The organism is Agrobacterium tumefaciens, from assembly GCA_025559845.1.
Taxonomy (GTDB): domain Bacteria; phylum Pseudomonadota; class Alphaproteobacteria; order Rhizobiales; family Rhizobiaceae; genus Agrobacterium.
Window position 1 is genome coordinate 1,281,894 of the sequence record CP048470.1, and the last position, 115,343, is coordinate 1,397,236.

At 57.2% G+C, this 115,343-nt stretch carries 92 protein-coding genes and 1 tRNA gene (1 of these 93 only partly in view); 42 read left to right on the top strand and 51 right to left on the bottom strand.

The genetic code is table 11. The features are described from left to right. The 3 genes in view from FY156_22265 to FY156_22275 are tightly spaced (at most 45 nt apart) and all read left to right on the top strand, a layout consistent with a single transcriptional unit that may run on beyond the window. Positions 1–1,099, top strand: partial view of an NAD-dependent succinate-semialdehyde dehydrogenase gene (locus FY156_22265; GenBank protein UXS04212.1) — the 3' portion only. 356 nt of this gene lie to the left of the window's left edge; the window shows 1,099 of its 1,455 coding nt (coding positions 357–1,455); its start codon lies off the left edge, out of view; the stop codon is at positions 1,097–1,099. 20 nt (positions 1,100–1,119) lie between these two features. Further along, positions 1,120–2,280, top strand: a complete 1,161-nt coding sequence (locus FY156_22270; protein UXS04213.1) for an iron-containing alcohol dehydrogenase — start codon at positions 1,120–1,122, stop codon at positions 2,278–2,280. Between the two features lie 45 nt (positions 2,281–2,325). Continuing rightward, on the top strand, positions 2,326–3,117 hold the full coding sequence (locus FY156_22275; protein UXS04214.1) for an N-acyl homoserine lactonase family protein: 792 nt from the start codon (positions 2,326–2,328) through the stop codon (positions 3,115–3,117). An 88-nt stretch (positions 3,118–3,205) separates the two neighbouring features. On the opposite strand, the gene FY156_22280 is transcribed toward FY156_22275, so the two are convergent. Beyond that, positions 3,206–4,198 (bottom strand): helix-turn-helix transcriptional regulator, encoded by a 993-nt coding sequence (locus FY156_22280; GenBank protein ID UXS04215.1) that lies wholly within the window; start codon positions 4,196–4,198, stop codon positions 3,206–3,208. Between the two features lie 130 nt (positions 4,199–4,328). Between FY156_22280 and FY156_22285 the strand changes: the two genes are divergently transcribed. The 3 genes from FY156_22285 to FY156_22295 are packed head-to-tail and all read left to right on the top strand — an operon-like array spanning position 4,329 to position 8,747. Next, positions 4,329–5,579: an MFS transporter gene (locus FY156_22285; protein UXS04216.1), complete on the top strand. Its 1,251-nt coding sequence runs from the start codon at positions 4,329–4,331 to the stop codon at positions 5,577–5,579. Then, positions 5,579–7,576 (top strand): TonB-dependent receptor, encoded by a 1,998-nt coding sequence (locus FY156_22290; GenBank protein ID UXS05206.1) that lies wholly within the window; start codon positions 5,579–5,581, stop codon positions 7,574–7,576. Before FY156_22285 ends, FY156_22290 begins: the two co-directional genes overlap by 1 nt. 10 nt (positions 7,577–7,586) lie before the next feature. Then, positions 7,587–8,747 (top strand): NAD(P)-binding protein, encoded by a 1,161-nt coding sequence (locus tag FY156_22295; GenBank protein ID UXS04217.1) that lies wholly within the window; start codon positions 7,587–7,589, stop codon positions 8,745–8,747. Positions 8,748–8,802: 55 nt separating this feature from the next. Here FY156_22295 and FY156_22300 read toward each other — a convergent pair whose 3' ends face one another. The 7 genes from FY156_22300 to FY156_22330 all read right to left on the bottom strand — a co-directional run bounded on the left by FY156_22300 (position 8,803) and on the right by FY156_22330 (position 16,546). Beyond that, positions 8,803–9,720 (bottom strand): iron-siderophore ABC transporter substrate-binding protein, encoded by a 918-nt coding sequence (locus tag FY156_22300; GenBank protein ID UXS04218.1) that lies wholly within the window; start codon positions 9,718–9,720, stop codon positions 8,803–8,805. Positions 9,721–9,737: 17 nt separating this feature from the next. Then, positions 9,738–10,565, bottom strand: a complete 828-nt coding sequence (locus FY156_22305; GenBank protein ID UXS04219.1) for an ABC transporter ATP-binding protein — start codon at positions 10,563–10,565, stop codon at positions 9,738–9,740. Then, a complete protein-coding gene (locus tag FY156_22310; GenBank protein UXS04220.1) occupies positions 10,562–11,617 on the bottom strand; it encodes an iron chelate uptake ABC transporter family permease subunit in 1,056 nt (351 codons plus the stop codon). The genes FY156_22305 and FY156_22310 overlap by 4 nt, the downstream gene beginning before the upstream one ends. After that, positions 11,614–12,666 carry an iron chelate uptake ABC transporter family permease subunit gene (locus FY156_22315; GenBank protein UXS04221.1) on the bottom strand — a complete coding sequence of 351 codons (1,053 nt, stop codon included), beginning with the start codon at positions 12,664–12,666 and terminating at the stop codon, positions 11,614–11,616. Before FY156_22315 ends, FY156_22310 begins: the two co-directional genes overlap by 4 nt. A 207-nt stretch (positions 12,667–12,873) precedes the next feature. Then, complete coding sequence (locus tag FY156_22320) at positions 12,874–14,508, bottom strand: GMC family oxidoreductase (protein ID UXS04222.1); 1,635 nt, start codon at positions 14,506–14,508, stop codon at positions 12,874–12,876. 13 nt (positions 14,509–14,521) lie between these two features. Further along, the gene (locus FY156_22325; protein UXS04223.1) at positions 14,522–15,049 is read right to left on the bottom strand and encodes a sorbitol dehydrogenase; all 528 of its coding nucleotides are present in this window, start codon (positions 15,047–15,049) and stop codon (positions 14,522–14,524) included. A 60-nt stretch (positions 15,050–15,109) separates the two neighbouring features. Then, positions 15,110–16,546 carry a c-type cytochrome gene (locus tag FY156_22330; GenBank protein ID UXS04224.1) on the bottom strand — a complete coding sequence of 479 codons (1,437 nt, stop codon included), beginning with the start codon at positions 16,544–16,546 and terminating at the stop codon, positions 15,110–15,112. A gap of 290 nt (positions 16,547–16,836) precedes the next feature. Here FY156_22330 and FY156_22335 point away from each other — a divergent pair, with 290 nt between their 5' ends. Beyond that, positions 16,837–17,760: a LysR family transcriptional regulator gene (locus FY156_22335; GenBank protein ID UXS04225.1), complete on the top strand. Its 924-nt coding sequence runs from the start codon at positions 16,837–16,839 to the stop codon at positions 17,758–17,760. Positions 17,761–17,797: 37 nt separating this feature from the next. Here the strand turns inward: FY156_22335 and FY156_22340 are convergent, their stop codons facing one another. Next, positions 17,798–20,992, bottom strand: coding sequence for an autotransporter domain-containing protein (locus FY156_22340; protein UXS04226.1), 3,195 nt, complete (start codon positions 20,990–20,992; stop codon positions 17,798–17,800). Between the two features lie 234 nt (positions 20,993–21,226). Here FY156_22340 and FY156_22345 point away from each other — a divergent pair, with 234 nt between their 5' ends. After that, the gene (locus FY156_22345; protein ID UXS04227.1) at positions 21,227–21,700 is read left to right on the top strand and encodes a MarR family transcriptional regulator; all 474 of its coding nucleotides are present in this window, start codon (positions 21,227–21,229) and stop codon (positions 21,698–21,700) included. Further along, the gene (locus tag FY156_22350; GenBank protein ID UXS04228.1) at positions 21,697–22,821 is read left to right on the top strand and encodes an FUSC family protein; all 1,125 of its coding nucleotides are present in this window, start codon (positions 21,697–21,699) and stop codon (positions 22,819–22,821) included. The genes FY156_22345 and FY156_22350 overlap by 4 nt, the downstream gene beginning before the upstream one ends. Before the next feature lie 62 nt (positions 22,822–22,883). Here the strand turns inward: FY156_22350 and FY156_22355 are convergent, their stop codons facing one another. Both FY156_22355 and FY156_22360 read right to left on the bottom strand, forming a co-directional pair. Continuing rightward, the gene (locus FY156_22355; GenBank protein ID UXS04229.1) at positions 22,884–23,639 is read right to left on the bottom strand and encodes an alpha/beta hydrolase; all 756 of its coding nucleotides are present in this window, start codon (positions 23,637–23,639) and stop codon (positions 22,884–22,886) included. Positions 23,640–23,680: 41 nt separating this feature from the next. Continuing rightward, a complete protein-coding gene (locus tag FY156_22360) occupies positions 23,681–25,453 on the bottom strand; it encodes a cytochrome c biogenesis protein DipZ (GenBank protein UXS04230.1) in 1,773 nt (590 codons plus the stop codon). Positions 25,454–25,774: 321 nt separating this feature from the next. Between FY156_22360 and FY156_22365 the strand changes: the two genes are divergently transcribed. The 4 genes from FY156_22365 (at position 25,775) to FY156_22380 (ending at position 29,559) form a co-directional block, all read left to right on the top strand. Then, positions 25,775–26,833: an alpha/beta hydrolase gene (locus FY156_22365; protein UXS04231.1), complete on the top strand. Its 1,059-nt coding sequence runs from the start codon at positions 25,775–25,777 to the stop codon at positions 26,831–26,833. 97 nt (positions 26,834–26,930) lie between these two features. Further along, positions 26,931–27,671 (top strand): response regulator, encoded by a 741-nt coding sequence (locus tag FY156_22370; protein ID UXS04232.1) that lies wholly within the window; start codon positions 26,931–26,933, stop codon positions 27,669–27,671. Beyond that, entirely contained in the window at positions 27,668–29,011 is a 1,344-nt protein-coding gene (locus FY156_22375) for a HAMP domain-containing histidine kinase (protein UXS04233.1), read from the top strand. Before FY156_22370 ends, FY156_22375 begins: the two co-directional genes overlap by 4 nt. Before the next feature lie 131 nt (positions 29,012–29,142). Then, positions 29,143–29,559 (top strand): organic hydroperoxide resistance protein, encoded by a 417-nt coding sequence (locus FY156_22380; GenBank protein ID UXS04234.1) that lies wholly within the window; start codon positions 29,143–29,145, stop codon positions 29,557–29,559. A 190-nt stretch (positions 29,560–29,749) separates the two neighbouring features. On the opposite strand, the gene FY156_22385 is transcribed toward FY156_22380, so the two are convergent. Continuing rightward, complete coding sequence (locus tag FY156_22385) at positions 29,750–31,165, bottom strand: aldehyde dehydrogenase family protein (protein ID UXS04235.1); 1,416 nt, start codon at positions 31,163–31,165, stop codon at positions 29,750–29,752. A gap of 99 nt (positions 31,166–31,264) precedes the next feature. Between FY156_22385 and FY156_22390 the strand changes: the two genes are divergently transcribed. The 5 genes from FY156_22390 to FY156_22410 all read left to right on the top strand — a co-directional run bounded on the left by FY156_22390 (position 31,265) and on the right by FY156_22410 (position 39,859). Beyond that, on the top strand, positions 31,265–32,158 hold the full coding sequence (locus FY156_22390; GenBank protein UXS05207.1) for a LysR family transcriptional regulator: 894 nt from the start codon (positions 31,265–31,267) through the stop codon (positions 32,156–32,158). Positions 32,159–32,354: 196 nt separating this feature from the next. Then, a complete protein-coding gene (locus FY156_22395; protein UXS04236.1) occupies positions 32,355–32,879 on the top strand; it encodes a sigma-70 family RNA polymerase sigma factor in 525 nt (174 codons plus the stop codon). A gap of 129 nt (positions 32,880–33,008) precedes the next feature. After that, positions 33,009–34,028 carry a DUF4880 domain-containing protein gene (locus tag FY156_22400; GenBank protein UXS04237.1) on the top strand — a complete coding sequence of 340 codons (1,020 nt, stop codon included), beginning with the start codon at positions 33,009–33,011 and terminating at the stop codon, positions 34,026–34,028. A 159-nt stretch (positions 34,029–34,187) separates the two neighbouring features. Next, positions 34,188–37,103, top strand: a complete 2,916-nt coding sequence (locus tag FY156_22405; protein UXS04238.1) for a TonB-dependent receptor — start codon at positions 34,188–34,190, stop codon at positions 37,101–37,103. Beyond that, a complete protein-coding gene (locus FY156_22410; GenBank protein UXS04239.1) occupies positions 37,103–39,859 on the top strand; it encodes an insulinase family protein in 2,757 nt (918 codons plus the stop codon). Before FY156_22405 ends, FY156_22410 begins: the two co-directional genes overlap by 1 nt. 63 nt (positions 39,860–39,922) lie before the next feature. On the opposite strand, the gene FY156_22415 is transcribed toward FY156_22410, so the two are convergent. From FY156_22415 to FY156_22425, 3 genes are read right to left on the bottom strand one after another with little or no spacing between them, the layout of a single operon-like run. After that, positions 39,923–41,362: a c-type cytochrome gene (locus FY156_22415; GenBank protein UXS05208.1), complete on the bottom strand. Its 1,440-nt coding sequence runs from the start codon at positions 41,360–41,362 to the stop codon at positions 39,923–39,925. Positions 41,363–41,364: 2 nt separating this feature from the next. Beyond that, on the bottom strand, positions 41,365–43,011 hold the full coding sequence (locus FY156_22420) for a GMC family oxidoreductase (protein UXS04240.1): 1,647 nt from the start codon (positions 43,009–43,011) through the stop codon (positions 41,365–41,367). Position 43,012: 1 nt separating this feature from the next. Next, positions 43,013–43,588 carry a hypothetical protein gene (locus FY156_22425; protein ID UXS04241.1) on the bottom strand — a complete coding sequence of 192 codons (576 nt, stop codon included), beginning with the start codon at positions 43,586–43,588 and terminating at the stop codon, positions 43,013–43,015. Between the two features lie 283 nt (positions 43,589–43,871). Between FY156_22425 and FY156_22430 the strand changes: the two genes are divergently transcribed. Beyond that, positions 43,872–44,906: a LacI family DNA-binding transcriptional regulator gene (locus FY156_22430; GenBank protein UXS04242.1), complete on the top strand. Its 1,035-nt coding sequence runs from the start codon at positions 43,872–43,874 to the stop codon at positions 44,904–44,906. Between the two features lie 89 nt (positions 44,907–44,995). On the opposite strand, the gene FY156_22435 is transcribed toward FY156_22430, so the two are convergent. The 5 genes from FY156_22435 to FY156_22455 form a co-directional block, all read right to left on the bottom strand. Then, positions 44,996–45,673 (bottom strand): ABC transporter permease subunit, encoded by a 678-nt coding sequence (locus tag FY156_22435; GenBank protein ID UXS04243.1) that lies wholly within the window; start codon positions 45,671–45,673, stop codon positions 44,996–44,998. 7 nt (positions 45,674–45,680) lie between these two features. Then, positions 45,681–46,331, bottom strand: a complete 651-nt coding sequence (locus FY156_22440) for an ABC transporter permease subunit (protein ID UXS05209.1) — start codon at positions 46,329–46,331, stop codon at positions 45,681–45,683. A gap of 84 nt (positions 46,332–46,415) precedes the next feature. Beyond that, a complete protein-coding gene (locus FY156_22445) occupies positions 46,416–47,186 on the bottom strand; it encodes a transporter substrate-binding domain-containing protein (GenBank protein UXS04244.1) in 771 nt (256 codons plus the stop codon). A 23-nt stretch (positions 47,187–47,209) separates the two neighbouring features. Next, positions 47,210–47,983, bottom strand: a complete 774-nt coding sequence (locus FY156_22450; GenBank protein UXS05210.1) for an ATP-binding cassette domain-containing protein — start codon at positions 47,981–47,983, stop codon at positions 47,210–47,212. Between the two features lie 53 nt (positions 47,984–48,036). Further along, positions 48,037–49,026: a LysR family transcriptional regulator gene (locus tag FY156_22455; GenBank protein UXS04245.1), complete on the bottom strand. Its 990-nt coding sequence runs from the start codon at positions 49,024–49,026 to the stop codon at positions 48,037–48,039. A 301-nt stretch (positions 49,027–49,327) separates the two neighbouring features. Between FY156_22455 and FY156_22460 the strand changes: the two genes are divergently transcribed. Next, complete coding sequence (locus FY156_22460) at positions 49,328–50,776, top strand: FAD-binding oxidoreductase (GenBank protein UXS04246.1); 1,449 nt, start codon at positions 49,328–49,330, stop codon at positions 50,774–50,776. Positions 50,777–50,796: 20 nt separating this feature from the next. On the opposite strand, the gene FY156_22465 is transcribed toward FY156_22460, so the two are convergent. The 5 genes from FY156_22465 to FY156_22485 form a co-directional block, all read right to left on the bottom strand. Then, positions 50,797–52,419, bottom strand: a complete 1,623-nt coding sequence (locus FY156_22465; protein ID UXS04247.1) for an ABC-F family ATP-binding cassette domain-containing protein — start codon at positions 52,417–52,419, stop codon at positions 50,797–50,799. Between the two features lie 135 nt (positions 52,420–52,554). Beyond that, the gene (locus FY156_22470; protein UXS04248.1) at positions 52,555–53,787 is read right to left on the bottom strand and encodes a VWA domain-containing protein; all 1,233 of its coding nucleotides are present in this window, start codon (positions 53,785–53,787) and stop codon (positions 52,555–52,557) included. 163 nt (positions 53,788–53,950) lie between these two features. Then, positions 53,951–54,832 carry a transglutaminase family protein gene (locus FY156_22475; protein ID UXS04249.1) on the bottom strand — a complete coding sequence of 294 codons (882 nt, stop codon included), beginning with the start codon at positions 54,830–54,832 and terminating at the stop codon, positions 53,951–53,953. A 4-nt stretch (positions 54,833–54,836) separates the two neighbouring features. Further along, positions 54,837–57,248, bottom strand: coding sequence for a circularly permuted type 2 ATP-grasp protein (locus FY156_22480; GenBank protein UXS04250.1), 2,412 nt, complete (start codon positions 57,246–57,248; stop codon positions 54,837–54,839). A gap of 1 nt (position 57,249) precedes the next feature. After that, complete coding sequence (locus FY156_22485; GenBank protein UXS04251.1) at positions 57,250–60,576, bottom strand: transglutaminase family protein; 3,327 nt, start codon at positions 60,574–60,576, stop codon at positions 57,250–57,252. 280 nt (positions 60,577–60,856) lie between these two features. Here FY156_22485 and FY156_22490 point away from each other — a divergent pair, with 280 nt between their 5' ends. Next, a complete protein-coding gene (locus tag FY156_22490) occupies positions 60,857–62,665 on the top strand; it encodes an ABC transporter ATP-binding protein/permease (protein UXS04252.1) in 1,809 nt (602 codons plus the stop codon). A 22-nt stretch (positions 62,666–62,687) separates the two neighbouring features. Here FY156_22490 and FY156_22495 read toward each other — a convergent pair whose 3' ends face one another. Continuing rightward, a complete protein-coding gene (locus tag FY156_22495; protein ID UXS04253.1) occupies positions 62,688–62,882 on the bottom strand; it encodes a hypothetical protein in 195 nt (64 codons plus the stop codon). Between the two features lie 176 nt (positions 62,883–63,058). Between FY156_22495 and FY156_22500 the strand changes: the two genes are divergently transcribed. The 5 genes from FY156_22500 to FY156_22520 all read left to right on the top strand — a co-directional run bounded on the left by FY156_22500 (position 63,059) and on the right by FY156_22520 (position 69,572). Then, on the top strand, positions 63,059–63,448 hold the full coding sequence (locus FY156_22500; protein ID UXS04254.1) for an acyl-CoA thioesterase: 390 nt from the start codon (positions 63,059–63,061) through the stop codon (positions 63,446–63,448). A 91-nt stretch (positions 63,449–63,539) separates the two neighbouring features. Continuing rightward, positions 63,540–64,733, top strand: coding sequence for an ATP-grasp domain-containing protein (locus FY156_22505; protein ID UXS04255.1), 1,194 nt, complete (start codon positions 63,540–63,542; stop codon positions 64,731–64,733). Between the two features lie 5 nt (positions 64,734–64,738). Then, positions 64,739–65,788: a polysaccharide deacetylase family protein gene (locus FY156_22510; protein UXS04256.1), complete on the top strand. Its 1,050-nt coding sequence runs from the start codon at positions 64,739–64,741 to the stop codon at positions 65,786–65,788. Between the two features lie 277 nt (positions 65,789–66,065). Continuing rightward, positions 66,066–67,922 (top strand): flagellin/flagellar hook associated protein, encoded by a 1,857-nt coding sequence (locus FY156_22515; protein ID UXS04257.1) that lies wholly within the window; start codon positions 66,066–66,068, stop codon positions 67,920–67,922. A gap of 321 nt (positions 67,923–68,243) precedes the next feature. Next, the gene (locus FY156_22520) at positions 68,244–69,572 is read left to right on the top strand and encodes a tyrosine-type recombinase/integrase (GenBank protein ID UXS04258.1); all 1,329 of its coding nucleotides are present in this window, start codon (positions 68,244–68,246) and stop codon (positions 69,570–69,572) included. 76 nt (positions 69,573–69,648) lie between these two features. On the opposite strand, the gene FY156_22525 is transcribed toward FY156_22520, so the two are convergent. The 7 genes from FY156_22525 to FY156_22555 form a co-directional block, all read right to left on the bottom strand. Further along, on the bottom strand, positions 69,649–71,694 hold the full coding sequence (locus FY156_22525; GenBank protein ID UXS04259.1) for an AAA family ATPase: 2,046 nt from the start codon (positions 71,692–71,694) through the stop codon (positions 69,649–69,651). Continuing rightward, entirely contained in the window at positions 71,691–72,206 is a 516-nt protein-coding gene (locus FY156_22530; GenBank protein UXS04260.1) for a hypothetical protein, read from the bottom strand. Before FY156_22530 ends, FY156_22525 begins: the two co-directional genes overlap by 4 nt. Continuing rightward, positions 72,206–73,108 (bottom strand): hypothetical protein, encoded by a 903-nt coding sequence (locus FY156_22535; GenBank protein ID UXS04261.1) that lies wholly within the window; start codon positions 73,106–73,108, stop codon positions 72,206–72,208. Before FY156_22535 ends, FY156_22530 begins: the two co-directional genes overlap by 1 nt. A 78-nt stretch (positions 73,109–73,186) precedes the next feature. Beyond that, positions 73,187–73,522 carry a DUF488 domain-containing protein gene (locus FY156_22540; GenBank protein UXS04262.1) on the bottom strand — a complete coding sequence of 112 codons (336 nt, stop codon included), beginning with the start codon at positions 73,520–73,522 and terminating at the stop codon, positions 73,187–73,189. Positions 73,523–73,808: 286 nt separating this feature from the next. Next, positions 73,809–74,978 carry an SH3 domain-containing protein gene (locus FY156_22545; protein ID UXS04263.1) on the bottom strand — a complete coding sequence of 390 codons (1,170 nt, stop codon included), beginning with the start codon at positions 74,976–74,978 and terminating at the stop codon, positions 73,809–73,811. A gap of 238 nt (positions 74,979–75,216) precedes the next feature. Continuing rightward, positions 75,217–75,290 (bottom strand) — tRNA-Gln (locus tag FY156_22550). Between the two features lie 101 nt (positions 75,291–75,391). After that, on the bottom strand, positions 75,392–75,829 hold the full coding sequence (locus FY156_22555) for an Lrp/AsnC family transcriptional regulator (protein ID UXS05211.1): 438 nt from the start codon (positions 75,827–75,829) through the stop codon (positions 75,392–75,394). Between the two features lie 129 nt (positions 75,830–75,958). Here FY156_22555 and rocF point away from each other — a divergent pair, with 129 nt between their 5' ends. Next, positions 75,959–76,879, top strand: a complete 921-nt coding sequence (gene rocF / locus FY156_22560; protein UXS04264.1) for an arginase — start codon at positions 75,959–75,961, stop codon at positions 76,877–76,879. A gap of 14 nt (positions 76,880–76,893) precedes the next feature. Further along, the gene (locus FY156_22565; protein UXS04265.1) at positions 76,894–77,949 is read left to right on the top strand and encodes an ornithine cyclodeaminase; all 1,056 of its coding nucleotides are present in this window, start codon (positions 76,894–76,896) and stop codon (positions 77,947–77,949) included. Positions 77,950–77,984: 35 nt separating this feature from the next. Here the strand turns inward: FY156_22565 and FY156_22570 are convergent, their stop codons facing one another. From FY156_22570 to FY156_22595, 6 genes are all read right to left on the bottom strand, one after another. Then, the gene (locus FY156_22570) at positions 77,985–78,866 is read right to left on the bottom strand and encodes a DMT family transporter (protein ID UXS04266.1); all 882 of its coding nucleotides are present in this window, start codon (positions 78,864–78,866) and stop codon (positions 77,985–77,987) included. 225 nt (positions 78,867–79,091) lie between these two features. Next, positions 79,092–80,822: an acetyl/propionyl/methylcrotonyl-CoA carboxylase subunit alpha gene (locus FY156_22575; protein UXS04267.1), complete on the bottom strand. Its 1,731-nt coding sequence runs from the start codon at positions 80,820–80,822 to the stop codon at positions 79,092–79,094. After that, a complete protein-coding gene (locus FY156_22580; protein ID UXS04268.1) occupies positions 80,819–82,441 on the bottom strand; it encodes a 5-oxoprolinase/urea amidolyase family protein in 1,623 nt (540 codons plus the stop codon). Before FY156_22580 ends, FY156_22575 begins: the two co-directional genes overlap by 4 nt. 7 nt (positions 82,442–82,448) lie before the next feature. Continuing rightward, entirely contained in the window at positions 82,449–83,258 is an 810-nt protein-coding gene (locus tag FY156_22585; GenBank protein UXS04269.1) for a putative hydro-lyase, read from the bottom strand. Positions 83,259–83,268: 10 nt separating this feature from the next. Continuing rightward, positions 83,269–84,036: a LamB/YcsF family protein gene (locus tag FY156_22590; protein UXS04270.1), complete on the bottom strand. Its 768-nt coding sequence runs from the start codon at positions 84,034–84,036 to the stop codon at positions 83,269–83,271. Between the two features lie 22 nt (positions 84,037–84,058). Continuing rightward, the gene (locus FY156_22595; protein ID UXS04271.1) at positions 84,059–85,300 is read right to left on the bottom strand and encodes a divalent metal cation transporter; all 1,242 of its coding nucleotides are present in this window, start codon (positions 85,298–85,300) and stop codon (positions 84,059–84,061) included. A 265-nt stretch (positions 85,301–85,565) separates the two neighbouring features. Between FY156_22595 and FY156_22600 the strand changes: the two genes are divergently transcribed. The 10 genes from FY156_22600 (at position 85,566) to cobA (ending at position 98,689) form a co-directional block, all read left to right on the top strand. Next, complete coding sequence (locus tag FY156_22600) at positions 85,566–86,231, top strand: GntR family transcriptional regulator (protein UXS04272.1); 666 nt, start codon at positions 85,566–85,568, stop codon at positions 86,229–86,231. 87 nt (positions 86,232–86,318) lie between these two features. Further along, positions 86,319–86,906: an ANTAR domain-containing response regulator gene (locus FY156_22605; protein ID UXS04273.1), complete on the top strand. Its 588-nt coding sequence runs from the start codon at positions 86,319–86,321 to the stop codon at positions 86,904–86,906. 33 nt (positions 86,907–86,939) lie between these two features. Continuing rightward, positions 86,940–88,229 carry an ABC transporter substrate-binding protein gene (locus FY156_22610; protein UXS04274.1) on the top strand — a complete coding sequence of 430 codons (1,290 nt, stop codon included), beginning with the start codon at positions 86,940–86,942 and terminating at the stop codon, positions 88,227–88,229. Positions 88,230–88,606: 377 nt separating this feature from the next. Further along, entirely contained in the window at positions 88,607–89,899 is a 1,293-nt protein-coding gene (locus tag FY156_22615) for an ABC transporter substrate-binding protein (GenBank protein UXS04275.1), read from the top strand. A gap of 86 nt (positions 89,900–89,985) precedes the next feature. Beyond that, positions 89,986–90,879: a nitrate ABC transporter permease gene (gene ntrB / locus FY156_22620; protein UXS04276.1), complete on the top strand. Its 894-nt coding sequence runs from the start codon at positions 89,986–89,988 to the stop codon at positions 90,877–90,879. Between the two features lie 67 nt (positions 90,880–90,946). Further along, on the top strand, positions 90,947–91,744 hold the full coding sequence (locus FY156_22625; protein ID UXS04277.1) for an ABC transporter ATP-binding protein: 798 nt from the start codon (positions 90,947–90,949) through the stop codon (positions 91,742–91,744). Positions 91,745–91,748: 4 nt separating this feature from the next. Continuing rightward, positions 91,749–94,196, top strand: coding sequence for an NAD(P)/FAD-dependent oxidoreductase (locus FY156_22630; protein UXS04278.1), 2,448 nt, complete (start codon positions 91,749–91,751; stop codon positions 94,194–94,196). Between the two features lie 5 nt (positions 94,197–94,201). After that, on the top strand, positions 94,202–94,537 hold the full coding sequence (nirD, locus tag FY156_22635; protein ID UXS04279.1) for a nitrite reductase small subunit NirD: 336 nt from the start codon (positions 94,202–94,204) through the stop codon (positions 94,535–94,537). A 2-nt stretch (positions 94,538–94,539) separates the two neighbouring features. After that, positions 94,540–97,197 (top strand): molybdopterin-dependent oxidoreductase, encoded by a 2,658-nt coding sequence (locus tag FY156_22640; GenBank protein ID UXS04280.1) that lies wholly within the window; start codon positions 94,540–94,542, stop codon positions 97,195–97,197. After that, positions 97,169–98,689, top strand: a complete 1,521-nt coding sequence (cobA, locus tag FY156_22645; protein UXS04281.1) for a uroporphyrinogen-III C-methyltransferase — start codon at positions 97,169–97,171, stop codon at positions 98,687–98,689. Before FY156_22640 ends, cobA begins: the two co-directional genes overlap by 29 nt. Here the strand turns inward: cobA and FY156_22650 are convergent. From FY156_22650 to kdpF, 6 genes are read right to left on the bottom strand one after another with little or no spacing between them, the layout of a single operon-like run. Next, a complete protein-coding gene (locus tag FY156_22650; protein UXS04282.1) occupies positions 98,656–99,354 on the bottom strand; it encodes a response regulator in 699 nt (232 codons plus the stop codon). The two genes, cobA and FY156_22650, sit on opposite strands and share 34 nt — an antisense overlap. Then, complete coding sequence (locus tag FY156_22655) at positions 99,351–102,044, bottom strand: sensor histidine kinase KdpD (GenBank protein ID UXS04283.1); 2,694 nt, start codon at positions 102,042–102,044, stop codon at positions 99,351–99,353. The genes FY156_22650 and FY156_22655 overlap by 4 nt, the downstream gene beginning before the upstream one ends. A gap of 5 nt (positions 102,045–102,049) precedes the next feature. After that, complete coding sequence (kdpC, locus tag FY156_22660; GenBank protein ID UXS04284.1) at positions 102,050–102,616, bottom strand: potassium-transporting ATPase subunit KdpC; 567 nt, start codon at positions 102,614–102,616, stop codon at positions 102,050–102,052. A gap of 2 nt (positions 102,617–102,618) precedes the next feature. Further along, positions 102,619–104,655 carry a potassium-transporting ATPase subunit KdpB gene (gene kdpB / locus FY156_22665; protein ID UXS04285.1) on the bottom strand — a complete coding sequence of 679 codons (2,037 nt, stop codon included), beginning with the start codon at positions 104,653–104,655 and terminating at the stop codon, positions 102,619–102,621. A 12-nt stretch (positions 104,656–104,667) separates the two neighbouring features. Continuing rightward, on the bottom strand, positions 104,668–106,377 hold the full coding sequence (gene kdpA, locus FY156_22670; GenBank protein ID UXS04286.1) for a potassium-transporting ATPase subunit KdpA: 1,710 nt from the start codon (positions 106,375–106,377) through the stop codon (positions 104,668–104,670). Between the two features lie 18 nt (positions 106,378–106,395). Continuing rightward, positions 106,396–106,482, bottom strand: coding sequence for a K(+)-transporting ATPase subunit F (kdpF, locus tag FY156_22675; protein UXS05212.1), 87 nt, complete (start codon positions 106,480–106,482; stop codon positions 106,396–106,398). A 439-nt stretch (positions 106,483–106,921) separates the two neighbouring features. On the opposite strand from kdpF, the gene FY156_22680 reads away from it, so the two are divergent. After that, positions 106,922–107,581, top strand: coding sequence for a peroxiredoxin (locus FY156_22680; GenBank protein ID UXS04287.1), 660 nt, complete (start codon positions 106,922–106,924; stop codon positions 107,579–107,581). 79 nt (positions 107,582–107,660) lie between these two features. Here FY156_22680 and FY156_22685 read toward each other — a convergent pair whose 3' ends face one another. Further along, on the bottom strand, positions 107,661–108,521 hold the full coding sequence (locus FY156_22685; protein ID UXS04288.1) for a LysR family transcriptional regulator: 861 nt from the start codon (positions 108,519–108,521) through the stop codon (positions 107,661–107,663). A gap of 98 nt (positions 108,522–108,619) precedes the next feature. Between FY156_22685 and FY156_22690 the strand changes: the two genes are divergently transcribed. Next, positions 108,620–109,630, top strand: a complete 1,011-nt coding sequence (locus FY156_22690; protein UXS04289.1) for a bile acid:sodium symporter — start codon at positions 108,620–108,622, stop codon at positions 109,628–109,630. Between the two features lie 70 nt (positions 109,631–109,700). Here the strand turns inward: FY156_22690 and FY156_22695 are convergent, their stop codons facing one another. The 3 genes from FY156_22695 to FY156_22705 form a co-directional block, all read right to left on the bottom strand. Further along, positions 109,701–110,183, bottom strand: a complete 483-nt coding sequence (locus FY156_22695) for an Hsp20 family protein (GenBank protein ID UXS04290.1) — start codon at positions 110,181–110,183, stop codon at positions 109,701–109,703. Between the two features lie 154 nt (positions 110,184–110,337). Continuing rightward, positions 110,338–110,931 (bottom strand): polyisoprenoid-binding protein, encoded by a 594-nt coding sequence (locus FY156_22700; GenBank protein ID UXS04291.1) that lies wholly within the window; start codon positions 110,929–110,931, stop codon positions 110,338–110,340. Beyond that, on the bottom strand, positions 110,928–111,509 hold the full coding sequence (locus tag FY156_22705) for a cytochrome b (GenBank protein UXS04292.1): 582 nt from the start codon (positions 111,507–111,509) through the stop codon (positions 110,928–110,930). Before FY156_22705 ends, FY156_22700 begins: the two co-directional genes overlap by 4 nt. 332 nt (positions 111,510–111,841) lie before the next feature. Here FY156_22705 and FY156_22710 point away from each other — a divergent pair, with 332 nt between their 5' ends. Next, positions 111,842–112,783: an alpha/beta hydrolase gene (locus FY156_22710; protein ID UXS04293.1), complete on the top strand. Its 942-nt coding sequence runs from the start codon at positions 111,842–111,844 to the stop codon at positions 112,781–112,783. An 8-nt stretch (positions 112,784–112,791) separates the two neighbouring features. On the opposite strand, the gene hisN is transcribed toward FY156_22710, so the two are convergent. Both hisN and FY156_22720 read right to left on the bottom strand, forming a co-directional pair. Continuing rightward, positions 112,792–113,568 carry a histidinol-phosphatase gene (gene hisN, locus FY156_22715; protein ID UXS04294.1) on the bottom strand — a complete coding sequence of 259 codons (777 nt, stop codon included), beginning with the start codon at positions 113,566–113,568 and terminating at the stop codon, positions 112,792–112,794. 288 nt (positions 113,569–113,856) lie between these two features. After that, positions 113,857–114,741 carry an N-formylglutamate amidohydrolase gene (locus tag FY156_22720; protein ID UXS04295.1) on the bottom strand — a complete coding sequence of 295 codons (885 nt, stop codon included), beginning with the start codon at positions 114,739–114,741 and terminating at the stop codon, positions 113,857–113,859. A gap of 180 nt (positions 114,742–114,921) precedes the next feature. Here FY156_22720 and FY156_22725 point away from each other — a divergent pair, with 180 nt between their 5' ends. Then, the gene (locus FY156_22725; protein ID UXS04296.1) at positions 114,922–115,284 is read left to right on the top strand and encodes a response regulator; all 363 of its coding nucleotides are present in this window, start codon (positions 114,922–114,924) and stop codon (positions 115,282–115,284) included. The last annotated feature ends 59 nt before the right edge of the window (positions 115,285–115,343 follow it).

The following is a 115,343-nucleotide window of genomic DNA, read 5'->3' on the forward strand; positions in this document are numbered from 1 at the left end:
GTTCGCGGAGGAAGCCAAGCGCGTTTATGGCGACACTATTCCAGCGCCGACCACCGACAAGCGCATCACCATTCTTAAGCAACCGATCGGAGTTTGCGCCGCGATCACGCCGTGGAATTTTCCGGCTGCGATGATTACGCGCAAGGCTGCCCCGGCTCTGGCCGCCGGCTGCACGATGATCGTCAAACCGGCCGAGCAGACGCCGCTGACCGCACTTGCTCTGGGTGTTCTGGCGGAAGAGGCAGGCATTCCCTCCGGTGTCTTTCAGGTGGTCACGGGTGCAGCACGCGATATCGGCAAGGTCTTCACCGAAAGCGATACGGTGCGCAAGATCTCCTTTACCGGATCGACTGAAGTCGGCCGTCTGCTGATGGCGCAATCGGCCCCGACGATCAAGAAGCTTTCACTGGAACTTGGCGGCAACGCGCCCTTCATCGTTTTCGATGACGCCGATCTCGATGCTGCTGTCGAGGGCGCGATCGTATCGAAGTATCGCAATGCCGGACAGACCTGTGTGTGCTCCAACCGGATCTATGTCCAGGCCGGCGTGTACGATGCCTTTGCGGAAAAGCTGGCCAAGAGGGTCGAGAGCCTGTCCGTTGGCGAAGGCACCGAACCCGGTATTTTGATCGGGCCCCTGATCGATCAGGACGCCGTGGCGAAGGTCGAGGATCATGTTGCTGACGCCCTTGGAAAAGGGGCGAAGGTCGTTACCGGCGGAAAGCGCCATGCGCTTGGCGGGACATTCTACGAACCCACGGTGCTGACAGGTGCAACGCAGGCAATGAAGGTTGCCCGTGAGGAAACCTTTGGACCGGTCGCCCCGCTTTTCCGGTTTGAAACGGAAGAAGAAGCCGTTGCCATGGCGAACGACACCGAGTTTGGTCTGGCGGCCTATTTCTACACCGAGAATGTCCGCCGGACATGGCGTGTCGCAGAAGCGCTCGAATACGGCATGGTGGGCCACAATACCGGCCTCATCTCCAATGAAGTCGCACCGTTCGGTGGTGTAAAGCAGTCCGGTCTGGGCCGCGAAGGCTCGCACTACGGCATCGATGAATATCTTGAAATCAAATACCTGTGCTCGGCCATCGGCTGAGATCACGCTGGGAGGATCAAATGACCATCAACCCTTTCGAATTCCGCACCGTTCCCTCCATGCAGGTTGCCTGGGGGGGTGCCCAGCGCCTCGGAGAGATTCTTTCCGGCAGGTTCCAGGCGCGCAAGGCACTTCTCATTACCGATGCAGGTCTCATCAAGGCCGGCCTCATCAAGCCGATTGCCGACGCTCTAATCGCTAGCGGCTTCAGCGTCACGATATTCGACAAGGTCGTGGCCGATCCGCCGGAGCATATCGTTGCAGATTGCGTCGAATCCGCCAGGCAGATCGGGGTCGATATCGTCATCGGTCTTGGCGGTGGCTCCTCGCTCGATATCGCCAAGCTGGTAGCGGTTCTTCTGGTTTCCGACCAGACGCTTGCAGACATGTACGGCATCGGCAACGTCAAGGGGGCGCGCCTGCCGCTGGTGTTGGTGCCGACCACGGCTGGAACCGGGTCGGAAGTGACCAACATCTCGATCATCACCACAGGTGAAACCACCAAGATGGGTGTCGTTTCTCCGCAGCTTTACGCCGATTTCGTTCTTCTCGATGCGGAATTGACGGTCGGTCTACCGCAGGTTCATACCGCGGCTACTGGTATCGACGCCATGGTGCACGCGATTGAGGCTTACACCAGCAAGCACAAGAAGAACCCGCTATCAGATGCTCTGGCGCGTGAGGCGTTACGCCTGCTTGGCGCAAACCTGATCGCCGCCTGCAAGGATGGGACCGATCGCAAAGCCCGTGAAGGCATGCTGTTGGGGGCAACATTGGCAGGCCAGGCTTTCGCCAATTCGCCGGTGGCTGCCGTTCACGCGCTCGCTTATCCGCTGGGTGGCCACTATCACGTGCCGCATGGCCTTTCCAACGCCCTGATGTTGGGGCCAGTGCTGCGTTTCAACGCCAAGGCTGCGGCGTCGCTTTATGCCGAGCTTGCCGATGTGCTCGGCGTGCCGGGCGAGGGTGATACGGCGACCCGTTCGGACGCCTTTGTCCAGCATATGGAAAAACTGATGAATGAAAGCGGTGCGCCGCGGCGCCTTCGTGATGTCGGCGTGACGGACAACACCCTGGCAATGCTTGCTTCCGACGCCATGAAGCAGAGCCGCCTGCTGGTCAACAATCCGGTCGAAGTCCGCGAAGAGGATGCGCTCGCGCTCTATCGCGAAGCTTTCTGATCCATTTCTTACACCAACATCTTCAGTCCCAAGGGAGGAAAACGAGTGACCGATATCAGACTTTACATGCTTCAGTCAGGTACCTTGAAATGCAAGGTACACAACATCAAGATGAACCAGGGTAATGGTGCGGACTATGAGATTCCAGTCCCATTTTTCCTGATTACCCATCCCGATGGGCACACCGTCATCGACGGTGGCAATGCGATCGAAGTCGCGACCGACCCGCGCGGCCACTGGGGCGGTATCTGCGATGTCTATTGGCCGGTTCTGGATAAGAACATGGGCTGCGTTGACCAGATCAAGGCGCTCGGTTTCGATCCGGCCGATGTGAAATATGTCGTGCAGTCCCACCTGCATCTCGATCATACCGGCGCGATCGGTCGCTTCCCCAATGCGACCCACATCGTGCAGCGCTCCGAATACGAATATGCCTTCACACCGGACTGGTTTGCTGGCGGCGGTTACATCCGCAAGGACTTCGACAAGCCGGGCCTGAAGTGGCAGTTTCTCAACGGTACGCAGGACGACTATTACGACGTCTACGGTGACGGCACGCTGACCACAATCTTCACGCCCGGTCACGCACCAGGTCATCAGTCATTCCTGGTTCGTCTGCCCGACAGCAAACCGCTGCTTCTGACGATCGATGCCGCCTATACGCTGGATCACTGGGAAGAAAAGGCCCTGCCGGGCTTTCTTGCCTCGACCGTTGATACGGTCCGCTCGGTTCAAAAACTCCGCACCTACGCCGAAAAGCATGATGCGACCGTTGTCACGGGCCACGATCCGGACGCATGGGCGAACTTCAAGAAGGCTCCGGAATTTTACGCTTAAGATAAATCCGGACCAGTCATAGATCTGATACGGCGAGGTTGTGGGCAACCTCGCCGTTTTGCCTGAAAAGGCAGCATCGTTCGTGAATTCAGAGGTCTTGCCGCGCGCCCGTCGTGCGCAGGCGAGATGGCTGGACACCGAAACGTCTGAGAAAAAGCTGCGAGAAATGGCTGGGGTTGCCGTAGCCGACAGCAAGTGCCGCCTGGGTGATCGACATCGCACCTGTTTCAATCATGCGACGCGCCTCCAACAGACGCTGTTCCTGCAGAAACGCGTAAACGGAAAAGCCGTAAAGTACCTTGAAGCCGGCTTTCAGCCGCTTTTGCGTCAGCCCCACTTCACGGGCGAGGTCCTCGAGCGACCAGGGATGCGAAAGATCAGCGATCATCAAATCCCGGACACGTTGTAAAGCCCGACGATCGCGTGGCGGCGTCTTTATCGCAACCTGGGCATGGCGCATGGCACTGATCGAGGCGTTGATGATATCGAGTGCGCGTGCCTCGAAGGCAAGGTCGTCATTTTCCACCATGGCGCTATCGAAAAGCGCGCGTGCAACAGACAGCAGTTGCGGCGGAACCGGCAAGACACCAACCCATGTCCCGTTACCGGACGCGACATGCAAAGCATGCTGCTCATCGAGCGAGGATAGGACATCTGCCGCACCAAGCTTCTGCCAAAGGGCGGTATCGATGCGAATGTCCATACCCTTGAAACGCGTTCCGACCGGAACGTCGTAGAACCCGACGGCGCCTTCCGGGGCTGCCATGATGTAGATGCGACCGGGCCGGTATGGCAGGCTCGAGACACGTTCGCCATCGGCATCCAGAAGCCAGCCCTGACCTGCGGCCTCGAACAGGAAATCGATGGCCACGCAGGGTTCCGTTGCGAAACGGCCGGCGAAATCAGCACCGATCACCATATCGAACACGGAAATCGTCAAGCCGGGACGGACGCCGAGGATCTTGTAGGCGCCGTCCGTCGAGGTGGTCGCAAAACTCGTTTCCGTAGGATTCGGCCCTAAAACAACGACATCGTTCTGATCTGACTGGACCAAAGCCCTCTGCTCAACGCGCAAGTTCATGATCGGCCCCCACTTTTGCTGCCGATCAAAAAAGTGACCGGATCACGACAGTCTTGAACCTGATTACAATAGTCAAGTTTACGCCGTCAATCTATGGAGGTCGGGAACTTCATTGCGAGGGGCAATGTCCATGACTTTCCTTCAAACCAGCGCACGATCCAGCGCCTGGCTCGTTCTCGGCCTGCTAGCAGGTCTTTATGCCGCCCAGTCGGTCACCGGCAGCATGGTGCAGTCAGCGTTGCCTGTGGTGCTGCGTGACACAGGCATGCCGCTTGACCAGATCGGATTTCTCGCCGTTCTCTTTCTTCCGTGGGCGCTCAAGTTTCTCTGGGCACCGCTGGTCGATCGCTTTTTCAGTGAGCTTGCGTGGATATTGTTTAGCCAGGCAGGCATCATCGTCTGCTTCCTCATCGCCGCGGCGTTTCCACCCCAAACGCATCTGATGCCGCTTACGGCGGTGTTGCTGGTCATGGCGACACTTGCAGCCACACAGGACATCGCAACGGATTCGCTTGCCGTCCGAGCCACCACCGAAGAGAGCCGCGGGGCGGCGAGTGGCGCCTCGACAGCCGGTGCCTATATCGGGTTCCTGCTCGGCGGCGGTTTGTGGCTGATCGTCTACAGCCATGCCGGCTGGGCCGTTTCGATGGTCGTCATGGCAGTTTTTGTGGCTCTGCTAAGCATTCCGGTGCTGTTGGCCAGACGGCTTGCGGCACCACGCCAAAGGCCGGTCCATCAAGCCCGGCGCATGCTGCTGCGCGGAACCTTTTCCAATCGCCGGCTGATGACCAGTCTGATCTTTCTTGCCGTCTATCAGGTCGGATTGCGCATGGGTTCGGCGATGACTGGCCCCTATCTCGTGGATAAGGGCCTGTCGCTGGAAATGATTGGTACGCTACGCGGAGCCGGCGGCGCTATCGCAGGTTTTGTCGCGTCGACGCTTGCTGCACTCGTCGTCCAGGTAATCGGCATTCGCCGGGCGATCCTTGTGGCCGCGGGCCTTAATGCCCTGCTTCTTTTCGCGCTCGCCTCACTCGAATTCTGGAGCGCCGTATCGCAGAGCATTGCCGCCGGTCTCATGGTGGCGCAGGCGGCTGCTGTCGCCATGTCCTTCGTCGCGCTTTATGCGGCGATGATGAATTGGTGTGACGCGGAGCGGACCGCAACTGATTTTGCCGTTTTGCAAAGCCTCGATGCGATCATCGCCATTGCCGCATCGTCGATCGCCGGCCTGCTCGGCAAATCGCTTGGCTATGGGACGCTGTTCGGGGCATCGGCCCTGTTCATTCTGACTGCGATCCTGATCGCCCCTTGGGTTTTGCCGGTCTCCGCCCGCAAGTCTTCTCACTTTCCATCCGCAGAAAAGGTATCGCACTCATGATGCGTCATCGCCTCCTTGGCGTCTCCGCCCTCGCCATCATCGCCAGCACGCAGCCCAATGGGGCCGTGGCACAAGAGGTTTCCAGCGATACGGTGCTGGCCCCAATCGTGATCACAGCCACCAAGCGCAGCGAGGATTACTTCCTGCTGCCATCGACGGTCGATTTTGCCAGCGCCGATGAACTGTCCGTCCGCAACATCGACAGCGTTGCCGATCTCGACAGGGTGTTCCCGGACGTGAACATCCGCACACGGTCCAGCCGCGCCTATTCCAACTTCACAATCCGTGGGCAGGCTTCGCTCGATTTCTATAATCCAAGCACGCAGGTTTATGTCGATGGCCTGCCGCAGGACAGCTTCAACCTCTCGCGCAGTCTGCCTGGCAATCTCGAAAGCGTCGAACTGCTCTATGGTCCGCAAGGTACGCTGTACGGTCGCGGCGCCATCGGCGGCGTCATCAACATCACCACGCGGAAGCCGGACAATGACATGCGGTTCGGTTTTGATGGCGACATCAATTCGGAGGGCGCCGGTGGTACCTTCTATGGCAACCTGCCGCTTGTTGACGGCGTCCTGTTCAGCGATATCACTTTGACCGGCCTCCACCACAAGGACCAGTATACCGCCATGCTGACGGGAGAAGAGGTTGGAGGAAGCAACGATCTCAACGGTCAAGTGCGGTTGCGTTACGCGCCGGAGGGAAGCCCGCTCGACGTTATGGTGTCAGCAGGTCGTGGTCGCGTCACCTCCACCGAAGAGTATTTCGTCATGGAATCGATGCTGGAAGACAGGATCGCCTTGCCCGTTCCATCGAAATATACGCTCGATACCTGGAATTTCGGCATCAACGCCAGCTACGATCTTGGCACTGCAACCGTCACGGCGCTGACCGGCTACCAGAACAGCGATTTCGATCGCACCGTGTTCGGCACCTACACGCCGGAGAAGCAATGGACATTGAGCCAGGAGCTTCGCATCGCCTCCAATCCCGATGAGGGCAATGCTGTCGATTATGTCGCCGGTCTCTATTTCCAACATCTTGATTTTACCCGCGCCATTCCGAGCTACGGCCAGATCGCTCAGCAAAAGATCGATTCCTACGCCGTGTTCGCAGATGTGACATGGCATGCCACTGATCGTCTCGACGTTACGCCCGGCCTACGCTTCGACCATGAAAGGGTTGCCGCAAAGGCGACCGGTACCTTGTCACTCAACGACAGCGACAATTTCAGCGCTATCTCGCCAAAGCTGGGTGCGAGCTACGGGCTGACCGATGAGTGGCGGCTCTACGGCCTGTTCAGCACCGGCTTCAAGGCAGGGGGCTTCACACGCACGCTGACGACCGCGAATATCGCCTATACCTATGATCCGCAGAACACCTATAATGGTGAGATCGGCCTTAAGTATCGCAACGACGAAGGCACTCTCGAAGGCCAGCTTTCTGCCTATTACAACGTCACGAAGGACTATCAGATGTTCGTCGGCGTGCAGCCGCTGCAATATCTGCAGAACGTGGGTGAAGTCACGGCCAAGGGTGTCGATCTCAAACTGCGCGCCAATCCCACCGATGAACTCGGTATCACGCTCGGCGCTGCCTACAACAACTCCAAGTTCACGGACTACAGCAATCCCGTTACGCCGGGCACCGACCTGACGGGCAACCGCGTGCCTTATGCGCCGGAATTCACCGCCAATGTCATGCTGGATTACCGGTTCGACCTCGACAATGATGCCGGAGCGCTCATTCCCTACGTGGCGCTCAGCTATGTCAGCAAGACCTATTTCGATGAGACCAACACGATTGGCCAGAAAGGCTATGGCCTTGTCGATCTTGGCATCAAGTGGGAGCTGGACAAGAACATCGCAGCCGAAGCCTTTGTCACCAATGTGTTCGACAAGACCTATACGACCTACGGCTTCAACGTCGCCCCCTACGGCAATGTTTACCAGCTCGGCGACGGGCGGACGTTCGGTGGTCGCCTCAACATGACATTTTGAGGGGCAACGGATGCGTATTCTCATTGCCGGCGGCGGCCCCGCCGGCCTGACCTTCGCCGCCTGCCTCAGGCAGCATGGCATCGATTGCACCATTGTCGAAAAAGCAGCGAAAGGTCGCGCTGCGGGTTATTCGATCGGACTACACGTCAACGGCTGGAACGTCGCCGAACGCCTGGGGCTTGTCGAGCACTTCAAAGAGAAAGCCATGCCGCTTGGTCCGGCATTGCACCGAGATACCGCCGGGAAGACGCTGTTCTCATACGATTATCGGACACTTGCACATGCGTCGGGTGGCCGTATGCTGGCAATCATGCGTCAGTCATTCCAGGATATCGTTACCCGCCACATCGAAGCGAATGTGGATATCCGATACGAGACGACGATCAGTGCCCTCAGCGATGACGGCGCTGACGTCGATGTCACGTTTTCCAGTGGCGACAGGGAACGCTTTGATCTGGTGGTGGCCGCCGATGGTTATCGTAGCGCCCTGCGTGCCCTGGTCTTCGGGCCGCACGAAGACTTTCTGCGCCCTCTCGGATATCGTGCCAGCGCATGGCGCATGCCTGTCGGCCAGCCGCTGGGGGCGAGTTTTGTCGGCATGATGGATGTCGATCATCAGGGCGGGCTTTACGATATCGGAGACGGTCATGCGGCCACGTTGTTTTGCTGGCGCGATGACAGGACAGACCGGCTGGACGCGGACGCACGCCAGAAGGTGCTGAGAGAGCACTTTGGCCATTGGCCAGAGCCGGTCCGCTCAGCCCTGGAGGCGTCGATCGATTGGGACAATGCATTTTTCGACACGGTCTCGCAGATCGACGTGCCAAAATGGTCGAAGGGGCGCGTCGTTCTCCTGGGGGATGCCGCCTGGTGCCTGACATTTCTTGCCGGGCAGGGCACATCGACAGCCATGGCTGGCGCCTATATTCTGGCAGCGGAACTGGCGCGCAAACCGCACGAAGCAGCCTTCGATGCCTACGAGGCACGGTTACGCCCACTGGTCACGAAAATGCAGGCGGTCTCCCGAAAGATCGGCGGCCACTATATCCCGCAGAGCAATTTCGGCATGCGGCTTCAGGCGTGGATCTTGCCGATCATGTTGTCGCGGCCGTTCGTTCGATTGGCCTCGCGACAGTTTTCCGCGCCAGCCCTCGATCTCGACCGGGCCTGAGCATTAAAGCCGAGATGCTGCCCGGTGTGGCCAGCATCTCGCGATCCTGCCCTCGTCAAGCCTTGAACTTTTCTTCCAAAAGATCGAGCAGATTGAACGCCGTCAGGATATTGCCGAACAGGAAGTCGGCCGATGGCAGCTCGATCTTCTCGCCGCGCAGGCTTGCAAACGTCGGCAGGTCTTTCAGCTTCTCGCTCATCGCACCAGCACCCTTGGCACCTTCGTCTTCCAGAAGCAGGATCATGTCTGCTTCCAGAAGATCGAGCCGCTCCAGGCTGATATTGATGAAGGCATCGTCACCACCCACTTCCTGCTGCGGTGGTGCCTTGAAGCCAACATCCTTCAGAACGGCCCATGTGAATGACGTGTCCTGCAGCATGTAACGAACGAGATTGGTACGCACGCGCGCAACGGTTGCCGTGCCGGCCTTGTCACCAATGATGTCGCGGACCTGCCTGGCGCGGGCATCGTAACGGGCAAGCAATTCCTTGGCCTCGGCCTGACGCCCGGTTACCTCAGCGATGGTCTCAAGTGTCTGGCGCCATTTCTTCTGGTCGACGTCGATCAGTACGGTCGGTGCGATCTGGCTGTAGCGTTCATACATGCCTTGCTGATCCGGCAGATCGTCGTTGCTCATCAAAATGAGGTCGGGCTCCATGTTGAGCACCGCCTCGTAGTTCGGCTCCCCGGAGGAACCGATATAGCCGATGTCGGCTGGCAGGCGTTCCGCGACACCCTTTGCGAAACCACCCGTGAAATTAGGGCGGGATGCACCGACCGGCTTGATGCCGAGTGCGACCGTCGGCTGCAGCACGTCGTCGCCATCGGTCACGACAATGCGCTTGGCAACCTTGGGGATTTCGACGGAGCCGATAACGTCGGTGACGGTGATTGTTTCCTGGGCGAGAACCGGGCTGGCGGCGAGTAGAAGCGATGCGGCGATCATCTCGCGGCGTGTGAGATTAAGCGACAAGGGCAATTATCCTTTCGTCATTCCGTTGAAATCGAGGCGGTGGAGTTGTCGTGCAGACCGCGCGGCACGACCAAGGGCGTGCCGAAGATGGGATCGGCAATGATGAGGCTGTCGAGACCGAAAACGTCACGAACAAGCGCTTCGGTGACGATGTCGGCGGGACGTCCCTCGGCAACCGCGTGGCCGCCGCGCATGGCGATCATGTGCGTGGCGTGTCGGCATGCCTGGTTGAGATCGTGCAGGACCGCAGCGATCGTGTAACCCTTCTCACGGTTGAGCTTTTCCAGAAGCAGCATCAATTCCATCTGATGGGCGATGTCGAGAAAGGTTGTCGGTTCATCAAGCAGAAGAAGCGGTGTTTCCTGGGCGAGAACCATGGCGATCCAGGCACGCTGACGTTGACCGCCTGACAGTTCGCTGACGCGGCGTCCGGCAAGGTCGTTCATGCCGGTGGCGTCGATGGCGGCGGCAACCGCCTGCTCGTCGGCTCTGCTCCATTGGCGCAGAAAATTCTGATGCGGATAACGGCCGCAGGCGACCAGCTCCGTTACGGTAATGCCATCAGGGGCAATCGAGCTTTGCGGCATGAGACCGACACGGCGGGCAAATTCCTTGGCCGGAATGGCGGAAATTGCGCGTCCATCCAGAAGGACCGAGCCGCGACCGGGGGCAAGCAGGCGTGAGAGAGCCTGCAAAAGCGTGGACTTGCCGCAGGCATTGGGGCCGACAATTGCGGTAAAGGAACCGGAGGGTACGCTGACCGAGAGGTCCTGCGCGATGATCGACTTGCCATAGGCGAGTTCAACGGATTGTGCTTCGAGGCGGGGAGCGGGTTGCTGGCTCACGTGCGGCGTGCCTCCTTGACGATCAACCAAAGGAAATAGATGCCGCCGATGCAGAGCGTCACCACGCCGACCGGCAACTGGATCGGCGCGAAGCTATGCTGTGCGGCATAATCGGCGGCAGAGAGAAGGACAGCTCCGGTGGCCATCGATGCGGCCAAAGACGTGCCGGCCGTGCGGGTGATTGCGTGGGCAATCGGCGGGGCAGCCAAGGCCACAAAGGGGATAGGGCCGGCGATTGCTGTGACCAAAGCCGTGGCAACAATGGCAAGTGCCATCAGCGACAGTCGCACCGCCTCAACCCGGATACCGAGAGCACGTGCACGCGCATCGCCCATCTCCATCATTTTGAGTGGGCGCGACAGAACAAGGGCCGCAATGATGACCGGCAAGGCGATCCATAGCGACGGCAGCAATTGCTGGCTATTGACGCGGGCAAGTGAACCCATGCCCCAGGTGTTGGCGGCCATGGCGGTTGAGAGAGTGGACTTCAGCAGAATCCAGTGATTGGCCGAGGTGAGCATGGCACTGACGCCGATGCCGATAACGATCAACTGAAAGCCCTGAATACCTTTGTGCCAGGTCAGGAGATAGACAACGAGTGCGGTCAGCAAGCCGCCGGCAATGGCGCTGCCGGCCAGGACCAGCCAGCCGCCACCGGCAAAGGTGATCGCCAGAATGGCGCCTGTGTAGGCGCCCGCATCGAAGCCGACGACATCAGGGCTGCCAAGCGGATTGCGGGTGATAGACTGGAAGACCGCACCACCGAGACCGAGCAGTGCTCCGAACAACGCTGCAGCGGCTGCACGGGGCATGCGCCATTCGAGAACAACGAGCCGGGTACGGCGCTGGCCATTTCCGGTCAGCACATCAATGACATCCATGACAGGAATATGGACCTGCCCGCTGACGAGCGCTGCTATGAGAACGGCGACTCCAAGCCCGATGAGAATTGCGCAGGCCAGCAGAAGTCGCTTGTCGATGCTGATGCCAATGCGCTCACCAAAGGCTTGGATTGTAAGCCGGCGGCGCGTGAAGGAAGGATGAAGGCTCATAGTGCGGTCACCTTGCGCGCACGCACGAGCCAGATCAGAACCGGCGCGCCGATGAAGGCAGTGACGATGCCCACCTGGATTTCCGCAGGGCGCATGCTAAGGCGGCCGATGAGGTCGGCAGTAAGAAGAACGATTGGCGCGAGCACCAGCGTGTAGGCAAAAATCCAGCGTTGATCACTGCCAACGAGACTGCGGGCGACGTAGGGCACCATCAGACCCAGAAAACCGAGTGGGCCGGCGGCTGCAGTGGCAGCACCCGTCAGAAGCATGACCGAAATGACGGTCATGATCCGGGCACGGCCAAGGCCAGCGCCAAGCGAGCGTGCCTGATCGTCACCCAGCGCCACAACGTTGAGAACCGGGGCCGAGATCAGGGCGAGAACGATGCCGATGGCGACGAAGGGTGCGGTATAAATGAGATTGTCGTAGCCGGTGATGGCAAGCGATCCGACTTCCCAATTCAGCATGTGATCGAAGGTGTTGGGGTCGAGAAAGATCAGCGTCGACGTGAGGCCACGAAGAACCGCTCCGATGGCAACGCCCGCCAGTGTCAGACGCAATGGTGTTGCACCGGCACGGCCGCCCATCGCTGCCGCGTAAACGGCAACCGCAGCAAGGCCTGTGCCGGCAAAGGCGAACCAGATCAATGATAGCGGATGAGAAATGCCGAGGAGGCCGATGGCGGCGACCATGGCAAAGGCGGCTCCCGCATTGATGCCAAGGATACCTGGATCAGCGAGGGGGTTGCGCGTCAATGCCTGCATCAGAGCACCCGAAAGCGCAAAGGCGATGCCGGCCATCAATCCCAGAAGCGTGCGAGGCAGGCGCAAAGACCAGATGGTTTCGCTGTCGATCGTGGTTTCACAGGAAAAGAGTGCCGATAAAACGTCACCAACGGCAATGGTGCGGGCACCAATGGCAAGGCTGAGACAAAAGACCACGACAAGGAGAATGGCGGCGGTAAAAAGGCCAAGTCGCTTTCCGCTTTTGCCGGAGGTCGCGACGCGATCCCGCGCATATGCGGTTTGTTCGATAGGGCTGGCACTCATGAAAACGATCGCTCGTCCTTCGTGCGATCGCCTCCCGTCGATCTATTGATGACAAATATAATCATCTTTTGCCCGGCAGAGATCGGCAAGTCAATTGAACATGATAAAAATCAGCTACTCATGCGTGTTTACGATGACCGGGCCGTCCATGAGCCGCGTTTGAATCGAGGCCCCCCGGAAAACTGGAGGGCACTCCGGTTTCCGAGATCAGATTTCCTTGATCAATTGTTCCGCGATGCGAACGCTGAGTGCGGCACCCGTGAGGGTCGGGTTCATGCAGGACGCCGATGGCATGACGCTGGTGCCGGCAATGAACATGTTCGGGTGATCGTGCGTGCGGCAGTCGCGGTCGACAACAGAGTCTTTCGGATCGTTGCCCATGCGGGTGGTGCCCATCACGTGCTGGCGGTTTTGCCATTTGACATCGGTAGACAGAACTTCGGCTTCCAGCAAATCCGCGATCTTGTGCAGATCCTGGAGGCCGCGGTCGCGACCAGCGTTCCAGTAGTCGGTAACGCTGTAATAGAGAACGGGGACCGGGATACCGAGCGCATCGAATTTGGTCTTTGAAGGTGTGACGCGGTTTTCCGGCAACGGCAGCGGTTCGAAGTCGATTGCCCAGTTCAGCGAGCGAGCCGAATATTTGCGGATTTCTTCGTCCAGCTTCGATCCAAGAATGCCCTTCTTGATAAAGCCTTCGGTCATCTGCGCCGTCGGAACCGTGTTGCGCACTTTGATCTTGTAGCTTGGATAATCCTTGCGGAACTCGCCGTCACGCTGGTTGAGGTAGACGAGAAGTTCGGTCGGACCCTGGCCCGGCCACATGTCATCCTTGGTCAGCATGTTCATACTGATGCCGGTGTGGTCCATGAGGTTACGGCCGACCTGATCCGAAGAATTCGCGATGCCGTTCGGGTATTTCTCGGATGTCGAGATCAGCAGAAGCTTGGCGGATTCGATACCGTAGGCCGCAAGCACGAAATACTTCGCCGTGAGGCGATGTTCGGAGCCATCGGGTTTCTTGTACCAGACCGCAGTGATCTTGCCGTCGTCGCCAGCTTCGATTTTATAGACGGGCGAGTTGTCGAGAAGCTTGGCGCCATGACGTTCGGCCTCGTCGATATGCATCGATCCGTCGTATTTGGCGCCGATCGGACAGACCGGGTTGCAATTGTTGTTTCCCGCACAGACCGGGCGATTGCCATAGGGACGCGAAGCACGTCCATGCGGCTCGAGAACCGGGTTGAAGCCACCGACAAGAAGCTTCTGCGACAACGTGTCGAACATGTAGGTGCTGTTCAACTGCTTCATCGGGAACGGCATCGACCGTGGCGGCATCGGACCGCCGCCCTGACCGCTTTCGTCCTGGCCGTCGGTTCCTGTCACGCCCAGCTCAAGCTCGGCCTTGTTGTAGTAGTCCTCGAGATCGTCGTAGCCGATCGGCCAGTCACGGCCGCGGCCGTAAAGCGTCTGAATCTTGAAGTCGTTAGGGATCATGCGCCACAGCGCCGAGCCGAAGTGCCAGGTCGTTCCGCCGACGACCCTGAGATAGGAGGTGTTGTATTTCACCGGGCCTTCATACTGCAGATAATCGCCATAGGTGGATGGCGCCCAGGGCATGCTCGGAAATGGCGAGCCGGCGCCCTGCAGCTTGGCGTTTGCTAGCGACAGTTTTACCGGAGCGTTGCGGTAGGTTTCGACGATCTCGCGGCGGTCGACACGGGGCCCGGCCTCCAGCACGATGACCTTCTTGCCGGCCTTTGCCAGATTTGCGGCGACGATGCCGCCCATGACGCCTGAGCCGATAACGATCAGGTCCGCATCGTAGGATGTGTTTGCCATATCTCTATTCCTGTCAGATCTTGCTGCCGGGCTTTGGTCCCCAGGCGTTCGGGCCGGGACCGTAGGACGGAACGGTAAGGAGGCCCTTGGTCGGGCGATACATCAGCGATTCCGCGTAGGTGATCAGCTCGGCATCTTCCGGCTCGCCGACGACGCCGAGATACCAGGCCGAAACAATCTTGGTGGCTGTTTTGGTGAGGGCCGGATCCGTGCCGGTCAACGCCAGAAAGCCGTCCATATTGGAAACGCCGGACTGCTTGATGAGCTGTGTCAGGGCTGCAAGGCTGACGTCGAGCTCGGCATCGCGCTTTTTCAGAGCTGTCAGGAACCGTGCGCCGAGAACCGGATCGAGCGTGTAACCGGTCAGGAACTCCGACAGTTGCGTGAACGAGGCCACGGCGTCGTCCGCTGCCCCAGCAGACAGAGGCACACCGAGGCTGGCGGCGATCGCCAGTCCGCCGAGGGCTGCGGTTCCTCGCAGCAAGCTGCGGCGGGAGATGGTTTGGCCGAACATGGCCGGGGAGGATGGATCAAAAGGCATCAGGATCTCCGATGGAGCATGACATGCGAAAAGGTGAAGAGGTGGCCGGGCGCTGGAGGCTCAGCCAAGCACCGGACGCGGGCGACGACGTAGGACCAGCCAGGCGATCAGCGCGATGCCGATCGCTGCAATCGCAATGCCGACAGGCAGTGCAAAAGGCGCCAGCTTGACGATGAGAGGCTTTTCACCGCCGTCACGAATGCGTGCGACGTCTTCCGGTGTCACCTTGACCGCCGGATTGCCGTAGTTGGCCAGCACGTAGTTGCTGACATCGGCAATGTCCTTGTCGGAGAGACGATCCGTATAGGACGCGTCCGCACCAAAGGCAGGCATAAAAGCAACAGTTTCGCCCACCGTGCGGTGCAGACCAAACAGGATCGTGGCAACGAGATTGTCGGGGCGATCACCGCCGGTCGCCGTGTTGTGAAACAGGGACGGATAATGGTCGTTACCCTGGCCTTCGGCCTGATGACAGGCAGCACAGCTACCGCTGAAGACATGGTAGCCGTTTTCATCCGGAGCCTGACCCGGCAGACCGCGAAGCGAGGCTTCGACTGCGGTGGATGGCGCGCCGAAAGCGTCGCGAGCGGTGCCGGTCGTTGTCGTCACGGCCGGAACGTCGCGCAAATAGGTGACAATGGCTTTTATGTCTTCGTCGGGAAGGTGCTGAAGGCTGTTTTCAATGGCTTCCGCCATTGGCCCAGCAGCCTGAGCCTTGCCTGCGACGAGACCGGTTTTCAGATACTGTGTCAGTTCGACATCAGACCAGCCGCCAATACCCGATACCGTCGATGCGGTAATGTCGGGTGCGTACCACGGCCCGATGGAGCCACCGGAGAGCGCCTTGCTGGCGTCTTCCGCCATGAACATGTTGCGCGGCGTGTGACAGGTACTGCAATGCTCCAGCGCCTCGGCGAGATAAGCGCCACGGTTCCATTCCGCCGACTTGGCAGGGTTGGGCTGGAAGCGATCCTTGTCCAGGAAAAGCAGATTCCAGCCGGCCATCGACGCACGGATGGAGAAAGGAAACGGCAGTTCCGTTTTCTGAGGCCTGTGGTCATCCGCTTTGACGCCCTGCATGAAGTAGGCGTAGAGCGCCTTCATGTCCTCATCGGTGATCTTTGCGTAGGCCGTGTAGGGCATGGCCGGATAGAGATGGCTACCGTCCTTTGCAATGCCATCGCGCACCGCACGCGCGAATTCCTCTTCGCTGTAATTGCCGATGCCGGCTTCCTTGGAAGGCGTAATGTTCGTCGAGAAAATTTTCCCGAGCGGAGTGTCGATGCCATATCCGCCTGCGAAGGGTGTGCCGCCGTGCGGCGCGGTATGACAGGCAGCACAGTCGGCCGCAGTGGCAAGATAACGCCCCCGAGCAATGAGATCGGCAGCGTCATCTGCGAAGGTGGGACAGCTTGTTGCGACCAGTGCGCCAAGACAGAGCGCGAAAGAACCCAAGGGACCACGTGCGGTTTTAAGGATGGGAGGAAGCCTAAACATGAGCGGCGCTTTCATAAATAATGAATGCAAAATTGCAGATCCAGAACGCCTCCCACGCGCTGGCCTGATACGTATCGCCGCAGCCCACACAGCCAAACCTGAAAAATCCTGCTCGCATCCAAGGTGATCTTGAATAAAAATGACGCGTTTTGTCATTTATTACGAAAGGATTGAGGCGTGTCGATGTGTCGCGGGCGCAACTTGATGTTCCTCATAGCGTCGCCACGGATGACTTGGGTAGTCAGTTTGTTGTACAAACAGATTTCATCAAAAGTGAAAAGGTTTCTTCGTTGAACTTCGACTTTACAGACCTCAAGATTTTCCTGTCTGCCGTCGAAGGCGGAAGCCTCACGGCGGCAGCGGCAAAGAACAACATCGTTGTGGCGGCGGTGAGCGCACGGCTGAGAAAGCTGGAGGAAAATTTCGGCCTTCTGCTGTTTGAGCGCACCGGTCGCGGCATCAAACCTACTCTCGCAGGAGACCTGTTGTGCAGGCACGCGCGCAAGTTGCTGGATGACGCAAGGAAGCTGGAAGTCGAACTCGATGCGTTTGCGCAGGGGCGCGGCGGCACAATTCGCTTCCTTTCGAATACGAACATGCTTTCCGAGCATATGCCGCAGCTTATCGGGACATTTCTGCGCGATCATCCTGATGTGTTCGTTTCGGTGAAAGACAGGCCAAGCCTGGAAGTGGTCAATCTTCTGCGGGCAGGTGAAGCCGATATGGGCATTGTGGCATCCTCGGCCGACATGACGGGTCTGGAAAAGTGGCGGTTTGTTCCCGACCGGCTCGTTGTGATTGTTCCGCGTGACTTTCCCCTGGACGGGCCACTTGCCTATTCAAGTATTCTCGATCACCCACTCGTCGCGCTCGACGAAAAAGTGGCGTTGTCGCAATTCCTGCGACGTCTGGCGAATGAGCTCGGCAGGCGCCCTACCATTCGCATGCGTGTGGAAAGTTTTGAGGCACTGTGCCGTGTTGTCGAGTGCGGTACGGGCGTTGGTATTGTCCCTGAAACGGCGGCTCTGCGCTATCGCCGCAGCATGGATTTTCGAGTCTTGCCGATTGGCGAAGCGTGGTCCGAGCGAGAGATCTATCTTTGTGTCCGAAACCGCGATCAGTTGCCGCCCTATGGAAAGGCGTTGCTGACGCACCTGCTTGACTATGTCGAGGCCGTTCGGGAGTTGGGTTCAGCCGCCACCGTGGGTGATTGATTGACGCCAGGCGACATGGGCTGGGATGGCGCTTGCTTCAGAAATTGACCGACAGGTTGGCGTGTGCCGCGTTTGATTGGAAGCCGCGTGCAAACTCGCCGGAATAGGTGAGCGTGAGGCGTGCTGATCTGGACAGTCGCGCAGCAATGCCTGCCCTGACCAGAAGTGTATCGCGTGGCATGGTAACGCCTTCAAGAATGAAGGGTGAGCCACCTTCAAAGGCGGAAAGCGAGACGGGTGTCGTGTCGCCAGCCGCGTGTCGCCAGCCGATCATGCCGGATGCAACGACAGGCAAGCCGCCGAACTCCAGGTTGGACGACATGCGCAGACCCAATGTCGATACGGCGAGACTGTCGGAACCGCCGGCGACCGACAAAGCCGCAGCGCCGCCTCTTTCCTTGACGTCATCAGTCTCGAGATTGACGTAGGCCAGATTGGCAAAGGGCTGGAGATCGATGCCATCCATCTTCAGCGTCCAGGAAATGTCTCCAAAGACCTGAGCTGCGGTACTGGCGTAGTCGGCAGAAAGCTGATCGGTGAATGTGCCGAACGCGATGTCCCGGCGGGTTGTGATGTCGTTTCGGCTGTAGAGAGCGCCGCCGATAAGGTTCAGCGGGCCAAAGTCGCCCACGGCATAAAGGCCGGCATGGTAGGAATCGGCAGCCGCTTGCGGATTTGTGGATAGGTCGCTGTAGCCCAGAACGCCGCCAAGGTGCCATTGGTCAAGAAGCGCGATGTCGGCGCCAACCAGTGTTCCGGTCACGGTGTTGTCTATGCCGCGTGCATTGCCAGTACTGCCGATATGGTTCTGCGCCACTACGCCCGATGCCCAGAGCGAAACATCGCCGTTTTTCGTCGACCGCCGTGCCGAAGACTGCGAAATTTCAGCAATGACTGCCTCGCGCAGAAACTGGCTCTGCCACAGGAATGTGCTTTTCAGTGACGGATGGATTTCACCGTTGAGCTGCGTGAATGCACTGGCGGCAGTCTCGACATTCAGCGGCAGGACAGCCGAGTAGAGCGTATTTGCAGCTCCCAGTTCTTCCACCGCATTTGCGGTGGCACGGTCGTTTGCCGTCAGTGCAACATCGGCAAAGCGCACGTCGTTGCGGTCAAGGCTGAGGTCGACAGCCGTGCTGCTGTAGGACAGCGACGGAGAAAGGAAAGCAAAGTCACTGTCAATGGTTGAGAAAGTACCGCTGATGCTGCTGGCCGTCAGGATTGTGTAATCGGTCGAAAGCCCATAGCTGCCGCTTTCCGCACGCAACGTTAGGGTGCCGCCGTTGATGGTAACCGCACCCGATGCATTGACCTGGTCGGAGGCACCTGCCGAATTGATGTCGACCGCGTAAATCGATCCCGCCTGGAATGTCAGGTCGCCATTCACAGCCAGTGTCTGAATGCCGGGGCCGGGGGAGAGCACGCCGCCGGCATTGACGACAAGTCCTCCAGACACCCCGCTACCGGAAAGGAGGCCACCGTCGAAGATATCGATGGTGCCTGTTACCGTTCCGTCGTTGACAAGTTCGCCGCCTGTAACCGTCGCGGTGCCGCTGATGGTGCCTGAATTGGAGAAGGAGCCGCTGCTGTTAACGAGGGACGCGATCGTGCCCGCATTTGCACTGGTGCCTGAATTGGATACCGCGCCGGCCGTGGCCCCACTGTTGTTGGTGAATGTGCCCTGTGCGCCGACATCGACATCCGCAAGGGCTGCATTGTTGACGACAGTGCCGCCGTCGACTGTTGTGGTTCCCGAAACGGTGCCGCCACTATTGTTGGTGAATAGCCCGCCATCGTTCTGGAGAGAGGCGATCGTACCCGCGTTGGTCGTGGTGCCCGAATTGGTAACGGCGCCGGCGGATGCGCCACTGTTGTTGACGAAGGTAGCGACTGCCGCAACATCCACATCGGTCACGACGAAATTGTTGGTGACGGTGCCGCCGGAAATCGTGGTGGTTCCGGTGATCGTCCCGCCGGAATTGTTCGTGAAGCTTCCTGCTGTATTGCTCAGGGACGCAATTGTGCCCGCATTCGAACTGTTGCCGGCATTGGTAACCGCACCGGCGACGGCGCCTGTTGTGTTGGTGAACGTTCCGCTCGAACCGATGTTGACGTCGTTCAGGGTTGCGTTGTTCGTGACACTGCCGCCGGAGACATTCGTCCCGCCTGTCACGATACCCCCGAAGTTGTTGGTAAAACTTCCCGCATCGTTTTGAAGTGATGCAATGGTACCCGCATTGGAGACGGTACCGGCGTTCTGGACGTTTCCGGCCGTTGCGCCACTGTTGTTGACGAAGGTCGCGACGGCTGCAACGTCCACATCGGTCACGACGAAATTGTTGGTGACCGTCCCGCCTGAAACGGTCGTTTTTCCGGTTACTGTGCCGCTGTTATTGTTGGTGAAGTTGCCGGCCGTGTTCGTCAGCGTACCGATCGTGCCGGCATTGGACGATGTTCCGGCATTGACGAGCGTGCTGACCGTCCCGTCGCTGTTGTTGACGAATGTGGCGACGGCCGCGACATCGGCATCGGTGATGACGAAGTTGTTGACCACCGTCCCGCCGGCAATCGTTGCTGTGCCGGTAATCATGCCGCCGGTATTGTTTGTGAAGGTTCCTGCCGTGTTGTTCAGTGAACCGATGGTGCCGGCATTGGATGCCGTGCCAGCGTTTGTCAATGTGGCGGCCGAAGCTCCACTGTTGTTATCAAACGTTCCGCCCGACGACACTGAGACATCGCCCACCGTTCCGTTGTTGGAAAGCGCCGTGCCGGTTCCGACGGTCGCGCTGCCGAGTGCGCCATTCACCGTCACATTGCCGGTGTTCAGCATCAGATTGCCGTTGAGGGTGCCGTCGACAGCAAGGCCGCCGCCATCGAGGTTGACGTCTGAATTCAGGACGCCGCCTGCATTGATGCCAACCGTGCCCGATGTGATCGTCGTTCCGTTACTTACAGTCAGCGCGCCGGTGTTGGAGATCGTAACGTTTCCGCCATCGACGCCAAGCTGATCGATCGTGACGTCATTTGTGACCTGCGGCGAACCGCTGTTCACCGTGGCTGCATCAGTCTCTCCAGGAAGGCCGGGAGCCCAGTTCGTTCCCTCGCTGAATTCATTGTTGGTGCTGCCTGTCCACACGGACTGGGCAAATGATGGCGTGCTGAACGTCAGTGAAGCAAGTGCGCTGAATAAGGTCAGGCGTCGGGAAAACACCGGAAGCAGTTGCTGTGTCATTGCGCGACCGATGCAAAAAGGGATGCCGAATCGGATCGGCGGCTGATTAACGAATCGCGCTCAATCATGGTTAACGGAAGCTTGAGTGTCAACGATCGCGTGCCCGATCGCGTCGGGCAATCGTGCAGGTTGCTAACGGCGTTCGCATGGCGAAAGACACACTTTCGGTTTTCAGAAAATCTCAGCGATATAATTTGAATTGCAAATCAAACTATATCGTGGTTTACTCATACCATGACCTCCAAACATTCCTCTCCACGGGCACGTTTCGGCGTCCGCTTCTCTTTGCTCGCCCGCCGCTGGCGCCGGGCTCTCGACGAACGCCTGGCTGAATCGGGCCTTTCCGATGCGACCTGGGCACCGCTCGTTCATCTTCAGGAAACCGGTGGCGGTATTACGCAGAAAGAGCTTGCGGCCCTCGTGGGTATCGATGGCTCCAGCCTCGTGCGCCTGCTGGATATTCTGTGTCGCCAGGGCCTGGTTGAACGCCGGGTTGACGAGAACGACAGCCGAGCGCGGCTGATCTATCTGACAGAGAGCGGCGAAGTGCGTGTCGCTGCGATCCGGCGCGAACTGGTGAAGGGTGAGGAGGAGATGCTGGCCAACATTTCCGATGACGATCTTGCGATCATGCTTCAGCACTTCGACCGGATCGATGAGAGGTTATCGGCGATCCAGGCGCGGCGTCGCGAGGAGAAATCCAGATGAGCAATCAGACGCCTTCCGAGATTGCCCTGCCTGCAGTGACACGTCCTCGCCGTATCGATGCAGCCCGTCACCTGCTGCATCCGAGGCAATTTCGTGAAAGCATGACGGTAGCGGGTCAGCCGTTCCTCCGCAATTCCGCACTCGCCGGATTGCAGGCGGCATTGACGGTGCTGATTGCGCTTCCTCTTGTCCATCTTTCGTCATGGTCTCATCTGATCGGGTTTGCCTCACTGGGTGCGTTGGTCGCCCTTTTTGGCCGTTTCGCTGAACGGGGCAAGCGTGGCGGGATCGTGCTGCAATGCGCATTCTGGCAAACGGTTGGCGTTCTCGTGATGTCGCTTGCGGCATGGCTCGGAGCGCCTTCCATCATGCTGCTCCTGCTTCTCGCGCTGCTCTCGGGCACGTTCTTTTTTATCGTCACGACAGGGCGATTTGGGCCCCCGGGGGCTCTTATCTTCGTTTTTGCCGCAGGTGCCTCGATGGGGCACGTCACGTCGGCGAGCGAGATTATCGAGCGTGGCCTTGCCACGGCGATCGTTGCCCTTCTTGCCTGGCTGATCTGCAGCCTGACGGAAGTGTTCCGGCATAAGGCAAACGGCGATCTTCCCTTCCCCGTAGAGCCGCTTCGACCTTGGAACCCTCGCGTCGTCGCTGCACTGCGCATCGCCCTCGGCTCGGCGATTGCGGGTCTTGCGGCCCATGTTCTCGGTGCGGCGCACCCTGCCTGGGCCGTGCTTGGCGCCATGGCTGTCATGCAGGGCTCACATCTTCATATCAGCATGAACCGTGCCTTGCAGAGAACGCTGGGGACCGTTGCCGGTGCGATCCTCGTCTGGTGGATCTTGCAGCAGGAACCGTCCGTCTGGGTCATCATCGCCATTCTGGCCGGTTTGCAGTTCGCGACGGAGGTGATTATCGGTTCGAATTACGGCCTCGGCCAGATTCTCGTCACGCCAATGGCGCTGCTGATGAGCTATCTTGCTGCTCCCTATGCCGCTAGCCACACCATGGTGCCGGAGCGCGTTCTGGACACATTGCTTGGCGCAGCAATCGGGATCGTTCTCGCGGTTCTCTGCTCAAGTCTGGACGATCGACAACACCTCGCAAACCGTCATGTGTGACGGACCGAGCGACTGAAAAACCAGCCGCTCCTGTTCAGGAACGGCTGGAGAAAAGGCACCTGTTACTGGCCAGACTGGCGGGCTGCGGCCTCAATCACGTCGGCAACTTTTTCGGGCTGCGATGCGAAAACGGCGTGGCTTGCGGCAATCTCGGTGACCTGGCTACCGGCACGTTTGGCCATGTCACGCTCGAGGTCAGGGTTGATCGAGCGGTCCTCAGTGGCGACGATCGACCAGCTCTTCTTTGATTTCCAGGCGGGATCGCCGACCTTGGCAGAGAAGGTCTGCTTTGCGGCGAAGACCTGCGATCTGGCCATGAAGGCGGTTTCGTCCTTCGGCAGATCGGCGGCGAAATCATTGGCGAAGGCGGCGGGGTCCAGATAGAGATACTGACCGTCGGGGGTCTCGCGAATATTCATGCCGGAGGAGGGTTTGGATGTCGCCAGCGACAGCAGGCTTTCGCCCTTATCCGGCTGGAAGGCGGCGACATAGACAAGGCCCGCCACCTTTTCATTGTTCCCGGCTTCGGTGATGACGATACCGCCGTAGCTATGGCCGACGAGCAATGTCGGGCCATCCTGCATTGAAAGAACGCGGCTGGTCGCCGCGACATCGTCGGCAAGCGACGTGATCGGTTGCTGGACGACGGTGACGTTGAACCCGCGCTTTTCGAGGATTTCGGTTGCCTTTTTCCAGCCGGAACCATCGGCCAGTGCACCGTGCACGACCACGATGTTTTTCACCTCTGCCGCATGGGCGGCGAAGGCAGCGAAGCTGGCTGCAAGTGCAATTGCGAAAGTTGAAATAAGACGCTGCATGGTCAGTCTCCTTCTTGGATTTTTCAGGGGGTGATGGGAAATTAGCCGAATGTGAAAGCGTAGGCTTCGACGCCGGGATCGAGGAAACGGATCTCGAAGTTCCGCGCCTCCACCTCACCGGATTGGCGTACGAGCTGGTAAAGTCGGGTCGACGTTACGGTGCCGTTGCCATCGGCATCGATGTCTGCGCCGTGATTTGTGCCAGGGGCCTTGCCATCGATCGTGACCTGGAACCTGACCGGCTTGCCTGCCTTGCCCGGGCCAAGAACGAGATGCAGGTCGCGGGCGCTGAAGCGGGAGGTGATCTCTCCACCCGCGCGGTCGAGCACAGCCTGTTCAGGGTTGATCGTCCACGTTCCGGCAAGACCCCATTCGTTGAGATCGAGGTCCCTGCTCGTATAGTCGCTGGCAACACCGGCACGCAGGGGTTCTTTCGATGCAAACCCGGTGGCGCGTTCGTAACCGAGATAGGTTTCACCGGAACGGATGTTCTTCAGATCAGGACTGGCTTCGGCACCCTTGGCCTGCGGGTCGACGGGCGCACTTGCCGCCATCTCGCTGCCAGCCTCATGCAAGAGGTCTTGAATAGCCTGCTCGGTCTGGCGGTAATTGCCTTCACCAAAGTGGTGGTAGCGGATCTGACCCTTGGCATCGATCAGATAGTGAGCCGGCCAATAATTGTTCTCGAAGGCGCGCCAGATCTTGTAATCGTTGTCGACTGCGACCGGATAGCCGATCTTGAAATCGCTGATGGCTTGTTTGACGTTGTCGATCTTTTTCTCGAAGGCGAATTCCGGTGAATGCACACCGATCACAACCAGACCCTGATCCTTGTATTTCTCCGCCCAGGCACGAACGAATGGGACAGTGCGAATGCAGTTGATGCAGGAGTAGGTCCAGAAATCGACGAGAACGACCTTGCCGCGAAGCTGCTCCGCAGTCAGCGGCGGTGAGTTCAGCCACTCGACGGCACCATCGAGCGAAGGTGCACGCCCCTCGATGGGAAGATCGGCACGGAAGGGCTGGTTGGCCCCATTGAGCGGCACAGTGCCGTTGCTGGCGACCTCACGAGCGACAGAGGTGTCCGGATTCCCATGAAGGCGGTCCAGAATGGCCTGTTCAAACGATGATGTACTGGCATAAGTGAGGCGAGACAGAAGACCGGTATCGAGGCCAAGCGCGATCACGGCAACCCCTGCAAGAACGGCCGCTCCGAGGATTTGTCGAATGCGTTCGCTGATGCCAAGCGACTGCTTCATTGCAGCAAAAACGCGACCTCCGACGAGAAGAGCAATAGCGAGCGATGTGGCGGCGCCAGAGGCATAGGCTGCCAGCAACAACGTGGTCTCGATGTTCGCGCCTTGCAACGCGGCCCCCGTCAATACGAGGCCAAGGATCGGTCCGGCGCAGGGGGCCCAGAGCAGACCTGTCGCCACGCCTAGGATCAGTGATCCGGTGACAGACGATGCCGAGCCAGGTTTGCCGTGAGCATTCACCAGCCGGTTGCCCAGATCGACAACCGGTTGGGTGATCGCAGCGGCGATTTGCGGTGACAGGAGGCTCAGGCCAAAGACAGCCAGCAATGCGATTGCAGCAAGGCGCCCATATTCGTTGGCATGGATCGCCCAGCTGCCGCCGACTGCGGCAAGCGTTGCAACAAGTGCAAATGTTACCGCCATACCGGCAAGCATGGGCAGCGTGCTGCGCAGGAAGGGTTGTCCTGCACGGGCGAACACGAAGGGAAGAATGGGTAATATACAAGGGCTGAGTATCGTCAGCGCTCCACCCAGATAGGCAATGATAAGAAGCGTCATGTGTTCGTCTCCTCGAAAGCGGGAGCTGGTACAACGTGAGACCGTGGAACCAGCGATGACGCCAGTTTGGTCGATACGACGTATCCCGGATGTGTCCGTTCACCACGCAAAATGTATCGAAGTGTAGAAACGGCCGGGATTGCGGGAGACGGGACAATTCGTGTCTTCCGTGACGAGCGCAACGCCTGCTGAATTGTATCAGAGTGTATCTGCTGGCCGAAAAGTTACACCCGCATGCAATTATCGACGCTCAGCGACATACGTCAGATACATGCTGCCGGCTTTCTTCCGATCGTCATTATGGAGATTGGAGAAAAGATCATGATCAACGAAATCAATGTTCAGCGTCGCCGTTTTTTTGGCATTGCCGCCATGACGGTTGCCGCTGTCGAACTTGGCGCTACGACTTTGGCCAACGCAAAGTCCGCCACCGCAACATTGCCTGCCGCCGGTCAAGCTGCAGCTAAGGGCAGTGGCCATACCTCGTTTGATGCGCTGAAGCAGATTGATGCCGGCGTGCTCAATGTTGGTTACGCCGAGGCGGGTCCCGCAGACGGTCCGGCGGTGCTGCTGCTGCACGGCTGGCCGTATGACATCTACAGCTATGTCGATGTCGCTCCGATCCTTGCTTCTGCCGGGTATCGTGTGATCGTGCCCTATCTGCGTGGCTACGGCACAACGCTCTTCCTTTCCAAGGACACCCCCCGTAACGGCCAGCAGGCAGCCCTTGCTGCGGACATGATTGCGCTTCTGGATGCGCTCGGCATCGAGAAGGCGATTGTTGCCGGCTACGACTGGGGTGCCCGCACCGCCGACATCATGGCTGCACTCTGGCCGGAACGCTGCAAGGCACTGGTATCCGTCAGCGGTTATCTGATCGGCAGCCAGGAGATCAACAAGAAGCCGCTTCCTCCCAAGGCGGAGCTGTCCTGGTGGTATCAGTTCTATTTTGCCACCGAGCGCGGACGTGCCGGTTATGCCGCCAACACCCGCGACTTCGTGCGGCTGATCTGGCAGACCGCCTCGCCGACATGGAATTTCGATGACGCGACGTTTGATCGATCGAGCCCGGCTTTCGACAATCCGGATCATGTCGACATCACCATCCATAACTACCGCTGGCGGCTTGGGCTGGTCGAGGGTGAGGCCAAGTACGACGCCTATGAGCAGAAGCTTGCAAAACTGCCAGTCATCACAGTTCCGACCATCACCATGGAAGGCGATGCCAACGGTGCCCCGCATCCTGATCCGTCTGCCTATGCCGCCAGATTCTCTGGAAAGTATGAGCATCGCAACGTCACCGGCGGCATCGGGCACAACCTGCCGCAGGAAGCACCGGAAGCATTTGCCCAGGCAGTCCTCGACGTTGCGAAGTTTTAGGCTTGCCCGCGTCGGCAAACCGATATCTTTTCTTTCTCAACTCAACTAGGCATTCGGTATCGGGCTGTTTGCTAGCGTCAAGGCGTTGAAGACATTCATGGAACACATAGACCATATCCTCGTCGTCGATGACGACCGTGAAATCCGCGAGCTGGTTTCGAGCTATCTGAAGAAGAACGGATTGCGCGCAACAGTGGCGGCGGATGGCCGGCAGATGCGGACATTTCTCGAGCAGAATGCGGTCGACCTGATCGTGCTCGATGTGATGATGCCGGGTGATGACGGATTGGTTCTGTGCCGTGAGCTTCGGGCTGGCAAACACAAGGCGACGCCGGTCCTGATGCTGACTGCCCGTGATGACGAGATGGATCGTATCATCGGCCTCGAAATGGGGGCCGATGACTATCTGTCCAAACCCTTTGCGGCGCGTGAGCTTCTTGCCCGTATCAAGGCCATTCTTCGCCGCACACGGATGTTGCCGCCCAATCTGCAGATCAGTGAGGCGGGAAATCTGCTGACTTTCGGCGACTGGCGTCTTGATACGGTCGGACGCCACCTCCTCGACAGGGAGGGAACGGAAATCGCATTGAGCGGTGCGGAATATCGTCTGTTGCGCGTTTTTATCGATCATCCTCAACGTGTGCTGAACCGGGATCAGTTGCTGAATCTCACACAGGGTCGGGACGCAGAATTGTTTGACCGCTCGATCGACCTTCTTGTGAGCCGCCTGCGTCAGCGTCTGGGTGACGATGCTCGTGAACCGACCTACATCAAGACCGTCAGGGCCGAAGGTTATGTCTTCTCTGTGCCGGTCGAGATATCGGAACCAAGGGTATGAGCGGCGCGGCTGGAAACGACGGAACAACCGCCGCCACAGCCAGACGCGGCTGGTGGCCCAGTACCCTGCGTTCGCGGCTTTTCATCATCCTCTTCATCGGGTTGGCGATAGCCTACAGCCTGTCCTTCAGCATACTTTTCATCGAACGTTACATGTCGGCCAAGGCTGTGATGCTGGGCACGCTCGAGAGCGATCTTGCAACATCGATCGCCGTTATCGACCGGCTGCCGCCAACCGAGCGGCCGCTGTGGCTTGACCGGCTCAGCCGTGGCAACTACCGCCTTCTGCTGGGGCCGGGTCTTCCGGGCGTTCCTGACATGTCTGGAAGGGGCGCGGAGATTGCCGAGCGGATCGAAGAGGCCGCAGGCCACAGATTTCCCCTGAGAGTCGAGGCCATCCCGGAAGACGGCAAGCGGCTGCAGGGGCATGTCACACTGTCGGATGGTTCTGAACTGACCATTGATGTTACGCCGCGCGGTGTCATGCCGATTGCGAGCTGGCTTCCCTATGTTTTTGCTGTGCAGATGGCGCTATTGCTCCTTTGTACCTGGTTTGCGGTGCGCCAGGCGATCCGTCCTCTCGGAGATCTGGCCGCCGCTGCCGATGCGGTCGATCCGAGCAAGAAGGGTGAGCCGATGCGCGAGACGGGTCCCGCCGAAGTAGCGCGGGCGGGGCGCGCCTTCAACGCCATGCGCGACCGTATCGCCCATCATTTGGAAGAGCGCGTGCAAATTCTGGCAGCGATCTCGCACGATCTGCAGACGCCGATCACGCGCATGCGCCTGCGGGCCGATATGGCGGATGACACGCCCGAAAAGGAAAAGCTGGTCAGCGACTTGCGCGAGATCGAACGGCTCGTGCAGGACGGGATCGCTTACGCACGAAGTGCGCATGGAAATGCGGAAAAGGCGTCCCGGATCGATCTTTCTTCCTTCATTGAAAGCATCGCTTACGATTATCAGGATACGGGCAAGTCGGTCCGTGTGATCGATCTGGTTCAGGGTACAGTTGCAACCAAGCCGCATGCGCTTCGACGCATTCTCACCAACTTCATCGATAATGCGATCAAATTCTCCGGTGCGGCTGAAATCGGCATTGAACGGAGAGACGGTGGCGAGGTCGTCATCACCGTGCTGGACCGTGGGCCAGGCATCCCTCAGGACATGCTCGAAGCGGCCATGCAGCCGTTCTTCAGGCTGGAGCAATCGCGAAATCGCGAAACGGGTGGCGCAGGTCTCGGTCTTGCCATAGCCCAGCAGCTTGCGGGTGCGCTGGGCGGTTCGGTCCGGCTCTACAATCGCGACGGCGGCGGTCTGGCCGCGGAACTCACGCTGCGCTGAACATCCTTTTTGTAAGATTGCCGCCGCTTGGCGGCAGTTTCCTACAGTCTGTTACACTTCAGTTGTTTCCTGAAACATGCGCGATACGCCGATCCGTCAGAACATCCCCGTCAGTTACAAAGGAGTGTTCCATGACCAAGATCGAAAAGGTTCTCTACACCGGCAAAACCCACACCACCGGTGGACGCGATGGCTTTGCCCGCAGCGACGATGCGCAGCTTGAGGTCAAGTTGTCGCCTCCGGGGTCCACTCAGCCGGGTACCAATCCTGAGCAGTTGTTCGCGGCCGGCTGGTCGGCTTGCTTCATTGGCGCAATGGGGCTTGCTGCAGGCAAGCGCAAGCTGCGTTTGCCTGAAGGGACAGCGGTGGACGCCGAAGTCGATCTCGGGACAACTGAGGGCGCCTATTTCCTGCAGGCGCGTTTGAATGTCAGCCTGCCGGGTTTGGAGCCGGAACTTGCCCGCACGCTCGTCGAGGAGGCCCATCAGAATTGCCCCTACTCCAAGGCGACACGCGGCAACATCAACGTTGAACTCAATCTGGTCTGAACAGGAGGCTTCCATGCGGATGCCAGTCATCCTCGTCTTGATCGCGTCGATCTTTGCAGTTCCATGCATCTATGACGCCGCCTCGGCAGAACCGTCTCCATTCGCCGGCCTCTATAGCCTGGCAATGGCCTACTGACCCCGAGCGAAAGATGGCTCTTGCTTTGCCGCAAGAGCCATTTCTGTTTGCTGTTCACGCCAGAATGGCTTTGGCTTCCAGGTAAGCCTCAAGTCCGAACACCCCGTACTCCCGACCAATACCCGATTGCTTGAACCCGCCGAATGGTGCCGCCGGGTCGTGCGGTGCACCGTTTATCACCACGCGACCGCTATCGAGCCGTTCGGCCAACGACTGCATGTGCGCCATGTCTGTGCCGTGAAGATAAGATTGCAGTCCATAGGGGGTATCGTTGGCAATGGCGATCGCCTCTTCCTCGTCGTGATAGGCGATGACCGAGAGAACAGGCCCGAAGATTTCCTCGCGCGCAATACGCATCTCATTGTTGACGTTGAAGAAGATCGTCGGTTGTGTGAACCAGCCTTTGTTCAAACCCTGCGGCCGGCCAAGGCCGCCAGTCAGTAACGCGGCACCCTCCTGAAGTCCGACATCGATATAGGACTGTACCCGGTCATATTGTTTCTGGCTGACTATTGGTCCGACCATCACCTGCGGGTCGGCAGGATCTCCGGCCTTGAACTGCGCAGCGCTCATCTTCAGCCGCATCAGAATGTCTTCCATGCGCTGTGCGGGGGCGAGGATACGGGTGCCGGCTACGCAGGCCTGTCCGCTGTTCATGAACCCCATGCGCAAAACGGTCGGGATGACCGTGTCGAGATCGGCATCATCCAGAATGATGTTCGGGCCCTTGCCGCCGAGTTCCAGGGTGACGCGCTTGAGGCTTTCCGCACCAGCGCGCAGGATTTCCTTTCCGACCCTGGTCGAGCCCGTGAATGTCACCTTGGCAACATCCGGATGGCGCGAGAATTCGGCGCCGACCACATCGCCAAGGCCGTTGACGACGTTGAATACACCCTTCGGCAACCCGGCTTCGTGAAGGCATTCAAGCAGTGCCTGTGTCTGGATGGCGCTCATCTCGCTGGGTTTGATGACGATGGTCGTGCCTGCGGCAATCGATGTGGCGAGCTTTGAGGCAATGAAACCGATGTTGCTGTTCCAGGGCGTGATCGCTGCAACGACGCCGATTGGCTGCATCCGAACCCTCGTCTGGCCAGACTGGCGATCGAAATCGTAGCTTTGAAGCGCCTTCGCCATATCGAGAAAGGTCGTTGCCGCATGCGGAATGGCAAAGCGGGTAAACGTTTGCGGCGCGCCGTATTCGGTCGCCATGGCCTCAGTCAGCTCCGGAATTCGCGCCGACACAACCGAACTCAGCGTCTTCAGCATCTCGATACGCTCTGCCTTTGTCGTTCTTGAAAAGGCAGGGAACGCACGCTTGGCAGCGGCGATTGCCGCCTGCGCGTCCTCGATATCGCCGAGGCGAACAGTGCCGATTTTCTCTTCAGTCGAGGGGTTATGAAGGTCGGCGATTTGCGTGCCGTGGGGCGTGACGAACTGGCCGTCTATGTAGACTTTGTCGATGTGGCGCATGTCTGACTCCTTTGAGGTGATGCGTCATATCTGGCATTTCGATGATGTCCTGATAAGCTATCCAAAGATGCGCGGTCTGATAAGGAAATGTGGACAATGATGCGAGGCTCTCTGGCCGAACTGGAAGCCGTTGTGGCGGTGGCGGCCCAAGGTGGTTTCCGATCTGCAGCGCGAGAACTTGGCATTTCGTCCTCGGCCCTCAGCCAGCAGATCGCGACACTGGAAGCAAGGATGGGTGTGCGGCTTTTCAATCGTTCGACGCGCAGTGTCGTGCTTTCAGCCGCTGGCGAGCAGTTCGTCGCGGAGATCGTGCCGGCGCTGGCGGCCATCCGCAACGCTGTCGAGCATGTCGACGAGCACAGGGCTGAGCCGACAGGCACCTTGCGGATCAACAGTTCCATTGGAGCGATCCGTATGGTTCTGGCGCCAGTGGTGCTGGAGTACATGCGTCTTCATCCGCAGATGGCTATAGAGATCGTCACGGAAGGGGCGCTGGTCGACATCAACGCTCAGGGTTTCGATGCGGGCATTCGTATTCGCGAGGCGGTGTCGCCGGATATGATTGTTGTCCCGATAAGCGGGAGTGTGCGGCCGGCAATCGTTGGCTCGCCCGATTATTTTCGGCATTTCGGCAAGCCCACAACGCCAGCCGATCTGCAGAGCCATCACTGTATTCGTGCGCGCATGGCCAGCGGTGCAATCTATGGCTGGGAGTTTGAGCGCCGGGGAGAGAGCTTCACCATGGATGTGCCTGGAAAATTGACGCTCGATGAAAGTGACCTGATGCTGCGCGCGGCGAGAGAAGGGGCCGGGCTTGCCTATCTCAACGAATGGCAGGTTGCCGACGATGTCGCCAGTGGTCGCCTTGAGCAGGTTCTGGCAGAATGGACGCCGCCTTATCCAGGCCTCTGCCTGTATTATCCCGGGCGTCGCAATATACCGGCGAAACTGCGCAGCTTTATCGATCTTATAAAGGCAGTGCGCTGGGACTAGCGGAAGAGCAGCCATCATTCAAAGCTTGAATATTGCGATAAAGACGAATTGCTTCTAGCACCGGTTGCGAGCGATTCTTTATGTCGCCGTTTCGGCGATTGCAAACCTCCACATGACACGCTAACGAAACAAGACTTTTTAACTCAACTATTCTTGCCGGATACCTTGTGACCGCTTCCGAAAGCATTCTCTGATCATGGACAGCGATATTGCGCGCCTTGATGCGGCTTTTCCGGCGATGCGCTCATCCCTTTTTCAGGCCGTTCTGCGGATTGTACGCGACCCTGCCATTGCCGAAGAGTTGACGCAGGAGGCCTATGTACGTGCCCGCCGGGCGGTGGAAACGGCAAAGCCGCAGCGCATGGAAGCCTTTCTCTGGCAGACCGCGCGCAATCTCGCTTTCGATTATATCCGTTGGAAAAAAGTGCGGGCTGGCACCGAGACACTCGAAGCGGTCGAAAGCCAAGGAAGTGAGGTGGCCGACACCGCACCTTCGGCAGAAGAGCAGGCAATCCAGAAAGACAACCTGCGCATTGTCGGCGAAGCCTTGCAAAAATTGCCGCCACGCGCTCAGAAGGTCTGGGTACTCAGCCGTGTCGAAGGGTGGTCCTATCCCCGTATCGCCGCACACCTCGGCGTTTCGCCAAATACGGTTTTCAACGATATCAAGATGGTGATGGCATTGCTTTACGACTTGCGCACCAAAATGGATGCCCCATGAGATTTCATCAGCTTTCTGTCGAGAAAAATTTTTCTGAGCAATGTCTGCGAAGTTTTTTTGTGAGATATGCCCTGCTCGAACGTCACTGTTCATATGGTCGCGCGAAAACGGGAAAAGCGGACGGTTTTGATGCGTGAAGGCACAGGAGAGCAGAGCGGATCGGAAACTTTCCTGCATCCCGATCCGGCAGTCGATGCGGCGCTGGACTGGCTGGTGCGGCTGGAAGCGGCTGGCCATGTGGATAAGACCACACGCAGCGAATTTGACGTCTGGCTCGCCGCCGCGCCATCCCATCAGAAGGCCTGGAAGGAGATCCATGGCTTGTGGGCTGCGCCTGAAACGCTGGTCGCCGCACAGGAACTGGAAGTTCACCTCAGCCAGCAGCCCGTTTTACTCGACGAAATGAGAGAGAAGAAGCGCCCCAGGTGGTCGTTCCGATCCTTTGCCATGGCTTCTGCTGCGTCGCTCGTCCTCGTCGCTGGCACGGCTCATGTGATATCGAACTATCTGCCGCGGATGCTGGCGGACTACACTACGTCTACGGGTGAGCGCCGCGAAATTGCTTTGCCGGATGGCTCGCGGATGATCCTCAATACACACAGCGCCGTGGCTCTGGATTTTACCGAGGGGCAGCGCGGTGTGCGGCTTCTGCAGGGCGAGGCCTTTTTCGATGTTGTGCACGATGCCGAGCACCCCTTCCATGTTGCTGCAGCCTATAGCGAAGTGCGTGTCAAAGGCACGGCGTTTGGCGTTCGCACAGAAGACGACACCGATACGGTCTCTTTGCAACGTGGTGCGGTTGATGCCGTGCACGAGCGCAAAGACATCCCCGTTGCGCATCTGTCGCCAGGCGAGATGGTCGTTGCGTCGGAAAAATCCCTCTCTTCAGTCGCTTCGTTCAACTCCGATGAAAATTTCGGTTGGCTGAAAGGGCGTGTCGTCATCGAGGCGCAGCCGCTCTCCAAGGCGCTCGAAGAAGTCGGCCGTTATTTCGATGGCCGTATCTTCATTCTTAATCGCGCACTTCTCGACGTTGCCGTCAGCGGCGACTACAGGATCGATTCCGCCGAGGCCGCAATCGACAGTCTAACCACCGCTGCCGGTGGAAAAATCACTGTTGTTCCGGGCGGTTACATAATCATTCGATAAAAACTCAACTTTTTTTGTGAGATTTGTTCGCGTCGCACGTCGAACGCTACTGAGGGCCTGTTGCAGTGCAGCAGGCCATCGCCGAGCCGAGGGGGCTCAGCGGATCGATCAGTGGCTCGTCTTCCATGATGGTGGATGAGAGGCGTTCAGGAGATGGAAATGGCATTGTATGCGGGGCAGGTAGCTGGTGGTCATCGTGGCGCTAGCGGAAAAAGACCGGTCGTAAAGTTTGCGGTCTGGTTGGCATCCTCAGCATTGATGCTGGTTCTGGCTTCGCCCTCCCTGGCGCAGACGACGGTGCCGGCTGAAGCAACGGCGCAGAGCGTTTCCTTCTCCATTCCGGCGCAGCCGCTTGCCAGCGCTATCAAGGCATTCATTCGCACGACCGGCTGGCAGGTTGGATACCCTGCAGCACTCGTCGGCAATCTGCAATCCAGACCGGTATCAGGACGCCTTGCGCCGCAAGCCGCTCTGCAAGCAATGCTGGCCGGGACCGGTATTGCCGTTCGCATCACCGGCCCGCAGACGGTGACGCTGGTGGATGCAAAAGCCGCTGCCGCTGCCGAGGGTGGCGACACCACCCTTCTCGATACGATCTCGGTTGCTGGCGGCAACAGAGGCGTTTCTCTCGGCACCAGCAGCCTTTCCGATACCGGCACAACGACAATTTCCGGAGGCCAGATTGTTGCCCGCTCGGCAGGAAACGACGCCAACGACATTTTGCGCAATCTGCCGAACGTGCAGTACCAGAACGATATCGATGACGACGCAGGCGTTTCCGATCAGGACTTGATCGATCTGAGACCACGCGAAGTCTCGATCTCCGGTGCGCGTGTCTACGAGAACAACTTCATTCTCGAGGGCATGCCGATCAATACGGTGACTGGAACGGCAGAAGCTTATGGTAATGGCGATCTTGATGAGGGTTCAATAAATCAGGATCGTATCTATGGCTTGCATTCGCAATCCATCTATGTGCCAACCGATTTTCTCGAAGGTGTGACGGTGATGGACAGCAACGTCTCCGCTGCCTTTGGAAATTTCCAGGGCGGGGTCGTGTCTTACAAGATGCAGCAGGCTGCTTTTGACCGCTGGCAGGGCAGCGTCAGCACCGATTTCACCTCCAGTCGCTGGACGAGCTACAATCTCGGTACGGAAACAGGATTAAACCCAAACGGGGTGGCAACGCCCGAGTACATCAAGCGGCGCACCAGTGTTTCCGTTACGGGGCCGATCACAGACAATATTGCAATTCTTGGGCAATATAGCCGCCAGACGGCCGTGACCGGTAAAGACAAGGACTATCAGTACATCGAAAACCGTCGAGTCGATGAAGACTCCAAAAACGAGTTTTACCGGGCACAGATCAAAGCCAATACCGACCTCGGTGATTTCACTCTGGAAGGCGTCTACACCGATTACCATCAGGTGTGGGATAACGAAAAATGGCGCAACATGAAAATCGATCAGACTGCCACCGGTCTGAGTGCCAAGTTGGAACATAACTACGAGTTTGCCAATTTCGACCTTGGCGGTGTTGCCTTTTCAAATGTGAAGCTCAATTCGAAGCTGAGTTATAGTGGCTCGGAAAATGCCAATGACATGAATGGCAACGTTGCTCGCGCCTACGTTCAAACTTTTTTTTCGGGCAGAGTAAAGCGTTTCGAAGCGACAGATGTATCCGGGATTTCGGACTGGTGCCGTACCGATCCGTCGCTCACGGCCAGCACACTATGCTATGACGGTGCCACTGGTGATAAGGAGCAAGGGCAGGATAGCCTCACCTGGTCGCAGGATGTGAGCGGGGATATTGGAAGCGGCTCCTTCAAATTGGGGGGAGAATACAGCTATACCGACGCCTATCGTCGCCGACCGGAAGACTCCACCTATTATGGCAGTTACATGGTACGCAACCAGACTAACGCTTTGGCGAATATGAAATTTATCTGCAATACAGCGGAGGAGTGCAACGAGGAACAGTTCGCAAACACAAAGACGACTTACAGAGCCTTTGATGTACACGCGCGCCTCAACCAGTTCAGTGCCTACGCAGAACTGGAGCAGACTTGGGACTGGTTCAACGTCCGTGGCGGCGCCCGTATCACCTATGACGATTATATGAAAAACGTCGATGTTGCACCGCGCTTGGTTGCAACCATCACTCCCTTCGATGACTTCTCAATCTCGCTTGGCGCAAACCGTTATTACGACGCGCAGAGCTTGGCTTACGCCATTCGTGACAGGCAGCCACGGGCGCAAACCCAGACTCGTTCGCAAACTGGTGGCTTGGTTGGCGTTTGGAACCCCCCTACCACTTCTCAAACCTACACCAATCGCGCCTCCGATCTTGACACTCCGTACAGCGACGAACTCACCTTTGGATTGTCGGGAATTGAACCACTGCTTGGTGGTGAATGGCGATTGAGGTTCGTTGATCGTCGCTCGAAGGACCAGTATGCCACGACGCAAATTGGAAACTCGACTCGCGTTCTTTCCAATGATGGCAGCGGTGCGTACCAATCGGTCACAGCTGAATATGCCAAAGAATTCGATATCGCGAACTTCGGGCCGCTCGAACAGTTGCTCTTCAATGCATCCGTTACCTGGTCGCGTCGGGAAGTTTCGAACGACAATTACTACGAAGATTCATTCGAGGACGAGTACGTCTATTACAAAGGGCAGTCGTACACGCTCGCCGGCTTCAATGTTGTCACGGGGAATAAGGATATTCCCGTACGTTTCCAGGCAGGGCTTTCCAGCAGCTGGTTCGATAACTCCCTGGTTCTTGACGTCAACGCCAATTACAATCTCGGCTATACGGGTGCAAAAGCGACCGATGGCACCATCTCGATCGATGGAAAGTCGCACGAGATCTACGAGGATTTCGACTTCGATCCGTTGTTCACGGTCAATCTCGCTGCGAGCTACCAGGTCTGGAAAAAGGATGATGCCGACCTCACCCTGAACGTTCGTGTCGATAACGTCTTCAATGAAAACGGAAACGCCACAGCGTCCACGACGAGGCCCTGGCTGATCGGCAGAACCGTCTGGGTTGGCGCCAAGGCGACGTTCTGATGATGGTTGTGCTTTCGCGCTTTGTTGCCGCCATCGTTATGCTCGTGGCTCCGCTGGCCCATGCTGGCGAGGCGGAGTGGGACCCGCGCCTCACCCGTGGAACGCTCGATAACGGTCTCGCCTATGTCCTCTATGATAGTGGCAAGGCGACAGATCCGTTCAATATCCGGCTGATTGTTCACGCCGGATCGGTGGATGAAGAAGAGCCGAGCGGTATCGCCCACATTCTGGAGCACATGGTGTTCCAGTCGAACGAAACCTATCCTGAAGGCATCCATCGTTACATCCAGCAGATCGGCTGGCGACAGGGTTTGCAGATCAATGCCGTGACGCGTGAAAGCGAAACGCAATATATGATCCGTACGCGCCCCAATGATGCTCTCGATCTCTCAGGCGCATTGAAGCTCGCTTCCGATACGGTTTTCGGTGCGCAGTTGCGACAGGAGGACTGGGCGAAGGAACGGTTCGTGATCCTTGAGGAGCTGCGGCAGGGCAACAAAACGGCCGATCGTATCAGTCGCCAGAAAAAGGCGGCCTTGCGCGTCGGTTCCCGTTATGTTGATCGCTCGACAATCGGTACGCGGGAAACCATCGAAAATGCCTCGATCGAGGATATCCGTGCTTTCTACGATCGCTTTTACACGGCCTCGAACATGACCCTCGTCGTCTCGGGCCGTATCGATAAGGCCAGTGCGGAAGCTGCGATCAAGGCGGCATTCGGTTCCGCTCCCAAGCGTGCAAGACCGGACCGGTCCTATCTCGAGCTGCCGTTAAAGGCGGGTCTCAGCACCGGGCTTGTGCAGGACCCGGCAGGCACGTCATCCCAGACGACCTATGCGTTTCGCCTAGCCATGCCCGATCGGACGAGTGAAGAGGGACAGCTTGCCTATCTTCAGAAGTATTTTCTCACCCGTCTGATCCGAGATGCCATCCAGGCGCAGGCACCGCACTATGAAAACTCGGTCGACAGGCTTGGTTTCGTGGCCCAGGAAACCACGGAACACCGGCTGATCCTTGCCTTCAACGCGTCCGGCGCAAATCATGCCGCTGCTCTGCCTGTTATGCTTGAGGCTATCGAGCGTGTCAGGCGTGAGGGAATTGCGAAGTCAGCCTTTGACCGGCTGATGGCCTCTGCGCGGCGCATCAATGACACCAATGTCAAAGCTGCCGAAGGCCGCACCTTTGCCGAATGGGAAGATCGTATTGCTTCTGCAGTGCTGACAGGCTCAGTGGTCGATGATCCCGCCAAAAGAGCAGACCGCACCCGTGTTCATCTCGACCGCATAACGCTTGAAGACCTTGAGGCCCGTATGCGGGAGATGTTGTCGTCTCCGGATCAGGTGCTTTTTTATCAGGCTCCTGGCGGCGTCAGTGTTTCCCTGCCGTCCGTTGCCGACGTGACGGCGATCGGTGACCGCCTTGCGGCTTTGCCGAAGCTGCCAGATCTGCCGCCGCTCTCCAATCCGAAACAGGTTGCCGAGACTCCTATCCCTTCGTGGCCCGCCGATGCGACCGTTCCACAAACGGGCTCGGTGGCAGAAGTACGCAACCTCGAAAACCCAGACATCCGGGAGTGGACACTTTCGAATGGCGATCGGGTCGTCTGGCTGGTACGCGATACACCGGATGGCAAGATTTACCTTTCCGGTCAGTCGTCACCGGGTTTTCGCAACGTGGAGCTCGGTAGCACACTTTCGCAGGTGGCGGTGCAACTGTGGGCGCAGAGCGGTTTTCGCTTCTGGACGCAGGAGGAATTCGATCGCTGGACAGAAGCGCAGCCCGGCGGCAGCCGCTGGAGTTATGCTCTGAAGGCCAATGTGCTTGATGCGGCAGTTGCCGCTACACCGGAACGTCTTCCCGCTCTTCTCGAGCGTTATGCGCAGGACATTGCTTTCGGGACTGTCCGTCCAGAGGCCGTCGCGGAGTTTCATCGTCTCAGTGCCGCAAGTGCTGATCAGGGCGATGACTATGCGCAACTTCTTTTTGGCCTCGGGCAACCCGAGCGTACGCCGGCGTCACTGACCGTTGGGGAGCTGCAGGCTGCCGCTTCAAAACTCTTGGCCCAGCCTGTCACATGGTTTGCCGTAGGGACTGCTCCCGATGACAATATTCGCGACGGCTTTGCCAAAACCATTGGCGCCGTGTCCCGCCAGGCAGTTCTCAAAACGGCACCTGCTTTGCAGCGCGAGGGACTTCACGCGGCAAGCGTGGAGGATGGCGACGGCGACCGTGCCCGCGTGCAATTGTCGTTCTTCACGCCCATGAACTGGACGCCGGAAACAAGTTTCCTCATTTCGGCGCTTAATCCCGTCGCTCAACAGGCGCTGAAAAACGAACTGCGCTACAAGCTGGGTGGCATCTATACCCTGCAGTTCGAGCTTGAACTGGATGCGGGAAGCAATCGGGCTATCGGTACGCTGTCATTTTACTGCGCGCCTGAGAGGGCGCAGGAGCTTACAGATGCTGCCATCGGGGTACTGGATCGCATGCCAGAGATCGTTCGGGGCGTTGACATCGATCGTATCCGTGCCGACATCGACTTTGCCGAAGGCAGCCGGCTTGATGATCCCAATACATGGCTGCGACGGCTGGCGCTGAGTTATCGCCGGTACGACAACGCCGGTTATCTCACGCGCATGAAAGGTCTGCCTGGGCGTTTGACGCAGCAGGTTTTCGAGGCCGAAGCGGCTTCCGTTTTCAAGACAGATAATCTCGCGGTCCTGACGCGCTTGCCGGTTGAGAGAGCGGAGCCTTAAATCCGGCGTTTGAATTGCTGCAAGCGGTTGCGTGACCCGACAAAAAGCCGGGTCACGTCAGAATTAATGCGTCAGCCGTGCCCTTGATCTGGTGACGATGTAACCGGCAACAGTCATTGCCGCGACAAGACCGAGGAGCGCTGCAGGCAACATGAACGGCTGTACTTTTGCCAGAAGCGGGACAGGGCCGCCGGCACGTGCGGCTGCAACATCCGCTGGCGAGACATGTGCATCCGGGTTGCCGAATTTGGTCAGAACATAGTTCGAGACGTCGGCTATGTCCTGATCGCTCAACGGGTCGACATAGGACTGCTTGCCAAACCCTGGCATCAACACCTCATGATGGCCCGTTGTCCGTTCGACCCCATAAAGAATTGTGGCAACAAGATTGGCGGGCTCGATCGATCCGGTTGCAGTGTTGTGAAACAACGAGGGATAAGCCTGGTTTTCGCTGCCTGCTCCATTCGGCTGATGGCAGCTTGCGCAATATCCGCTGTACATCTGCTCGCCGTTGCGCAGGCTGTCGTGTTCGTTTTGGGCATAGAGACCGCGGATCTTGTCCTCGTCGCTGCCCGTCCCTGAAAACGCATGAGCAGGCTGTGTTTCGAGCGGATCGCGGATGGCGGGAACCGTCTTGAGATAGGCAGCCAAAGCTTTGAGATCGCTGTCGGGCAGGTGCTGCAAGCTGTTTTGAACCGCTTCCGCCATGCCGCCGGCTGCCTGGTTCTTGCCTTCTGCGTGGCCGGTGCGGAAATATGCGACGAGTTCATCGTTGCTCCAGCCACCGATCCCGCTGACCGGGTCTGAGGTTATGTTAGGGGCATACCACGGCCCGACGAAACCACCTGCCAGGAACGCACCACTATTCTCGCCCATCAACGGTCCGCGTGGAGTGTGGCAGGAACTGCAATGGCCAAGCGCGCCGGCGAGATAGGCGCCACGATTGAGTTCGTCTGATCTGGCTGGATCGGCGCTGAATGGCGTCTTCGTGGCATAAAGCAGGTTCCAGAATGCCATCGAAAAACGCAGGTTAAAGGGAAATGGCAGCGCAGTGTAATCTTTCGGCTTGCCGTCGACGGGCGCCACACCCTGCATGAAGTAGGTGTAGAGGGCGTGGATGTCCTTGTCGGTCATTTCCGCATAGGCATCGTAAGGCATGGCCGGATAGAGATGCTGACCATCTTTCCGAATGCCCTTGCGGACAGCCTGTTCGAAGTCTTTTTCCGTATAGGTTCCGATACCCGCCGTGTTCGAAGGCGTAATGTTGGTGGAGAAGATGGTTCCAAGCGGCGAAACGATGCCGTACCCCCCGGCAAAAGGGGCACCCTTGTTTGGCACCGTGTGGCAAGCCATGCAGTCGGCGCCTATAGCGACCATCTTGCCCTGCTCGATAAGAGCTTTCATGTCGGCCGACGGTTCCTGTCCCTGTGCGGGAGCAGAAAACGCCAGACCAATACCGAGCAATGAGGCAACGAGCATTGTGCGTTTGGTGACGTCACGCATGGTCATGCCCCCATCCGGCGGGAAATGTCGTCGGCTGCCTTCAAGCCAAGCGCGGCCATGGTCAGTGTGCTGTTCACCACGCTGGCGGACGGCATGGCGGAACCGCCAGCGATCCACAGGTTGCCGTGATCGTGCGAAAGACAGTTGCCATCCACAACCGAATCCTTGGGGTTTGCCCCCATGATACAGCCGCCCATGATGTGGTTGTTGGCGTTGAGCGACGTGGTGATGTGCAGGTCGGTAGCGTTGAAGAGCCTGGCGATCTGTTCGAGTTGCGTGACGGCGGCGTCATAGCCTTTACGCACATAACCGCCGACATCGTAGTAGACATCGGGGCAGGGTATGCCGTGAGGGTCCACGCGCGTCTTGCTCAGAGTGACCCGGTTATGCGCTTCTGGAAGAGGCTCGAGGCTGATCGAAAGATCGACGCCGTGGATTGAGCGCTTTCTGATCTCGGCGTCGAGCTCATCGCCGACCAATCCCTGTTTCAGGGCGGCGGTTGCCGCAGATGTGACCTGGGTGATGTTGTTCAGGATCATCTTGTTCGCGGAGTATTCCGACCGGAATTCACCATCACGCGGGCCGACGAGACAGCTACTCTGCGCAGGTCCACGGCCGATCCACAAGGGTTCATCAGCCTGGAAGAAACAGTGGAAGCCCGAGTGATCCATCATGTTGCGACCGACCTGATCGGAAGAGTTGGCGATGCCTGCGGGATTGCGGTCGTTGGCTGCCGCCAGGAGAAGACGTGGGGACTCCAGCGAGTTGCAGGCAATGACGAAGGCTTGCCCGGTGGCCTTGTGGGAGACATGCTTGTTATCGTACCAGTGGATCGCGGTGATACGATTGTTCTCGTCCGTATCGATTTTGTAGACGACGGATTCGGCCAGCACGACAGCACCCTTGGCTTCAGCCGAAACAACCGAGTGGATGCCGTTATACATTGCGCCGATGGGACAGATGGGCTGGCAATTGTTGTTTCCGCAGCAGGTTGGCCGACCGTTCCAGGGTCTTGTGCTGCGTCCCTGTGGGATAGGAACCGAGCGGAAGCCGTGCGGATTGACGACTTCGGCAAACCGCTTATCGCCATAACTCCAGGGCACCATGTCCATCGGATAGGGACGGCTGCGCTCGGCGGGAGATTGCAATGCTGGATCGTTTGGTCCCGCGACCCCCATCGTGTCTTCCGCCCGACAGTAATAGGGCTCGAGTTCGTCGTAGGAAATCGGCCAGTCGCGTCCTACGCCGTAGGCTGAATACATTTTCAGATCGACAGGCAGATGCCGCCAGGACGATGCTGCCCAGTGCCAGGTCGTGCCGCCGACGGTTTTCAGGTAGCCCTGTTTGAACCCCTTGCCATCGGGGCCGGACAATTCCACGAAATTGTTTTCCGGCCAGTAGAGCGGGGCTGGCGCCCACTTGGACTGGGGATAGAGACCCTGGAAATCAGAGCCGGTGCGGTTCTTGAACGGCATGTTGCGCCAGTTCTCCACCGCTTGAGCCCGCTGGATACGCAATCCCGCGTCGAGAACCAGAACCGATTTGCCCTCACCTGCCAATTGATCGGCCATCATTGCGCCGACAACGCCCGAACCGACAATGACCACGTCAGCCGTGGCATCGCCATTGGAAAACACTGGTGATTTCATGTCAGAGAACTTTCGGATTGTTGATAGGCATGCGGGCGATCTGTGGCGGCAGACCTGTCCACCACATCGGGCCTTTATTGCAGTAGGTTGGAACGATCAGACCATCCGCGACGGGGAGGTACATCAGTGCTTCCCTGTAAGCGACGACGACCGGCCCTTTCGACGTTTCGATCGTGCCTGTGTACCAGGCAGTCAGGATCGTGCTGAGGAGATCGCCTTGACCGGCCTCGGTCGCCGCCTCCTTCAACTGCAGCGCCGTGACATGGCGGTCGGACAAGATGCCCAGTGCCGCGATGGTGGAAGGCAGATCTGGATGATCAATCAGCAGAGCATCGTAGATGCGTGCAGACGTGATGGAAGACAGATCGGACTTGCCGGTAATCGTTTTTGAGACCGCATAGAAGTTTGCAAAAACGCTGGCTTTGGCATCGTCAGCAAAACTCTGCCGATCAGTGGTCATGGCCAGAACAAGCGCGGCAGTCGCGGTCATCAGCGCGCGCCGGGTGATGACAGGCTGGTCACCAATTCCCTGCGTGGATGGTGTGGGGTCGGACAAAATTTCCATATCAAGTTCCATAGGGACGTGCGGGTTCGATCCGCCACGTCATGGGCAGTGAAATTAAAAACAGGACTTTGATTTCGGCTCGTGGTGCGTTGACAACGATCGCCAGGGTCGAAATGACGCACTGTTTTTGCTATTTAGATCGATCTAAGTCAATTCAGAAATTTTGCAGTGCAGCATTTTTGACTCCGGGCGGCTATCCCGAACTGCTCCAAACCTGTCTGGACGGTTCGGCTTGTGGTCGTGTAAGGATCGGTTCCGCACTGACCTTAAAGTTGTCCAAGACACGCTGGATCGCATGAAAGACCATGGCTCGAACCGTCAGGTGACCTTGATTGATGTGGCGAGGGAGGCCGGGGTCTCGCGCGCAACGGCCTCGCTGGTTATTCGGCAGAGCCCGCTTGTCTCGAAGTCCACGCGCGAAAGCGTCGAAGCGGCCATCGAAAAACTGGGTTATGTCCGCAATCTGACAGCAGCGCGGCTACGCTCCGTACAGAGCAGGCTTATCGGCCTCATCGTGCCAAATCTTTCGAACCCGTTCTTCGCAGAATTTCTGGCGGGTGTTGAAGCGGTCCTCGACCAGCATCATCTCGCCGTGCTGATGGCAAACAGCCAGGATGATTGCGGCCGGCAGACAGACTTGATGCGGCGGATGCGTGAACATGGCGTGGACGGTGTGATCATCTGCCCGGCGGCCGAAACGCCAAATGATTGGGACGAAGGTCGTAGTTTCGGATCAATGCCGGCCGTCCAGACGTTGCGACACGTCACTCGAAATCTCGATTATGTCGGAGTGGATTATCAGCAAGGTGTACGGCTCGCCGTCGATCATCTTGTGAAACTCGGACACCGCGCGATCAATCTGGCGGTTCAGGGGGCCGAGCATTCGGCGTATCGTGAGCGTGTCGCATCCTACAAAAGCACGATGTCTTCGCACGGGCTCGATGATAAGGCAATTTTCCGTATCCCCGGGTCGATTGCGGATATTCCCGGATGCGCCAGCGAGCTCATGAAGTGTTATCCGGCATCCACCGCAACGCTTTGTTTCAATGACATCACCGCGTTTGGCCTGTCCGCCGGATTTTACGATCTTGGGGTCGCGCTCGGCCGTGACCATTCGCTGATCGGCTTCGATGACGTGCTGAATGGTGAGGCCCGGCGTCCGAAACTGACATCGGTTGCAACCCACCCCGAGCTTATCGGCAGGGCAGCGGCAAGCCGTATGATTGCACGACTGAAAGAACCGTCGCTGCCGGCAAACAGCCAGATTCTTCCTGCCGATCTGGTCGTTCGGCAAACTTGCGGACCAGCGCCTGCCACGCCAAACCGGTAAGATATGTCCGGTTCTTGGAACCAAGGCCATACCAATTCCTCAGCCGCCTTCAGCGACCCAGTGCCGTACAGGCAGAGGGCACAAGTGTATCAACGAAACGCCAGAAATTTGCGTTCGCTCTTCCTGAAAACCATTGTGATAAACAGCACAACGACCATGTAGAGCGCAGCAGCCGTGAGAAAGCCTTCGTAGACCACGTAATAGGTCGAATTCAGTTTGCGTCCGGCCCCAAGAATGTCGACGATAGTGATCGTCGAAGCAACCACGCTTGCGTGCAAGAGGAAAATCACCTCATTGGAATAGGCTGGCAATGACAGGCGAAATGCCTGTGGGAGGGCGATCAGCCGGATCACCTGAGCGCGCGTCATGCCGTAGGCAGCGGCAGCTTCCAGTTCGCCTTTGTCCAGACTGACGAGTGCACCTCGGTAGATCTCTGCAACATAGGCTGCACTGTTGAGCGTGAAGCCGACGATGGCGCAGGTATAGGCGTTGCCGAGCAAGAGCCAAAGTGCTGACTCACGAACGCCTTGAAACTGGGCAAGGCCGTAATAGAGAATATAGAGCTGCACCAGAAGCGGCGTTCCACGGAACACGTATGAATAGGTTGCCGCGGCTTTCCCGAGGAAGGGAACGTTATAGGCTTGCACGAGAGCGAGCGGGATCGCCAGAATTGCGCCAAGGGCGAGCGCAATCCCAACCATCGAAACGGTGACCCACAAACCATGGGCGAAAAGCGGCCAGTTCTCGAAGATCAGCGCGAAGTCCATGCAGCACCTATTGAAGCTTGTAGCGGTTTCGAAGCTGCCGCAGGGCAAGATCGGAAAGGAATGTCAGACCGAGATAGACGGCAAAGGCCAGGAGCAGGAACAGGAATGGCTGGTGGGATGAGCGCCCTGCCTGATTGGCGTTATACATCACATCCTGTAGGCCGATGATCGACACCAGTGCCGTTGTCTTGAGAAGCACCAGCCAGTTGTTGGTGAAACTCGGCAGAGCCAAGGGCACGAATTGCGGCCAGACAATCAGGCGCAGCCACGTCAGCGGTCGCATGCCGCAGGCAAGTGCTGCTTCAATTTCACCCTTGTCCAGTGCGGCATAGCTGCCTCGAAACGTTTCCGTCATGTAGGCGCCAAAAATGAAGCCGATGGTCGCGGTGCCGGCGACGAAAGGGCTGATCTCGATGTAATCCCACAAGCCGGTCATTTCGCCGATCGAATTGACGAGGGTCTGACCACCGAAATAAACGATCAACATTAAAACGAGGTCGGGAATACCGCGGACGAGTGTCGTGTAGCCATTGCCGAGGATGTTCGGCAAGCGATGTCGCGACAGCTTTGCCCAGGCGCCGAGCAGGCCGAAGAAAACCGCCAGAACCAGCGAAGCAAGCGACAACGTGATTGTCAGACCAATGCCTGAAAGCACCATCGGACCATATGCGAACAGGGTATCCACGCGACTTCATCCCCTTGGCTGAAGGCGCCGCCTTTTTTAAGGCGGCGCCACTGCGGATTATTTACCGTAGACGTCGAACGGGAAATACTTGGCGTTGATCTTCGCGTAGGTGCCATTCTCGCGGATCGTCTTGATCGCGCCGCTGATGGTGTCGCGCAGCTTGCTGTCCTTCTTGCGAAGCGCAATACCCGTGCCTTCGCCGAAATACTTGTCTTCGGTGTATTCCGGACCAAAGAAGGCAAAGTCCTTGCCCTGCGGCGTTGCAAGGAAGCTATCCTGTACCACCACCATGTTCGCCATGCCGGCATCGATACGACCGGCGGCCAGATCAAGCCAGACTTCGTCCTGTGTCGGGTAGGTTTTGACGGTGACACCAGGCATGGTCTTTTCCAGGAATACCTGGGTTACCGTGCCGCTCTGTACGCCAACGGTTTTACCATCGAGCGTTTCAGGCGTCAGGCCGGCCTTTGCCGGAGCAACGAAGCGATAGGGGATCTTGTAGTATTTGCCGGTGAAGTCGACGGCGCGCTTGCGCTCTTCGGTGATCGACATCGACGCGAGGATCGCGTCATATTTGCCGGACTGCAAAGCGGGGATAAGACCGTCCCAGTCCTGCTCGGTCCAGGTGCACTTTGCTTTCAGCACTTCGCAGATCGCGTTACCGATATCGTAGTCGAAGCCAGCCAGTTCACCGGCCTCGGTCTTGTACATGAAAGGCTTGTAGCCCGCCTCGGTTCCCCAGCGGATGGTCAGATCTTCGGCGCTTGCGCCACCTGCAAGCAGGGCGGCAACGGCCGAAGCGGCCAGAACTTTAAATACCTTGTGCATAGTCGTTCCTCTCTGTGTTGTTTTTACATTCTGGCAATGAACTCGGCCCAGCGGGCCGATACGTCCGCAGGGTTGCGGAACATTTCGTTGGGTGGCGCGACGGCTTCGGCCACCCCTTGATTCATGAACATGACACGGGTGCTCACATCACGGGCAAATGCCATCTCGTGTGTAACAACCAGCATCGTACGGCCCTCCTCGGCCAGATCGCGCATCACTTTCAGCACGTCTCCGACCATCTCCGGGTCAAGTGCCGATGTTGGTTCGTCAAAAAGCAGGATTTCCGGGTCCATCGCCAGCGCACGGGCGATGGCGACACGTTGTTTCTGCCCGCCTGACAACTGCGATGGATAGAAGTTCAGCCGCGCGGACATGCCGACGCGATCGAGAAAATGTTTTGCTTTGGTCTCGGCCTCGGTCTTGGAAGCGCCCTTCACATGGATCTGGGCGATGGTGACATTTTCGAGTACCGTCAAATGGCGCCAAAGATTGAAGCTCTGAAAGACCATGGCGAGGCGGGTCCGCAGATCCGTCAGTTCCTTGGTGTCGCTTGGCTCAAGCTGCCCCTCGCGGTTGCGTCGCAGGGCGATTTCACGGTCGTTGACCATGATCTGGCCTTCGGTGGGATGTTCCAGAAAATTGATGCAACGGAGAAACGTGCTTTTTCCAGACCCCGATGAACCGAGGATGGAAATGATATCGCCCTTGTGCGCAGCCAGCGAGATGCCCCGAAGAACCTCAAGATCGCCAAAGGATTTGCGAATGTTGAGAACCTCAAGGGGAGGGACTTGCTTCAATGTCGTCATCTCCTTCGTCTCCGCCGGTCTGCTATGAGAAACAAAATTTTGCCTCACGATAAATCGCTGTTATCGAATTGTTCGGTGCGTTTGCGTGCAACAGAACGTTTCTTTGCCTGTGCCGTGACATTGTTCGTCAGCCGCTCGAGGAAGGCGTTCGTCACCACCGAACCGCGCCGGCTGCGACTGACCGCCACACAGATCGGCGCCGAGTACTCGAAGATATCAGGCCTGATGCTGACAAGCTCCTCGCTAGCAGCATGTTTGGGCAGAAAACCGAGATAAGCGCCTGCCTGGATCAGTGCCGCTACGGCCTCTGTCTGGAAAACCGTCGGGCCGCGCCGAAACTGCTGCTTGATCTTTAGAAGTTTTTCTCCCTCGAGATAACCGCGAAATACCAACTCGTGCCGTGTGATCTTCTCGACCGACAGATCCGGATCTTTGTCTAAAGCTTCCAATAACGGGTGGGATACCCCCGCGTAAAGGGCAACTTTCTCGTCATAAAGATCAAAATAAACCAGTTCATCGAGATGCCGGTAGGCCGGGAAGATACCAAGGTGAAAACTGCCGTCGAGAATGCCGCGTTCGATCGTTCCGGGAGATTCCACCGTCAGATTGATTTCGACCCGTGGTGCAAGTGTGCGGAATTCGCGAATGGCCGGCAACACGGGGCTGCGGATATCCGAAAAACTATAGTCCATGATCGCCAGATTGATCCGGCCCGAAAAGTCGTCGTTGATCGCGGCCATGTCGGCCATGAACTGCTCAGTGGTCGATAAAAACGCACGGATGAGCGCCAGCGCCTGTTCGCCGTGCTGGGTCAATACGAAACCGCTACGCCCGCGATAACAGAGCATGTATCCGAGCCGCGTTTCCAGATGAGAAATCTGTCGTGAGATTGTCGATCGTCCGACACCAAGCTGTCCCTGCGCGGCAGAGAAACCACCGCAATCGGCAACCGTGCAGAAGACGCGGAAGAGGTGCATGTCAGTGTCGCTGACACGCCCAAGCAATTTCCGGCGTTTGTTAAGTTTCGGCTGCATGAACCACCTCATTCCTTCGTTCGACGTGGATGCAACAAATGTGCCTGAATTCTTTGTCGGTGGAGATAGCGAATACGAGATCAGGCGAACATAGGCTCACAAACCAGAAAGAACCGTCAGGACATAGAGTGTACGCGCTCATCGATGATACCGGTGGAGTTGTTTGTTGCATAATAATGCAAAAAAACTTCCAAGCTTGCATATTTTTGCATCAGCTATTTCCTGCTAGATTTGCATCCACTTAGAGAAAAAGCGTGATCGGTTGTCGGGGATTAGAGAGATGAAACAGGCTGGAGATCAGATGGGACAGGCCATCCTTTCGGATGAGGTCATGGAGCGTCTGAAGGCAATTGTCGGTCCTTCTGGCTGGAGCACCGATCCCGACGTGCTGGAGGCTCACTCGGTTGACTGGTTGCGGCTTTATCGTGGTGTGACGCCACTCGTTTTGAAACCTGCCAGCACGCAAGAGGTGTCAGCCATCGTCTCGGTTTGCGCCGAGAGCGGCATCGGCATCGTGCCGCAAGGCGGCAACACCTCGCTGGTCGGGGGCTCTGTTCCGTTCGGCACCGGCAACGAGATCGTTCTCAACCTGTCGCGCATGAACAAGATACGCTCCGTCGATCGGCTGAATGACACGCTCACAGTCGAAGCTGGCTGCATACTCGCCACGGTTCAGGCCGCGGCAGAAGAGGTCGACCGACTGTTTCCATTGCGGCTGGCAGCGGAAGGCAGTTGCCAGATCGGCGGCAACATTGCCTCCAATGCGGGCGGAACGAATGTGCTGCGATATGGCAATACGCGCGATCTCGTGCTTGGCCTTGAGGTCGTTTTGCCGGACGGTCGTATCTGGAACGGCCTGCGCGGGCTACGCAAGGACAATACCGGTTACGATCTGAAACAGCTTTTCATCGGCAGCGAGGGAACGCTCGGCATCATTACTGCGGCGGTCTTGAAACTGTTTCCACGCCCCGCTTCCATCGAGACGGCAATCTGTGCTGTTTCCTCGCTCGAAGCGGCCCTTGAACTGCTTGTGCGTTACAAGGAAAGAACCGGCAATCAGGTCACGGCTTTCGAACTGATGCCGCGTACCGGCGTTGAACTCGTGTTGAAACATTTTCCTGCGACACGCTTTCCGCTTGCCGGAATCCACGACTGGCAGGTTCTGATCGAGCTGTCATCCGGCGATAGCGGTCCTGCTTTGCGCGAAACGATGGAAGATACGCTGCAGCAAGCGTTTGAGGCCGATCTTGTAACAGATGCCGTGCTCGCGGCCTCGGTGGAACAAAGCCGGGCGTTCTGGGCGATCCGCGAAGGCCTGGCGGAAGCCGACGTGCTCGAAGGGGCTTCGATCCATTGTGACATCGCAGTCCCACTATCGGCGATCCCCGCCTTCCTGCAGGAGTCGATCGCGGTTGCCGAGCAGGCATGTGGAGGCGTTCGCGTTGTCGCCTTCGGGCATATGGGAGATGGCAACATCCACTTCGGCATCGTCCAGCCGCAAGGTGCTGATGGTGATGCATTCCATGCCCGTGAAGAAGAAATTACCGGGATCATCCACGATATCGTCCATCGTTTCGACGGCACGATTTCCGCAGAGCATGGGCTTGGCCGCGTCAAACGCGACGCAATCCTTCACTATCGCGATGCGGTCGATCATGATCTGATGCTGATGACAAAGCAGACCTTCGACCCGAAAAACATCATGAACCCAGGCAAATTCATAGGCCCTGTGGTGGTGGACCACGCGTAGAGCCTACGGCCTGATCGCTATCAGCTTCTCAAGCCAGGCGCTTCATGGCCGCTGCGTTCAACATATTCCGTATAGCCTCCACCGTATTGATGGATACCGTCAGGTGTCAGTTCCAGTACGCGATTGGAAAGGGCAGCGAGGAAATGACGGTCGTGCGAGACGAACAGCATCGTGCCCTCGTATTCCGACAGCGCCTTGATCAGCATTTCCTTGGTGTCGAGATCAAGGTGGTTTGTTGGTTCGTCGAGGACCAGGAAATTGGGTGGGTCGAACAGCATGGCCGCCATGACGAGTCGTGCTTTTTCACCACCCGATAGCACCCGGCAGCGTTTTTCCACGTCATCGCCGGAAAAGCCGAAACAACCGGCAAGAGCACGCAACGGTGCCTGACCGGCTTTCGGGAAGCGTTCTTCCAGCCATTCGAGAATGGTCGCGTCACCTTCCAGAACGTCCATGGCGTGCTGTGCGAAATAACCGAGCTTAACGCTGGCGCCGAGTGTCACGACACCTGTATCAGGTGTTGCCGTGCCGGTGACAAGTTTGAGCAAAGTGGATTTGCCGGCTCCGTTGACACCCATGATGCACCAGCGCTCCTTGCGCCGGACCATGAAGTCCAGTCCGTCGTAGATGGTTCGGCTGCCGTAAGCCTTGTTGACCTTCTTCAATGCCACGACATCTTCACCCGAACGCGGTGCGGGGGCGAATTCGAACGCCACGGTCTGGCGCCGCTTCGGTGGTTCGACACGGTCAATTTTCTCGAGTTTCTTGACACGGCTCTGCACCTGCGCCGCATGGGACGCCCGGGCCTTGAAACGCTCGATAAACTTGATTTCCTTGGCAAGCATCGCCTGCTGACGCTCGAACTGTGCCTGTTGCTGCTTTTCGTTCTGAGCGCGCTGCTGTTCGTAGAAGCCGTAGTCACCCGAATAGCTTGTCAGCGAGCCAGCGTCGATTTCGATGATCTTGTTGACGATGCGGTTCATGAACTCCCGGTCATGGGAGGTCATCAGCAAAGCGCCGTCGTAGTTGCGCAGGAAATTTTCCAGCCAGATCAGGCTTTCGAGATCCAGATGGTTAGAAGGTTCGTCAAGCAGCATGACGTCGGGGCGCATCAGAAGAATGCGCGCCAGGGCGACGCGCATCTTCCAGCCACCAGAGAGCTTGGCGACGTCGCCGTCCATCATTTCCTGGCTGAAGCTCAAACCGTCCAGAACTTCGCGGGCACGGCCCTCAAGGGCGTAACCGTCGAGTTCCTCGTAGCGGGCCTGCACTTCGCCGTATCGCTCGATGATCGCGTCCATTTCATCCATCCGGTCTGGATCGGACATGGCCGCTTCCAGTTCCCGCAACTCGGCGGCAACCTCGCTGATGGGGCCAGCACCCTCCATCACCTCGGCCACAGCAGAGCGGCCAGACATCTCACCGACATCCTGATTGAAATAACCGACGGTCATACCCTTTTCGACAACTACCTGGCCTTCATCCGGCTGTTCCTCGCCCGTGATCATGCGGAACAGTGTGGTTTTTCCGGCACCATTCGGTCCAACGAGGCCGGTCTTTTCACCCTTGTTGAGAGCGGCGGACGCCTCGATATAGAGGATGCGGTGGCTATTCGACTTGCTGATGTTTTCGATACGGATCATGACTTGGCCTATAAACTTTGCGCAACCCTATGCCACGGGCCGCCCCGGCTGTCACCCGACCAAACAGGGAGAAGGCAAAGAAAAGCCACGGAAACGAACGGGTTTCCGTGGTTGCTGTGTGTCTTTACCGGCTGATCAGTTTGTCAGCGTTGCGATATTTCCGGCTGCCTTACGAGCGATCTCACCGAATGCCGTCACGATCCCGTCCATGTCTTCGGGGGCGTAATAATTGTCTGCGCTGGATGCGCAATATTGCAGGAGTGACTTGCCCTTGTCAGGTGCCATGAAGGCGACGGTGAAGATTTTGATCCCGTCTTTCTTGGCTGTGTCGCACGTGTTGCGAACTGACTGGTCGATGCTGTAGTTCCAGCTTGCGCTGCTTCCCGTCATCTCTCCGTCCGTCATGAGAACGATGTAGCGCTCGAAGGACTCATTACCCTTGTCTTGATGCTGTTTTGCCTCTGCAGCATTGGACTTTTTCAGTGCATCATAGGCGGTTGTCAGTGCCTTTGTCGCGTCGGTACCACCTGTTGGATACTGAGGGATCTTGCCGACATAGGTGTTGACGCTGCTTGTTCCCCACGACATTGACTGGGCCGCAAATGGGCTGGCTTCGTAGGCGATCGCACCTGTCCGTACGAGTTCAGAGCCGCTGGCCGTGTATGTGGGGTCGGCCTTGTTAAGGACGCTCACCAGGAACGACACGGCCGTTTTCAAGGATTCCATTTTGTTGACGTAGCACGGGCTGGACGTGGCCTTTGCTTCTGACTGGCCCCAGTTGCTCGCGGTATAGTTTGCGCATGACTTTTTGGCGGTATTGATCGTATCGGTCTTGAACGACATCGAGCCGGAACGGTCGAGAACCAGATACATGGAGATCGGTGCGCCTTTATTCACACTCGCCTGCGCTGTCCCTGTGGCGGAAACGTTCAGTGTGCTGGCACCCAGAAAACCGAGAAGCGGATTGAGCTTTATCTGACGGGTGATGGTGGTGGTTACGGTATAGGTTTTTCCGCGAGTGCCGTCAGTTGTGGAGACGGTCGCAACCGTGTTTTTATCGAGCTCTTTTTTCTCCGCGTCTGTGAGATCATTTTCCATTTGGCCTACGATGAAATCTTTGGCCAATTTCTTGATGTCTTCATCGGCCATATCACCTTCGCGCAGGCGCGCTTGTGTCACGGCGGCCAGCGCTCCGGCATCGGCGGTATTCTGAATATCTGCCTTCACCTGCATGACGTTCGCCAGTTCCATGCCTGCGCCTGCAACACCAAGAAGCACAGGCAGCAAGATTGCCGTCATGATGCCGAAGTTGCCCGCCGTGTCGGCAAGAAAACGGCGCTTCAGGGATGTCACTGACGGCAGGGGCATGGCGCGCTCACAAGTTGAGTGGTCTATTGAGCGCAGCTAACTCCCAAGCGATGTAGAAACCGCTAATCGAAAACATGCAATTTTACAGAGTGATCAAATCGGGTCAGTTTTAGAAGTATTCGGCAGGAATTCTCTCTGTATTACACCAGTAAATCCGACCGTCTCAATTCTGAACGGGGATCACGTCGACGGCCTGTTTTGCCTGCTGGTTTCCGTAACCTTTGAGTACGCCAATAACAGGAGCAACGTCGGAATAGTCGCGTCCGTAACCAACGACGATATGGTCGCTTCCGGCGACAATGTCATTGGTCGGGTCAAGCTCGATGTAACCTGTCGCATCTCCGCACCAGATGCGGACCCAGGCATGCATGGCGTCCGCACCCTCCAGCCGTTCCTTGCCCGGCGGCGGTATGGTGCGCAGGAAACCACTGACGTAACCTGCCGGTATGCCAAGGCTGCGAAGCGCCAGGATCATGATATGGGAAAAATCCTGACACACACCGCGCTTGAGCTTGAAGGCTTCTGACGGCGTGGTGTCGACAGTCGTTGCCTCACCATCGTAGGTGAAGTCCTTGTGAATGCGTTTGCACATGGCAAAGGCGATTTCCCGGATCGTCATGCCGGGTTTGACCAATTCCTTGGCGTAGGCGGTGATTGCGGCATCGACCCCGATCCGGGGGCTTGTGCCAACGAAGTGGTGCGGGGACTGGAAGTCCACCGACCAGACATTGGCAAGCTCATGCGGCAGCCGCGAGAGTTGTGGGGAGAAATCCGCGGTCATCGCAGGCGACTCGACCATAACGCGAGCTTGCATGCGGATATCCAGCTTTTCATGCGGGGCTCTGACATGCACGGATGTTGCCGGTTGGCGGAAAAAATCGTCAAAAACGGTCCGTTCGTCCGGTGTCGGCGAAATCGTGATCGATCCCGCGATCAACCGCTGCCGGCCCGGGATAGAAAGCGGCAGCACGCGAATGACATGGCGTCCGCCGTGCGCCATCGCGTCGTAGGAGTAGCCCATGTGCAAGGAAAGATCGTAGAGCATCGGCTTATCCGAGATAGGTGCGCGCCAGAACATCGGAGAGATGTTCCAGATCTTTTTCGAGCTGACGGTAGATCGCGGTGTTCATGCCCTCCGGCGTCATGACGGCGAGGCCGGAATGAAGCCGCATCGCCTCGCGATAGAACGGTGACATCTGGCCATTAACGAAGGCATTCGGCAACTGTTCGACCTCGGTGCGGATCTCATTCAACTGAAAGAGGATCGAACGTGGATTGAGCGGATCGAGCGCCAGAAGATCGGTTACCGTCAAACCTGCGGTGCTGACATTGTAGCGGCGGCGATGGGTCATTACGCTGTCGCCGATTTCGAGCAGCATGTCGTAGGCGCCATCCGGGGCATCGGGGCCGGTCATGTGACCGAGAAGCCGCGTCATGTGCAGCCCACGTTCCAGATATCGGCCGATCGACAGGAAGCGCCATCCGGTAAACCGGTACATGTTTTCATGTACAAGACCTGCAAAGCCGGCGAGCTTGCGCAACAGAATAGTCATTGCATGCGTGGCGTCGTCACCAGGCGCGACCTTGGCATGAAAACGGCGGGCCGTCTTGGCGAGATCGTTCAGGGCGAGCCAGCCATCAGGTGAAAACCGGTCGCGGATATTGCTGGCTGAATAAAGCGCGCTGTTGATGTTGTTCAGGAGGCTTGCGGGAACGGCGTCGCTCATCTCGATATCGAGCGTTTCGAGGTACCGGACGACATGCGCAAGAAGTGGCTGTTTTGGATCGGCGGACTCTGCATAACGCCCGTGCCAGGCACGCAGGATACGCAGTGCTCCTTCGGAGCGCTCGATGTACCGGCCAAGCCAGAAAAGGTTGTCTGCCGCCCTGCTTGGCAGGCTGCCAGGCATGTTGCGCGTGAAACTTTCCTCCGCCGGAAGAAGCGTGGTTCGCTCAACAGGCTTTTCGCTGACGATCCAGACGTCTGCGGCGCTGCCCCCTGATTGCATGGCTATGGCCGAGACATCGTGGCTGCTGCCGATCCGCGCAAAACCGCCCGGCATGATCTGCCAGCCGTCTTGCGTGCGGGCGGCAAAAACGCGAAGGCTCATCGGCCGCGGCACAAGCTGGTTATCGACGTAGGCCGGAGTGGTCGAAAGCGTTACCACCTCCTGACCGACGAGCCTGTGACCATCGGCGGCGAGCCAGTCGCTGATCGATTCCTTCGCGGTTTCGCGCAAAGACGAGCCAAGCACGGATTGCCCGTTATCATCAAAGAACGGCAGCCGGGAATAGGCAGGGCCAATCACCATGCGTTCGATGTTGCCTGCAACGTGCTGGCGTTCGGACCCCTGTCCGCACCACCACGTGGCGATCGAAGGCAGCTTCAGGTCTTCGCCCAGAAGATGGCGGCAAACCCCTGGCATGAAGGCGAGGAGTGCACGTGTTTCCAGAATACCGGTGCCCAGCGCATTAACGATGGTCAGCGCTTCATTTCGGAGGGCCTGGACCATGCCCGGCGTGCCGATATGCGATTGCTGGTTCAGTTCCAGTGGGTCCGCATAGGATGCATCGAGACGACGCCACAACACACCAACGGGTTTCAACCCGGCAACAGTCCTGACCATCACCCGCCCGTTGACGACGGTAAGATCTTCGCCTTCCAAGAGCATGAAGCCGAGATAACGGGCAATATAGGCGTGTTCGAAATAGGTTTCGTTTGCCGGGCCGGGTGTCAGAACCGCGATCCGGTCATCGGGATGCTGCCGATGCGACTGTAAAGTATCGCGAAATGCACCGAAGAAGGATGCGAGACGATGAACGTGGGTTTCCGCGTAGATATCGGAGAACGCACGCGTCGTCGCCACACGATTTTCCAGCGCAAATCCAGCGCCGGAAGGCGCCTGTGTGCGGTCAGCCAGCACCCACCAGTTTCCATCGGGGCCGCGGCCAATCTCGAAGGAGCAGAAATGCAGATAATGGCCGCTTGCCGGTTTGATGCCGACCATCGGTCGCAGGTATTCCGGATTGGATGCGACCAGCGCCGGTGGAATGTGTCCTTCCTTGACGAGCCGGTTGGCGCCATAAAAGTCTGCAACGATTTCTTCGAGGAGATTGGCGCGCTGCGTCAGTCCCTCAGACAGGGTTGCCCATTCCTTCTCGTCGATCAGAACCGGAATGTGGGAAATCGGCCAGTTTCTCTCGCTGCTGCCTTTGCCGTAATCGCGGTAAAATACACCTGCGTCACGCAGATATCGGTCGGTACGGGCAAAACGCTCGTGCAGTTCCCGTTCCGACATGCGTGAAATGGCATCCAGTAGATGCCGCCAGACCGGTCTGACGTTGCCGTCCGTTCCCAGCATTTCATCGGCAATGCCGGGCAGGGCGGCATAGTCGAACCCGCGTAGCCGCGAGTCCGCTTCCGTCTTGCTTTCCGTTGCCGTTGCCGGGGCTTTGGCCACTTTATACTCCGTAAGGGCGGCGCAGATCGAGTGTCAGCGGAAACTCGGGAGACACGGTTTCCGGCATCAGGGGATACTGGCCGGCCGTGTGTCCCCAAGGTTCGAAGCGCGCGAGACGCCGCGCCTCAGCTTCATTACCGTTGACGGGAAATGTCTCATAGTTGCGCCCGCCCGGATGAGCAACATGATAGATACATCCACCGATCGATCGTCTTGACCATGTATCATAAATGTCAAAGGTCAAGGGTGAATTCACGGGGAGGACAGGATGCAAACCGGACGCAGGCTGCCATGCCTTGAACCTGACGCCGGCCACCGCAACGCCTGAGTTTTCCGTTTGCGTCAATGGAACGGCGCGACCGTTGCAGGCAACGGTGTAACGGGAAGGATTGGAGGTCTCCAGACGAACCTGCAAACGCTCAACGGAGGAATCGACATATCGGACCGTTCCGCCGATTGCGCCCTGCTCACCCATGACGTGCCAGGGTTCCAGGGCCTGTCGCAACTCCAGCTTTGCTCCTTCGTATTCCACCTCACCGAAGAACGGAAAACGGAACTCCTGCTGGGCAACGAACCATTCCGATTTCAGATCGAAGCCATTGGTCCGCAGATCTGTCAGCACGTCCAGAAAGTCTGTCCAGATGTAATGTGGCAGCATGAAGCGATCCGCGAGCGACGTGCCCCAGCGCACGAACTTGCCGCTGGCCGGGTTTTTCCAGAAACGCGCGATCAGTGAACGGACCAACAATTGTTGTGCCAGAGACATGCGCGCATTCGGCGGCATTTCAAAACCACGGAATTCCACCAGGCCAAGACGCCCGGTCGGTCCATCCGGCGAGAACATCTTGTCGATGCAGATTTCGGCGCGATGCGTGTTGCCGGTGACATCAACGAGAAGGTTGCGGAACAGGCGGTCGACCAGCCATGGCAAAGGCGGAATGCCTTCTCCAGGTGACGGAACCTGAGCCAGGGCGATTTCCAGCTCGTACAGGCTGTCGTGACGGGCCTCGTCAATGCGCGGCGCCTGACTTGTCGGACCGATGAACAGGCCCGAGAACAGATAGGAAAGAGACGGGTGGCGCTGCCAATGCAGGACAAGGCTCTTCAAGAGATCGGGACGGCGCAGGAACGGGCTGTCATTCGGGTTGGCGCCGCCAACAACGACGTGGTTGCCGCCGCCGGTTCCGGTGTGACGACCATCGATCATGAATTTGTCAGCACCAAGCCGGGATTGTCGTGCCTCATCGTAAATTGTCGTGGTGATATCGACGCAGTCTTTCCAGCTTGAGGCTGGATGAATGTTGACCTCGATAACGCCCGGATCGGGGGCAACCCGGATGACATTCAGTCGCTCGTCATGCGGTGGAGCGTAACCTTCGATATGGACCTGAAGTCCAAGGCTTGCGGCCGCGCGTTCTGTCGAGGCGATCAGGTCCAGATATTCCTCGAGCGTGACTGTTGGAGGCATGAACACGCAAAGTCGTCCGTCCTTGGGTTCGACGGAGATGGCAGTACGGATATGTCCGGCAATTTCGGCTTCCTGAGAGCGTTGGGTTGGCTGGCTGCTCGTCTCAAACGGCTGAAAATGCGCGGCCTGTTGTGCATGTCCCTTTTCGCCTCGGAAATCCGGCAGCGGCTGGCGTTCAACACTCGGATCGAGCGGGTTTATATAAGGATATTGCGAGGGTGTGATCCACGGCAGGGAATTGAGTGGAAGGCGGTAACCGACCGGGCTGTCACCCGGCACAAGGAAAATACGTCCGCGCCGCGTGCGCCATTTTTCGCTGACCCAGCGGTGTCCGTTGGCACGGCTGTTCCATACCTGCACCGGCAAGATATACCCCGTCGGTTGCGTCAAACCGCGTTCGAATACCTTGGCCAGACGGCTTCGCTCTTCAGGGTCCTTCAGCTTGGAATTGGCGGGATCGACATTTTCGGGAAGGTTGGCTTCCTTTAAAATCCATTCGCCAGGGTCTTCAAAGGCGGGCATTACCATATCCGGCTCGATGTTGAGTTCCGTGGCAATGGCGCTGAGCAGTCGGTTGGCGTCTTTCTCTGTTACGTCGGTCTGCACACCCTCCTGCGCTATCAGGGAGGGGTTTTGCCAAATAGGCAATCCGTCCTTTCTCCAGTAAAGCGAGAATGTCCAACGTGGCAGGCTTTCGCCTGGATACCATTTGCCTTGCCCGTAATGCAGAAAGCCGCCCGGCGCGAAACGCTCGCGCAGGCGGCGAATGAGGGTATCAGCCTTATCGCGCTTGGTTGGTCCGACAGCACCTGTATTCCACTCGTCTGATTCGAAATCATCGATCGAAACGAAGGTGGGCTCACCGCCCATGGTCAGACGGACATCATGCGCCGTCAGAACCCGGTCAACCTCTTCGCCCAGCGCGTTGAGTTCGTCCCAGCTCTCGTCGGAAAAAGGCTTGGTGATGCGAGGTGTTTCGGCGATACGCCGCACCTGCATATCGAAGGCGAATTCGGTGTTGGCCTGGCCAAAATAACCGCCCGAAATGGGAGCAGCGTTGCGGTAATGGGGTGTCGCCGCAAGAGGGATATGGCTTTCGCCGGTCAGCAGCCCCGACGTCGGGTCAAGCCCAACCCAACCGGCGCCCGGCAGGTAGACTTCCGCCCACGCGTGCAGGTCCGTGAAGTCCACCTCGGTTCCAGAGGGACCGTCCAGGGCTTTGAGGTCAGGCGTCAACTGGATGAGATAGCCGGAGACGAAACGGGCTGCAAAACCGAGGTGCCTTAGAATTTGTACAAGCAGCCAGCTCGTGTCACGGCACGATCCCTTGCCGGATGCCAGTGTTTCTTCCGGTTCCTGAACACCGGGTTCCATACGGATGACGTAACCGATTTCCTGCTGGAGGCGGGCGTTGAGACCCACAACCATATCCACTGTTGGCTGGTCGGGCGACCGGTCGATGGTTTTCAGAAGGGCGGTCAGCAACGGTCCCGTCGGTTCGGGTTTCGTATAGATGGATAGATCGTCCTGCAGCGTCTCTGGGTAGTCAAATGGCCATTTGGTTGCCGTTTCTTCCACAAAGAAGTCGAACGGGTTGTAAACGGTCATATCGGCGACAAGATCAACCTCGATCTTCAGTTCCGTGACCGGGTCGGGAAACACGAAGCGGGCGAGATAGTTGCCGTAAGGGTCCTGTTGAAGATTGACGAAGTGGTTGGATGGGGAAACCCGAAGCGAGTGGCTGATGACGCGGGTTCTGGAGTGAGAGGCAGGTTTCAGTCTTATGATTTGGGGTCCGAGCCGGACCGGATTGTCGTATTTGTAATGCGTCAGATGATAAATGCTTGCTTTGATCGCCATCGTCTACCTTGCCCGGTTTTTCCGGCTTATGCGGTTTGTCCGCCCCTCTGAAATTACAGGGATTTTGTGCAATGCAGGAAAAGAATGCAAGGACGTTTTGACGGGCAATCCCGAGTTGTTGCTGATGGATGCGAGTGGCCGGACGGAAGGAACTGCTTTGGCTTTTTTAGGTTTTTGTCGCAGATGTGGACAAGGTTGAACGGCGTGTTATTGCTTGGCCTCGCAAGGTCGGGATTGTGACCTGCCTCCTTTGCAACTGTGAAGTTTCGGAATCGATCGAATGGTATCCAAGGTAACCGACGCCCAGCGCAAGGACATGGCAAGCATGTCCGGCTTCGACCTCGATTTCCCTGCACAGTTGCGGATCATGGGGAATGCATTCTGGACATCACCGGTGCGCAACCGGCTCATTCTTCTCGCCTTCGCCCTGCTGTCGATCATTTTGCTGACGGCCTACGGGCAAATCCGTCTCAATGAGTGGAATGCGCCGTTTTACAATGCTCTGGAAAGACGTGACCTCTCCGCTTTCATCCATCAACTGGAAGTCTTCGCGGTCATCGCTGGCTGCCTTCTTTTGTTAAACGTCGTCCAGACCTGGCTCAATCAGATGACCGCGCTGAAAATGCGCGAGGGGCTTGCCAAGGACATGGTGGATCAATGGTTGAAGCCGGGACGGGCGGCGCGGCTGGCGGGTTTCGGTGCCATTGCCATCAATCCGGATCAGCGACTACATGACGATGTTCGCAATCTCGCCGAAAGCAGCACGGCACTTTCCATCGGTCTGGTAAACGCCACGATCCTCCTCGTCAGCTTTATTGGCGTGCTCTGGACACTGTCGGCCGGTTTCGCGATCAACATCAACGGCGATCTTGTCGCTATTCCCGGATACATGGTGTGGGCGGCGATCCTTTATGCCGGGTCGGCCTCGTTGCTGAGCAATCTTGTCGGTCATCGTCTGGTTGGCCTCAATGCGGAGCGTTATTCGAAAGAGGCAGAACTGCGCTTTTCGTTGATGCGCGCCAGCGAAAACCTGACGGCTATTGCGCTGGCGCGTGGAGAGAAAAACGAACGCCGACGGATCGGTATTGATATCGACGCAGTGCTGGGCGTTATTCGCGGGCTGGCGATGGCGCTGACGCACCTCACCTGGGTGTCATCAGGTTATGGCTGGCTTGCCATCGTGGCACCAATCCTGATTGCTGCGCCAGTTTATTTCTCCGGAAATCTGACGTTCGGTGGTTTGATGATGGCGGTGGGTGCCTTCAATCAGGTCAATACTGCGCTGCGATGGTACATTGACAATTTCGGTCCGATCGCAAGCTGGAAAGCGACCCTGCAGCGCGTCTCGATATTCCGCAATGCTCTGATCCAGATGGATAAGGTTGAACAGCACGGCCTGACAATCGACCTTGCACGCGGCACGCCAAACGAAGGCATACGTCTGCAATCCGTGGAAATTTGCCGTGATGCAGGTGGCGACAGCCTGGAGCGCGGGTTCCGGATGCGTGAACCCGATGTGGAAATCGGCTCCGGGCAACGTTTGATGATCAACGGTGAGCAGGGTGTGAATCGGCGTTTGCTGTTTGCGGCTATGGCGGGTCTGTGGCCGTGGGGGCAGGGCAGAATTGAAATGCCGGAGCAATCTGACACGCTTTTCATCGCCCAGCACGGTTACTTGCCGGCCGGCTCGCTGCGGGAGATTCTTGCCTATCCACGTGCGCCGCAGCGGTTTACGGATGAAGACTACGTGGCTGCCCTGACAGCCTGCGGATTGTCGGGTCTTGTGCCACGTCTCGACGAAAGCATCCGGTGGGATAAAAGGCTTGATTCGGACGAACAGGCCAGTGTCCGGGTTGCCAACGCGCTTTTGCTCAAGCCCTCGTTCCTTGTTGTCGACGATCTGCTTGAAGGGCTTGAGAAATCGACACAGGACACACTTGCCCGCGTTCTGAACGAAATGGCCGGGACCGCGATCATCTATATCGGCCGGTCGGAGATATTTCTTGCCGTACTTTCGCCGGCAATCGCGCATCTCGATCTGATTGCATCATCGGAAGCAGGCGCAGATCCGTCAGTACAGTCCGATTGATCGGAAGCCGTGACTTGTGGCGTCAAAGCCTCAAATGCCAGCCTTCCGAATTCAGTGGCTCTACGGTTGCAAATGCAACAGGGCTTTTGGGCTCAATCTGTGTGCGCAGAGCAAATGTCCCTGTCGCGAGGGTAAAAAGCAGCGCGCCAGCAATCGTCAAGACGATTCGGTCATAACGCTGCTGCGTCGTTTGGTTCCCAGTCCAGTCATAGGCCATGCGTATGCCCCCGTGCCTTTTCATGGAATCCTGACGGATCATGGTTAACCCAAGCTTACCATGACCTTGGTATTCCTTGCTGTTTCGGAAGGGCTGCTACGAAAAAACGGCTATTGGCTCATTCTCTCGGGTCCTTTAATGGCTTTGCCGGGAGGTTAGCCGAAAGGATTTTTCAGATGGATCAGCAGCCACCCGCCGATATGGAGCTCACGCTTCGCACTCTTGCAATGCCCGCAGACGCCAATCCCGCAGGCGATATTTTTGGCGGCTGGGTCATGTCCCAGATGGACCTTGCGGCATTTGTCCGCGCTAATGATGTTGCGGGCGGACGCACAGTTACGGTTGCCGTCAATGAAATTGTCTTCAAGAAGCCCGTAAAGATCGGCGATACCCTGTGCGTTTACACGCGCATCGAGAAGGTCGGCCGAACCTCTATCACACTCAAGATCGAGGCGTGGACCCGCCGGCACTATCAGGACTCCCGCGAGAAGGTGACGGAAGCCGTGTTCATCATGGTCGCCGTCGACGACAATGGCGATCCTCGCCCGGTAAAGAGCGTGGCCTGAACCTCATAGGGGTGAATGTTGCCTGTCGGCGTTATCCAATTTGTTTATCAATTTTTGCCATTAAGGAATTGGATAAGACGGGGATCAGGCTGTGACTATTCCAGGCGTTGTTATTGTTGGGGGCGCTCACGGGACTTTGGCGCTCGCGCGAAGCCTGGGTGCCCTGAATGTTCGCGTCACTTACGTCACGCATGATTCTCCCCTGGCAGGCTGGTCCCGTTTCGTGCACGAAACCATCCGTTGGTCCGGTGCGGAAGACGCTGGTGCGCTTCAATTCCTGTCAGATTTGGCGGAGCGGGCACATATGCGCGGCTCTCTTCTCGTTCCTGCTGGCGACGGTGAGGTCAAGTTCGTTGCGGAAAACCGCGAGGTTTTGTCTTCCCTTTATACGATCGTTCTGCCTGACTGGACGGCGCTGCAGTGGCTGTGCGAAAAACCGCTGCTTTACAAGCGTGCCACAGACCTTGGAGTGGCAATTCCGAAAACCTATGAATCGGCTTCGATAGCAGATCTGGAGAACGCGGATGTCGTTTTCCCGGTGGTCCTGAAACCGAATATGGGCGGTGGCGGTACGCCAATTGCCAAGGCCAAGGTCATCAGAGCCGAGACCCCTGCAGAGTTGATGCAAGCCTATGCGGATGCAAGCGCGCAGATCGGTGCGGAGAACGTGGTGGTGCAGGAGCTGATACCTGGTGGCGGTGAAAGCCAGTTTTCCTACGCAGCTCTCTGGAAAGACGGTGAACCGGTTGCCGAATTCACGGCGCGCCGCACTCGTCAGTATCCTGTCGATTTTGGGTATACGAGCACTTATGTCGAAGTGGTGGACGAACCGCGTGCCGTGGAAGCCGCAAGAAAGATTCTAAGCTCGGTTGGACATAGCGGGCTAGTGGAAGCTGAGTTCAAACTTGATCGCCGCACAGACACGCTGAAGCTTCTCGACGTAAACCCGCGTCCCTGGTCGTGGTTTGCGTTGTGTTCTGCCGCGGGCGTCGATCTCGGAAGCATGTTGTGGCAGCTTGCCAATGGCGATAACCGCAAACACCTATCCAGCGCCCGGCAGGGCGTTGCTTGGTCTTATTTCATCCGTGATGTTGTCGCCGCCCTCACACTGAAACGACGCGGCCAGTCCGGTGTCGCAGCCGTATTTCCATCTCTTGGTAAAGTCCGTTGCTGGGCGGCATTTGCGACCCAAGATCCTCTTCCCGGTCTGATCGACTTGCCGCTGACTGCGTGGCGGGTGATGAAAAAGAGGGTTTTGCCCTCCATACGGTCAGAGCATCGGTAAGCTGCATGTTGTTATCAAAGACAATGAAGCGGTCGTTGAAGTACCTCACCATTCGCGCGGGACTTGAAGTGTCGGCGCTACCCGGCGTGCGATTCCTTCAGCCCTCTCTTGGCGGAAGAGGCGTGATCTTCACATTGCATCATGTTCGTCCGCCAGAAAAAACCTCCGGCTTTGCCCCCAATGCTCACTTGTCCATCACTCCGGAATTTCTGGACGTTGCCATCGAGGCCGCACTCGAATGCGGCCTCTTGCCGGCGCACCTGCATGATCTGCCACAGCTGACCATGGAGCCGCATGACGGTCGAAAATTCTTCGCCTTCACGCTGGACGATGGCTACCGCAACAATGCCGAATATGCCGCACCGGTGTTCCGCAAATTTGCTGTTCCCTACACGATTTTCATCACACCGGGCTTTGTCGAGCGTACCCGCAGCATATGGTGGGAGACAGCGGAGGCGCTGGCGAAGAACAACACGTCTTTCCGGTTCGATTTTGGTCAAGGCGAAGAAACGGTTGCGGTCTCCACTCACGCACAGAAGATTGCAGCCTTTATCCGTTTTGAGCAGTTCGTCTCATCCACGGATGAAGATGAGGCTGTTGCCCGCATTGATCTTGCTGCGCGCCGCCACGGTATCGACTCGATGGCAATCGTCGACCGGCTCGTGATGAACAAGGGGGAATTGGCGGCGCTTTCCTCTGATCCGCTCGCCCATATCGGTGCGCATACCATGACACATGTCAATATGCGTCGGGTCAGCAACGAACGCCTACACCAGGAAATCAGCCAGTCGACATCGCGGATTGAAGGTTATGTCGGTCAACGTCCCCGGTCGTTTTCCTATCCCTACGGATGGGCGACCGCTGCAGCCGACCGCGAGATGAAGGCCACCCTGGCCGCCGGGTTCCCGGTAGCTGTCACCACGCGACCGGGTGTATTGACACCTCAATCCCTGCGCCAGCCCACGGCGTTGCCGCGTGTTTCACTGAATGGCCACTTTCAGAAAAAGCGCTATGTGAAAGCGCTGATTTCCGGCTTGCCGTTTCGGTTGATTTAGACCCAACGCGCGCCACGTTTGCCAGAGTAGTTTTCCAAGCGGGCAAAAAACGTAACTTGGGAGAGCGTTTGCTCTCCTTGATCTTGAACGTTCGCGTGCGTGCACATCGAGACAATTGACCTCTAGATCCGCATTTTCCCAGATCAAAATCAACTATTATGGTTGTGTTCTGCAGAGATATCGCGTTTTCCGTTAACTACGCATTAACGCTCTAAATGGTTGTATCCCATCGTGATTTTCTGCTCATGATGAGTTTATCCCACCAAGGCTGAGTACCATGACCTCCATTCTAACGAATGGGGCTGCAATATCTGCGCTCCAAACTCTGCGTGCAATTTCCGCTGATTTAGGTGAAGCCCAACGGGTGGTTTCGTCAGGCTTGCGCGTGGATGTTGCCGCGGACAACGCTGCATACTGGTCAATCTCGACAACGATGCGTGCGGACCGGATGGCAGTGTCCGCCGTCGCTGACGCGCTTGGCTTGGGTGCAGCAAAGACTGACACCGCATATTCTGGAATGAGCGCCGTCATCGATGTACTGGCGGAGTTCAAAGCTAAGCTCGTTGCTGCCAAGGAGGATGGTGTCGACAAAGCTAAAGTCCAGACGGAACTGGAACAGCTCAAAGCACAGGTGCAGGCCATCTCGACGTCGTCAAGCTTCAATGGCCAGAACTGGCTAAACACGAATATTGAACAGATTTATGATATCGAGACGAACAGGGCATCGGTTATTTCTTCGTTCGTCAGGTCGTCAAGCGGTGTGTCGACAGGCACGATGGACGTTCACCTCGACAAGATCAGCCTCTTCAATTCCACCGGCGGCGGCTTGTTGCAAGCTGACCCGCGTGACGTGAAAACGCTTGGTGGGATGAGGTCTCTCGGCAGTTCTTCCACCTGGAGTGGTTCACCGACCGTCTATCATACCGAAACATCGACCGAATGGATGCATCCGCGCGGTGACAGCGGGGATAATGCGTCTTTCAATATGTCGTTCCCGGATGGAGCACCCCTAGACTTTAATACTCCTGGCGCGGAGATCAAATTCGATCTCATCCTGGATAAGGAATACGATCCATCGGCACTTACCGGCGTTTATGGCGAACTCTACGATTTGCCTGGACCTTACGATCCCGGATATTCTGCGGCGAGTTTGACCATCACAAAAGCGACGGTGGATGCCTACAATGCCAGCTGGGGGGGCATTGTTTCGACAAATGAGCAATTCGCAGACTTGTTGAACTCTTTGCTTTCTCCGCACGGTGCATCTGTCTCTGGCCGGTTCAGAAAGGAGGATCCACCCGGATCCAACAAATTCGTGCACGACCCTGTTACGATGCTTATTTCAACACGCCAGATACACGGCAACGGCAACTATGTTGAGATCGCCAATCTCAACAGTGTTGGTGTCAGCACAGGTGGTCTGTTGAACCGATACGACTATGGAAATCGGGGATCCGGCATTGCCCTGCGGTTCGAGCAATTTACGCTTCACATTGACGGTGATAACGCTGATGGGGTTGAGGTTGATTTCCGCTTTTCCGTTAATGGCGCGCCTGCCACAACGCATAACTTCAACCGCACCTACATTAACGAGCTGCTTGGCAAAGATACCGGCACCGTAGAAACAGCAGAGGAAATGGTCACTCTGCTTAAGTCTCTAATCGACCCTGAATGGCCGAACACGATCATCGAAGTGTCCGCTTCCGACCCGAACTACATCATCGTGAAATCTGACCCGTCAGTCGACAGAAAATGGGGGCCGGGTACGAGTATCGGATTCTTAAATATCGTTGTCAGTATCGAGCCTATCCCGGCAATGAACTTTCTCAACATCGACATCGAGCAAAACCCTGGCGCGGTCGATCTATATATCGACTACATCGAGGTTGCCTCTCAGCGTGTGGTCGCCGGGGCTTCAATCCTAGGATCGCTCTCGATGCGTATTGATATGCAGACAGAGTTCACGGCCAAGTTGATGGCAGCCACGGATAGGGGCGTCGGTCGACTCGTGGATGCAGACATGAATGAAGCCTCGACGAGGCTCAAGGCCTTGCAAACACAAGAGCAGCTTGCGATCCAGTCACTCTCTATCGCAAACGCAAGCACAGAGAACGTGATACAACTCTTCCGTTGAACGTGACTGCCCGCTTTGCTTTTCGTGCTCTTCCGCGGGGAGGTTTCCGCAGGGCCAAGACGAAAGCCGGCGTCGTTTGGCCTTCGCAAGACTAAAATTCAAAGGATTTAGTGATTTTCAGTGATTGGCTGGGGAACCTGGACCCTCACGGGGTACGAGCATAACGATTTGATGTTGCAAAAGAATAAGTAATTTCATACGGGTAGGGTACATATCGAAGGGCATTTTGAGGTACATTACTTGTCTCGCACTCGCGCTCCAGCATACCTTGAGAAGATGAATAACGGCGGTTGGAGGGTTTCTGTCCCTGTGCCGCGAGACATGGTCAAGATCATAGGCAAGACACGCCTGAAGCGTTCTCTTGAAACCCATAGCCAAGCAGAAGCTGAGCGCCGGAAACACGCGGTTGTGGCCGAGTTTCTTACCATGATCGAAGCAGCCCGAGCTGGGAGGCTTCCGAAGGCGGTGGTCACCGGCCTTTCCGCAGTGCCCTCCATGTCGAGTAGAGAATTGACAAACCTCGCCCTCGATCTGCGAACCAGCCTCCAGTCACAAGAGGGGGAAAGTGAGGCGGTCGAGCTGGAGACCGAGGGCATTTATCAGGTTGCCGACAAGATAAGGGGTCGAGAGGTTGGAGTGGATGAAGAGACGGACAGCCCGATCTTCGACCGACAGAGCGAGGAAAAGGCGGGGCAGTTTCTTCGGGTCGCTCTCGGCAAGGAAACTCCAATCCGCGAGCCGCTCGACCTCTTTCACGCTCAGGTGAAGTGGTCGCCTCGTACCAAAAGCGACAACAGCAGAGCGATCACGGCACTGGAGGACTGGTGTAAGGAAAACCGTGTGCCGTTTGTTATCGAGGCCATTACACGAAGAAAAGCGGGCCAATTCATAGGTGACCTTGCAGCTAGTGCGGAAAGGCCACTTACAAATCGGACCATCAATAAGTACCTGTCTTGCTTGTCTCAGTTCTGGTTCTGGCTGGAGAAGCGCGGCTATGTCGAGCTTGATAGCTCTCCGTGGTCCCGTCAGTCCTTGCCGAAGGTTCAGCCTACGGAGGATGAGAAGGAGCGTCCATTCACCGATGAAGAGATGATCAAGCTCTTCGCGGGGGAGCCTAACCAATCCTACCTAAAGGACGTCATGCTCATCGGCGCTCTTACGGGAGCCAGAATTGACGCCATCGTTAGCCTAAAACGCAAGGACATCACCGATAGCGGGAACTTTCGCTTTAAACCTCAGAAGCGGGAAAAGGCATCGCGCCAAGTGCCGATCCACAGCGGCCTGAAATCGATTATAGAACGCCTCGTCGAGGGTAAACAGCCAGAGGACGATCTGTTTCCCGAATGTCCTCCCGTTGCTGCCGACAAACCTCAAGAGCGTTCGATGCCAGCGGTGAAGGCGTTTACCTATTATCGAAGAATTGTAGGTGTCACTGATGCCGTTGAGGGCAAGAGAAGGGACCGGGTCAATTTCCACTCCTTCCGGCGCTGGTTCGTCACTAAGGCGATTCAGGCTGGTCAACCTGAGTTGACGGTTCAGATCGTAGTCGGTCACAAGCCACAGAGTGTGGCCGCAAGCGTGTATCTTGGAGGCCTCACGATGGAACAAATGGCTCAATGTGTTGAGGCTGTGCAGTTACCTTCAACGTAATCGTCGTATGCTCTGACGCGTCCTAGGGGAGGGCTTCCAGGGAGACATGGTGTTCACTTGCTCGCAGTTGCTCAAATTAGTTTTTGACTTTCTCGAGCACGTAGCCACCAAAATTAACGACATTAGCCCCCGCAGTGCGCAGTTGCGGCAGGAAAGCTTCGACCTTCTCTGTTGTCGCCGCGACAAGAATTTGGCTAGAACTCCCGCATTGCGAAGCCTTTGTAAGAAACGCGCTGAGGTCTTGGTGTTCTATCGCCTGCTGATCTGGTTCATCAAAAATTAGGAGGTGTGGATGGTTCACCTTTTTTTCCACGGAGAGGCCTAGCAGACTGAGATAGTAGGCCCATTTCATTCTGATGCCGTCGCTTCCAGACATTTCAAAGCCAAGCTCGCGGACGATTGTCGCGCCCTCATCGTTGGTAATCAAAGCTAAAGGGCGAAAGTCTTCGTATGAAACCTGAATGTCGCTGGTTGGAACGGAGGAAAAATGAAATAGCGACAAATTCTTCTGAAGAAGCTCTTTGATTATACGAACTTTATGTTTGTCGTCGTCAGTCAGTCCTTCTCCTTTTAAGCTCGATAGCTCATCCGAGATACGTTTTGCCTCACTCGCAAGCCCTTCGAACTGCGAAGAAAAGGCATGGGCAACGTCCGTCATATTATTGTATCGATTGAGTTTGGCCTGAAGGCGCACAATTCTCTCAATCAACGTTCTCGACGGAGAGCTATTTGGCTTCCTCAAACTATTTTGAAGCTCGCGAATGCGGGCCGTACTGTCCTTCAGCTCATCTGTCGTCGAATTGTAGATGATTTTGAGCTCTGTAGCTCTGAGATCAGAGCCGGTGGCTGTTGCGGTGTAAAGTTCGATTTGAGACCTTATAAAGCTAATGTTCTCTTCGATTGCCATCCCTTTGGTGTGCGCGTGCTGGGGGAGTAATTCTGCGTCTAATTCTTGATGGCAAGTTGGGCAGAGATGCTCGACTGCGGAGGTGCCCAAGCTTGAGCCAAAACGTCTTAGTTTGAGTGCATCTTGATTTCGCACGAGGTCTACTTCAAGTGAGGAAACACGTTTCCGGTATTCCGTCGCATCCTCCCTAATTGCCGCCATTTCGTTTCGCAAATGCTCGATCTTCGCGCTAAGTTCCTCGGTCCGAGCGTAAGTAACTGCAAGCTCGCGCTCGATCTCTGGAGCGATATCGTCGGTTTGGGGAAGTTCCTTGGCTTCAAGGTCTTCGAGCTCTGAATAACCCGCTAGTACGGCTTGCGACAACGGAAGCCATTCATCGCCATCGTAAACTTCAATCGAGATGCCGTCCTCTCCTTTGAAGCTTTCATTTGGGCGGGTGGGGATGTTGGATAGTCGCACTAAGTTGCCCAGTCGATCGAGCACCTCTCCTCGAGTAGTCGACCAAGCTGAATGAATCGCTAGTAATTGTTTGTTAAGGTCCAGACGCCGTCTTCGTCTCTTTCCATCCTCAAGATCAATCAGGAACTCAATTACTCTGCGGGCTACGTCCTGTATGCGGAGGTGTGTCGGGAATGGTCCTTGCACCACTCCCCAGCCACGCCGTTGCTCGACAAAAAGCATTGGAAATATCGCTTCGAGGTAAAGCGGAATTTCGCGACCATCGAATGTGATAACTGGAGGCAAATCCCAGCCGATAAAGCTACAGAGAAAATTATGAAATCCGTCCGGGTTCTGGGCGGAGCCCTTGTCGTGGAGAAAGAAATCTCGTTGCGTTTCTTTTCCATCGCCGTCGAGTAGCTGAGCACGCACTAGCTTCCTATCATGGCCGCCAACTACATCGCGATGAATTTTCAATATCGCGCCTTGTTCGTTTTCCAATTCAAGACGGACATGAGACGAGACCAGTGTTTCGTAAGCTGCTGTTTTGTTTTCGCGAATTCGCTCTCGCATAACTTGCGCAAAAGGAATGTCGAGATTTGGGCCAAGCATGCGCTCAAGCCCAAGTCCGTAGATGATGGCCTGAAGCGCAGTTGATTTTCCAGAGGTGTTGTCGGCAGCAATCAAATTGAAGCCACGACTTAGCGGAATGTCAGCGACGTATGTGCTGGAAGCCGTTTGCGCTTGCATAGAGATGCAGCGAATTATCAATCTCATGTGCTGGAAGCCTTAATGAAAGTCTCTGTAAAGTTCTCTGTGAGCTGCTTTGATACGCCTTCGATGAAAAGTCGCTCGTCGGCGAGAATTTCATTTTCTGCACAGATCACCGATGCTGAAATTCGTCCTCTGGTCGTGAGGGTGACTCCGAGGCGGTCATTCACCCGACACCATTCGATGAGCTTTTCGCCCGCCATCAAATCCAACGTCCGTCCCAAAGCAGGCTCGATGCTAAGCCGCCAGCGTCGAGGTGCCGCGGCCCCAATAAGTATATCGGATAGCAATTCCCTTTTCCCGGGGTTAATCAACGCGTCGTTCAATATGTAAAGGCGAGCCAAAGACGAACGTTGGGCGCGCGAGCAATTTAACACAATCAATAGAGCGCTAACGCGCCATCCTATCCTCATGTCGCCGGGGACCGGTACAGGTCGTTTAATAAAGCTGAAGGTCGTTTTTTGTGGCAGCAGCCCTTCTGGACCTGAGTTGTTGCTGTCGGCGGTGGAGTGCTTCATTACCTAGCCTCAGGAAAGTCGAGGGGACAGCGCATGAGCCAGTCTGCCAAAGTTCCATTTGCAATTTGATTGACCGTCGATGACGCCAACGCAGGTACGTCGCGCTTCAATCCGTCCTCGATGCGATCCAGACTGTTGCGCAATTGATCAGATGGCCCCGCACCAGTGGCACCGACTGCCTCAAGGCGCTCCTCCTCGGACGAGATTGTGCTTACAGCTCTTTCCCACAACATTGGATGTTGTTGGCGTAGAAAGTCGAGCATGTTGCTACCTTTTATATGATTCAAAGTGTGGACTTCCGTACGCCTCAAAATTTGCTGTTCGTTGCTCTCAGGAAACGCCCTGTCCAACTTGGAACGCATTGTCTCCGAAAGCGAAGTCCCCATATGGGCCGCAACCATCTCAGGTGTCGGGGCAGGCAAATCTACGTGCGGAGCAATGGGAAGGGCTTTTAGCTGCTCGATCTGAACCTTGAAGTCTTCTTGGCAATGGACGAGGGCTTCAAAGTCCGATGCTATGAATGGAAGCGCGAGTTTCGCTATCTTCCGACCTTGAGCGCGGGCATGGTTGATTACTTTCTTGTCATCAACGAACGGACACATCAAAATCCAACGATCAAATTTTTTCCCTTCGAACAATTCCGACAGGAACTGTTTATTAAGCTGCAGCTTGGCGAGGTCTGTTGTAGCCTTCTTCTTCATGGCGTCCGAGGCCTTGGCGACGGTATCGTCTTGGGGCGCGTAGCATTGATACATGCAGTTGGTGGTCGTAAAAAATTCTAGCCCCGCGTCGCCTCGGACTTTGTCTGGTACACGCTGAACATTGGTGAACCCGTGGAGCACCTGGACAAGTGAGAGTGCATAGGTCTGCCAGTGGATGGGGTCCCAAACTCTCTGATACATTAATTGAAGTCCTTACCTAGTGGCTAGCAAGGTGATGTTTGAAACTATACACGAAAATGCATTGCCACATTTTTCTCATCAAAGGTGGCGAACTTTCAAGGCACCGTCCCACTTAGTATTAAGATAATCACATACTAACTTCCTGTGGCAGTGATGCGGTTTGTCTTCGGAGCAAAGCAGGCAGCCGCCCAAAAACATATCGGGCTTTAACCGTGTTTCTATCCGGCGCTCTTCCATCAAGCGTAAGAACGAATTTTCGTAAATCCTCCAGTCGCCTTTGTCGCGTTTAAAAGCTTTGAGAATATCATCCGTTGGCGCAAGAAGTGGCTGATGGACGTACTGCACACCGCAAATTTCTTTGAGGAAGTACGCTAAATCGTCGGCTTTTGCGAAGCCTGCTAACTGTGAGAACAATGACGCTTAGACTCCAAAGAAATTACGCCGTCAACAGGATAAAATCATTAATTTTCAGTGTTTTAACTCACGTGTGAGTAGGTTGACTGTAGGTGGTTGAAAGGGTTCTGAAAATCGCTGCAATGAGTGAATAGTTTTTTGACCAAATACCTTTAAGTGCGGCTTGCATAGCGAGCGGCAAGCATCTAACGTCCAATCAGGGTTAGATTAAGGGTCACGGCAGCGATGCCGTGGCTTTTTCTTTTCGAGTGGGCATGGAAGAACTTACAAGCGCTTTGACGCAGGATCAGTTCGAGCAGCACACGCTTTTCACGTAGGTGTTGCCGACTGTCATGAAGGCGTCATCTGGAACCGCTTTTTGTTCTTTCAGTTGTTTGAGAAGCTCGGCAGCTTTGTCTGGCGGTAAAGTTTTCTGCAACGCTACCGCATACCACTTGTTGCTGGCCAGATAGGCGGTGGATGGCAGGCTAGATGCCGCGACGAAAGCTTCAGCCTCAGCGTAATTATCAAAGCTTTTGATTTGAATGTAACGGTTCTCGAACGGCTGCTTTAGAAACTGATCCACCTTAACCCAGTTGTGGTGCAGATACCCTTCTTTGCCGTTCGCCCGTACTTTGTACCAGCGCTCACCAACAGACAGAATCTCAACGCGGTCCCGGTTCTGCAATCCTAGAAGCTTTTCTGACGATTGATCCTCTCCCGCCCTCAAGAACTCTTTACCTTTAGGAACGCGTAGAAGACCGGTTCTCGCCAATGGGATTTGGAAGCGAGCATCGTCGTCTGCAATCCTAAAGCTTGGCAGCGCCTTGCTGTCCCGATTGTCGCCTTTATCGGCAGCTGCCAACCTCTGGTCTGAAGGGGTTCCGCCGCCTAGGTCCAAATTCGTGACGCGATACTGGGCCATTTCGCTCTTTGAAAGATAGCGCATATCGTCTTTTTCGTACCGGAGAGACAATTGCAGCAGAGCTGGATCGACTCCCATATCGGACAAATAGCTTATGGTCTCTGCTGTTTGATGCTGGATGTATGACACCGCGTCATCGACCGAAATGGAGGCAGCGTCTGAGAACGATGACTTATGTACGCCTATCGACCCCGTTTCTGCCGCCCTTACTACGCCGCCCATGAATGCGAGAGCACACGCGGAAGCACACTCAAGGCCCCGCGACTGAAATGTGGGGAGGCCAAGAGTACGGATGAGGCGGCCAAGTTCGATCGCTTTAGAGGGGTTTCCCCCGGGAGAATTGAAGCTGACTATCGCGGCTTTGTCGCCAACGCTTCTAGCTAGTAACAAGAACTGCCCAAAATTCTCGGAAGGTTCGAAAACTCCAGATACAAGGATGATGGACTTCGAAGCGTCCACAGGCTCGACAGAAAATGTGAGAGCTGAGGCAGGGTTGCTCAGCAAGAAGCACGCGGACGCAAAAGTTACCGCAAAACAAGACGCCGTATTCATATCCCGCAATACCCTCTAGATGCCCCCAACCAGTATATTCAGGCGCGAGTGTCGGGCTAGTGCCGGAACCCAAATTCACGGATTGAAAGTCGCTGGGTTCGAAAAAAGTCACCTCTAACAACGATTGTAAAGGCGAGATGGCGTTTAAGTGCAGACCAAGGGCTGAGGTACATAATGCGGTACTCCCTGAGGTACGCGATGCAACCTAACTCACTGATTTTTCTATCTGAAAAAAGATTGGCTGGGGAACCTGGATTCGAACCAAGATCGACGGAGTCAGAGTCCGCTGTTCTACCATTGAACTATTCCCCAAAAGCCCGAGACGCGAAGCGCGTTTGCGTTTGGTGGGTCGTCATATAGATGATTTATTTCAGGGCGCAAGTCGAAAAATGAGTTTTGGGACAATCTTTTGCCTAGAGCCTTGCTCGGGTGGAGCGCGGGGTGGAAAGCAGCAGGCTGGTTTCGCTTCCTGTGATCCCTGGAACAAGGCGAATACGTCGCAGGACTGCATCCAGATCGCTCAGGGTGGCGGCGTGGAGTTCAACGATCAGGTCCCAGCGCCCGTTGGTCGTATGGATCTCGGATATTTCAGGGAAGCCGCCTAACGTTCGAATCACACGGTCGGTGACATGTCCTTCGATTTCTACCATCATGATGCCGCGCACAGCCGCTTCCACCGCATCGGCCCGCAAGATCACGGTGTAACCTATGATCGTCCCTTCGGCCTCCATCTTCTCGATCCGTGACCTGACAGTCGCACGCGATGCGCCGGCTTCAATCGCCAGATCGGAAATACTGCGCCTGCCATTGTGTCTGAGAAGGGTAACGAGCTTTTCGTCCAACGTGTCCATGATGATCATTTTGATAAGTTTATTTTCCAAAATGATATGCGCATTGAATATGTTTGCCAATATTATCTATTCAATTTGCCAGCGGTTTTATGGTTCACTTGTAACAGTCGTCACTGGGAACAATGCCACATGGATATCAAGCTTATCGGCGCACCGTTGCAAATCGGGGCGGGACAACTGGGATGCGAAATGGGACCGAGCGCGTTCCGCATTGCCGGTCTTGTCCGTGCTCTGGAGGATCTTGGGCATCAGGTCGTCGATGTGGGCAACATCGCACCAGCGCCCATGAAGACGTTCGACCATCCCAATCCTGCGGTCCACCATCTGAGCGAAACTGTTGCCTGGACGGAAGCGTTGATGGAGGCAGCCTATCGCGAGAGCGCAGATGCCATGCCGATATTTCTCGGTGGTGACCATGCGATTTCTGCCGGTACGGTCGCGGGTATGGCGCGTCGCATTGCCGAGAGCGGACGGCCTTTCTTTGTTCTCTGGCTGGATGCGCATACCGACTATCATACGCTTGAGACGACACGCAGCGGCAATCTGCATGGCACTCCTGTTGCCTATTTCAGCGGTCGAGAGGGCTTTGATGGTTATTTCCCGCCCCTGCCGGACAAGGTTCTGGAAGAGAATATTTGCATGATCGGCATTCGAAGCGTCGATCCGGCTGAAAACGCCGCACTTGAGCAGAGCCGGATTACGATTAATGACATGCGCGCTATCGATGAGCATGGCGTTGCCGTGCTGCTGCGCAAATTTCTGGCGCGGGTTCGCGATGCGAACGGTGTGCTGCATGTCAGCCTCGATGTCGATTTTCTCGATCCTGCCATTGCGCCAGCCGTCGGCACCACCGTGCCGGGTGGAGCGACGTTCCGCGAGGCGCACCTCGTCATGGAAATGCTGCACGACAGCGGATTGGTAGGGAGCCTCGATCTCGTAGAACTGAACCCGTTTCTGGATGAGCGCGGCCGGACGGCAACCCTCATGGTGGATCTCGCCGCGAGCCTCCTGGGCAAGCGCGTCATGGATCGCCCCACACGCGCCGGCTGACAGGAGGACTTGAGATGACCGTAATACCTAATCTTAACATCGTGCCCTTCGTCAGTGTCGACCACATGATGAAGCTGGTGCTGCGTGTCGGCATCGATACGTTTCTGCGTGAACTCGCCGATGTCGTCGAAGAAGATTTCATCCGCTGGGAGAGCTTTGATAAAACGCCGCGTATCGCGTCTCATTCCAAGGAGGGTGTGATCGAGTTGATGCCGACGAGTGACGGAACGCTCTATGGCTTCAAATATGTCAATGGTCACCCGAAAAACATGCGGGAAGGCCGGCAGACCGTGACCGCTTTTGGCGTGCTTTCCGATGTCGGTAATGGTTATCCGCTGCTGCTGACGGAAATGACCCTGTTGACTGCATTGCGAACGGCGGCGACCTCGGCCGTTGCGGCAAAGCATCTTGCTCGCAAGAATGCTCGTTCCATGGCCATCATCGGCAATGGTGCGCAGAGCGAGTTCCAGGCGCGGGCCTTCAAGGCGATCCTCGGCGTCGATCAGTTGCGTCTTTTCGACATAGACCGCACGGCGAGTGAAAAATGCGCCCGTAATCTTCAGGGACAAGGCTTTTCGATCAAGATTTGCGAGAGCGCCGAGGATGCGGTCGAAGGCGCCGATATCATCACGACGGTCACCGCAGACAAACAATATGCGACGATCCTGACCGATAACATGGTTGGGCCTGGTGTTCATATCAACGCAGTTGGTGGCGATTGCCCCGGTAAAACGGAACTGCACAGGGATATTCTGTTGCGATCCGATATTTTTGTCGAGTATCCACCACAGACCCGCATCGAGGGCGAAATTCAGCAGCTACCGCAGGATTACCCGGTTATCGAACTGTGGCAGGTGATTGCCGGGTTGAAGGAAGGCCGAGGCTCCGAAGGGCAGATCACGCTTTTCGATAGCGTCGGTTTCGCGACCGAGGATTTTTCAGCACTGCGTTACGTGCGCTCAAAACTGCCGTCCACCGGCCTTTACGCCGAACTGGACCTTCTGGCGGACCCGGATGAGCCACGGGATCTGTTTGGCATGCTGTTGCGCTGTGAAGCCGCGATGGCTTGAACGCTGTCCCTGATGAGAGCGAAGGGCGCGGCGGTTTAGGCGCCGCGTCGATTTTTACGGGCGAGCACATGCTCGCGCCATATGGTGAACAGGCCAGCAGCGATAACGATTGCGGCGCCGATGACCATGTTGGCGCTCAAGACCTCGCCAAACATCGTGACGCCGAGAATCGAGACCAGCACGAGCTGATAATAAGAGAACGGTTGGACGGAGGCCGCGTCTGCCAGCTCGAACGCCTTGATCAGACAATAATGTCCACTCATGCCGGTTATGCAGAGCGCCAGCATCCATCCCCAGTCATAGGGCGCAAGTTCGACCCAGTAAAATGGGCCAACGAAGGTCAACGCAGCAGCACCGGCGACACCGGTGTAGAAGAAACTCGTCATTGATGTGTCGCTTTTGCTGCCGAGGCGCGTCAGAACGCCATAGAGAGCCAGCATGAAAGCGGCCATGAAAGTGATCAGGAGGGTGCTGTCAAAACCGCTCTCATCGGGCTTCAAGATGATGAGAACGCCGATAAACCCGACAAAAATCGCACACCAGCGCCGCCAGCCGACCTGCTCACCAAGCAACGGCACGGAAAGGGCTGCTACGATCAACGGTGCGGAAGCGACAATGGCATGAGTGTGTGCCAGCCCGATAAGCGCGAAGGAAAAGATTGAAAACACAATCTGCACTGCCAGCAGAACACCACGGCTGATCTGGAGCCAAGGTCGATTTGCCATGGCAGCGCCGCGAATGCCGCCCGGTGATCTTGCCGCCATCAACAACACGAAAACGGCAAAGGCCCAGTATCGCAACATCGCAACAAACACGGGCGGATAGGCGCTACCGAGATGTTTGGAGATGCCGTCCTGTGCCGCAAAAATGGTGAAGGCGGTAAGCGCGTAAAGATAACCGGTTTTTTGTGACGGCATTAAATAACTCGTTGTCCGGCTATCGCCGCTTATAAATGTGACATGCAGTGGGGGCAGCAATATTCAGGATTGATGTTTTCCCTGAAATCGCTTGTCAGACAACATTATTTTGTGAATGGCAGCCATGCAAGCGTGTCACCCGCCATTTGCGGGCAACACGCCATGTTCTTGCAATTTTATCTTGCGCTGCCGGAGACTGGCTGACCGGCCAGGCTGACGCAATGATCAGTTCAGAACCTGAAGCAGCGTTGCACCTGCCTGCAGATAGTCTCCTTCTTTGGCTAGAAGGCGGACCTTGCCTGCCTGGGGCGCCGTGATCTGCGTCTCCATCTTCATGGCTTCCATCACAGCCAGAAGATCGCCTTCGGCAACCGTGGCGCCATCCTCGACCTTGAAGGATTGAAGAGTTCCGGAAACGGGTGCGACGACGCCGTCGTCGTTTTTCTGGCCATTCGTTTCGGCTGAGGCGGTGTCTATACGTCCGGCCGTGCCGAGAGCTGATAGCAATATGTTCGGCAAACCAACGGATATGCGCTTGCCGTCAATCTCCATCCACGTGCGGGTCATGGACGGATCAACGGCCGGTTCTGGACGCTCCATCGCGTCTGGCATGGCGGCAAAGTCCGTCTCGATCCAGCGCGTGTGCACCTTGAAACCGTCAGAACCAATAAAGTCTTCGGTGTTGATGGCTGCGCGGTGGAACGGCAGCACGGTCGCCACGCCCTCTATGCGGAATTCCTTCAGCGCGCGCCGGGCGCGACGCAGAACCTCATCGCGGTTGGCACCAGTTACGATCAGCTTTGCCATCAGCGAATCGAACACGCCTGGAATGGAGGAGCCGCTGACGACCCCGCTGTCCATACGAATGCCGGGGCCGGATGGCGGATCGAAAAGAGTGATTTCGCCTGGGGTCGGAAGGAAGCCACGGCCAGGATCTTCGGCGTTGATGCGGAATTCCATGGAGTGGCCACGTGGTTCGGGCGTTTCCAGCACGCGCAAGGTCTCGCCTTCGGCGATGCGGAACTGCTCGATAACCAGATCAATGCCTGTGGTCTCTTCGGTGACAGGGTGCTCGACCTGAAGCCGGGTATTGACCTCAAGGAAGGAAATCGTGCCATCGACGCCAAGCAGGAACTCGACTGTGCCGGCACCCGAATAGCCTGCCGCGGCACAGATCGATTTAGCGGCCTCATGGATCTTCTGACGCTGCTCTTTAGACAAGAACGGTGCTGGCGCCTCCTCGATCAGTTTCTGGTTGCGGCGTTGCAGCGAGCAATCGCGCGTTCCAAGAACCAGGACATTGCCGTGCTTGTCGGCAATGACCTGTGCTTCGATGTGGCGTGGCCGGTCTAGAAAACGTTCGAGGAAACATTCGCCGCGGCCGAAAGCGGCCGTTGCCTCGCGGACGGCAGATTCATAGAGATCGGCGATTTCTTCCATCTTCCAGGCAACCTTGAGGCCACGACCGCCGCCGCCATGTGCTGCCTTGATGGCGACCGGTAGGCCGTATTCTTCGGCAAAAGCGATAACTTCTGCCGAGGAGGAGACCGGACCGTCGCTGCCTGCCACCAACGGCGCACCGACACTGGTGGCAATGCGGCGTGCTTCCACCTTGTCGCCCAGTGCCTCGATGACCTTGGGCTCGGGGCCGATCCAGGTCAGGCCCGCATCCAGCACTGCCTGCGCGAATTCGGCACGCTCGGAAAGAAAACCATAACCGGGGTGTACCGCATCGGCGCCAGCGCGTTTTGCAATGGCGATCAGCTTGGAAATGTCGAGATAGGTTTCCGCGGGGCGTACACCTTCCAGCGCATAAGCCTCATCTGCAAGGCGCACGAAGAGTGCGTCCAGATCCGGGTCGGCGTAAACGGCGACCGACTGGATGCCGTAGTCGCGGCAGGCGCGGATAATGCGCACCGCGATCTCGCCACGATTGGCAATCAGGACTTTCTTCATCGCTGTTCTCCTCGGAATTCTGTGTTCACGCTCGCCGAAATTTCGGCGAAGGGGCCAATGGGCCGGAATTTGATTTTTGCGTTGACCGGGATCTGGCCGGCAAGGTCAAGGTGATATTCGGCGACCGCGCCGATGACCGGATAACCACCGGTCAATGGATGGTCGGCGAGGAACAGGACCGGCTGGCCGCTGTGCGGTATCTGAATGGCGCCTGTTGCCGTGCCTTCGCTTGGCAATTCCGCACTATCTTTCCGCTCAACCGGGATTTCGCCGGAAAGGCGGATGCCGACACGGTTCGACTGTGGCGTTACCTGCCATAGCTGGCCTGTCAGTGTGTCGAGACCTTTTTGTGTGAACCAGTCGGTGCGCGGTCCCAGGACCACATCGAGCGTCACCACATCGCCGGGCTGAGGTGGGTTGAAAGCCGGGATTTCGTCGATTGAGAGACTGGCGAGGCCAGACGTCTCTCCATTGAGGAAGAGAATTGAACCGGCCGTGACGGGCTGCGGACCGACAACGGCCAGGGTATCGGTGGCAAAGCTGCCAAGGACCGGATCAACCTTGAAACCGCCGCGCACGGCAAGATAGCAACGCATGCCTTTGGGCGGCTGGCCGAAGCTCACGAGATCGCCGGGATCTACCGATACCGCTGTGTAGGGTTCGGCAGAGATTGTGTGCCCGGCTGCAGTCTTGATGGTGATCGGGCAAAGCGCTCCGGCAGTGGCGATGACAGTCCGGCTTGAGCTTTTGAATGAAAAACCGCCGAGCGTCAGTTCGAGGCAGGGTGTATTGGCGGGATTGCCGACAATACGGTTCGCGGCGTTGAAAGCGCTCTGGTCAAGTGCGCCGGACGCCGAAACGCCCTGTCCAGTCTGGCCAAAGCGGCCGAGATCCTGGAAGAGTGCCGGCATCGGTGCGGCGAGCACTTCAAAGTGCGGTGCTGTTCTGTCTGTTTCCGTCTCATTTTTACGCGGCGTTGGCGCAGCAACGGATACCGTCTTGCCTGCCTTGTTCAGATCGAAGAAGCGGACGCGATAACCGGGCTGGAAAAGTGCGCCGGGATCACGGTCGATATCCCACATCTTCGACGGCGTTGTGCCAATGATCTGCCAGCCACCCGGGCTGTTTTGCGGATATACGCCACTGAAGGCGCCGGCGAGCGCGACGGAACCTGCGGGAATACGGGTGCGTGGGCTTTGGCGACGCGGGACGTGAAGTGAGGGATCGCCGCCTACGAGATAACCGAAACCGGGGGCAAAACCACAAAAGGCGACAGTGAACTCGCTTTCAGTGTGCCGGCGGATCACTTCTTCCACGCTCAGACCCGTTAGTTCGGCAACATCGCCAAGATCTTCACCGTCGTAATGGACGGGGATCTCGACGAGATTTTCGGAAGGAGCAATCTTGGCCGAGAGGTCGCGGGTCGCGATCCGGGCTGCCAGTGTCTCGGCGCTGATTTTATCCGGGTGGAAACGGATCATCAGCGTCCGCGCTGCCGGAACCGTTTCGTCGATCCCTTCGATCGGGTCTGCCTGGAGAGAGGCGAACAAGGCAAGCGTCTGGTCAAGGTCGGCCAGTTCGACAAGCAGGGTGGTGAGGCTGACGGGAAGATAACGCATGCTGTCCTCACGCATGATAGGCAGAATCGGGGATGTCAGTGATGAACATATGGCCCGGTGCATGGGTGATGGCGAAGGGAACGCCGGACGCCATGACGGCTGCCTGCGGGGTGACGCCGCACGCCCAGAAGACGGGAACCTCGCCGGGTTCGATACGCACCGCATCGCCAAATTCCGGTTTGGAGAGATCGGCAATACCGATTTCTTCCGGCGCGCCAATATGCACCGGCGCACCATGAACGGCCGGAAAACGACCGGAAATGGTCGCAGCATCGGCAACACGGGATGCCGGGATCGGCCGCATGGAGACAACCATATTGCCTTTAAGGCGACCGGCGGGACGGCAAGGCTGATTGGTGAGGTACATCGGTACGTTGGTCTTGTCGGTCATGTGGCGGATTTCGATGCCGGCCTCGACCATGGGTGTCTCGAAGGTAAAGCTGCAGCCGATCAGAAAGGCGACGAGATCGTCACGTTCGGCCCAGGCTGCAGTGGCATCTGCTGTTTCTTCGACGAGTTTCCCGTCACGCCAGATGCGATAAAGCGGCAGATCGGTGCGCAGGTCCGCGCCAGGCGCAAGCAGGGTTGTCGGTGAGCCGGGGTCGGAGACATCGAGTACGGGGCATGGCTTCGGATTACGCTGCGCGTAAAGAAGGAAATCGAATGCCCAGTCACGCGGCAAGACAATCATGTTTGCCTGCGTGAAACCGGGGGCAACGCCAGATGTCGGCTGAACGAGGCCGCCGCGATAGGTAGCACGCGCGTCCCGTGCGGATTGCGCATTCGTGTGTTTGAGGAAGGAGGTGGGAATGGTCATGTGCTGCTCCTCAGACGTCTGAAACGAACGAGCGGATTTCAACGCCCTCCGCTTCGAAGCGGCGGCGGATTTCCTGCGCGATTGCAACCGCGCCTGGGCTGTCGCCATGAACGCAGATAGACTGTGCTTCGATCTTGATGATGCTGCCATCGATGGCTTCGAGGGTACCCTCACGGGCAAGCTGCAACATACGGTCCGCGATCTTTGTGGTGTCGTGCAGAACGGCGCCTGCTTCGCGGCGCGAGACCAGCTGGCCCTGCGGTGTGTAGGCGCGGTCGGCAAAGGCTTCCGCGACGACGGCCAGCCCAGCCCTGCGGGCGAGATCGAGAATGGGGGCGCCTGCAAGCCCCATCAATACGAGGGACGGATCGACTGCCTTGATGCCATCAATGACAGCCTGACCCTGTTTCGCATCATTGGCGATGCGATTGTAGAGTGCGCCGTGGGGTTTGACATATCGAACGGTGGTGCCGGCGGCGGCGGCAACGCCCTTGAGCGCGCCGATCTGATAGATGACATCGGCAATCAGTTCTTCAGAGGTGGTATCGAGATCGCGGCGGCCGAAGCCGACGCGATCCGGGTAGGAGACATGCGCGCCGACCACGACGCCTTTCTCGGCAGCAGCCTTGACGGTGCGGTAAATACCGGCCGGATCGCCGGCATGAAAACCGCAGGCGATGTTGGCGCTGGAAACGACGGCGAGCATTGCTGCGTCATCTCCCATTTTCCATGCGCCGTAGCTTTCTCCGAGGTCGCTGTTGAGGTCGATGGCGGCCATGTCGTTTCTCCCTTTTGTCGTATTACAGGCCAAGCAGGCCGAAGATCGTGCCGGCGGACTTATAGCCCATGTACCATGTCAGGGCGCAGGTCAGAACGCCGAGGACCAGCAGCCAGCGTGGATAGCGATAACCACCCATCAGATCTTCACGTTTCCAAGCGGCGAACAGGAATATGCTGAGGCCGATTGGAAGGATGAGGCCGTTGAGGCCGCCGACAAAGACCAGCATTGCTGCGGGAGGCGTGGTGATGAGCAGATAGCAGACAAGCGAGATGGCGATGAAAACAACGGTCGCCAGGTTGCGGGCGCGCTCGGTGATGTCCTGCTTGAAAATGGTGATGAAGGACACCGACGTGTAGGCCGCGCCGATGACGCTTGTAATGGCTGCGGCCCAGAAGATGACGCCGAACAGTCTGTAACCAAGATCGCCAGCCGCGTGCTGGAAGGCCTGCGCCGCCGGGTTTGCCGCCTGGCTGGAGGTGTCGATGACAATGCCGCTGGCAACGACGCCGAGGATGGCAAGGAACAGGACATAACGCATGACGCCGGTGACGGCGATGCCCGTCAGAGCGGCGCGATTGACGGCCGGCAGGTTTTCGATGCCGACCATGCCGCGATCCAGCAGACGATGTGCGCCGGAATAGGTGATGTAGCCGCCGACCGTGCCGCCGACAATGGTGGTGATGGTTGCGAAGTTGATGGTGTCGGGCAGGAAAGTCTGCCGGAAGGCATCACCGACTGGAGGCTGAGAAACAAAAGCGACATAGAGGGTGAGCGCGATCATCAGGATGCCTGCGAAGATGATGAAGCGATCGACCGCCATTCCGGCGCGTTTGGAAACAAAGATGGCAATGGAGAACAAGGCGCTGATCGCGCCGCCGATCTTTGGATCAAGGCCGAAGATGGCATTGAGGCCAAGGCCAGTGCCGCCGATGTTGCCAATGTTGAAGAACAGGCCGCCAACGATGACGAGAATTGCAAGCAGATAACCGGAGCCGGGAATTGCAGCATTGGCAATATCGGAAGCACGCATGCGCGTCAGCGTCACGATCCGCCAGATATTCAATTGTACGACAAAATCGATCAGGATGGACGCAAGAATACCGAATGCAAAAGCGGCACCCAATTGCGTGGTGAATGTCGCGGTTTGCGTGATGAAGCCAGGGCCGATGGCCGATGTGGCCATCAGGAAGATGGCTGCCATCAAGGATGAACGCCGGGATCGTATGGTGTCGACGCTCTGTGCGAGCTTCGTTTGCTGCATGGATTTTCTCCCATCCTGTGCTGCGATCCGCCCCTCGCGGATGCTTTATGGAGGACAATCTTGTCGCGTTCTGCAAAATTGTCAATATTGTTCAACAATCATATCATATTGTTCTTTTAATATGCTTGTTTGTTGGACGTTGTGCTGAGTGTTTCATCACAATTTTGCGTGCTTTGCCCGGTGTTTGTGCTAATGGCAATCGTAACCGTGTCCGCAACCGCCGCCACGGTCTCCCGCACTGCCTTGTTATCTGGAAAGGAGCGTCATGACGGAAACTGTGGAAGGTCTGCCGCTTGCCGATCGACTGGCCAAGGATATTCGCATTCTGCTGATCTCCGGTGAACTGAAGCCTGGCCAGCGTCTTTCCGAGGCAGCCTTCAGTGAGCGTTTTGACGTGTCACGTAATTCTTTGCGCGAAGCCTTTCGTCTGCTGACGAAGGACGGCCTTTTGCGTCACGAGGCCAACCGTGGCGTTTTTGTCGCCGTTCCTTCGATGGCATCGGTCATAGACATCTACCGCGTGCGCCGCATGATCGAATCCGGTGCGCTGCGCCAGGCATGGCATAAACACCACGCGGTGAAGATCATGCGCAAGGCGGTCGAGGAAGCCAAGGTCAAGCGCGACCAGGCCGATTGGCACGGAGTTGGCAGCGCCAATATGAAATTCCATGCCGCCGTTGTTGATCTTCTCGATAGCGGAAGGTTGAGCGATTTTTACGAGCGGATCGCTGCGGAACTGCGCCTTTGTTTCGGGCTTTTGAAAGACCCCGAGATGCTTCACTCCCCTTTTGTGGACATGAACAACAAGATCCTTTCCCTCGTAGAAGAGGGGCGGACGGGTGAGGCTGGTGATGAAATGGACATCTACCTCAATCTTTCCGAGCGTACGGTTCTGAAGGCGTTGGAACGTGCCGTGGAATACGCGTCCTGACGATTTCCTGAAACGGCGCTGTCCGTTTGCCGGATTTTGCGTTCGACGTGATTGCCAAGTTTGCTGCGGTGCGTCATCTATTCGGTTATGACGCTTCGCGACCTTACCATTCTTGTCATAGATGAAAATGCGATCCGCGCCTCCATTATCGAGGAGGGCCTTCGCGAAGCCGGGCATCACCGTGTCACCGTCATTCACGAGGTGCATGGCGTGGCGCGAACCATCGAGACGCTGCAGCCGGATGTGATCGTTATCGACCTGGAAAATCCCAATCGCGATATGATGGAGCACCTTTTTCAACTGACCCGCACGGTCGGGCGGCCGATCGCGATGTTTGTCGACCGGTCGGATACGGCGTCCATTGAGGCTGCGGTCGAAGCAGGCGTGTCGGCTTATATCGTCGATGGTCTGAAAAAGGAGCGCGTGAAGCCCATCCTTGATATGGCGGTTAGCCGCTTCAACGCGTTCAGCCGTCTGCAGCGAGAACTGGCCGATGCCAAATCGGCATTGGAGGACCGCAAGCTCATCGAACGTGCCAAGGGCATTCTGATGAAGATGCGTGGCCTTTCCGAGGAGGAGGCGTTTGCGCTGCTGCGCCAGACGGCAATGAATGAAAAGAAAAAAATCTCCGAGATTGCGCAAAGCGTGGTCACGGCTGCGGGTCTGCTGATGTAACGGCCGGACCGGCGACAATGTGGAGTGAACGGTATGACTGGGCATGGAACGGAACCCGGCACGAGCGGCGATATAGCGAACGTTGCCTCTCCGGCGATCATCGGTGACGACCGGCAGAGAACCTTGCGCGCCGGGTTCATTCCGCTTGTCGACGCTTCCGTTCTGATCGCTGCAGCTGAATTCGGTTTTGCAGAGCGCGAAGGGCTTGTTCTCGATCTCGTCAAGGATGTTTCCTGGGCCAATGTGCGCGATCGCCTGGCGTTCCGCCAGTTTGACATCGCCCATATGCTCTCGCCAATGCCTGTCGCTTCGATGCTTGAGCTCGGTTCGAACCCGTCACCAACTGTTACGCCCTTTTCATTGGGCAAAGGCGGTAATGCCATTACGCTATCGACGCGCCTGTTTGCGCGCATGAAGGCATTGACTGGAATTTCTGAAACGGCAGGAGCGCTCGACAACGCGCTTGCCTTGAAACGTGTTCTCGATGACATGCGGGCGAGGGGAGAGCCTCAGCCGACGCTTGGCATGACCTATCCATTTTCGTCGCATAACTACGAGTTTCGTTATTGGCTTGCTGCTGGAGGCATCCATCCCGATCACGATGTGAAGCTTGTGGTCGTCCCGCCGCCCTTGACCTCGGACGCCTTGGCTGCAGGTGCGATCGATGGATTTTGTGTCGGCGCACCATGGAATATCGTTGCTGCCGAACGCGGTGTTGGCCGCATCGTCGCTGCCAAGCAGGATCTGTGGCCGTCGGCGCCGGAAAAAGTCATCGGTATGCGGCCGGAATGGGCAGATAGTCAGCAGGAAACGGTGTCCCGCCTTCTGCTCGCTCTCGATGCGGCCGCCATATGGTGCGACAAGCCGGAAAATCATGACGATCTTAGTAGAGCTTTGGCGGATAAACGGTATATCGATGCACCCGAGAACATCATTCGTCGCGTACTTGCTGGAGAGTTCAGCATCGACAGCCTGGGCAATCAGCGGGTGATTGACAAGTATTTCGTGTTTCACGAAGGTCACGCAAATTATCCCCGCCAGAGCCAGGCGCTTTGGATTTATAGCCAGATGATCCGGTGGGGGCAGGCCAGTTTTTCTGAAGCTGGCGTAAAGGCGGCGACATCCGCATATCGGCCGGACATTTATCGCCTGGCGCTCGGCGATGATGCCGCGCCTGAAGGCACTGATATCAGGATTGAGGGTGCAGAAGAAGGAGACCGTTTTCTCGATGGTTTCGTTTTCGATCCCGCCAAGATCGAGAGCTATGTTGACGGTTTTACTGTTCGCAGCACCGGAACGTCTGGGGCTGGCAGCGAGGTCTGATTGCCATCGCAAGCTGCGACCTGCGCAAAATTGAAGCGCCCTTTTCCATGGCGAGCACAAATTGCAGGCGGATATTTCTGCGATTAAAAAACAGGCATTGCTCCGATTCCGATAAATAACCCTTAAATGTCAATTGCTTATGAAAATTTGAAAAAACTGGCACGCTCTTTGCTTCTATAAAATCACACCGGTCAACGGCGACCGGAGTAAAAGAAGCGCACGATAAGCGTTTTCCAAAGACATCGACGTCGCAAGGTTTTGCTGCCCGGAGCATCGTTCCGCAGGCGCAAGGACCGAGCGGCGTTTTTTTATTTTCAGGCTTTTTTCGCAAACGACAATGTCACGTCCCAAGCGTGGCCAGACAAGGGGAACATGCGATGAAAACAATACTCTCGGGCTCCATCAGCCGCCGCACCATTCTGAAGACGACAGCCACTGCGGCACTCGTGACCGCGGCACGTGCGGCATTTCCCTCGGGCGCCTTCGCGGCCACCTCAACGCCGGAAGTCACGGGCGCAAAGCTTGGCTTCATCGCTCTGACCGATGCCGCGGCATTGATCGTTGCTTCGGAAAAAGGGTTGTTCGCCAAGCACGGCATGCCTGATGTCGAAGTTCTGAAACAGGCATCCTGGGGGGCAACGCGTGATAACCTGGTTCTCGGTGGTGCCGCCAACGGCATTGACGGTGCACATATCCTCACGCCGATGCCGTACCTCATGCATACCGGCAAGGTAACGCAAAACAACGTGCCGGTGCCGATGACGATCCTGGCACGGCTGAACCTCGACAGTCAGGGGATCTCTGTTGCGAAAGAATATGCAGAGACAGGCGTGCAGCTCGACGCCTCGAAGCTGAAGGCTGCTTTTGAGAAAAAGAAGGCCGAGGGCAAGGAAATCAAGGCCGCCATGACGTTCCCCGGTGGTACTCATGATTTGTGGATTCGCTACTGGCTGGCCGCTGGCGGCATCAATCCAGACAAGGACGTTTCCACGATCGTCGTTCCGCCACCGCAGATGGTTGCCAACATGAAGGTTGGCAACATGGACGTTTTCTGTGTGGGCGAACCCTGGAACGAACAACTCGTCAATCAGGGCATTGGCTTTACAGCCTGTACCACCGGTGAGCTTTGGAAAGGACATCCCGAAAAAGCTTTGGGTATGCGCGCAGACTGGGTCGAGAAGAACCCGAACGCCACCAAGGCGTTGCTCATGGCCGTTCTGGAAGCCCAGCAATGGTGCGACAGCATGGACAACAAGGAGGAGATGTCGACTATCCTTGGCAAGCGCCAATGGTTCAATGTTCCGCCCAAGGACGTGCTTGGTCGCCTGAAAGGCAACATCAATTACGGCAACGGCCGTATTCTCGAAAACACAGGCCTGCAGATGAAGTTCTGGCAGGACCATGCCTCTTATCCGTTCAAGAGCCATGATAGCTGGTTCATTGCCGAAAACGTTCGCTGGGGAAAATTCGCGCCCGACACGGACATCAAGGCTCTGGTTGACCAGGTCAACCGCGGGGATCTGTGGATGGAGGCCGCCAAGGAACTTGGCGTGTCCGATCTTCCGCAGTCCGCGTCACGCGGCAACGAAACCTTCTTCGACGGCAAGGTTTTCGATCCAGACAACCCGTCCGCCTATCTCGACAGTCTTTCCATCAAGGCGGCCTCCTGAGGAGGAGTCGTGGCCTCGCCCCTCACTCGCCGATGGCAAGGTGAGGGGCGAGGTCCCAGTCACAACTGAAATCCAGAGGAATTGCCATGTCCGCATTGGCCCGTAAATTCAAGGAAGAGCCGCAGCAATCGACTGCGCAGAAAGCAAATGTCGTGACCTTGTCGGCGAAGCCGGCGCAAAGGATTCATCTGCGAAAGTGGGGCGCAGCAGCAACGCGAAACGTCGTGCCGCCGCTTGTCGTGCTCGCTCTGTTGCTTGGCATCTGGCAGTTGCTCTGTTCCGCCCCCGGCGCGTCTTTGCCACCTCCAAGCCAGGTTTTCGAGGAAAGCTACGACCTGATCGTATCGCCGTTCTTCAATTTTGGTTCGCAGGATATCGGTCTCGGCTGGCGTGTGCTCGTATCACTTCAGCGTGTTGCCTATGGGTTCGGGCTTGCGGCCGTGGTCGGTGTCGTCGTCGGTGCGGTCATTGGTCAATCGATCTGGGCCATGCGCGGTCTCGACCCGATTTTTCAGGTGCTGCGCACGGTGCCGCCGTTGGCCTGGTTGCCCCTATCGTTGGCTGCGTTTCAGGACAGCAATCCGTCTGCGATCTTTGTTATCTTCATTACCTCGATCTGGCCGGTGATCATCAATACCGCCGTTGGTGTTCGCAATATTCCGCAGGACTACCGCAACGTTGCGCAGGTTCTGCGTCTCAACCAGCTGGAGTTCTTCTACAAGATCATGCTGCCTTCGGCGGCACCCTACATCTTCACCGGCCTGCGGATCGGCGTCGGCCTTTCTTGGCTCGCCATCGTTGCGGCTGAAATGCTGACGGGTGGTGTGGGTATCGGTTTCTTTATCTGGGACGCTTGGAATTCGTCGCGCCTGCCCGACATCATCGTGGCTCTCGCCTACATCGGTGTTGTCGGCTTCCTGCTCGACAAGCTGGTTGCCGCGCTTGGCAAGATCATCACTCGCGGCGCGTCGGCACATTGAGGAGCCAGCATTCCAGGGAAACGGGAATCCAGTTTTCCATATGGAATTGCCTCACAGGAGATTTCAAATGAACGCTTATCTCAAACTCGATCATATCGACAAATATTTTGACAAAGGCGGCTCCCGTGCCGACGTGCTGAAGGGCATCAACCTCACCATCGACAAGGGCGAGTTCGTTTCTGTCATCGGCCATTCGGGCTGCGGCAAGTCTACGATGCTGAACCTCATTGCAGGTCTAACCAAGGTTTCAGCAGGTGCAGTGCTTCTGGAAAATCGCGAGGTCAATGAACCGGGGCCGGAGCGCGCCGTCGTGTTCCAGAACCACAGCCTTCTGCCCTGGCTTTCGGTTTACGAGAACGTCAATCTGGCAGTCGAAAAAGTCTTCAGCAGAAGCAAGACGAAAGCCGAGCGTCACGATTGGGTCATGCGCAACCTCGACCTCGTGCAGATGGCGCATGCGAAGGACAAGAAACCGTCTGAAATCTCCGGCGGCATGAAGCAGCGTGTCGGTATTGCGCGTGCGCTGGCAATGGAGCCGAAAATCCTGCTGCTCGACGAGCCGTTTGGTGCACTCGATGCGTTGACACGCGCGCATCTTCAGGACGCGGTCATGGAAATCCACGCCCGTCTCGGCAACACGATGGTGATGATTACTCACGATGTTGACGAGGCCGTGCTGCTTTCCGACCGGATCGTCATGATGACAAATGGACCTGCTGCCCACATCGGTGAGGTGCTGGAGGTACCGTTGGCCCGACCACGCAACCGCATCGAGCTTGCATCCGACAAGACCTATCTCAAATGCCGCGAAGCCGTGTTGAAGTTCCTCTACGAACGTCACCGCTTCGTCGAAGCCGCGGAGTAAACCAATGGCGCAAAAACTCGTCATCATCGGTAATGGCATGGCACCGGGGCGCATGCTGGAAAACCTTTTCGAAACGGCTCCCGGCCTCTACGACGTCACGATCTTCAATGCAGAACCTCGCGTCAATTACGACCGTATCATGCTTTCGCCCGTGCTTTCAGGTGAGAAATCCTATGATGATATCGTCATTCATAACGACGACTGGTACGCCGCCAACCAGGTCACCCTGCACAAGGGGGCAAAGGTAACGGAAATAGATCGTGACAGGAAAACCGTCACAAGCGCAAACGGAATTACCGTTGCCTACGACAAGCTGGTGATTGCCACCGGTTCCTTGCCTTTCATCATTCCGGTGCCTGGGCATCAACTGGCGGGCGTGCTGCCATATCGTGATCTCGATGATGTTACGAAAATGCTGGAGATCGCCAAGGGCAAGGGACGCGCCATCGTCATCGGAGCCGGTCTTCTCGGTCTCGAAGCAGCATATGGCCTGAAACGCCAGGGCATGGATGTCACCGTTATCCACCTGATGCCTACCATTATGGAGCGCCAGCTTGACCCGGCAGCCGCCTATCTTCTGGAAAAGGCGCTGAACGAACGGGGCATCGACATTATCACCAAGGCCAACACCAAGCGTATCCTTGGTGAAGACAAGGTTGAGGGTATCGAACTGGAAGACGGCCGTATCATTGAAGGCGATATGGTCGTCATGGCAGTTGGTATCCGTCCGGCGTCCGGCCTTGCCAAGGATGCCGGTATCGCTGTCAATCGCGGAATTGTCGTGGATGATGGCATGATGACGTCAGACGCCTCGATTTATGCGCTCGGCGAATGCGCCGAACATCGAGGCATCTGCTACGGCCTTGTCGCGCCCCTCTACGAAAGCGCCAAGGTTCTTGCCGATCGTCTGACGGGCGGTCATGCCGAATATCATGGTTCCGTCACCAATACGAAACTCAAGGTCACCGGCGTCAATCTGTTCTCCGCCGGCGATTTTGCCGAAGGCGACGATCGTGAGGAGATTGTGCTGCGCGATGCCACCGCGGGTGTCTATAAGCGCCTGATCCTCAAGGAAAACCGCATTATCGGTGCGGTTCTCTACGGTGAAACGGCGGATGGTTCGTGGTTCTTCGACCTCATGAAGAAGGCCACCGACGTTTCCGCCATGCGTGAAACCCTGATCTTCGGCCAGGCCTATCAGGGAGGGTCCCCTCTGGACCCTATGGCGGCCGTTGCAGCCTTGCCGGATGATGCGGAAATCTGCGGCTGCAACGGCGTTTGCAAGGGCAAGATCACCTCGACCATTACGACGAGGGGATTGACCTCGCTCGATGATGTTCGCGCCCATACCAAGGCATCGGCGTCCTGCGGTAACTGCACGGGCCTCGTCGAACAATTGATGACGCTGACGCTTGGCGACAGCTACAATCCGGCCGCAGTGCAGCCGATGTGTAAATGCACCGATCTTGGCCATGACGATGTGCGTCGTCTCATCAAGGCAAAGGGCCTGAAGACCATTCCTGCTGTCATGCAGGAACTGGAATGGAAAACCTCGTGCGGTTGCGCAAAATGCCGCCCGGCGCTCAACTACTATCTCGTCTGCGATTGGCCCGACGAATATGCCGACGACTACCAGTCGCGCTTCATCAATGAGCGTGTCCATGCCAATATTCAAAAGGATGGCACCTACTCAGTTGTTCCGCGTATGTGGGGCGGCGTCACCAATGCCAACGAGCTTCGTGCCATCGCCGATGTCGTCGACAAGTTCGACATTCCTTTGGTTAAGGTGACGGGCGGCCAGCGCATCGACCTTCTCGGCATCGAAAAGGAAGACCTGCCGGCTGTGTGGGCCGATCTCGGCAAGGCTGGCTTCATCTCCGGCCAGGCCTATGCCAAGGGACTTCGCACGGTCAAAACCTGTGTGGGTCAGCAATGGTGCCGCTTCGGCACGCAGGATTCGACCGGCCTTGGCATCCGCATCGAAAAGTTCATGTGGGGTTCGTGGACACCGGCCAAGCTGAAGCTTGCGGTTTCCGGCTGTCCGCGCAACTGCGCCGAGGCCACCTGCAAGGATATCGGCGTGGTCTGTGTCGATTCAGGTTTTGAAATTCACTTTGCCGGTGCCGCTGGTTTGGACATCAAGGGCACGGAAGTTCTTGGGCTGGTTCCGACCGAGGACGCCGCACTCGAGCATATCGTCGCGCTGACCCAGATGTACCGCGAACAGGCGCGTTATCTGGAGCGGATTTACAAGTGGGCCAAACGCATCGGTTACGACGAGATCCGCCGCCAGATCATGGACGATGCCGACAAGCGGCAGGCGTATTACCAACGCTTCGTCTTCAGTCAGAAATTCGCACAGGTCGATCCATGGTCCGAGCGCGTGTCGGGTCACGACAAGCACGAGTTCAAGCCGATGGCCACGCTCGGTTTCAATCAGGCAGCGGAGTGAAACAGATGGACAGAAACTGGATCGATATCGGCCACATCTCAGACATTCCGCTTCGCGGCGCACGATGTGTGAAAACCCCCATGGGCAAGATCGCCGTATTCCGCACGGCAGACGATCAGGTTTTCGCCATTGAAGACCATTGCCCGCACAAGGGCGGGCCACTGTCTCAGGGGATCGTGCACGGCGCTTCTGTAACCTGCCCGCTGCACAACTGGGTCATTTCGCTGGAAACCGGAAAGGCGCTGGGGGCTGATGAGGGCGAGGTGAAAACGGTTCCGGTCCGCAATCTCGACGGCCAACTTTCGATCGCGATCGAGGCTTTGATGATGGCGGCGGAGTGAACATGGCAAAAGAGGTCAAGACCACCTGTCCCTATTGTGGTGTCGGTTGCGGCGTCGTCGCGACCGTTTCGGACGCCGGTGCTGTTTCAGTCAAGGGAGATCCCGAGCATCCGGCCAACTTCGGTCGGCTCTGCTCGAAAGGCTCTGCTCTTGCCGAGACCATCGATCTGGAGGGGCGGCTGCTTTATCCGTCGGTGGCCGGTCGCAGAACAGGATGGAATGAAGCGCTTGACCTCGTTGCTTCCCGCTTTTCGCAAATCATCTCGGAACATGGACCTGAGGCGGTCGCCTTTTACGTCTCCGGTCAATTGCTGACGGAGGATTATTACCTCGCCAACAAGCTGATGAAGGGTTTCATCGGTTCCGCGAACATCGACACCAATTCGCGGCTCTGCATGTCTTCATCGGTCGCCGGACATCGCCGTGCCTTCGGGGCGGATACGGTCCCCGGTACCTATGAAGACCTGGAACTGGCAGATCTGGTCATCCTCACCGGCTCCAATCTGGCGTGGTGTCATCCGGTTCTGTACCAGCGGCTTGCGGCCGCAAAAGCCGCGCGACCGGACATGAAGGTCGTGGTGATCGATCCGCGCCGGACTATGACGGTGGATATTGCCGATATGCACCTTGCTGTTCGCCCCGATGGCGATGTGGCGCTTTTCGCCGGTCTGTTGGTGTATCTCGCTGCGGGGTCTTCGGTCGATGGCGTTTATGTTGATCGCCATACGACGGGCTTTGCTACCGCTGTCCACACCGCAAAGGCATATGATCTCGCTGAGATCGCGGAAGCGACCGGATTGACGCTACCCGAACTCCTCCATTTCTATGAATTGTTCGAGGCGACTGAAAAGGTCGTGACGTGCTACAGCCAGGGCGTCAATCAATCGACCTCTGGCACCGACAAAGTCAACGCCATCATCAATTGCCACCTGGCGACGGGTCGGATCGGCCGACCCGGCATGGGACCGTTCTCACTAACCGGTCAGCCGAATGCCATGGGTGGCCGCGAGGTCGGCGGGCTCGCCAATATGCTCGCTGCGCACATGGCCATCGAAAATCCGCAGGATCGCGATCGTGTACAGCGCTTCTGGAGCTCTCCCGTCATTGCAGAAAAGCCTGGGCTGAAGGCAGTCGATCTGTTTCAGGCCGTGCGGGACGGCCGTGTGAAAGCGCTCTGGATCATGGCTACCAATCCGGTCGTCTCCATGCCGGATGCCTCCTTTGTCGAGGCGGCAATCGCCCAATGTCCGTTCGTCGTCGTTTCTGAGATCATGGAGACGACGGACACGGCGCGCCATGCCCATGTGCTGTTGCCTTCTCTTGGCTGGGGCGAAAAGGATGGCACGGTCACAAACTCCGAACGGCGTATTTCCCGCCAGCGTCCCTTTCTCAAACCTGCCGGGGAGGCAAGAGCCGACTGGTGGCAACTAGCCGAAGTCGGCCGCCGTATGGGCTATGAGCAGGCCTTTTCTTTCTCGCATCCGGCGGCGGTTTTCAGTGAGCACGCCGCACTTTCCACATTTGAAAACGACGGCCAACGCGATTTCGATATCGGGTCGTGCGACGGCATCGATCCGGTTTCCTACGACCGGATGCTTCCCTTCCAATGGCCAAAAGCAAAGGGATCGGATGCCGTCGAAACACGGTTTTTTGCGGAGGGCCGGTTTTTTCACGCCGACGGCAAGGCACGCTTTATTCCAACGGTCCTGCCGGAGCGGCGAACTGCTTGCGCAGATTATCCTCTGACTTTGAACACTGGTCGTATCAGAGACCAGTGGCACACGATGACACGAACCGGCAAAAGCGCGCGGTTGACGGCGCATATTGCCGAACCCTTCGTCGAGATGCATCCCCGCGACGCGCAATCGCTCGGCATTGCGAGTGCCGATCTGGTCATGCTGCAAAGCCCGCACGGTACGGTGCTGTTGCGTGCGTTGGTCAGCGATCGCCAGGCGCGTGGCTCTGTCTTCGCACCCATGCACTGGAACGATCAGTTCGCCTCTCTGGCACGGATCGATACGCTCGTTCCAGCAGTCACCGATCCGCACTCTGGTCAGCCCGCTTCGAAAAACGTGGCGGTAAAGGCTTCTCGTTTCGAGCCTGCCGCTTACGGCTTTGCGATTTCCCGCACGCATCCAAAGACATTGGATTGTCGTTATTGGGCCGTCGCCAAAGCGGACGGCGGGCATCGCATGGAGCTCGCTTTTGAAGGTCTGCCGGAAGACTGGACCGCCTGGGCGCGCTCAGCTTTTGGTATCGACGCCAGAATTGAACCCCTCGGTTATAAAGACCGTCAGACCGGCGACATCAGGCTCGCTTTTTTTGATGGGGAGACGCTGCTCGCAGCGCTTTTCATAGCAAAGAGCCCGGTCGCCGTTGCCCGCAATTGGGCAATCTCGCAGCTCACCGTGCGCCATGAAGACCTGCGTATGCGTTTCGCCCTGATTGCCGGACGTCCAGGTGCTGGCAGGCCGGACCCCGGTGCCACGGTGTGCTCCTGCTTCAGCGTTGGCGTCAATCAGATTACCGCCGCCATCCGGGACGGCTGCCACACGGTCGAGGCCATCGGCAAGACGTTGAGCGCTGGAACAAATTGCGGCTCATGCCGCGCCGAGATCAGGGGGATCATCGATGGATGCCTTAAAACTGCAGCGGAATGAGCCGGCTCGCATGGAAAAACTCGCCAAGCTTCCAGTATTTTGGGGGTTGGAAGGCAAGCGCGTTGTCCTAGCGGGTGGCTCGGATGGGGCAGCATGGAAGGCGGAGCTTCTTAGCGCCTGCGGTGCAGAGGTTCATGTTCATTGCGAGCAGTCCGAGTTGTCTGAGACTTTCGCGGCGTTGATCGCCGGAACACCGACCATGACGTTGCACGCTCACCACTGGGATGAAAGTGTATTCGACGGTGCTGAACTGGCACTGGCTGATTGCGAGACGGACGCGGAGGCCAAATCCTTCTACATTGCGGCGCGCAAGGCAGGCGTGCCGGTCAACGTTATCGACAAGCCACAGTTCTGTCAGTTCCAGTTCGGCTCTATCGTCAACCGTTCCCCGGTGGTGGTGTCGATCTCGACAGATGGCGCCGCACCTATTTTGGCACAGGCGATCCGCCGACGTATCGAAACTCTGTTACCCGGAACGCTCAAGGATTGGGGTAAACTTGCTCATACGATCCGCGATCGCGTCAATCTGCGATTTGCGCCGGGTGGCGCGCGGCGGACTTTCTGGGAGAAATTTGTCGACCTGGCTTTTATCGAGAAGCCAGGTTCGGCCGTCGCAGAGCGGCTGCTGAATGAGATCGAAAGCAAGTTGCGTGCTATAAAACCATCCTGTGGGCATGTGACCCTGGTGGGCGCCGGACCGGGAGATGCCGAACTTCTTACCTTGAAAGCGGTGCGCGCCCTGCAGGCTGCTGACGTCATTCTTTTTGATGATCTTGTGTCCGACGATGTTCTGGAACTGGCACGCCGGGAGGCGAAGCGCATGCTGGTGGGCAAGCGTGGCGGGCGCGAAAGCTGCAAGCAGGAAGACATCAACGCAACGATGATCCGGCTTGCAAAGGCGGGAAAACGGGTGGTGCGACTGAAATCCGGCGACCCGATGATCTTCGGACGTGCAGGCGAGGAGATCGCCGCGTTACGGGCAGAAAACATACCGGTCGAGATTGTACCCGGCATTACGGCGGCCAGCGCCATGGCTTCACGTCTCGGCGTGTCTCTGACGCACCGCGATCACGCGCAGTCTGTCCGGTTCGTGACTGGCCATTCGAGACAGGGCAAGTTGCCCGATAGTCTGGACTGGAAGTCGCTTTCCGACCCTTCTGTCACGACTGTTTTTTACATGGGTGGCCGCACGGCTGGAGAAATCCAGAGTGCACTTTTGCTGCACGGCATGCCAGCGTCGACACCAGTCGCCATTATGACATCGGTCAGCCGTGTCAATGAAAAGCGTTGGAAGGGAACTTTGGCTCAACTGGCCACGGCCGTTGAAACGCTGGGTGTGAACGAGCCCATTCTGATAGGTGTTGGTGATGCGTTCGGTGCGACAATTGCTGCTTTCGAAGACTCTTGGCAGACAATGGCGTCAGAATACGTCTCCGCCGTAGCGGAAGATGACCTCGTCTACGCGCCATCCGTATCAACGATGAGCCGGTAGCCGACACCGGGTTCCGTCTGCACAATTTTCGGCTGGGTCGGGTCGCGTTCTATCTTTTGCCGTAACTGACCAATGAAAACGCGCAGATAGTGCAAGTCTTCGCCATGAGCTGGTCCCCATACGGAGGTCAGCAGGATGCGATGGGTGACCACGCGCCCGGCATGGTGCGCAAGGAGAACCAGAAGGTCGTATTCTTTCGGTGTCAGGCGTATCGGATTGCCGTCGCGAGAAACGATCCGCTGCACCACATCGATCTTCAGCCCGTCTGCGTGGACGACGGTGAGCGCCGCACTTGTATTGCCGCGATGACGCATCGCTGTGCGGATGCGCGCGGTCAATTCGCCGATCCCAAAAGGCTTTTCGATGTAGTCGTCGGCACCGAGATCGAGCGCGGCAATCTTTTCCGTTTCGCGATCACGGGCCGACAGGATGATGATCGGAATGCTCGACCAGCCGCGCAGGCTGGCAATGACATCCTTGCCATCCATATCGGGCAATCCAAGATCGAGAATGACGATCTCCGGTGCAGCAGTCGCAACAGCCTTTAGGGCATCGGTACCATTTTCGGCTTCGATCACCTCGTACCCAGCCGCAGCGAGGGCTGGACGCAGAAAACGCCTGATCTGAGGCTCGTCATCGACAACAAGAATCCGTCCTAACGTCATGATGTTCCCTTGTCCGCCTGCTTTTCCTCGATCGGGAAACGCATGACGATACGTGTGCCCCGCTTGCGAACGGCCGGGCTTTCAGCATGGATACGCCCACCCATCGCTTCGATGAAACCACGCGCGATGGAGAGACCAAGGCCCGTGCCAGGTGCGCGACCATCCGATTTGGAACGTCGATAGAACTTTTCAAAGATACGGTCCAGATCGGCCGTCGGAATCCCTTTGCCAAGGTCCGTAACAGAAATTATCAGTTCCCTGCCGTCCTTGCGCGCGTAAATGTTTACGGGCTCTCCGCCTCCATATTTGGCGGCATTATCCAGCAGATTGAAAAGGACCTGCTCGAGGAGAACGCTATCACCGCGCAGCAACGGCAGGTCCGTTGCAATGCCGGTTTCAAATGCCTGTGCAGGGAAATATTTGCGCGCCCTTTCGGTTGCCAGACGCACGACATCGCCTACATCCACCCATTCGCGTTTGGCCTTGAGGGTGCCTGCGGTTATTCTGGTCATGTCGAGAAGATTGGCGACGAAGCGCGTCAGCCTCGCGCCTTCTTCTTCAATGGACTGGAGCAGATCGTCGCGGCTTTCCGGCGGCATTCGATCACCCAGTTCTCGTAGGCTCGTAACGGCACCGGTGATTGTTGCCAGGGGTGTGCGCAGGTCATGCGAAATGGAGGACAGCAGGGCCTCCCGGTAGCGTTCGTTTTCTAGCCTGGCAGCCTGCTCGGCACTTTCTGAGGAGAGGCGGGCGCGGTCAATGGCTGTCGCGGTCTGGTCGATGATGGCGGACAACATCCTTTCAGCATTGGAGTCGAGCGGTTCGTCACCGACTTCATAACCGCAGACGCCAACCACACCATGCGGGCTTGTCAGCGGCCTGAACTGGAAGCGGCAATTGGGCAAGGTGCCGGTGCCTGAACCTGCCGGTTCCTTGCGCTCGTTGGCCCATCGCGCAGCGGCAATTTCCGTGACACCGAGTTCGGTGTCCGGTGGCCACGCGGCGGCGGTGTCCAGCGTGTCGTTCTGTGGCAGCAGCAGCACGACGTTGCGGCGGATGCCCGCCTGCAATTGCGTCACGGACGCCCAGAGCACTTCGTCCACATCGGCAGTTCCGGAAAGTTTGCGGGCAAAGTCGTAGAGTGCCTGCATGGCAGTCGCACGCGAACGCGCCATGTTGGCCTGTTCGCGAATACGGGATGCGAGACTGCCAGCCAAAATCGCGGCGGCGATGAACACGAAAAGGGCAAAGACCTCGTGCGGTGCGGCGATGGTAAAGTTGTAGCGCGGTGTGATGAAGAAGAAATTGTAGCCGAGCGCCGACAACAGGGCGGCAAATATGGCCGCAGTGAAGCCGGCATAGGTCGCAGCGCAAAGAACTGCGAGCAGGAAGAGCAGCGAAACATTCGGCAGATAAACGAGACGATCCATGATCGTGCCGACTGCAATTGCGGGCAGGACAGACAGTGCAGCGATGCCGAATGGTCTGGCAAGTGAGGAAATCCGCAGCCGGACCCGTTTCGGCGGCGTTTTCGCAACCGCTTTTTCATCTGCCGTTACGAGATGAAGGCCAATACCGCTTGCTTCTCGTGTCAGGGCATCGGCCAAGCGCGTGCGGAAGGGAAGGCGCAGCCAGCCGCGCTTTTGCGATCCGATGACGATCTGCGTCGCATGTTCACGCCGTGCGAGTTTGAGAATTTCTGTAACGAAATCGTTGCCTGTGATGCGCTTTGTCTCGGCGCCAAGCTTTTCGGCCAGACGAAAGGTTTCGTCGATCCGGCGCAAACCCTCCTCGTCCATGGTTTCGCGGTCGTCGCGTGAAATGCTGACGACTACCCATGGTGCGTTAAGGCCGGAGGCGAGACGGCTTGCGACACGCACCACCTTTTCGGACAGGGCATCTGGCCCGATACACACGAGAAGACGCTCGCCGGTCGCCCAGGGACCTTCAATGGCGTTCTGGCGCAGATAGTCGATCATCTGGTCGTCGACGCGGTCGGCGGTGCGCCGCAGGGCCAGTTCACGGAGCGCGGTGAGATTTCCAAGGCGGAAAAAGCGGTCGGCGGCACGCCGCGCGCTCGCGGGCAGGTAGACCTTGCCTTCCTGTAGCCGGGTAATGAGTTCGGCTGGCGGCAGGTCCACCAGCAATACATCATCCGCGCGTTTCAATACCGTGTCGGGAACGCGCTCTCGCACGTTGACGCCGGTGATCTGCGCGACGAGATCAGACAGGCTTTCCAGATGCTGGATATTCAGCGCCGTCCAGACGTCTATCCCGGCGGCAATGAGCTCCTCTATATCCTGGTAGCGTTTTGGATGACGAAAGCCCTCTGGGTTGGAGTGAGCCAGTTCATCGACGATGATGATGCTGGGTCGCCGTGCCAGCGCGGCGTCGAGATTGAACTCCTCAAGCGACTTGCCGCGGTAGGAAACGGTGATACGTGGCAAGATTTCCAGACCGTCCAGCAGGGCAGATGTTTCGTTTCGCTCATGCGTTTCCACTAGGCCGGCAACGATATCCGTGCCCTCACGCTTCAGGCGCTGGGCACGGTTGAGCATCGCATAGGTCTTGCCGACGCCGGGTGCGGCTCCCAGAAAAATCGTAAGCTTGCCCCGGCGGTCTTTCTCCGCCAGGGCAAGCAACGCATCCGGATCGGGGCGATTTGTGTCGTCTCGTTCGTTCGATGGCATCCGTATCAGCTCTTGAGCGCATCCAGCGCGAGATTGAGCTCTAGCACATTCACACGTGGTTCGCCGACAATTCCAAAAGTCCGGTTTTCCGTATGATCTTGAACCATGGTGCGAAGGGTTTCGGGCGTGATGTTCCGTGCCGTTGCAACACGAATGATCTGGGCGTCGGCAAACTCCGGTGAGATGTGCGGGTCGAGGCCGGAACCGGATGTGGTGACGGCATCGGCAGGTATGGTTTCCATACCAGCGGTCTTGAGGCGTTCGACATCGGCGGCGACGCGATCACGCAGCTTGACCGAGGTCGTTCCGAGGTTGGAGCCGGATGAAGCGGATGCATTGTAGGCATCCGGCCCGGTTGCGGAAGGGCGCGGCCAGAAGTAACGGTCGGATGAAAAGTTCTGACCGATCAAGGCGGAGCCGACGAGCGTGTCGCCGCGGTAGATCAACGTGCCATTGGCCTGCCCAGGCAGAAGTGCCTGTGCAATACCCGTTACGGCAAGCGGAAAGCCAAGGCCGGTCAGAGCTGTCAGGATGACAATAAGAACGAATGCGGGGCGAAGTTGGTTCAGCATGATTACACCAGATGCAGCGCCGAAACGGCGATATCGATGATCTTGATTCCGGCAAATGGCAGGACGAGGCCGCCAAGTCCGTAGATGAAGAGATTGCGGCGCAGGAGAGACGCGGCGCCTGCAGGACGATAGGCCACGCCTTTGAGTGCCAGCGGGATCAGCGCGATGATGATCAACGCGTTGAAGATGACCGCAGACAGGATTGCCGATTGCGGTGAGGCAAGCCCCATGATGTTCAGCGCGCTGAGGGCGGGGTAGGTCGCAACGAAGAGGGCCGGAATGATCGCGAAATACTTGGCGACGTCATTGGCGATTGAGAAGGTCGTCAGCGAGCCACGTGTCATCAGCAATTGCTTGCCGATTTCAACGATCTCGATCAGCTTTGTCGGGCTGGAATCGAGGTCCACCATGTTGGCGGCTTCGCGCGCTGCCTGTGTTCCTGTCTGCATCGCGACGCCGACATCGGCTTGCGCCAGTGCGGGTGCGTCGTTGGTGCCGTCACCGCACATGGCGATCAGTCGGCCGCCCTGCTGCTCACGACGGATGTAAGCGAGCTTGTCTTCCGGCGTTGCCTCGGCAAGGTAGTCATCAACACCGGCTTCGGATGCGATGGCGGCTGCCGTGACCGGGTTGTCGCCGGTGACCATCACGGTTCGAATGCCCATGGCACGCAGTGCGGCGAAGCGCTCCTTGATGCCTGGCTTTACGACGTCCTTGAGATGAATGACACCGATCAGACGGTTTCCATCAGCGACGCCAAGTGGCGTGCCGCCAGTCCGTGCGATCTTTTCGACAGCCTGGCTGAATTCGGCAGGCACGTTCTTGTCCGAGACGCCTGCGAATTTCAGGATGGCATCGATCGCACCCTTGCGCAGTCGATGCGAGCCCATGTCGATACCGGAAAGGCGTGTCTGCGCGGTAAAGGGAATTGTCGCATCGACCGTGACTTTCGGCGCGGCCAGGCCAAACTCACCCGTCGCGAGAGCCGCGATGGAACGACCTTCCGGCGTTTCATCCGAGAGGCTGGCAAGCAAGGCGGCTTCAGCGACCTGTTGCTGGGTAACGCCAGGGGCAGGAATGAAGTCTGCCGCCATGCGGTTGCCGAAGGTGATCGTGCCGGTCTTGTCGAGTAGCAGCGTGTCGACGTCGCCAGCAGCTTCGACGGCACGACCGGATGTGGCGATCACGTTGAAACGGACCAGTCGATCCATCCCGGCGATGCCGATGGCAGACAGAAGTCCGCCGATGGTTGTAGGGATAAGGGTAACGAGGAGAGCCGCCAAGACTGTCACCGAGAGTACGGTACCGGAGTAACCGGCAAGACCCCAGATGGTTACGACGACGATCAGGAAGATCAGCGTCAGACCCGACAGCAGGATCGACAATGCGATCTCGTTCGGGGTCTTCTGGCGCTCCGCGCCTTCAATCAACGCAATCATGCGATCCACGAAGCTTGCGCCGGGCGGGGTGGTGATACGGATGGTGAGCTGGTCGGAGAGAACCTGCGTACCGCCAGTTACAGCCGACCGATCGCCGCCGGATTCGCGGATCACAGGAGCGGATTCACCGGTAATGGCACTTTCGTTGACAGAAGCGACACCCTCGATGACCTCGCCGTCACCGGGGATAAGTTCACCGGCATCGACGACAACGAGATCGCCGACCTTGAGCATGGTTGCTGCAATGGTCTCTTCCTTGCCGTTTGCTGCTACGCGTCGGGCGGTCAGGTCGGAACGCGTCCGTTTCAGGCTGTCCGCCTGGGCGCGGCCACGGCCTTCCGCTACTGCCTCAGCAAAGGTGGCGAAAAGAACCGTAAACCACAGCCATGCGGCGATCTGACCCGAGAAGCCGGCATTGCCGGTGTTCGCCACAAGATCCCGAAGGAAGAAGACGGTTACCATGGCGGCTACGGCTTCGGTGACGAAGATGACGGGGTTGCGCACGAGTTGGCGTGGATCGAGTTTCACGAACGCATTTTTTGTGGCCGGCACCAAAATGGCCGGATCGAAAAGGCCCGGTTTTGCGGGTTTGTGAGACATGTTGACTGTCCTTTAGAACGTCTGGCCGGCCAGCATCGCGAAATGTTCGACAATGGGGCCGAGTGCGAGCGCCGGGAAGAATTGCAGCCCGCCGAGGATAAGAATGATGCCGATGAGAAGGCCGACGAAAAGTGGGCCATCGGTCGGGAACGTGCCACTGGAAGCGGGAACGCGGACCTTTGCTGCAAGAGAGCCGGCGATGGCCATGACCGGGACGGCATAGGCAAAGCGACCGAGCAGCATGGCGATGCCAAGCGTCGTGTTATACCAGTGCGTGTTGCCGCTCAGACCACCGAAAGCCGAGCCATTGTTGCCGGTTGCGGAGGTGAAGGCGTAGAGGATTTCCGACAGGCCGTGCGGACCAGCGGTGCCGATACTGGCGACAGCCGACGGCAGGACAGCGGAAACTGCAGTAAAGCCAAGGATTGCAACCGGCAGAATGAGGACTGCCAGCATGGCATATTTCATTTCCCGGCTTTCGATCTTCTTGCCGAGGAACTCGGGTGTACGGCCGACCATGAGGCCTGCGACGAAAACCGAAAGCAGGGCAAAGACCAGCATGCCGTAAAGACCGGAGCCGACACCGCCCGGCAGGATTTCACCCAGTTGGATCAGGAACATCGGCACCAGACCGCCAAGACCGGTGAAGGAGCCGTGCATGCCGTTGACGCCACCATCCGAAAGACCGGTCGTAACAGCGGCATAAAGCGCCGTCATGGCTTGGCCAAAGCGAATTTCCTTGCCTTCCATGTTGCCTTGCGCTGCATCGACACCAAGGGCCGTGAGAATGGAGTTGCCGGAGGATTCTGCCCAGTAAACAACGGCAACACCCGAAACGAGCAGGATCGCCATGGCAGACAACAGCACCCAACCCTGCTTGCGGTTACCGACCATCTGGCCGAAGGTGTAGACCAATGCTGCCGAAATCGACAACATCGCGAAAATGTTCAGGTAGTTGGCGAAAGCCGTCGGATTTTCAAAAGGATGGGCGGCGTTGACGTTGAAGAAACCACCGCCGTTGGTGCCTAGCTGCTTGATGGCTTCTTGGCTTGCGACCGGCCCAAGCGAAATGACCTGCTGAGCGCCTTCCAGCGTGGTTGCGGTGACGCTTGCCTCGAGGGTCTGCGGTAGGCCCATGGCAACAAAAGCGATACCAACGATGAAGGCGAGAGGCAAAAGGATGTAGAGCGTGGCACGGGTCATATCGACCCAGAAATTGCCGAGCGTTGCCGACTGAGAACGTGCGAAAGCGCGCGTCAGGGCAATTGCCATTGCCATGCCGACCGCAGCAGACAGGAAGTTCTGGACGGTCAGGCCTGCCATCTGGCTGAAATGGCTCATCGTCGTTTCGCCCGCATAGTTCTGCCAGTTTGTATTGGTCACGAAGCTGACGGCGGTGTTGAAGGCGAGATCAGAGGGGACGTTGGCAAAGCCCTGCGGATTGAGCGGCAAAAACGCCTGAAGGCGGAGAATGGCGTAAAGCACGACAAAACCTGCGATCGAAAAGGCAAGCATTGAAAGCGTATAGCCCAGCCAGTTCTGCTCCTTCTTCGGGCTTACGCCAGCGAGCAGATAAAGGCCGCGTTCAACGGGCGTGAAAAGAGGAGAAAGAAATGTTCTGTCACCGGAAAATACTTTCGCCATGTAAAGGCCAAGCGGTTTGACGATAACGAGCACGGCAAGAAAAAGGAGGCTGATCTGTAGCCACCCGATAATAGTCATGGGGGTTCTCCCGAAGGGTCAGAAGCGTTCGGGACGCAACAGCGTCACGACGAGATAAATGGCGAGTGCCGCAGCGACGGCGAGGCCGATCAAGGGTTCGATCATGGGTTGCCTCACAGCCGGTTGAGCGCGCGGGCATAAAGCGCGAACAGGATGAGTATTCCCACGCCTGCCAGAGTGAAGATGAAGTCGGACATTTCCGTTTCTCCTGTGAATTCAGGAGCGAAATCTAGGCCTGATCTGCGTCAAGGTTCGATTGGGAATCCATATGGGCGACATAAGGAAAACATAAGGATTGCTTATACCTTCGGATGATGTGTCGAGGCCAAAGGTGTTGCACATCCCCGTTCTGGGGCGCCAGCCAGCAAAAAAATCGCTGGTATGCCAGAAGCTTGACCACAATTTATGCGTGCTCGTAAAATTAACGTCGTGAAGTGCTGGAATGTTGGAATAAACTTGCTTGAAGAAAGCCAGGTGACGTCCAAGATTGGGGCTGAAGCAGGCTGTTGCCAACAGCATGTTAAATCAAAGAGGAGAGAGACCAGTGAGCCTGCGTATTAACGATGTAGCACCGGATTTTACGGCTGAGACTACCCAGGGGACCATCCATTTCCATGACTGGATCGGTGGGGGTTGGGCCGTTCTGTTTTCCCATCCGAAGAACTTCACCCCTGTCTGCACCACAGAGCTTGGTGCGGTGGCCGGACTTGAAGACGAGTTCAACAAACGCGGTGTCAAAATTATCGGAATTTCGGTCGATCCGGTCGACAGCCACGCAAAATGGAAGCTCGACATCAAGACCGCTACGGGTTTCGACGTCGAATATCCACTGATCGGCGACCGTGATCTCAACGTTGCGAAGCTCTATGACATGCTGCCTGCCGGTGCGGGCGAGTCTTCGGAGGGGCGTACGCCTGCCGATAATGCGACCGTTCGGTCCGTCTACGTCATCGGTCCGGACAAGAAGATCAAGTTGATCCTCACTTACCCGATGACCACGGGCCGCAACTTCCACGAAATCCTGCGTGCCATCGATTCCATCCAGCTTACGGCCAAGCACCAGGTTGCAACCCCGGCAAACTGGCAACAGGGGGAGGATGTCATCATCACTGCGGCAGTGTCGAACGAAGATGCGACGACCCGTTTCGGTTCGTTCGATACCGTTCTTCCCTACCTGCGCAAGACGAAACAGCCGACGGCCTGACATCGTTCGTCCCGGCGGAACAGGTTACCCCCGGAAAGTGTGACCGCATTCGCAAGAGTGCGGTCATTACGCTTACGCGTCAGACGAAGCTGCCGGGTGCGATGCTTTTGCTGGACACGAGGTCGGACAGCGCCTGAACCAGCTTGCCATCAGCGCCTTTGCTTGGTTGCAGCACGAACTCCACGTCCTCGAGCGGTGGCAACACCCCTGCGGGGATTTCTCTCAAACCTGCGGGCGCCATGCTGCGCGGTTGGACGAGAACGCCCATGCCGGCTCTGGCTGCCGCCGTCAAACCACTCAAGCTTCCGCAGGTGCAGACAATACGCCACACCACACCTGCACCATCCAGCGCTTCCTGCGCGGCTTTTCGGGTGATGCTGGGGGGTGGAAAGGCAATCAGGGGCAGGGCGTCGGGCCGGCTCACCACCCGCTCAGGGTCGCGTGCCAGCCAGACCAGCGGTTCGCGGTAGAGAAAATGCCCGAGCCTGTCGCCAACCCGGCGTTTGGCAAGAACAACATCGAGTTCGCCATTGTCCTGCATCTGGTAGAGCACGCCACTCAGTGAAACCGTCAGTTCGAGATCCACCAGCGGATAAAGACGGATGAATTCCTCGAGGATAACTGTCAGCCGGCTTGCCACGAAATCTTCGGATACACCAAGACGAAATCGCCCCCTAAGACGGCTTTCACCAAATAACGATGCCACCTTGCTGTCGATATCCAGCATGCTGTGCGCATAACCGAGCAGGGCCTCGCCTTCGCCGGTCAGCTTCACGTGGTGGGTGTTACGGGCAATCAGCGTGCGTCCGAGCGTAGCCTCAAGCCTTTGAATATGCTGGCTGACGGTGGATTGTCCGATGCCTAGCCGTTCTGCGGCCAGGGTAAAACTTCCGGTGCGCTCGAGCATGACAAAACTTGCAAGATGTTGGAGGTTCAGCATTTATTGCAAATCACGATAACTGTTAATCTTTGCATCTGATTTCATGATGAGCGATACTTCTGGCCACTTCAAGTAGAATACGCTGAGAAAGAATTCCGATGAGCCGCTTTCTTCCCGATCGCTTTACCATGATGCTGGTTGCGACCGTGCTTCTCGCCTCCGTGCTGCCTGTCAGCGGTCAGGCCGCCGATTACTTTGGCGTGGCCACGAAACTTGCGATAGCACTGCTGTTTTTCCTGCATGGCGCACGTCTTTCGCGAGATGTCGTTATCGCCGGCCTCCTGCACTGGCGCCTGCATCTTGCCATTCTTCTGGTGACGTTCGGCCTGTTCCCGCTGCTTGGCTTGGCAATTGGTTTCATTCCAGGCGATATCCTGCCTGCGCCGCTCTATATGGGCATCCTGTTTCTTTGCGTTCTGCCCTCCACCGTTCAATCGTCGATCGCCTTTACGTCGATGGCAGGCGGAAATGTTCCGGCGGCGATCTGCTCGGCTTCGGCCTCGAACATTTTCGGCATGTTTCTCACACCGCTTCTCGTTGGACTGCTGTTTACCGTTGGCGGCCATGGCGGTGGTTTTTCGTTTGACGCCTTCTTGCAGATTTTCCTGCAATTGCTGCTGCCGTTTATTGTCGGTCAGGTCTTGCAGCCCTGGATTGGCGACTGGATCAGGGCACGCAAGAAACTGCTCGCGCCTGTTGATCGCGGTTCCATCCTCATGGTTGTTTACCTTGCTTTCTCGGACGCCGTGATCGAAGGCATCTGGCACACATTCTCGCTGCGTGACATCGGCGTCGTGATCGGCATCGATATCGTCCTGCTCGCTATTGTCCTGTGCGTCACCATGTTTGGCAGCCGTCTGCTGGGGTTCAACAAGGCCGACGAAATCACCATCACCTTCTGCGGCTCGAAAAAGAGCCTTGCCAGCGGTGTGCCGATGGCAGGCGCCATTTTTGCCGGTCAAAGCATCGGCGCAATTGTTCTGCCGATCATGCTGTTCCACCAGATCCAGTTGATGGTGTGCGCGGTCCTTGCACAGCGTTATGCCCGCAAGGCGCATGAGAAGGCCGCGGCTGTCACCGCGGAACCTGCTGTGGCTCCATCACGGTAAGAATTTCCGGATCGGCAAACAAAAACGGCCTCCCCAAGGAGGCCGTTCGTTTAGGTACTGATCGTCAAGATTAGTTGACCTGAGCGGGCGTAACCTGTGCTTCGATCGTCTTCGCTGCTTCGGCGATGTCAGAGGAAATCGCGATGCGGCGCGGTTTCATCGCTTCGGGAATGTTGCGCACCAGATCGATATGAAGCAGGCCGTTCTTGAGAGAGGCAGACTGGACTTCAACGTGATCGGCAAGCTGGAAGCGGCGCTCGAAGGCGCGTGTGGCGATGCCGCGATAGAGGAATTCCCCTTCAGCAGCCTTGTCTTCCTGGGACTTCTCCGCTTTGACCGTCAAGGCATTGGCGCGGGATTCGATGCTGAGTTCGGTTTCATCGAAGCCTGCAACTGCCATCGTGATGCGGTAGGTGTTCTCACCCGTCCGCTCGATGTTGTAGGGCGGATAGGACTGGGCGGCTTCAGGCTGCCCGATACCATCGAGCATCGAAAACAGGCGGTCGAAACCGACGGTGGAACGATAGAGGGGAGAAAAATCAACGTGACGCATGGTGTCCTCCTTGTGAGCGACTGTTTGCGGTTAAGCCGGACATCCCGTTCTGGCGACGGCCGGTCTATGGCACGGCCCCGTTCTGGCGACCGTGACAAAGAGGTGGGTATCGCTTTGCGTCTCGTCAAGGCCACGATGTTGGCCGGGTGTGTTGTTACCGGCGCGCGCCTTCAATCGACATGTTGAACTGCACAACATTGGAGTAGATCGGGGTACCGACATCCATCGCGTATCGAGAGCGGAACACGCCACCCGTCACCTGGAAAGCGATGCGAGCGCCGTCCCAACGGGTCAGTTTCACGTTGAATGTCTCTGTGCGTTTATGGCCTTTGGCCGTCAGTTCTCCCGTGACGGTCGCGGTGTCGGACGCCGTTTGGGCAATGCCTGTGGAGCGGAAGGAAATGGTCGCGTAGCTGCCCGTGTCGAAGACGGCAGTTGATTTAAGGAAGGTATCGATACGTTGTTGGCCGGTTTCGACACTGTCCGGTATCAAGGTGAACGTCACCGTTGAGCGGCTTATATCGCCCGCCTGGAGATTGAAGGTACCCGAAAATTTCCCGAATGTGCCCCTTATGCCGGCACCACCACCAACCTGTTCGACTGTGAAGCCGATCCGTGAGGATGGCTGGATCGTGTAGCGCCCCGCGGCTTCGTCGAAACTCGGTAGTGCTGCCGCAGGCGCCTGTCCGCAGAGACAAATGAGTACGGCAGTCGAATATCCCAACCGGAAAGACAAGATGGTTTTCATGGGCGTTTCTCCAGGCGGCGTTGTCCGTTTTTGCCAAGCATCCGAAGCAGTACGGGATCCCGTTTACAGAGATGATGGTAGAGCGCTGCTCCGATGTGCAGAACGACGAGACAAAGAACCGTATAGGCAAGGGTCGCGTGGACATACGACCAGATCTCTTCGGCACTGTCTGAGCGCGTGAATGGAAGATCGGGAATGACGTAGAGGTCGAACAAAAACGTCGGGATATTAAGAGGGGAAACAGACGCGATGGCCCACCCTGCGAGCGGCACGGCCAGTGTCAGCACGAGCAGACATCGATGAACGACGCCAGAGGCGATGCGCTCGACAGGGCTCAACTCTGCAATTGGTGGAACGGGCGACGCGAAGCACCAATGCAGGCCACGAACGATCGCCAGCACCAGAACCACGATGCCGAATGATTTGTGCCATTGGAAAAGAGAAAACTGCAGGCCTGGATCGATATCCGGCAGCGTCATGATGTAACCAAGTGAAAGCAGACCACAGATCAACACGGCGATGAGCCAATGCAGAATGATCGCAGAAAGTCCGTAGCTGTTTCTAAATGCTTTCTTCATGCGACAACCTCCCGCCGCACAGCAATTGACGATCCGCCTTTTCGTCGCCGCCCGCAAGTCATTTTCCCGTTAAAAGACAGGGGCATTCCAGAGCGGCCATCACGGAAGCTGAATTTCCAATGAATGTGCGGTTACAGAAGTGTTCAGTTTGAGGTGTCTAGAACTGGGCCTATCGGAGCGATGCTTCGAAGACAGAAGCAATAACGTCCCTTCTTCTTCTGTCTTTCTGGCCGGAACCGCGACTGCTTTAACCGTCGGTTCCGGCAATTTTTTCTTTGACGTGTCCGTTTCCCCGACCTATCCGATATAGGCACGACAGCCGGAAAAGATTGATGACCGAAGCCCTATTGCGCGCCAGCGAAAACAACCCGGTTCCTGAGAACAACACCGTTGGTTATTTCACCGGCTATGGTGGCAAAAAGCTTCGATATGCCATTTTTCGCGCCAGTCGCCAGCTTGCCCGTGGAACGATCGTGCTGCTGCATGGCCGAAACGAATGTATCGAAAAATACTTCGAAACGATTGCCGACCTGACCGCCATGGGCTTTTGGGTCGCGACATTTGATCTGCGCGGCCAGGGTGGTTCGGAACGGCTGCTTAAAAACACCGATGCGGGGCATGTTCGCCGGTTCTCCGATTATCAGCGCGACATCAATCTCTTTCTGGAGCAGATTGTCTTGCCGGATACCCGGCTGCCGTTTTTCATGGTGGCGCATTCGACCGGCGCTCTCTCGGCACTCGCGTCGGCTCCCAAACTTTCAAACCGCATTGAACGGCTGGTCCTGACCTCGCCCTTTGTGGCTTTAGGCGAGCAGCAATCGGTTCCGCCGTCGATCATCCGTCTTGTGGCCACGGCTCTCAGTTTTGTAGGGCTCGGCGCGGTTCAGTTGGGAAAAGACCAGCGAGAGCGTGACTTTGACGGTAATCCGCTGACGTCGGATGCGACGCGTTTTGCCCGCAATCTTGCGCTCCACAGGCAGAATGCGGATCTTTTCGTCGGTGCGCCGACGGCACGTTGGCTCCATGAAGCGCTGAAAACCATGGATCGTGTCATGCGCCAGGACCACTTGACCAAGGTGACCATTCCAACGCTCGTGCTGGCGCCGATGCTCGATACAATCACGCCCTATAAGGCGCAGGAAGAGCTTTCACGCAATTTTCGAGCGGCGCAACTTCTTCCCGTTACTGGTGCCCGTCATGAACTGCTGCATGAGCGGGATGTCTACCGCAAGCAGGCGCTTGCGGCGATCGATGCGTTTCTCGCGCCGGAGTGAATTTTAGCCTACAGGCTGGAGAGGACAGCGAGAGCTTCCTCGTGGACAGCCTTTGAACCGGCCGCGATGATGCGCCCACCATTTTCCGGTCTGCCGCCATCCCAGGTGGTCATGATGCCACCTGCCTGTTCGATAACGGGAATGAGTGCGCCGACATCGTAGGGTTTCAAGCCTGATTCGATCACCAGATCGACGTGCCCAGCGGCAAGCAGGCAATAGGCATAGCAATCGACGCCATAACGGAAAAGGCGAACCTTATCCTGAACGGCTGCGTAAACCGGCGCTTCCTCTGCCGTGAAGATGTGCGGTGAGGTGGTAAAAAGTACGGCATCCGACAGTGAGGCGCACTCGCGAGTCTTGATCTTTCGTTCACCGTCGGGCCCGAAGTACCATGCGTCCTTTCCGTCCGCGAAATAACGCTCCCGGGTGAAAGGCTGGTCCATCATTCCCATCGTCGCGCGACCGGCGGATTGAAACCCGATCAGTGTACCCCAGACCGGAACGCCGGAAATGAACGCTCGGGTTCCGTCGATCGGATCGATAACCCAGATATGGTCGCGATCCAGTCCGACATTACCGTGCTCCTCACCCAGAATGCCATGCTGCGGATAGGTGTCCTCGATCAACGCCCGGATTGCTGTTTCCGCAGCCTGATCGCCCTCGGTGACCGGATCATAACCGCCATCTTGCTTGTTGGTGACGGCAATGCCGGTGCGAAAGCGAGGCAGCGTCTCAGCGCTGGCAACATCGGCAAGTTTGAAGAAGAAATCCCGGTCGGGCAGCATGAGAACCTCATTCCCTGAACAATCTGGGCAAATCAATAGACTGGAACGGTGCTGGTCGTCCACTCATGTGTAGGGAGGAACCATTTCCATATTTTCAGCATAAGCACAAAATATGTGCAATAATAAAATTGATTGACAAATGAGCACTTATTGACTAGCTTTATCTCACAGTCCTTGACTGTAAATACCCTCCTTGGGTGTTTCCTCCCTAGACTTGACCGCGCGCAGGCGCGGTTTTTTTTGCGCAGGTCTTGGATGCGCATTTCTTATTCGCCTGGATGGAAAGATCTATTCAGCCGCGAGCGACGTCTCGATGACGTATTCGGAGACAAAGGCGCCAAGCTGTCTCATGAAGATTTCCAGCGATGCCTGAATGGCATGGAAATCGGCATTCTTGACGAGGGTTTTCTCGTCGACATAGAGCGCGCGGTTTACTTCGATCTGCAAGGCATGCAGGGAGCGGATGGGGCGCCCATAGTGCTCCGTAATAAAGCCGCCAGCGTAGGGTTTATTGCAGACGGCAATGAAGCCCAGTTCTTCGAGAAAATGCAGCGCAGCCCGTGAAACCTCCTGGGACGCACTGGTGCCGTAGCGGTCGCCGATGATGATGTCGGGCCGGATGTTCGAGCCTGCAACACGAATATTGCCTGGCATCGAGTGGCAGTCGATCAGAACCGCCATGCCAAACTGCGCGTGTGTGCGTGACACAAGCCTTCGCAGGCAGGCATGATAGGGTTTGTATATTGTCTCCACACGCGTTAGCGCCTCTTCGACCGGCAGACGATGCGCGTAGATATCCATGTTCTCGGCAACAATGCGCGGCACAGTGCCCAGTCCGCCGGCAACCCGCATGGAGCCGATATTGGCGTAGGGTGGCAGGGTGCCGTCAAACATGCGCGGATCGAGTTCGTAGGGCTCACGATTGACGTCGAGATAGGCGCGCGGAAAATTTGCTTTCAGGATTGGCGCGCCGATCTCCGGTGCCGCTCCAAAGAGTTCATCGACGAAATGATCCTCGGAACGGCGAATTTCATGCGGGCCCAGCCGCGATGATTCGAGAAAGGAAACCGGATAACAGCGACCGCTGTGGGGGGAGTTATAGACGAATGGCAGGGTTTGGACGGCAGGTTCCGTTACTTCGAACAGCTCGTATTCACCGGTTATCCAGTCCATTCAGCCCATTTACCATGTCGTAAAACTATCAGAATGCTTATGTTGCCAGTTACTGGCAGGCAAGTCCATACTATCGCCCAAACAGCGCTATACCGATTCCCGCGTTCACAGGATATTTACCCTGAAAACCTTACAATCGGACTAGGTTATTCCAAACATCGAGCAGTTACGGTCACTTAAATGAATCAGAAAATCCTTCTTGCTGAAGACGACAATGATATGCGGCGCTTTCTCGTCAAGGCGCTGGAAAAGGCTGGCTACCAGGTCTCTTCCTTCGACAACGGTGCCAGCGCTTATGACCGTCTCCGCGAAGAGCCTTTTTCGCTGCTTCTGACCGACATCGTCATGCCAGAGATGGACGGCATCGAACTGGCGCGCCGCGCCACCGAACTCGACCCAGACCTGAAAGTCATGTTCATCACCGGCTTTGCGGCGGTCGCTTTGAATGCCGATTCGAAGGCTCCGAAGGACGCGAAGGTTCTTTCCAAGCCATTTCACCTTCGCGACCTCGTTGATGAGGTCAACAAACTCCTTGTGGCATAAGGGTTCTCAAAAAACCTTCACAAAACCGAAAAAAAGCAGTTGACGTGCGATCGGGTTTT

Bases quoted from the DNA above. Each gene is read 5' to 3' on its own strand.
- FY156_22270 (UXS04213.1), top strand. From the start codon at position 1,120: ATGACCATCAACCCTTTCGAATTCCGCACCGTTCCCTCCATGCAGGTT.
- FY156_22280 (UXS04215.1), bottom strand. From the start codon at position 4,198: ATGAACTTGCGCGTTGAGCAGAGGGCTTTGGTCCAGTCAGATCAGAAC.
- FY156_22285 (UXS04216.1), top strand. From the start codon at position 4,329: ATGACTTTCCTTCAAACCAGCGCACGATCCAGCGCCTGGCTCGTTCTC.
- FY156_22290 (UXS05206.1), top strand. From the start codon at position 5,579: ATGCGTCATCGCCTCCTTGGCGTCTCCGCCCTCGCCATCATCGCCAGC.
- FY156_22295 (UXS04217.1), top strand. From the start codon at position 7,587: ATGCGTATTCTCATTGCCGGCGGCGGCCCCGCCGGCCTGACCTTCGCC.
- FY156_22310 (UXS04220.1), bottom strand. From the start codon at position 11,617: ATGAGCCTTCATCCTTCCTTCACGCGCCGCCGGCTTACAATCCAAGCC.
- FY156_22315 (UXS04221.1), bottom strand. From the start codon at position 12,666: ATGAGTGCCAGCCCTATCGAACAAACCGCATATGCGCGGGATCGCGTC.
- FY156_22320 (UXS04222.1), bottom strand. From the start codon at position 14,508: ATGGCAAACACATCCTACGATGCGGACCTGATCGTTATCGGCTCAGGC.
- FY156_22325 (UXS04223.1), bottom strand. From the start codon at position 15,049: ATGCCTTTTGATCCATCCTCCCCGGCCATGTTCGGCCAAACCATCTCC.
- FY156_22330 (UXS04224.1), bottom strand. From the start codon at position 16,546: ATGTTTAGGCTTCCTCCCATCCTTAAAACCGCACGTGGTCCCTTGGGT.
- FY156_22340 (UXS04226.1), bottom strand. From the start codon at position 20,992: ATGACACAGCAACTGCTTCCGGTGTTTTCCCGACGCCTGACCTTATTC.
- FY156_22345 (UXS04227.1), top strand. From the start codon at position 21,227: ATGACCTCCAAACATTCCTCTCCACGGGCACGTTTCGGCGTCCGCTTC.
- FY156_22350 (UXS04228.1), top strand. From the start codon at position 21,697: ATGAGCAATCAGACGCCTTCCGAGATTGCCCTGCCTGCAGTGACACGT.
- FY156_22355 (UXS04229.1), bottom strand. From the start codon at position 23,639: ATGCAGCGTCTTATTTCAACTTTCGCAATTGCACTTGCAGCCAGCTTC.
- FY156_22360 (UXS04230.1), bottom strand. From the start codon at position 25,453: ATGACGCTTCTTATCATTGCCTATCTGGGTGGAGCGCTGACGATACTC.
- FY156_22365 (UXS04231.1), top strand. From the start codon at position 25,775: ATGATCAACGAAATCAATGTTCAGCGTCGCCGTTTTTTTGGCATTGCC.
- FY156_22370 (UXS04232.1), top strand. From the start codon at position 26,931: ATGGAACACATAGACCATATCCTCGTCGTCGATGACGACCGTGAAATC.
- FY156_22375 (UXS04233.1), top strand. From the start codon at position 27,668: ATGAGCGGCGCGGCTGGAAACGACGGAACAACCGCCGCCACAGCCAGA.
- FY156_22380 (UXS04234.1), top strand. From the start codon at position 29,143: ATGACCAAGATCGAAAAGGTTCTCTACACCGGCAAAACCCACACCACC.
- FY156_22385 (UXS04235.1), bottom strand. From the start codon at position 31,165: ATGCGCCACATCGACAAAGTCTACATAGACGGCCAGTTCGTCACGCCC.
- FY156_22390 (UXS05207.1), top strand. From the start codon at position 31,265: ATGCGAGGCTCTCTGGCCGAACTGGAAGCCGTTGTGGCGGTGGCGGCC.
- FY156_22395 (UXS04236.1), top strand. From the start codon at position 32,355: ATGGACAGCGATATTGCGCGCCTTGATGCGGCTTTTCCGGCGATGCGC.
- FY156_22400 (UXS04237.1), top strand. From the start codon at position 33,009: ATGCGTGAAGGCACAGGAGAGCAGAGCGGATCGGAAACTTTCCTGCAT.
- FY156_22405 (UXS04238.1), top strand. From the start codon at position 34,188: ATGGCATTGTATGCGGGGCAGGTAGCTGGTGGTCATCGTGGCGCTAGC.
- FY156_22410 (UXS04239.1), top strand. From the start codon at position 37,103: ATGATGGTTGTGCTTTCGCGCTTTGTTGCCGCCATCGTTATGCTCGTG.
- FY156_22415 (UXS05208.1), bottom strand. From the start codon at position 41,362: ATGCGTGACGTCACCAAACGCACAATGCTCGTTGCCTCATTGCTCGGT.
- FY156_22420 (UXS04240.1), bottom strand. From the start codon at position 43,011: ATGAAATCACCAGTGTTTTCCAATGGCGATGCCACGGCTGACGTGGTC.
- FY156_22425 (UXS04241.1), bottom strand. From the start codon at position 43,588: ATGGAACTTGATATGGAAATTTTGTCCGACCCCACACCATCCACGCAG.
- FY156_22430 (UXS04242.1), top strand. From the start codon at position 43,872: ATGAAAGACCATGGCTCGAACCGTCAGGTGACCTTGATTGATGTGGCG.
- FY156_22435 (UXS04243.1), bottom strand. From the start codon at position 45,673: ATGGACTTCGCGCTGATCTTCGAGAACTGGCCGCTTTTCGCCCATGGT.
- FY156_22440 (UXS05209.1), bottom strand. From the start codon at position 46,331: ATGGTGCTTTCAGGCATTGGTCTGACAATCACGTTGTCGCTTGCTTCG.
- FY156_22445 (UXS04244.1), bottom strand. From the start codon at position 47,186: ATGCACAAGGTATTTAAAGTTCTGGCCGCTTCGGCCGTTGCCGCCCTG.
- FY156_22455 (UXS04245.1), bottom strand. From the start codon at position 49,026: ATGCAGCCGAAACTTAACAAACGCCGGAAATTGCTTGGGCGTGTCAGC.
- FY156_22460 (UXS04246.1), top strand. From the start codon at position 49,328: ATGGGACAGGCCATCCTTTCGGATGAGGTCATGGAGCGTCTGAAGGCA.
- FY156_22465 (UXS04247.1), bottom strand. From the start codon at position 52,419: ATGATCCGTATCGAAAACATCAGCAAGTCGAATAGCCACCGCATCCTC.
- FY156_22470 (UXS04248.1), bottom strand. From the start codon at position 53,787: ATGCCCCTGCCGTCAGTGACATCCCTGAAGCGCCGTTTTCTTGCCGAC.
- FY156_22475 (UXS04249.1), bottom strand. From the start codon at position 54,832: ATGCTCTACGATCTTTCCTTGCACATGGGCTACTCCTACGACGCGATG.
- FY156_22485 (UXS04251.1), bottom strand. From the start codon at position 60,576: ATGGCGATCAAAGCAAGCATTTATCATCTGACGCATTACAAATACGAC.
- FY156_22490 (UXS04252.1), top strand. From the start codon at position 60,857: ATGGTATCCAAGGTAACCGACGCCCAGCGCAAGGACATGGCAAGCATG.
- FY156_22495 (UXS04253.1), bottom strand. From the start codon at position 62,882: ATGGCCTATGACTGGACTGGGAACCAAACGACGCAGCAGCGTTATGAC.
- FY156_22500 (UXS04254.1), top strand. From the start codon at position 63,059: ATGGATCAGCAGCCACCCGCCGATATGGAGCTCACGCTTCGCACTCTT.
- FY156_22510 (UXS04256.1), top strand. From the start codon at position 64,739: ATGTTGTTATCAAAGACAATGAAGCGGTCGTTGAAGTACCTCACCATT.
- FY156_22515 (UXS04257.1), top strand. From the start codon at position 66,066: ATGACCTCCATTCTAACGAATGGGGCTGCAATATCTGCGCTCCAAACT.
- FY156_22520 (UXS04258.1), top strand. From the start codon at position 68,244: ATGGTCAAGATCATAGGCAAGACACGCCTGAAGCGTTCTCTTGAAACC.
- FY156_22525 (UXS04259.1), bottom strand. From the start codon at position 71,694: ATGAGATTGATAATTCGCTGCATCTCTATGCAAGCGCAAACGGCTTCC.
- FY156_22530 (UXS04260.1), bottom strand. From the start codon at position 72,206: ATGAAGCACTCCACCGCCGACAGCAACAACTCAGGTCCAGAAGGGCTG.
- FY156_22535 (UXS04261.1), bottom strand. From the start codon at position 73,108: ATGTATCAGAGAGTTTGGGACCCCATCCACTGGCAGACCTATGCACTC.
- FY156_22545 (UXS04263.1), bottom strand. From the start codon at position 74,978: ATGAATACGGCGTCTTGTTTTGCGGTAACTTTTGCGTCCGCGTGCTTC.
- FY156_22555 (UXS05211.1), bottom strand. From the start codon at position 75,829: ATGGACACGTTGGACGAAAAGCTCGTTACCCTTCTCAGACACAATGGC.
- rocF (UXS04264.1), top strand. From the start codon at position 75,959: ATGGATATCAAGCTTATCGGCGCACCGTTGCAAATCGGGGCGGGACAA.
- FY156_22565 (UXS04265.1), top strand. From the start codon at position 76,894: ATGACCGTAATACCTAATCTTAACATCGTGCCCTTCGTCAGTGTCGAC.
- FY156_22570 (UXS04266.1), bottom strand. From the start codon at position 78,866: ATGCCGTCACAAAAAACCGGTTATCTTTACGCGCTTACCGCCTTCACC.
- FY156_22575 (UXS04267.1), bottom strand. From the start codon at position 80,822: ATGAAGAAAGTCCTGATTGCCAATCGTGGCGAGATCGCGGTGCGCATT.
- FY156_22580 (UXS04268.1), bottom strand. From the start codon at position 82,441: ATGCGTTATCTTCCCGTCAGCCTCACCACCCTGCTTGTCGAACTGGCC.
- FY156_22585 (UXS04269.1), bottom strand. From the start codon at position 83,258: ATGACCATTCCCACCTCCTTCCTCAAACACACGAATGCGCAATCCGCA.
- FY156_22590 (UXS04270.1), bottom strand. From the start codon at position 84,036: ATGGCCGCCATCGACCTCAACAGCGACCTCGGAGAAAGCTACGGCGCA.
- FY156_22595 (UXS04271.1), bottom strand. From the start codon at position 85,300: ATGCAGCAAACGAAGCTCGCACAGAGCGTCGACACCATACGATCCCGG.
- FY156_22600 (UXS04272.1), top strand. From the start codon at position 85,566: ATGACGGAAACTGTGGAAGGTCTGCCGCTTGCCGATCGACTGGCCAAG.
- FY156_22605 (UXS04273.1), top strand. From the start codon at position 86,319: ATGACGCTTCGCGACCTTACCATTCTTGTCATAGATGAAAATGCGATC.
- FY156_22610 (UXS04274.1), top strand. From the start codon at position 86,940: ATGACTGGGCATGGAACGGAACCCGGCACGAGCGGCGATATAGCGAAC.
- FY156_22615 (UXS04275.1), top strand. From the start codon at position 88,607: ATGAAAACAATACTCTCGGGCTCCATCAGCCGCCGCACCATTCTGAAG.
- ntrB (UXS04276.1), top strand. From the start codon at position 89,986: ATGTCCGCATTGGCCCGTAAATTCAAGGAAGAGCCGCAGCAATCGACT.
- FY156_22625 (UXS04277.1), top strand. From the start codon at position 90,947: ATGAACGCTTATCTCAAACTCGATCATATCGACAAATATTTTGACAAA.
- FY156_22630 (UXS04278.1), top strand. From the start codon at position 91,749: ATGGCGCAAAAACTCGTCATCATCGGTAATGGCATGGCACCGGGGCGC.
- nirD (UXS04279.1), top strand. From the start codon at position 94,202: ATGGACAGAAACTGGATCGATATCGGCCACATCTCAGACATTCCGCTT.
- FY156_22640 (UXS04280.1), top strand. From the start codon at position 94,540: ATGGCAAAAGAGGTCAAGACCACCTGTCCCTATTGTGGTGTCGGTTGC.
- cobA (UXS04281.1), top strand. From the start codon at position 97,169: ATGGATGCCTTAAAACTGCAGCGGAATGAGCCGGCTCGCATGGAAAAA.
- FY156_22650 (UXS04282.1), bottom strand. From the start codon at position 99,354: ATGACGTTAGGACGGATTCTTGTTGTCGATGACGAGCCTCAGATCAGG.
- FY156_22655 (UXS04283.1), bottom strand. From the start codon at position 102,044: ATGCCATCGAACGAACGAGACGACACAAATCGCCCCGATCCGGATGCG.
- kdpC (UXS04284.1), bottom strand. From the start codon at position 102,616: ATGCTGAACCAACTTCGCCCCGCATTCGTTCTTATTGTCATCCTGACA.
- kdpB (UXS04285.1), bottom strand. From the start codon at position 104,655: ATGTCTCACAAACCCGCAAAACCGGGCCTTTTCGATCCGGCCATTTTG.
- kdpA (UXS04286.1), bottom strand. From the start codon at position 106,377: ATGACTATTATCGGGTGGCTACAGATCAGCCTCCTTTTTCTTGCCGTG.
- kdpF (UXS05212.1), bottom strand. From the start codon at position 106,482: ATGATCGAACCCTTGATCGGCCTCGCCGTCGCTGCGGCACTCGCCATT.
- FY156_22685 (UXS04288.1), bottom strand. From the start codon at position 108,521: ATGCTGAACCTCCAACATCTTGCAAGTTTTGTCATGCTCGAGCGCACC.
- FY156_22690 (UXS04289.1), top strand. From the start codon at position 108,620: ATGAGCCGCTTTCTTCCCGATCGCTTTACCATGATGCTGGTTGCGACC.
- FY156_22695 (UXS04290.1), bottom strand. From the start codon at position 110,183: ATGCGTCACGTTGATTTTTCTCCCCTCTATCGTTCCACCGTCGGTTTC.
- FY156_22700 (UXS04291.1), bottom strand. From the start codon at position 110,931: ATGAAAACCATCTTGTCTTTCCGGTTGGGATATTCGACTGCCGTACTC.
- FY156_22705 (UXS04292.1), bottom strand. From the start codon at position 111,509: ATGAAGAAAGCATTTAGAAACAGCTACGGACTTTCTGCGATCATTCTG.
- FY156_22710 (UXS04293.1), top strand. From the start codon at position 111,842: ATGACCGAAGCCCTATTGCGCGCCAGCGAAAACAACCCGGTTCCTGAG.
- hisN (UXS04294.1), bottom strand. From the start codon at position 113,568: ATGCTGCCCGACCGGGATTTCTTCTTCAAACTTGCCGATGTTGCCAGC.
- FY156_22720 (UXS04295.1), bottom strand. From the start codon at position 114,741: ATGGACTGGATAACCGGTGAATACGAGCTGTTCGAAGTAACGGAACCT.
- FY156_22725 (UXS04296.1), top strand. From the start codon at position 114,922: ATGAATCAGAAAATCCTTCTTGCTGAAGACGACAATGATATGCGGCGC.